Annotated in this window: 109 protein-coding genes, 5 pseudogenes and 1 riboswitch (2 of these 115 running past the window's edge); of the genes and pseudogenes, 55 read left to right on the top strand and 59 right to left on the bottom strand. The window is 69.9% G+C overall.

Features of this window, described 5'->3' with window-relative positions; all coding sequences use genetic code 11:
* Both QFZ67_RS34410 and QFZ67_RS34405 read right to left on the bottom strand, forming a co-directional pair.
* Positions 1–377: the 5' portion of a flavin reductase family protein gene (locus tag QFZ67_RS34410; protein WP_307664942.1), read on the bottom strand. It extends 130 nt beyond the left edge of the window; 377 of the gene's 507 nt are visible here — the first part of the coding sequence; the start codon lies at positions 375–377; its stop codon lies beyond the left edge, outside the window.
* A 199-nt stretch (positions 378–576) separates the two neighbouring features.
* Positions 577–990 carry a thioredoxin family protein gene (locus QFZ67_RS34405; RefSeq protein ID WP_307664941.1) on the bottom strand — a complete coding sequence of 138 codons (414 nt, stop codon included), beginning with the start codon at positions 988–990 and terminating at the stop codon, positions 577–579.
* A gap of 74 nt (positions 991–1,064) precedes the next feature.
* On the opposite strand from QFZ67_RS34405, the gene QFZ67_RS34400 reads away from it, so the two are divergent.
* Together QFZ67_RS34400 and QFZ67_RS34395 are read left to right on the top strand one after the other, a co-directional pair.
* A complete protein-coding gene (locus QFZ67_RS34400; protein ID WP_307664940.1) occupies positions 1,065–1,481 on the top strand; it encodes a DUF4395 domain-containing protein in 417 nt (138 codons plus the stop codon).
* A gap of 160 nt (positions 1,482–1,641) precedes the next feature.
* A complete protein-coding gene (locus QFZ67_RS34395; protein WP_307664939.1) occupies positions 1,642–2,364 on the top strand; it encodes a 1-acyl-sn-glycerol-3-phosphate acyltransferase in 723 nt (240 codons plus the stop codon).
* A gap of 4 nt (positions 2,365–2,368) precedes the next feature.
* On the opposite strand, the gene QFZ67_RS34390 is transcribed toward QFZ67_RS34395, so the two are convergent.
* The 5 genes and pseudogenes from QFZ67_RS34390 to QFZ67_RS34370 form a co-directional block, all read right to left on the bottom strand.
* Positions 2,369–3,070, bottom strand: coding sequence for a B3/4 domain-containing protein (locus QFZ67_RS34390; RefSeq protein WP_307664938.1), 702 nt, complete (start codon positions 3,068–3,070; stop codon positions 2,369–2,371).
* Between the two features lie 13 nt (positions 3,071–3,083).
* A pseudogene (locus QFZ67_RS34385) lies at positions 3,084–3,662 on the bottom strand (transglutaminase family protein).
* 77 nt (positions 3,663–3,739) lie between these two features.
* Positions 3,740–4,819 carry a low specificity L-threonine aldolase gene (locus QFZ67_RS34380; protein ID WP_307664937.1) on the bottom strand — a complete coding sequence of 360 codons (1,080 nt, stop codon included), beginning with the start codon at positions 4,817–4,819 and terminating at the stop codon, positions 3,740–3,742.
* A complete protein-coding gene (locus QFZ67_RS34375; RefSeq protein WP_307664936.1) occupies positions 4,798–5,553 on the bottom strand; it encodes an SDR family NAD(P)-dependent oxidoreductase in 756 nt (251 codons plus the stop codon). Before QFZ67_RS34375 ends, QFZ67_RS34380 begins: the two co-directional genes overlap by 22 nt.
* Positions 5,554–5,579: 26 nt before the next feature.
* Entirely contained in the window at positions 5,580–6,977 is a 1,398-nt protein-coding gene (locus QFZ67_RS34370; RefSeq protein ID WP_307664935.1) for a DUF6421 family protein, read from the bottom strand.
* Between the two features lie 290 nt (positions 6,978–7,267).
* On the opposite strand from QFZ67_RS34370, the gene QFZ67_RS34365 reads away from it, so the two are divergent.
* Positions 7,268–7,393, top strand: coding sequence for a hypothetical protein (locus QFZ67_RS34365; RefSeq protein ID WP_307664934.1), 126 nt, complete (start codon positions 7,268–7,270; stop codon positions 7,391–7,393).
* A gap of 103 nt (positions 7,394–7,496) precedes the next feature.
* Positions 7,497–8,147 carry a glycerophosphodiester phosphodiesterase family protein gene (locus QFZ67_RS34360; RefSeq protein ID WP_307666076.1) on the top strand — a complete coding sequence of 217 codons (651 nt, stop codon included), beginning with the start codon at positions 7,497–7,499 and terminating at the stop codon, positions 8,145–8,147.
* 109 nt (positions 8,148–8,256) lie between these two features.
* On the opposite strand, the gene QFZ67_RS34355 is transcribed toward QFZ67_RS34360, so the two are convergent.
* Positions 8,257–8,808, bottom strand: a complete 552-nt coding sequence (locus tag QFZ67_RS34355; protein ID WP_307664933.1) for a GNAT family N-acetyltransferase — start codon at positions 8,806–8,808, stop codon at positions 8,257–8,259.
* A gap of 75 nt (positions 8,809–8,883) precedes the next feature.
* Between QFZ67_RS34355 and QFZ67_RS34350 the strand changes: the two genes are divergently transcribed.
* The 6 genes from QFZ67_RS34350 to QFZ67_RS34325 all read left to right on the top strand — a co-directional run bounded on the left by QFZ67_RS34350 (position 8,884) and on the right by QFZ67_RS34325 (position 13,240).
* Complete coding sequence (locus tag QFZ67_RS34350; RefSeq protein ID WP_307664932.1) at positions 8,884–9,270, top strand: VOC family protein; 387 nt, start codon at positions 8,884–8,886, stop codon at positions 9,268–9,270.
* 137 nt (positions 9,271–9,407) lie between these two features.
* The gene (locus tag QFZ67_RS34345) at positions 9,408–9,953 is read left to right on the top strand and encodes a DUF5134 domain-containing protein (RefSeq protein ID WP_307664931.1); all 546 of its coding nucleotides are present in this window, start codon (positions 9,408–9,410) and stop codon (positions 9,951–9,953) included.
* Between the two features lie 95 nt (positions 9,954–10,048).
* A complete protein-coding gene (locus QFZ67_RS34340) occupies positions 10,049–10,984 on the top strand; it encodes a M56 family metallopeptidase (RefSeq protein ID WP_307664930.1) in 936 nt (311 codons plus the stop codon).
* Between the two features lie 34 nt (positions 10,985–11,018).
* Positions 11,019–11,705: a phosphatase PAP2 family protein gene (locus QFZ67_RS34335; RefSeq protein ID WP_307664929.1), complete on the top strand. Its 687-nt coding sequence runs from the start codon at positions 11,019–11,021 to the stop codon at positions 11,703–11,705.
* Between the two features lie 19 nt (positions 11,706–11,724).
* Entirely contained in the window at positions 11,725–12,420 is a 696-nt protein-coding gene (locus QFZ67_RS34330) for an HAD family hydrolase (RefSeq protein ID WP_307664928.1), read from the top strand.
* Between the two features lie 172 nt (positions 12,421–12,592).
* On the top strand, positions 12,593–13,240 hold the full coding sequence (locus tag QFZ67_RS34325; protein ID WP_307664927.1) for a TetR/AcrR family transcriptional regulator: 648 nt from the start codon (positions 12,593–12,595) through the stop codon (positions 13,238–13,240).
* On the opposite strand, the gene QFZ67_RS34320 is transcribed toward QFZ67_RS34325, so the two are convergent.
* A complete protein-coding gene (locus QFZ67_RS34320; RefSeq protein ID WP_307664926.1) occupies positions 13,222–14,727 on the bottom strand; it encodes an LVIVD repeat-containing protein in 1,506 nt (501 codons plus the stop codon). The genes QFZ67_RS34325 and QFZ67_RS34320 overlap by 19 nt on opposite strands.
* Before the next feature lie 176 nt (positions 14,728–14,903).
* Between QFZ67_RS34320 and QFZ67_RS34315 the strand changes: the two genes are divergently transcribed.
* Positions 14,904–15,569 carry a DUF305 domain-containing protein gene (locus QFZ67_RS34315; protein WP_307664925.1) on the top strand — a complete coding sequence of 222 codons (666 nt, stop codon included), beginning with the start codon at positions 14,904–14,906 and terminating at the stop codon, positions 15,567–15,569.
* Here the strand turns inward: QFZ67_RS34315 and QFZ67_RS34310 are convergent.
* Positions 15,547–16,236 (bottom strand): DUF6214 family protein, encoded by a 690-nt coding sequence (locus QFZ67_RS34310; protein ID WP_307664924.1) that lies wholly within the window; start codon positions 16,234–16,236, stop codon positions 15,547–15,549. The two genes, QFZ67_RS34315 and QFZ67_RS34310, sit on opposite strands and share 23 nt — an antisense overlap.
* A gap of 140 nt (positions 16,237–16,376) precedes the next feature.
* Between QFZ67_RS34310 and QFZ67_RS34305 the strand changes: the two genes are divergently transcribed.
* Positions 16,377–17,732, top strand: a complete 1,356-nt coding sequence (locus QFZ67_RS34305; protein ID WP_307664923.1) for an FAD-dependent oxidoreductase — start codon at positions 16,377–16,379, stop codon at positions 17,730–17,732.
* 62 nt (positions 17,733–17,794) lie between these two features.
* On the opposite strand, the gene QFZ67_RS34300 is transcribed toward QFZ67_RS34305, so the two are convergent.
* Complete coding sequence (locus QFZ67_RS34300; RefSeq protein WP_307664922.1) at positions 17,795–18,145, bottom strand: helix-turn-helix transcriptional regulator; 351 nt, start codon at positions 18,143–18,145, stop codon at positions 17,795–17,797.
* A gap of 196 nt (positions 18,146–18,341) precedes the next feature.
* Here QFZ67_RS34300 and QFZ67_RS34295 point away from each other — a divergent pair, with 196 nt between their 5' ends.
* The 8 genes from QFZ67_RS34295 to QFZ67_RS34260 all read left to right on the top strand — a co-directional run bounded on the left by QFZ67_RS34295 (position 18,342) and on the right by QFZ67_RS34260 (position 25,809).
* Entirely contained in the window at positions 18,342–18,833 is a 492-nt protein-coding gene (locus QFZ67_RS34295) for an Lrp/AsnC family transcriptional regulator (RefSeq protein WP_307664921.1), read from the top strand.
* A 127-nt stretch (positions 18,834–18,960) separates the two neighbouring features.
* Complete coding sequence (gene ddaH / locus QFZ67_RS34290) at positions 18,961–19,773, top strand: dimethylargininase (RefSeq protein ID WP_307664920.1); 813 nt, start codon at positions 18,961–18,963, stop codon at positions 19,771–19,773.
* A gap of 128 nt (positions 19,774–19,901) precedes the next feature.
* Entirely contained in the window at positions 19,902–20,981 is a 1,080-nt protein-coding gene (locus QFZ67_RS34285; protein WP_307664919.1) for an NADH:flavin oxidoreductase/NADH oxidase, read from the top strand.
* 103 nt (positions 20,982–21,084) lie between these two features.
* Positions 21,085–21,840, top strand: coding sequence for an SDR family NAD(P)-dependent oxidoreductase (locus tag QFZ67_RS34280; protein ID WP_307664918.1), 756 nt, complete (start codon positions 21,085–21,087; stop codon positions 21,838–21,840).
* A gap of 162 nt (positions 21,841–22,002) precedes the next feature.
* A complete protein-coding gene (locus tag QFZ67_RS34275; protein WP_307664917.1) occupies positions 22,003–23,088 on the top strand; it encodes a sialidase family protein in 1,086 nt (361 codons plus the stop codon).
* A 53-nt stretch (positions 23,089–23,141) separates the two neighbouring features.
* On the top strand, positions 23,142–23,804 hold the full coding sequence (locus tag QFZ67_RS34270) for a uracil-DNA glycosylase (RefSeq protein WP_307666075.1): 663 nt from the start codon (positions 23,142–23,144) through the stop codon (positions 23,802–23,804).
* A complete protein-coding gene (locus QFZ67_RS34265; RefSeq protein ID WP_307664916.1) occupies positions 23,801–24,793 on the top strand; it encodes an N-acetylglucosamine kinase in 993 nt (330 codons plus the stop codon). Before QFZ67_RS34270 ends, QFZ67_RS34265 begins: the two co-directional genes overlap by 4 nt.
* A 95-nt stretch (positions 24,794–24,888) precedes the next feature.
* Positions 24,889–25,809, top strand: a complete 921-nt coding sequence (locus tag QFZ67_RS34260) for a sirohydrochlorin chelatase (protein ID WP_307664915.1) — start codon at positions 24,889–24,891, stop codon at positions 25,807–25,809.
* Positions 25,810–25,908: 99 nt separating this feature from the next.
* On the opposite strand, the gene QFZ67_RS34255 is transcribed toward QFZ67_RS34260, so the two are convergent.
* The 5 genes from QFZ67_RS34255 to QFZ67_RS34235 form a co-directional block, all read right to left on the bottom strand.
* Positions 25,909–26,958 carry a lactonase family protein gene (locus QFZ67_RS34255; RefSeq protein WP_307664914.1) on the bottom strand — a complete coding sequence of 350 codons (1,050 nt, stop codon included), beginning with the start codon at positions 26,956–26,958 and terminating at the stop codon, positions 25,909–25,911.
* A gap of 75 nt (positions 26,959–27,033) precedes the next feature.
* Positions 27,034–28,101, bottom strand: a complete 1,068-nt coding sequence (locus QFZ67_RS34250; protein WP_307664913.1) for a nitric oxide synthase oxygenase — start codon at positions 28,099–28,101, stop codon at positions 27,034–27,036.
* 131 nt (positions 28,102–28,232) lie between these two features.
* On the bottom strand, positions 28,233–29,735 hold the full coding sequence (locus QFZ67_RS34245; protein ID WP_307666074.1) for an FUSC family protein: 1,503 nt from the start codon (positions 29,733–29,735) through the stop codon (positions 28,233–28,235).
* A 483-nt stretch (positions 29,736–30,218) separates the two neighbouring features.
* The gene (locus QFZ67_RS34240; RefSeq protein WP_307664912.1) at positions 30,219–31,604 is read right to left on the bottom strand and encodes an FAD-binding oxidoreductase; all 1,386 of its coding nucleotides are present in this window, start codon (positions 31,602–31,604) and stop codon (positions 30,219–30,221) included.
* 143 nt (positions 31,605–31,747) lie between these two features.
* A complete protein-coding gene (locus QFZ67_RS34235; RefSeq protein ID WP_307664911.1) occupies positions 31,748–33,436 on the bottom strand; it encodes a LuxR family transcriptional regulator in 1,689 nt (562 codons plus the stop codon).
* A 186-nt stretch (positions 33,437–33,622) separates the two neighbouring features.
* On the opposite strand from QFZ67_RS34235, the gene QFZ67_RS34230 reads away from it, so the two are divergent.
* A complete protein-coding gene (locus tag QFZ67_RS34230) occupies positions 33,623–34,105 on the top strand; it encodes an Lrp/AsnC family transcriptional regulator (RefSeq protein WP_307664910.1) in 483 nt (160 codons plus the stop codon).
* Between the two features lie 25 nt (positions 34,106–34,130).
* Positions 34,131–34,811: an HAD family phosphatase gene (locus QFZ67_RS34225; RefSeq protein ID WP_307664909.1), complete on the top strand. Its 681-nt coding sequence runs from the start codon at positions 34,131–34,133 to the stop codon at positions 34,809–34,811.
* Positions 34,812–34,856: 45 nt separating this feature from the next.
* On the opposite strand, the gene QFZ67_RS34220 is transcribed toward QFZ67_RS34225, so the two are convergent.
* Positions 34,857–36,308: an APC family permease gene (locus QFZ67_RS34220; RefSeq protein WP_307664908.1), complete on the bottom strand. Its 1,452-nt coding sequence runs from the start codon at positions 36,306–36,308 to the stop codon at positions 34,857–34,859.
* 332 nt (positions 36,309–36,640) lie between these two features.
* On the opposite strand from QFZ67_RS34220, the gene QFZ67_RS34215 reads away from it, so the two are divergent.
* The gene (locus QFZ67_RS34215) at positions 36,641–39,142 is read left to right on the top strand and encodes a SpoIIE family protein phosphatase (protein WP_307664907.1); all 2,502 of its coding nucleotides are present in this window, start codon (positions 36,641–36,643) and stop codon (positions 39,140–39,142) included.
* Here QFZ67_RS34215 and QFZ67_RS34210 read toward each other — a convergent pair.
* A pseudogene (locus QFZ67_RS34210) lies at positions 39,131–39,607 on the bottom strand (acetoacetate decarboxylase family protein); the annotation flags it as partial. The gene QFZ67_RS34215 and the pseudogene QFZ67_RS34210 sit on opposite strands and share 12 nt — an antisense overlap.
* Positions 39,608–39,636: 29 nt before the next feature.
* Positions 39,637–40,209: a MarR family winged helix-turn-helix transcriptional regulator gene (locus QFZ67_RS34205; RefSeq protein WP_307666073.1), complete on the bottom strand. Its 573-nt coding sequence runs from the start codon at positions 40,207–40,209 to the stop codon at positions 39,637–39,639.
* A 299-nt stretch (positions 40,210–40,508) separates the two neighbouring features.
* Between QFZ67_RS34205 and QFZ67_RS34200 the strand changes: the two genes are divergently transcribed.
* Complete coding sequence (locus tag QFZ67_RS34200; protein ID WP_307664906.1) at positions 40,509–41,864, top strand: glutamine synthetase family protein; 1,356 nt, start codon at positions 40,509–40,511, stop codon at positions 41,862–41,864.
* A gap of 22 nt (positions 41,865–41,886) precedes the next feature.
* On the opposite strand, the gene QFZ67_RS34195 is transcribed toward QFZ67_RS34200, so the two are convergent.
* The 4 genes from QFZ67_RS34195 to QFZ67_RS34180 form a co-directional block, all read right to left on the bottom strand.
* On the bottom strand, positions 41,887–42,558 hold the full coding sequence (locus QFZ67_RS34195) for a class F sortase (protein WP_307664905.1): 672 nt from the start codon (positions 42,556–42,558) through the stop codon (positions 41,887–41,889).
* 147 nt (positions 42,559–42,705) lie between these two features.
* On the bottom strand, positions 42,706–43,773 hold the full coding sequence (locus QFZ67_RS34190) for a hypothetical protein (protein ID WP_307664904.1): 1,068 nt from the start codon (positions 43,771–43,773) through the stop codon (positions 42,706–42,708).
* A gap of 274 nt (positions 43,774–44,047) precedes the next feature.
* Entirely contained in the window at positions 44,048–45,598 is a 1,551-nt protein-coding gene (locus tag QFZ67_RS34185; protein WP_307664903.1) for a DEAD/DEAH box helicase, read from the bottom strand.
* 272 nt (positions 45,599–45,870) lie between these two features.
* Positions 45,871–46,074, bottom strand: coding sequence for a cold-shock protein (locus QFZ67_RS34180; RefSeq protein WP_307664902.1), 204 nt, complete (start codon positions 46,072–46,074; stop codon positions 45,871–45,873).
* Positions 46,075–46,487: 413 nt separating this feature from the next.
* Here QFZ67_RS34180 and QFZ67_RS34175 point away from each other — a divergent pair, with 413 nt between their 5' ends.
* Positions 46,488–48,170, top strand: a complete 1,683-nt coding sequence (locus QFZ67_RS34175; RefSeq protein WP_307664901.1) for a CocE/NonD family hydrolase — start codon at positions 46,488–46,490, stop codon at positions 48,168–48,170.
* Between the two features lie 103 nt (positions 48,171–48,273).
* Here the strand turns inward: QFZ67_RS34175 and QFZ67_RS34170 are convergent, their stop codons facing one another.
* The 10 genes from QFZ67_RS34170 to QFZ67_RS34125 form a co-directional block, all read right to left on the bottom strand.
* A complete protein-coding gene (locus tag QFZ67_RS34170) occupies positions 48,274–49,065 on the bottom strand; it encodes a DUF429 domain-containing protein (RefSeq protein ID WP_307664900.1) in 792 nt (263 codons plus the stop codon).
* 195 nt (positions 49,066–49,260) lie between these two features.
* Entirely contained in the window at positions 49,261–50,298 is a 1,038-nt protein-coding gene (locus QFZ67_RS34165) for a phosphotransferase family protein (protein ID WP_307664899.1), read from the bottom strand.
* Positions 50,291–51,073, bottom strand: coding sequence for an SDR family oxidoreductase (locus tag QFZ67_RS34160; protein WP_307664898.1), 783 nt, complete (start codon positions 51,071–51,073; stop codon positions 50,291–50,293). Before QFZ67_RS34160 ends, QFZ67_RS34165 begins: the two co-directional genes overlap by 8 nt.
* A 1-nt stretch (position 51,074) precedes the next feature.
* A complete protein-coding gene (locus QFZ67_RS34155) occupies positions 51,075–52,304 on the bottom strand; it encodes an acyl-CoA dehydrogenase family protein (RefSeq protein WP_307664897.1) in 1,230 nt (409 codons plus the stop codon).
* 1 nt (position 52,305) lies between these two features.
* Entirely contained in the window at positions 52,306–53,103 is a 798-nt protein-coding gene (locus QFZ67_RS34150; protein ID WP_307664896.1) for an enoyl-CoA hydratase-related protein, read from the bottom strand.
* The gene (locus QFZ67_RS34145; RefSeq protein ID WP_307664895.1) at positions 53,100–53,387 is read right to left on the bottom strand and encodes an SDR family NAD(P)-dependent oxidoreductase; all 288 of its coding nucleotides are present in this window, start codon (positions 53,385–53,387) and stop codon (positions 53,100–53,102) included. The genes QFZ67_RS34150 and QFZ67_RS34145 overlap by 4 nt, the downstream gene beginning before the upstream one ends.
* A gap of 534 nt (positions 53,388–53,921) precedes the next feature.
* Entirely contained in the window at positions 53,922–54,803 is an 882-nt protein-coding gene (locus tag QFZ67_RS34140) for a TetR/AcrR family transcriptional regulator (protein ID WP_307664894.1), read from the bottom strand.
* Between the two features lie 103 nt (positions 54,804–54,906).
* Positions 54,907–56,433: an AMP-binding protein gene (locus tag QFZ67_RS34135; RefSeq protein ID WP_307664893.1), complete on the bottom strand. Its 1,527-nt coding sequence runs from the start codon at positions 56,431–56,433 to the stop codon at positions 54,907–54,909.
* Positions 56,434–56,843: 410 nt separating this feature from the next.
* Complete coding sequence (locus QFZ67_RS34130) at positions 56,844–57,473, bottom strand: HAD family phosphatase (RefSeq protein WP_307664892.1); 630 nt, start codon at positions 57,471–57,473, stop codon at positions 56,844–56,846.
* Positions 57,474–57,590: 117 nt separating this feature from the next.
* A complete protein-coding gene (locus QFZ67_RS34125) occupies positions 57,591–58,790 on the bottom strand; it encodes an acetyl-CoA C-acyltransferase (protein ID WP_307664891.1) in 1,200 nt (399 codons plus the stop codon).
* 221 nt (positions 58,791–59,011) lie between these two features.
* On the opposite strand from QFZ67_RS34125, the gene QFZ67_RS34120 reads away from it, so the two are divergent.
* A complete protein-coding gene (locus QFZ67_RS34120) occupies positions 59,012–59,893 on the top strand; it encodes an alpha/beta fold hydrolase (protein WP_307664890.1) in 882 nt (293 codons plus the stop codon).
* Positions 59,894–59,897: 4 nt separating this feature from the next.
* On the top strand, positions 59,898–60,716 hold the full coding sequence (locus QFZ67_RS34115) for a hypothetical protein (RefSeq protein WP_307664889.1): 819 nt from the start codon (positions 59,898–59,900) through the stop codon (positions 60,714–60,716).
* A gap of 273 nt (positions 60,717–60,989) precedes the next feature.
* On the opposite strand, the gene QFZ67_RS34110 is transcribed toward QFZ67_RS34115, so the two are convergent.
* On the bottom strand, positions 60,990–61,412 hold the full coding sequence (locus tag QFZ67_RS34110; protein ID WP_307664888.1) for a secondary thiamine-phosphate synthase enzyme YjbQ: 423 nt from the start codon (positions 61,410–61,412) through the stop codon (positions 60,990–60,992).
* Positions 61,413–61,507: 95 nt separating this feature from the next.
* On the opposite strand from QFZ67_RS34110, the gene QFZ67_RS39200 reads away from it, so the two are divergent.
* Positions 61,508–61,588 carry a putative leader peptide gene (locus QFZ67_RS39200; RefSeq protein WP_373430255.1) on the top strand — a complete coding sequence of 27 codons (81 nt, stop codon included), beginning with the start codon at positions 61,508–61,510 and terminating at the stop codon, positions 61,586–61,588.
* 415 nt (positions 61,589–62,003) lie between these two features.
* Positions 62,004–62,441 (top strand): annotated as a pseudogene (locus tag QFZ67_RS34100) (ATP-binding cassette domain-containing protein); the annotation flags it as partial.
* A 179-nt stretch (positions 62,442–62,620) separates the two neighbouring features.
* Here QFZ67_RS34100 and QFZ67_RS34095 read toward each other — a convergent pair.
* Both QFZ67_RS34095 and QFZ67_RS34090 read right to left on the bottom strand, forming a co-directional pair.
* Positions 62,621–63,829 (bottom strand): IS110 family transposase, encoded by a 1,209-nt coding sequence (locus tag QFZ67_RS34095; protein ID WP_307659275.1) that lies wholly within the window; start codon positions 63,827–63,829, stop codon positions 62,621–62,623.
* Between the two features lie 314 nt (positions 63,830–64,143).
* Entirely contained in the window at positions 64,144–65,049 is a 906-nt protein-coding gene (locus QFZ67_RS34090; RefSeq protein WP_307664887.1) for a LysR family transcriptional regulator, read from the bottom strand.
* A 152-nt stretch (positions 65,050–65,201) separates the two neighbouring features.
* Here QFZ67_RS34090 and QFZ67_RS34085 point away from each other — a divergent pair, with 152 nt between their 5' ends.
* From QFZ67_RS34085 to QFZ67_RS34060, 6 genes and pseudogenes are all read left to right on the top strand, one after another.
* Positions 65,202–65,711, top strand: a complete 510-nt coding sequence (locus tag QFZ67_RS34085) for an FAD-binding oxidoreductase (RefSeq protein ID WP_307664886.1) — start codon at positions 65,202–65,204, stop codon at positions 65,709–65,711.
* A pseudogene (locus QFZ67_RS34080) lies at positions 65,708–66,043 on the top strand (NAD(P)/FAD-dependent oxidoreductase); the annotation flags it as partial. The gene QFZ67_RS34085 and the pseudogene QFZ67_RS34080, both read left to right, overlap by 4 nt.
* Positions 66,044–66,116: 73 nt before the next feature.
* A complete protein-coding gene (locus tag QFZ67_RS34075) occupies positions 66,117–66,404 on the top strand; it encodes an FAD-binding oxidoreductase (protein ID WP_307666072.1) in 288 nt (95 codons plus the stop codon).
* Positions 66,405–66,437: 33 nt separating this feature from the next.
* Positions 66,438–67,778, top strand: a complete 1,341-nt coding sequence (locus tag QFZ67_RS34070) for a VOC family protein (RefSeq protein ID WP_307664885.1) — start codon at positions 66,438–66,440, stop codon at positions 67,776–67,778.
* Positions 67,775–69,310, top strand: coding sequence for an aldehyde dehydrogenase family protein (locus tag QFZ67_RS34065; RefSeq protein ID WP_307664884.1), 1,536 nt, complete (start codon positions 67,775–67,777; stop codon positions 69,308–69,310). Before QFZ67_RS34070 ends, QFZ67_RS34065 begins: the two co-directional genes overlap by 4 nt.
* A gap of 42 nt (positions 69,311–69,352) precedes the next feature.
* The gene (locus tag QFZ67_RS34060) at positions 69,353–70,435 is read left to right on the top strand and encodes an NAD(P)-binding domain-containing protein (protein ID WP_307666071.1); all 1,083 of its coding nucleotides are present in this window, start codon (positions 69,353–69,355) and stop codon (positions 70,433–70,435) included.
* Positions 70,436–70,441: 6 nt separating this feature from the next.
* On the opposite strand, the gene mltG is transcribed toward QFZ67_RS34060, so the two are convergent.
* From mltG to QFZ67_RS34045, 3 genes are all read right to left on the bottom strand, one after another.
* Positions 70,442–71,293 (bottom strand): endolytic transglycosylase MltG, encoded by an 852-nt coding sequence (gene mltG, locus QFZ67_RS34055; RefSeq protein ID WP_307664883.1) that lies wholly within the window; start codon positions 71,291–71,293, stop codon positions 70,442–70,444.
* Positions 71,294–71,354: 61 nt separating this feature from the next.
* Complete coding sequence (locus tag QFZ67_RS34050; RefSeq protein ID WP_307664882.1) at positions 71,355–71,960, bottom strand: hypothetical protein; 606 nt, start codon at positions 71,958–71,960, stop codon at positions 71,355–71,357.
* Positions 71,961–72,000: 40 nt separating this feature from the next.
* Positions 72,001–73,812, bottom strand: coding sequence for an ABC transporter ATP-binding protein (locus tag QFZ67_RS34045; protein ID WP_307664881.1), 1,812 nt, complete (start codon positions 73,810–73,812; stop codon positions 72,001–72,003).
* Between the two features lie 118 nt (positions 73,813–73,930).
* On the opposite strand from QFZ67_RS34045, the gene QFZ67_RS34040 reads away from it, so the two are divergent.
* Positions 73,931–74,392 carry a MarR family winged helix-turn-helix transcriptional regulator gene (locus tag QFZ67_RS34040; RefSeq protein ID WP_307664880.1) on the top strand — a complete coding sequence of 154 codons (462 nt, stop codon included), beginning with the start codon at positions 73,931–73,933 and terminating at the stop codon, positions 74,390–74,392.
* A 254-nt stretch (positions 74,393–74,646) separates the two neighbouring features.
* The gene (locus QFZ67_RS34035; RefSeq protein ID WP_307664879.1) at positions 74,647–76,119 is read left to right on the top strand and encodes a Gfo/Idh/MocA family protein; all 1,473 of its coding nucleotides are present in this window, start codon (positions 74,647–74,649) and stop codon (positions 76,117–76,119) included.
* 92 nt (positions 76,120–76,211) lie between these two features.
* On the opposite strand, the gene QFZ67_RS34030 is transcribed toward QFZ67_RS34035, so the two are convergent.
* A complete protein-coding gene (locus QFZ67_RS34030; protein WP_307664878.1) occupies positions 76,212–77,804 on the bottom strand; it encodes a peptide-N4-asparagine amidase in 1,593 nt (530 codons plus the stop codon).
* A 157-nt stretch (positions 77,805–77,961) separates the two neighbouring features.
* On the opposite strand from QFZ67_RS34030, the gene QFZ67_RS34025 reads away from it, so the two are divergent.
* Positions 77,962–79,779, top strand: coding sequence for an ABC transporter ATP-binding protein (locus QFZ67_RS34025; protein ID WP_307664876.1), 1,818 nt, complete (start codon positions 77,962–77,964; stop codon positions 79,777–79,779).
* Positions 79,776–81,557: an ABC transporter ATP-binding protein gene (locus QFZ67_RS34020; RefSeq protein ID WP_307664875.1), complete on the top strand. Its 1,782-nt coding sequence runs from the start codon at positions 79,776–79,778 to the stop codon at positions 81,555–81,557. The genes QFZ67_RS34025 and QFZ67_RS34020 overlap by 4 nt, the downstream gene beginning before the upstream one ends.
* A gap of 55 nt (positions 81,558–81,612) precedes the next feature.
* On the opposite strand, the gene QFZ67_RS34015 is transcribed toward QFZ67_RS34020, so the two are convergent.
* Positions 81,613–82,404: a metal-dependent hydrolase gene (locus QFZ67_RS34015; RefSeq protein ID WP_307664874.1), complete on the bottom strand. Its 792-nt coding sequence runs from the start codon at positions 82,402–82,404 to the stop codon at positions 81,613–81,615.
* Between the two features lie 122 nt (positions 82,405–82,526).
* Here QFZ67_RS34015 and QFZ67_RS34010 point away from each other — a divergent pair, with 122 nt between their 5' ends.
* From QFZ67_RS34010 to QFZ67_RS34000, 3 genes are read left to right on the top strand one after another with little or no spacing between them, the layout of a single operon-like run.
* On the top strand, positions 82,527–85,040 hold the full coding sequence (locus QFZ67_RS34010) for an RNA helicase (protein ID WP_307664873.1): 2,514 nt from the start codon (positions 82,527–82,529) through the stop codon (positions 85,038–85,040).
* Positions 85,041–85,065: 25 nt separating this feature from the next.
* The gene (locus QFZ67_RS34005; RefSeq protein WP_307664872.1) at positions 85,066–85,941 is read left to right on the top strand and encodes an acyl-CoA thioesterase II; all 876 of its coding nucleotides are present in this window, start codon (positions 85,066–85,068) and stop codon (positions 85,939–85,941) included.
* 31 nt (positions 85,942–85,972) lie between these two features.
* Positions 85,973–86,461, top strand: a complete 489-nt coding sequence (locus QFZ67_RS34000; protein WP_307664871.1) for a glutathione peroxidase — start codon at positions 85,973–85,975, stop codon at positions 86,459–86,461.
* Between the two features lie 113 nt (positions 86,462–86,574).
* On the opposite strand, the gene QFZ67_RS33995 is transcribed toward QFZ67_RS34000, so the two are convergent.
* Positions 86,575–87,801, bottom strand: coding sequence for an acyl-CoA dehydrogenase family protein (locus QFZ67_RS33995; RefSeq protein WP_307664870.1), 1,227 nt, complete (start codon positions 87,799–87,801; stop codon positions 86,575–86,577).
* A gap of 167 nt (positions 87,802–87,968) precedes the next feature.
* Between QFZ67_RS33995 and QFZ67_RS33990 the strand changes: the two genes are divergently transcribed.
* Positions 87,969–88,616, top strand: coding sequence for a TetR family transcriptional regulator (locus QFZ67_RS33990; protein ID WP_307664869.1), 648 nt, complete (start codon positions 87,969–87,971; stop codon positions 88,614–88,616).
* Positions 88,617–88,806: 190 nt separating this feature from the next.
* On the opposite strand, the gene def is transcribed toward QFZ67_RS33990, so the two are convergent.
* A complete protein-coding gene (def, locus tag QFZ67_RS33985; protein ID WP_307664868.1) occupies positions 88,807–89,340 on the bottom strand; it encodes a peptide deformylase in 534 nt (177 codons plus the stop codon).
* A gap of 115 nt (positions 89,341–89,455) precedes the next feature.
* Here def and QFZ67_RS33980 point away from each other — a divergent pair, with 115 nt between their 5' ends.
* The 5 genes from QFZ67_RS33980 to QFZ67_RS33960 all read left to right on the top strand — a co-directional run bounded on the left by QFZ67_RS33980 (position 89,456) and on the right by QFZ67_RS33960 (position 93,924).
* Positions 89,456–90,694, top strand: a complete 1,239-nt coding sequence (locus QFZ67_RS33980) for a MurT ligase domain-containing protein (protein ID WP_307664867.1) — start codon at positions 89,456–89,458, stop codon at positions 90,692–90,694.
* A 25-nt stretch (positions 90,695–90,719) separates the two neighbouring features.
* Positions 90,720–91,448, top strand: a complete 729-nt coding sequence (locus tag QFZ67_RS33975) for a type 1 glutamine amidotransferase (protein ID WP_307664866.1) — start codon at positions 90,720–90,722, stop codon at positions 91,446–91,448.
* A 126-nt stretch (positions 91,449–91,574) separates the two neighbouring features.
* Complete coding sequence (locus QFZ67_RS33970; protein WP_307664865.1) at positions 91,575–92,600, top strand: 6-phosphofructokinase; 1,026 nt, start codon at positions 91,575–91,577, stop codon at positions 92,598–92,600.
* Between the two features lie 136 nt (positions 92,601–92,736).
* Positions 92,737–93,690: a cytochrome c oxidase assembly protein gene (locus QFZ67_RS33965; RefSeq protein ID WP_307664864.1), complete on the top strand. Its 954-nt coding sequence runs from the start codon at positions 92,737–92,739 to the stop codon at positions 93,688–93,690.
* Between the two features lie 75 nt (positions 93,691–93,765).
* Positions 93,766–93,924, top strand: a complete 159-nt coding sequence (locus QFZ67_RS33960) for a hypothetical protein (RefSeq protein ID WP_307664863.1) — start codon at positions 93,766–93,768, stop codon at positions 93,922–93,924.
* 42 nt (positions 93,925–93,966) lie between these two features.
* Here the strand turns inward: QFZ67_RS33960 and QFZ67_RS33955 are convergent, their stop codons facing one another.
* From QFZ67_RS33955 to QFZ67_RS33945, 3 genes are all read right to left on the bottom strand, one after another.
* Positions 93,967–94,359: an SSI family serine proteinase inhibitor gene (locus QFZ67_RS33955; protein WP_307664862.1), complete on the bottom strand. Its 393-nt coding sequence runs from the start codon at positions 94,357–94,359 to the stop codon at positions 93,967–93,969.
* A 143-nt stretch (positions 94,360–94,502) separates the two neighbouring features.
* Positions 94,503–95,042 carry an ATP-binding protein gene (locus QFZ67_RS33950; RefSeq protein ID WP_307664861.1) on the bottom strand — a complete coding sequence of 180 codons (540 nt, stop codon included), beginning with the start codon at positions 95,040–95,042 and terminating at the stop codon, positions 94,503–94,505.
* Positions 95,043–95,209: 167 nt separating this feature from the next.
* Positions 95,210–95,440, bottom strand: coding sequence for a DUF6296 family protein (locus QFZ67_RS33945; protein ID WP_307664860.1), 231 nt, complete (start codon positions 95,438–95,440; stop codon positions 95,210–95,212).
* A 117-nt stretch (positions 95,441–95,557) separates the two neighbouring features.
* Here QFZ67_RS33945 and QFZ67_RS33940 point away from each other — a divergent pair, with 117 nt between their 5' ends.
* Entirely contained in the window at positions 95,558–95,758 is a 201-nt protein-coding gene (locus tag QFZ67_RS33940) for a DUF5988 family protein (protein ID WP_307664859.1), read from the top strand.
* 2 nt (positions 95,759–95,760) lie between these two features.
* On the opposite strand, the gene ligD is transcribed toward QFZ67_RS33940, so the two are convergent.
* The 3 genes and pseudogenes from ligD to QFZ67_RS33925 all read right to left on the bottom strand — a co-directional run bounded on the left by ligD (position 95,761) and on the right by QFZ67_RS33925 (position 97,699).
* Positions 95,761–96,672: a non-homologous end-joining DNA ligase gene (gene ligD, locus QFZ67_RS33935; RefSeq protein WP_307664858.1), complete on the bottom strand. Its 912-nt coding sequence runs from the start codon at positions 96,670–96,672 to the stop codon at positions 95,761–95,763.
* Positions 96,669–96,893, bottom strand: a pseudogene (locus tag QFZ67_RS33930) (ATP-dependent DNA ligase); the annotation flags it as partial. The gene ligD and the pseudogene QFZ67_RS33930, both read right to left, overlap by 4 nt.
* A 188-nt stretch (positions 96,894–97,081) precedes the next feature.
* A complete protein-coding gene (locus tag QFZ67_RS33925) occupies positions 97,082–97,699 on the bottom strand; it encodes a DNA polymerase ligase N-terminal domain-containing protein (protein WP_307664857.1) in 618 nt (205 codons plus the stop codon).
* 442 nt (positions 97,700–98,141) lie between these two features.
* Between QFZ67_RS33925 and QFZ67_RS33920 the strand changes: the two genes are divergently transcribed.
* Positions 98,142–98,849 carry a 1-acyl-sn-glycerol-3-phosphate acyltransferase gene (locus QFZ67_RS33920; RefSeq protein WP_307664856.1) on the top strand — a complete coding sequence of 236 codons (708 nt, stop codon included), beginning with the start codon at positions 98,142–98,144 and terminating at the stop codon, positions 98,847–98,849.
* 65 nt (positions 98,850–98,914) lie between these two features.
* The gene (locus QFZ67_RS33915; protein ID WP_307664855.1) at positions 98,915–99,952 is read left to right on the top strand and encodes an NAD(P)-dependent oxidoreductase; all 1,038 of its coding nucleotides are present in this window, start codon (positions 98,915–98,917) and stop codon (positions 99,950–99,952) included.
* Positions 99,953–100,015: 63 nt separating this feature from the next.
* Here QFZ67_RS33915 and QFZ67_RS33910 read toward each other — a convergent pair whose 3' ends face one another.
* From QFZ67_RS33910 to QFZ67_RS33875, 8 genes are all read right to left on the bottom strand, one after another.
* A complete protein-coding gene (locus QFZ67_RS33910) occupies positions 100,016–101,593 on the bottom strand; it encodes an alpha/beta hydrolase (RefSeq protein WP_307664854.1) in 1,578 nt (525 codons plus the stop codon).
* A 129-nt stretch (positions 101,594–101,722) separates the two neighbouring features.
* Positions 101,723–102,463, bottom strand: coding sequence for an urease accessory protein UreD (locus tag QFZ67_RS33905; RefSeq protein ID WP_307664853.1), 741 nt, complete (start codon positions 102,461–102,463; stop codon positions 101,723–101,725).
* Positions 102,460–103,137 (bottom strand): urease accessory protein UreG, encoded by a 678-nt coding sequence (gene ureG / locus QFZ67_RS33900; RefSeq protein WP_307664852.1) that lies wholly within the window; start codon positions 103,135–103,137, stop codon positions 102,460–102,462. The genes QFZ67_RS33905 and ureG overlap by 4 nt, the downstream gene beginning before the upstream one ends.
* Before the next feature lie 19 nt (positions 103,138–103,156).
* Positions 103,157–103,819: an urease accessory protein UreF gene (locus tag QFZ67_RS33895; protein WP_307664851.1), complete on the bottom strand. Its 663-nt coding sequence runs from the start codon at positions 103,817–103,819 to the stop codon at positions 103,157–103,159.
* A gap of 9 nt (positions 103,820–103,828) precedes the next feature.
* Complete coding sequence (locus tag QFZ67_RS33890; RefSeq protein WP_307664850.1) at positions 103,829–105,550, bottom strand: urease subunit alpha; 1,722 nt, start codon at positions 105,548–105,550, stop codon at positions 103,829–103,831.
* Entirely contained in the window at positions 105,543–105,854 is a 312-nt protein-coding gene (locus QFZ67_RS33885) for an urease subunit beta (protein ID WP_307664849.1), read from the bottom strand. Before QFZ67_RS33885 ends, QFZ67_RS33890 begins: the two co-directional genes overlap by 8 nt.
* A gap of 15 nt (positions 105,855–105,869) precedes the next feature.
* Complete coding sequence (locus QFZ67_RS33880) at positions 105,870–106,172, bottom strand: urease subunit gamma (protein WP_307664848.1); 303 nt, start codon at positions 106,170–106,172, stop codon at positions 105,870–105,872.
* A 136-nt stretch (positions 106,173–106,308) separates the two neighbouring features.
* A complete protein-coding gene (locus QFZ67_RS33875; protein ID WP_307664847.1) occupies positions 106,309–106,929 on the bottom strand; it encodes a TetR/AcrR family transcriptional regulator in 621 nt (206 codons plus the stop codon).
* Positions 106,930–107,036: 107 nt separating this feature from the next.
* Between QFZ67_RS33875 and QFZ67_RS33870 the strand changes: the two genes are divergently transcribed.
* Positions 107,037–108,026, top strand: a complete 990-nt coding sequence (locus tag QFZ67_RS33870) for an ABC transporter permease (protein WP_307664845.1) — start codon at positions 107,037–107,039, stop codon at positions 108,024–108,026.
* 114 nt (positions 108,027–108,140) lie between these two features.
* Here QFZ67_RS33870 and QFZ67_RS33865 read toward each other — a convergent pair whose 3' ends face one another.
* A complete protein-coding gene (locus QFZ67_RS33865) occupies positions 108,141–108,422 on the bottom strand; it encodes a type II toxin-antitoxin system Phd/YefM family antitoxin (RefSeq protein WP_307664844.1) in 282 nt (93 codons plus the stop codon).
* Positions 108,423–108,502: 80 nt separating this feature from the next.
* Here QFZ67_RS33865 and QFZ67_RS33860 point away from each other — a divergent pair, with 80 nt between their 5' ends.
* From QFZ67_RS33860 to QFZ67_RS33850, 3 genes are all read left to right on the top strand, one after another.
* A complete protein-coding gene (locus QFZ67_RS33860) occupies positions 108,503–109,147 on the top strand; it encodes an ATP-dependent Clp protease proteolytic subunit (RefSeq protein ID WP_307664843.1) in 645 nt (214 codons plus the stop codon).
* Between the two features lie 7 nt (positions 109,148–109,154).
* Positions 109,155–109,463: a hypothetical protein gene (locus tag QFZ67_RS33855; RefSeq protein ID WP_307664842.1), complete on the top strand. Its 309-nt coding sequence runs from the start codon at positions 109,155–109,157 to the stop codon at positions 109,461–109,463.
* Positions 109,464–109,781: 318 nt separating this feature from the next.
* Positions 109,782–109,968: riboswitch (cyclic di-AMP (ydaO/yuaA leader) on the top strand.
* A 2-nt stretch (positions 109,969–109,970) separates the two neighbouring features.
* Complete coding sequence (locus QFZ67_RS33850) at positions 109,971–110,447, top strand: C40 family peptidase (protein ID WP_307664841.1); 477 nt, start codon at positions 109,971–109,973, stop codon at positions 110,445–110,447.
* A gap of 45 nt (positions 110,448–110,492) precedes the next feature.
* Here QFZ67_RS33850 and QFZ67_RS33845 read toward each other — a convergent pair whose 3' ends face one another.
* A protein-coding gene (locus QFZ67_RS33845) for a LysE family translocator (RefSeq protein WP_307664840.1) crosses the window boundary here: on the bottom strand, positions 110,493–110,613 show its 3' portion. The gene runs 509 nt beyond the window's last position; the window shows 121 of its 630 coding nt (coding positions 510–630); its start codon lies off the right edge, out of view; it ends in the stop codon at positions 110,493–110,495.

The raw sequence follows: 110,613 nt of genomic DNA, 5'->3' as shown, positions 1-110,613 counted from the left end.
CACACCAGCCACGCCAGTACGCCGTCGAGCACCGGAACGCCCTCGGGGCCGCTGCGCCAGCCGGTGGGCGGCGCGAAGCGGTCGGCGCCGCTGCGGGCGAAGGTGGCGGCCAGATCCTGCTGGTGGTCGCCGAGTATGTGTACGCCGATGTGCTCGGACCGGGCGATCACCGGCCAGCTGGAGGACGACGTACCCACGCCGAAGGAGATCAACGGCGGCTCGGCGGCTACCGAGTTGAGTGAGGTGGCGGTGAATCCCACGGGGTTGTCACCCTGGGCGGTGATCACCGCGACACCCGCGGCGTGCTGCCGGAAGACGGAGCGGAGCAGGTCGGGAGAGGCCAGCTGAGGTGTGCCGAGTTCGGGCGAAGCCGTCATGGAGTTGTCCTTCTGCAAGGGATGCGAACGGGGCGGCCGTGGCTGCTCAGACAGCCGGACAGCGCGCACTCGCGTTCCGCGCGAGGTCGATGTGAGCCCGCCCGTAGAGAAGGAGTTCTGGAAGCACAGCGTCAGCGTGACGATGCATGGCGCGTGCAGTCAAGTGCGTTCCAGCATGTGCGACATGGGTCACGAGGTGTCACACCGCCTGTCCGAGCGCGGCGAACACATCCGCCTTGCGCGGCTGACCGGAGGCCCGGGTGACGATGTTGCCGCCCGCGTCGAGCACCAGCACGGTGGGCGTCTTGAGGATGCCGAGCTCCCGCACCAGGGCGAGCCGCTCCTCCGCGTCGATCTCGACATGGGTGACTCCGTCGACCATGTCCGCGATTTCGGCGAGGGTGCGCCTCGTCGCCCGGCACGGCTGGCAGAACGCGCTGGAGAACTGGACGAGCGTCGCCCGCTGCCCAAGGTCCGCGCCGAGCTCGGCCACGCCGAGCCGTCTGTGAGCGTCCGCACCCCGCACCTTCAGCCTCCCGCCGTTTCGCCGCTGCCACAGCCCGAAGGCGCTCGCCGCCACGAGCACCACCGCACACACCACAAGTCCAGTCATCCCCTGTGCAGCGTTCACAGGACCGTAAAGATTCCCGCGCCCGCACCGCGGATCCGCTGCGCGATGCTGAGGGCATGGACATCGACGTCAGGGGGCCGCGTTTCGGGGCCGCCGTCACCACGGTCGTACTCGCCAGCGTTCTCGTCACGGGCAGCGGCGCCCTGCTCGCCTGGCAGGCGCTCTGCTTCGCCGCGGGTGCTGCATTCGGCGTGCAGCGTTCTCCGTACGGATGGCTCTTCCGCACCGCGGTACGGCCGAGGCTCGGGCCGCCGGCGGAGCTGGAGTCGCCCGTGCCGCCGCGGTTCGCGCAGGGTGTGGGGCTGGCCTTCGCCCTGATCGGGCTGGTCGGGTATTTCTGGGGACCGTCGTGGCTCGCTCTCGTCGCGACCGGATGCGCCCTGGCCGCCGCGTTCCTCAACGCCGTATTCGGGTACTGCCTGGGGTGCGAGATGCATCTGGTGCTGCGCCGGGCGACTGCTGTCCGCTCATGATGTGACAAGAACGGCGTGAGAAGAATCTCGCCCGCCCAAGGCGCCAGGACTGGTCAGCACGCCGCGTATACGGCACGATCTGCCCAATGCCGAAAACCTACGGCTGCGTAACTTCCGCCGGGAGAACCCTCCCCGGGCACAACAGAAGGGCCCTCTCCAGATGGCAGAGCTCGTCTATCGGCCGGTCGTCGGCGCCGCTCTCACGCTGTTCAAGGCGCTGGACCTGAAGATCGACACTCAGGGATCGGAGAACATCCCGCGCTCTGGCGGTGCTGTGCTGGTCAGCAATCACATCAGCTATCTGGACTTCATCTTCACCGGCCTCGCGGCGCTGCCCCAGAGGCGCCTGGTGCGCTTCATGGCGAAGGACTCCGTCTTCCGGCACAGGATCTCCGGCCCGCTGATGCGCGGCATGAAGCACATTCCGGTGGACCGCAAGCAGGGTGAGGCGGCCTACTCGCACGCGCTGGACTCGCTGCGCTCGGGCGAGATCATCGGTGTCTTCCCCGAGGCGACGATCTCCCAGTCGTTCACCCTCAAGTCCTTCAAGTCGGGTGCGGCGCGGCTGGCCCAGGAGGCCGGCGTTCCGCTGATTCCGATGGCGCTGTGGGGCACCCAGCGGATCTGGACGAAGGGCCGCCCGCGCAACTTCAGACGCAGCCACATCCCGGTGACGATCCGGGTGGGCGAGCCCGTGGAGGCTCCGGCCGACCAGTACGCGGGCGCGATCACGCGGCGGCTGCGCGAGCGGGTGCAGGAGCTTCTCGAAGCCGCGCAGCGCGCCTATCCCGTACGCCCCAAGGACGCGAGCGACACCTGGTGGGTGCCCGCGCACCTCGGGGGTACGGCGCCGACTCCGGCCGAAGTCCGCGAGGCCGGCTGAAACGTCACACCCCTGCCTGTGGCGGGCGGACGGTGATCCGCGCTCCGGGGCTCAACTTCTCCAGCGACTCGGCGAGTTCGGCGGCTGCGGCCTCGAGCTCGCCGGTCGTCATGGGGGCCATGCCCTCCAGCAGGAAGAGCGCGTTCACCGACTCCTCGGTGAGCCGGGTGCGTACTCCCTGACGCCAGTTCCAGCGCCGGCAGGTGACGCCTTCGTCGTCGGCCCAGACGACCTCGCCGGCGTCCGGGTGCTCCACGGTCTCCTCGCCGCCCGCGACGGTGACGAACGGCTCCTGGCCGGTGGCGCGTACGAGCCGCATCCCGCCCTTGATGTGGTCGGTGTCCTCGCCGCCGACCGGGACCAGATGGGCCACGCTGATCGCGTTGTAGAGGTCGACCAGCACATTGATGCGCGGCAGCCCGCCGTCGGCGAGCGCCCGCTTGGCCAGCGCCTCGGCGGAGTTGCGGGTACGGGAGGGCTTGGCGCCGAAGGCGGAGTACGCGGCGCGCCAGGCGGCCATGTGGGGGTCCTCGTGCGGGGCACGTCCGTCCAGGCGCTCGGCGAGCCGGCGGGCGGCGTCGTCGAGCAGGGCCGAACTGTCGGCGTTGCTGGGCCCGTTGACCAGGCCGCGCGCCTCGACCGCGAGATGGACGAAGCCGGGCGCGAGGTCCCTGACCTCGTCGGAGACGGTGAGTGTGAGCGTCATGGTCGGGGATGCCTCACAGTTCGGTGGGGAGTTGGAGCCAGAGCGACTCGCGGTCCGACGCGGTCTGGAGCGCTTGGAGCACGGCCGGGTGTGGTGCAGCATAGAGTACCGGATAGTCTAAATCATTGGACCCCGATTGCACCGGAAAGGCCAGCCGCTCCACATCGAGGGAGAACTGCGCGTCGACTCCGGGCTTGTTCCCGCGCGGATCCTGCCGCGATCACCGCCCCCGCCCCGGCAGTTGCACGGCCACGAGCCCGTGGATGACACCCAGTCGCTGGTAGCACAGGGCGGAAGGGATGCCTTCCGCGCGCAGCAGCGCGGTCAGCGCGTGGGCTTTGGCGTAGCAGATGCCGGTCCGCTGCTCCAGCACGTCCGAGGCGCGCCAGGTGACGCGCATGTCCCCCGCATCGTGCGAGTGCGGGATGGTGTCGCGCACGAACTCGAAGGCCGCCTTGGCGTATGCGTATACACCGGCGACTTCGGTACGCAGGCGGCGGGCCGTCTCCCGTACCAGCGGGTTTTCATGGTCGATCGCCTCGTCGGCGGCGAGATACGCGGCCAGTTCAGGGTTCTGCTGGATCAGCTCCATGCCCGCCGACCCTAAGGAAGCGGCCGACCGGAGTCAATCATTTTCCGGTCGGCCACATACCTATGCAATATCCGAGGCTACTTGGCCATCTCTTCCTTCAGCGCCTGCACGAAGGCGTCCACATCGTCCTCGGTGGTGTCGAAGGAGCACATCCAGCGGACGTCTCCGGCCGCCTCGTTCCAGAAGTAGAAGCGGAAGCGCTTCTGCAGCCGCTCGCTCACATCGTGCGGGAGGCGCGCGAAGACGGCGTTGGCCTGGACGGGGTAGAGGATCTCCACACCGTCGACGCCGCGGACGCCCGCGGCCAGCCGCTGGGCCATGGTGTTGGCGTGCCGGGCGTTGCGCAGCCACAGATCGCGCGCCAGCAGGGCCTCCAACTGCACCGATACGAAGCGCATCTTGGAGGCGAGCTGCATCGACATCTTCCGCAGATGCTTCATATGGCTCACGGCGTCCGGGTTGAGGACGACGACGGCCTCGCCGAACAGCATGCCGTTCTTGGTACCGCCGAAGGAGAGCACATCGACTCCGACGGCATTGGTGAAGGTCCGCATGGGGACGTCCAGCGACGCCGCGGCGTTCGCTATCCGGGCCCCGTCCAGATGGACCTTCATGCCCCGCTCGTGGGCGTGCGCGCAGATCGCGCGGATCTCGTCGGGCGTGTAAACCGTGCCCAGCTCGGTGTTCTGGGTGATCGACACGACCTGCGGCATCGCCCGGTGCTCGTCGTCCCAGCCGTACGCCTGCCGGTCGATGAGCTCTGGCGTGAGCTTCCCGTCCGGGGTCGGTACGGTCAGCAGCTTCAGCCCGCCCATCCGCTCCGGCGCGCCGCCCTCGTCGACGTTGATGTGCGCGGTCTCGGCGCAGATCACCGCGCCCCAGCGGTCGGTGAGCGCCTGGAGCGCCGTGACGTTGGAGCCCGTGCCGTTGAAGACCGGGAAGGCCTCGGCCGTCGGCCCGAAGTGGCTGTGCATGACCCGCTGGAGGTGCTCGGTGTACACGTCCTCGCCATAGGCGACCTGGTGACCGCCGTTGGCGACGGCGAGCGCCGCGAGGATCTCGGGGTGCGCGCCCGCGTAGTTGTCGCTGGCGAAGCCGCGTACCTCGGGGTCGTGATGGCGTCGGGCGTCGGTCTTCACGGTTTGGGGGTCAGCCACAGGCGCTGTCCATTCGCTTCCCGGGCGGGCCGGTCCCAGACTCCGGCGATGGCCTCGGCCAGTTCCGTCACGTCGGTGAAGCCCGCGAACTTCGCATTCGGGCGCTCGGCGCGCATGGCGTCGTGCACCAGTGCCTTGACGACCAGGATCGCAGCCGCGGCCTTCGGCCCCTCCTCGCCCCCCGCCTTGCGGAAGGAGTCGGCAAGCGCGAGCGTCCACGCCTCGGCCGCCGCCTTGGACGCGGAGTACGCGGCGTTGCCCGCAGTCGGCTTGCTGGCGCCGGCCGCGCTGATCAGCACAAAACGGCCACGGTCGCTGCGTAGCAGCCCGTCGTGGAAGGCGAGCGAGGTGTGCTGGACCGTGCGGATCAGCAGCTTCTCGAGGAGCTGCCAGTCGGCGAGGTCGGTCTCGGCGAAGGTGGCGCCGCCGCGCCAGCCGCCGACGAGATGGACCAGACCGTCGATCCTGCCGAACTCCTTCTCGGTCTTGTCCGCCCACTCCCGGGTGGCGTTCAGATCGAGCAGGTCGACGGTGTCCCCGGTGACGGTCGCGCCGCCGTGCGCGTACCGAGCGGCGTCGACGGCCTCGGCCAGCCGCCCGGGATCCGCGTCGGAGGCCACGACTGTCGCACCGGCCTCGGCCAGCCGCAGCAGGGCGGCCCGGCCCGCCGGGCCCGCCGCTCCGGCGACCGCGACCACGGCGCCCTCCAGCCGACTGCTGCTGTTTCCGTTCATGGTCCCAGTCTCCTCCGTACGAGAGCTCACGCAGCCACCCGCTCAGCAGTCTCCGCGGTGATCCCCTTGGTGGAGGCGATCACGGACTTCAGCTTCTTGGAGAGCGCCTCATAGAACATGCTGAGCGGAAACTCGTCAGGAAGCACGTCGTCGACGAGCTTGCGCGGAGGCTGTGACAGATCGAGGGCGTCCGGGCCCTTGGCCCAGCGCGAGCCGGGGTGCGGTGCGAGGTAGCTCGAGACCAGGTCGTACGCGGCGAACCAGTGGACCAGCTTGGGGCGGTCGATGCCGTCGCGGTAGAGCTTCTCGATCTCGGCGCAGAGCTGGTTGGTGACCTGCGGCGCGCGCTCCCAGTCGATCTTCAGGGTGTTGTCGGTCCAGCGCACCACATCGTGCTTGTGGAGGTACGCAAAGAGCAGCTGGCCGCCGAGCCCGTCGTAGTTGCGCACCCGGTCACCCGTGACCGGGAAGCGGAACATCCGGTCGAACAGCACCGCGTACTGCACATCACGGCCGTGCTGGTTGCCTTCGGCCTCCAGCTTCACGGCCTCCTTGAAGGCGGTGAGGTCGCAGCGCAGCTCCTCCAGGCCGTACATCCAGAACGGCTGGCGCTGCTTGATCATGAACGGGTCGAAGGGCAGGTCGCCGTGGCTGTGGGTGCGGTCGTGGACCATGTCCCAGAGTACGAAGGCCTGCTCGCAGCGCGACTGGTCGCCGATCATCTCCCGGATGTCGTCAGGGAGTTCGAGGCCGAGGATGCGTACGGCCTCCGTGGTGACGGCGCGAAAACGGGCGGCCTCGCGGTCGCAGAAGATGCCGCCCCAGGTGAATCGCTCGGGGGCTTCGCGCACGGCGATGGTCTCCGGGAAGAGGACCGCGGAGTTGGTGTCGTAGCCCGCGGTGAAGCCCTCGAAGGTGATGCCGCAGAAGAGGGGGTTGTCGTAGCGGGTGCGCTCCAGCTCGGCGAGCCACTCGGGCCAGACCATGCGCAGCACGACCGCTTCGAGGTTGCGGTCCGGGTTGCCGTTCTGCGTGTACATGGGGAAGAGGACCAGGTGCTGCAGACCGTCGGCGCGTGTGGCGGCGGGCTGGAAGGCGAGCAGCGAGTCCAGGAAGTCGGGGACGTCGAAGCCGCTGTCGGCCCACTTGTGCAGATCCGCGACGAGCGCGCGGTGGTATGCGGCGTCGTGCGGGAGCAGCGGGGCGAGCTCCTCCACGGCGTCGATCACGCGGTCGAGCGCGGCTTCGGCAGAGACGCGGGCGGGGGCGCCCTCGGCGTCGAAGTCGATGGAGCCGTCCTTGGACTGCCAGGGGCGGATCTCCTCGACGGCATTCTTGAGCGTCGGCCATGCCGGGTGGTCGATCACCCGGGCGGTTTGGGATATGCCCTCTGGGGCAGCGGTCTGCACAAGAATTTCCGTCATGTCACTTCCTTCACAGGAGAACCTCGCGTCAAGACACCGTATCTGTGTGTGGTTCTCCCGTACAAGTGGGACCTTGGGAGATTATCCTGACTCACCCCATGATCACCGAAAGTTTTGCGGCCGCGGGTCGTTCGGGCGATTGCTTCGACCACCCCGTCGGCTGAGCGCGACCTCGCGTCAAGCCGCACAGGACGCGCCCACGGGCGGGTGACGCGGCCGGCTGCGGGCGGCCCGCCATGGGTAGGACGAGGGGTCCGCCCTCTCGCCCACCTCTCCCGGAGCCTTACCGCGTGAGTACCCGTGCCGTCCTTGTCGCAGCCCTCATCACCGGTTTCGTCCTGGGGATCGCGGGGGCCAGAGCGGACCACTCCACTCCCCCTCGCGAGACCGGTCCCATCGCGGAGGCGGGCCGTTAGGCTGCGTGATTGCCGCGCGGCTGCCGGGATGCGCCTCGCGGGAGCCGCCGTCGACGGAAGCGAGAAAATCTTGACTTTCCTCACCATCGGTCATCGCGGGGTCATGGGCGTCGAGCCGGAGAACACCCTGCGCTCCTTCGTCCGCGCCGAACAGGCCGGAATGGACGCCATCGAACTGGATCTGCATCTCACCAAGGACGGCGCGCTCGCCGTCATGCACGACGCCGACGTGGACCGTACGACCGACGGAAAGGGTCCGATCGCCGACAAGACCCTCGCCGAGCTGCGGGAGCTCGACGCGGGCAGCGGCGAGCGGGTGCCGGTCTTCGAGGAGGTACTCGACGCCGTGCGGGCACCGCTCCAGGCGGAGATCAAGGACGTGGCCGCGGCCCGGGCACTGGCCGAGGTGATGCTCAGCCGCGATCTCGTGCACCGCGTCGAGGTGTCGTCTTTCCACGACGACGCGGTCGCCGAGATCGCGGGTCTGGTGCCCGGTGTACGGACGGTGCTCATCGCCGGCCGCTGGGGCGCCGACGTCGTGGACCGTGCCAAGGCGGTGGGCGCCGCCTCCCTCGCGCTGAACATCCGCAGGCTGACCCTGGAGACCGTCGAGCACGCGCACGGCGAAGGCCTTCAGGTGATCGGCTGGGTGGTGAACACCCAGGAGCATCTGCGGCTGGTGCGCGCCCTCGAACTCGACGGCGCGACCACCGACTTCCCCGAGATCCGGCGCACCGGCCGGTTCACGGCCTGAGGACCCTGTTCTCGGGACCGTGTTCGCGGGTCCCTGTTCGCGGGTCCCTGTTCGCGGGTCCCTGTTCGCGGGTCCCTGTTCGCGGGTCCCTGTTCGCGGGTCCGTCCTCCTAGGACAGTTCCTTCACCAGCAGCTCGAAGGCGAGATCGTCGCGCTGCGGGATGCCGAAGCGCTCGTCGCCGTACGGGAAGGGGCTCAGCTTTCCCGTACGGCGATAGCCGCGGCGCTCGTACCAGGCGATCAGCTCGTCCCGTACCGAGATAACGGTCATGTGCATCTCGCGCGCACCCCAGCGCTCGCGCGCGGTGCGCTCCGCCTCCGTGATGATCCGGCGGCCGAGGCCTCCGCCCTGCAGCTCGGGGCGGACGGCGAACATGCCGAAGTACACGGACTCACCGCGGTGCTCCAGCTGGCAGCAGGCGATCGGCTCGCCGTCACGCTCCACTATGAGGAGGGTGCTGCCGGCGGCATTGATGACCTCCAGGACGCCTTCCGGGTCGGTGCGCTGTCCGTCGAGAATGTCCGCCTCGGTGGTCCAGCCGGTGCGGCTCGCATCGCCTCGGTACGCGGACTCGATCAGCGGGACGAGCGCGGGCACATCGGCCTCGATCGCGTCACGGTAGGTGAGCTCGCCGGAGTCCCGGGCCGGTGCGGTGTCCATTGAGGGGCACTCCCATCTCGACGGTGTACAGGTGTCCCGAGACTAACCCGTGCCTCCGCGCCCTAGGGTTTGCCCATGGTGCATGTGCTGAGCAGCCGGATCCTGCTGCGCCCGACCGACCCCGAGCGGTCGCGGCGGTTCTACGGGCAGACACTCGGCCTCCCCGTCTACCGCGAATTCGGCACTGGTCCCGAGCGGGGCACGGTCTACTTCCTGGGCGGCGGGTTTCTGGAAGTGTCAGGGCGCTCAAAGGCCCCGGCCGCGACCGGTCCCGAGCTGTGGCTCCAGGTCGAGGACGCGGCCGCGGTCCACGCCGAGCTGTCGGCGCGGGACGTCGAGATGCTGCGGCCGCCCAGGCGCGAGCCGTGGGGGCTGATCGAGATGTGGATCGCCGACCCGGACGGCCACCGGATCGCGATCGTCGAAGTGCCGGCCGATCATCCGCTGCGGTACCGCCCCTGAGCCGCCACAGGGCGTCCGGGGCGGGCCGGACTGCCGCGCTGTGCTCCCCATGCACCTCCGTGCACCTCCGTGCGCTCGCGTAGGCCCCCGAGCCGCCGGGCATCGACTCTTTGAACCGTCGAAGGGGGAGGTGCGCCGTGCACGGACCGGCCATGTCCGGCTGGCTGCTCGTCGCGCTGTGCGGGGGGACCGGCGCGTACTGCCTGGTACGGATGCGCAGTTGTTCCGGCGAGGCACGCGAGGCGGCCGGCGGCGAAGCCCTGATGGGGTGGGGAATGGCGGCGATGGCGGTGCCCGCCGCCGTGTTCGCGCCGCCCAGTTGGGGCTGGGTGGTGTACGCGGTGGTCTTCGGGGCGGCGGCGCTGCGCGCCCTGTGGCCGGCCCGCCGCGGCGCTCACCATCTGCATCACGTCGTGGGTTCCCTCGCGATGGTCTACATGGCGGTGGCGATGACGTCCGGCGCCGGCCACCCCGGGCATGCGGCCGCCGGAATCCCCCTGCTCACCGGCGGGCTGCTGGTGTACTATGCCGTGTACGTGCTGCGCTCCGGCGTCCGCTTAATGCCTGTGCCGTCCCCCCCGGGCGGTGCGGCGACGGTCTCCTGGAGCGCACGGCCCGAGCTGGCGCCGGCCTGCCGGCTCGCCATGGGCCTCGCCATGCTGGCGATGCTGCTCGCTCTCTGAGCCGTCTACGGGCGGGTGGCACCGAAACCGTGTCGTACGTCACTTGGAGCGCGAGGCCATACCCGCAAGTAGCCCCGCGCTCATAGGCTGACAGCATGTTGGTCTCCCTCGTGCTGCTGCTCCTCGGAGCACTGGCCGCCGTCGTGGCCCCGCGACTTGTGTCGCGTGCCGACTGGCCGGAGCGCGAGCCCGTGGTGGCACTGTGGGTCTGGCAGTGCGTGGTCGCGGCCGTACTGCTGTGCTTCGCGCTCTCCATGACGTTCAGCGCGGCGGCGGCCTGGCAGCTTGTGCGGGGTCATGTCTTCGCGCCCGCGCCGCACGGGGTGGTGGAGGCGTACGCCCTCGGCGCGAACGACCCGTGGTCCGCCGTCCTCGCCGTTGTCCTGGCCTGCGGGGGCCTGTGGACCGGCGCGATGCTCACCCGCGAGATCCATTGGGCCCGTGTCCGGGGGAAGCGGCGGCGCACAGAGCTTCTGGTGCGTGCCCCTCTGATGCCGGGCGAGGAGCCGGGCAGCGAACCTCTGGTCGTCCTGGAGGGCGTGCGGCCCGACGTCTGGTGGCTGCCGGGCGCGGCACCCCAACTGGTCGTCACCACGGCCGCGTTGCGCCGCCTGAAGGGCCGTCAACTCGATGCCGTACTGGCGCACGAGCAGGGGCACGCGCAGGCACGGCACGACTGGCTGCTGCACTGTTCCGCCGCGCTCGCCAACGGCTTTCCGCAGATCCCGGTGTTCGCGGCGTTCCGCGGCGAGATGCACCGGCTCGTCGAGCTGGCGGCCGACGACGTCGCGTCCAGGCGCTTCGGCCGGCTGACGATCGCCCTGGCCCTGGTCGAACTCAACGAGGACCGTGGCGTGTTCGGGCCCTGCCCCACGCCGGACGCCCAACTGCCGCAGCGGGTGAACCGGCTGCTGACACCCGTGCCGCGGCTGACCGCGGGCCGCCGGCTGCGGCTGACCGCGGCCGCCGCCCTGGTGCCTGTGATCCCCCTGCTGGTGGCATTCGTGCCCGCGCTGCGCGCGCTGGGATAGCCGTATGAGCCGGTGAGCGGCGAAGATCTCCCCCATGCACTTCCCGCGCTCAGCGCCTCCCACTCCGCCGGAGCAGACCCGGGTCGGCGTCGCCGCCCGTACGGGCGCGCTGCTCGCCGCCCTCTCGGCGGTGCTGCTGACCCTGGTCGCGGTCTCCTGGTCCCCCCTCGTCTCCTTCGACCGCACGGTCGCGGACGGCCTGCACGGCTGGGCGGTGACCGAGCCGGGGCTCACCCGCGTGAACCTGGTGCTCACCGACTGGGTGTGGGACCCGTGGACGATGCGCGCGCTGACGGCCGCGGCCGTTCTTTGGCTGTGGTGGCTGCGGGAGTGGCTGCTGGCGGTGTGGGTCGCGGTGACGAGCGCGGTGGGCACCTTCGTACAGCAGGGGCTGAAGTCCGCCGTGGGCCGGGAGAGGCCGCAATGGCCGGATCCCGTCGACTCCGCGCACTACGCGGCCTTCCCCTCCGGCCACGCGATGACGGCCATGGTCAGCTGCACTCTGCTGCTGTGGCTGCTCAGGCGGCACGGAGGAGAGGGGCGGCTGTGGCACTGGAGCATCGCGGCCGCCGTAGTCTCCGTCGTCGGGGTCGGCCTCACCCGGCTCTACCTTGGCGTGCACTGGCCCTCGGACGTGGTGGGCGGCTGGCTGCTCGGCGCCTGTTGGGCGGCGCTTTCGATCGCCGCGTACGAGCGTGTGGTCTTGTCCCGGCAGCGCTGACCCCGGAAGGATCGCGGTCATGGCGATCAAGGGTGTGCTCTTCGACTTCTCAGGAACGCTGTTTCGCATCGAGCCCGCGCGGGACTGGCTTCGCGCGGTACTCGACGCACGGGGCAGCAGTCTCCCCGAGGCCGAACTGGCCCGGTACGCCGGGCAGTTGGCGGCGGCCGGGGCACTCCCCGGCGGCTCGTCGCCACAGCGGATGCCACCAGGTCTCGCCGATCTGTGGGAGACCCGCGACGAGAGCGCGGAACGGCACCGTGCCGCGTACACCGGTCTCGCCCGCCAGGTGGAGCTTCCGGACCCGGGTCTGTACGACGCGCTCTACGAACGCCATATGACGCCCGACGCCTGGCGCCCGTACCCCGACGCCGGCGACGTGCTGCGCACGCTGCGGGAGCGGGGGGTTGGCATCGCCGTGGTCAGCAACATCGGCTGGGACCTGCGGCCGGTCTTCCGCGCCCACGGCCTGGATGGCTGGGTGGACGCGTATGCCCTGTCGTTCGAGCACGGCGTGCAGAAGCCCGACGTACGCCTCTTCCGCTCGGCCTGTGAGGCGCTGGGCAAGGACCCGGGCGAGGTCCTGATGGTCGGCGACGACAAATATGCGGACGGCGGGGCCGCGAATCTGGGATGTGCGGTCCATTTCGTGGACCATCTGCCGGTGGAGGATCGTCCGGCGGGACTGCGCCCGGTGCTCGGGCTCATCGACTGAAACTGACCGGAGGCTCACAGAGGCACACTTAAGACATGCCAAAGCTACCCAAACCGGACGATCCCCCGCGTCGCCCGGTTCAGGCAGCACCCCCGCTGACCAGGCCCTGAAAGCCTCGCGCCGGGGCACCCTGAGTATATTGGCTCGGAGCCAGTCAACGCAGGAGTCAAGCATGTCCCCGCGGAGCGCATCGGTCAATGAAGAGCTTCGTCGGCGTTCCCGGGAGCGGCTTTTGCAGGCCACCGTGGAGCTGGTCGGAGAGCGCGGGTACGAGGCGACGACACTGGCCGACATCGCAGACAGAGCGGGCTCGGCACGCGGGCTTGTCTCGTACTACTTCCCGGGCAAACGGCAGCTGCTGCAGTCGGCCGTGCACCGCTTGATGCATCGCACACTGGAAGCGGCGCTGGAGCGCGAGCCCAGAACCGATGACGGGCGCGAGCGGCTCGCGCGGGCGATCGACGCCATCCTCGGGCTCGCGGTCGACCGGCCCATGCTGATGCGGACGCACATGTCGGGGGTCCTGCAGGCCGAGGGGTTCTGGCAGTGCTCGGAACAGCAGCGTCTCGCGGCCCTGCTGCGCGACACGGTGGAGCGCTACGGATCACCGGATGCCGATGCCGACTATCCACTGCTGCGCGCCCAGCTGATGGGCGCGGTTTTCGCGATCCTGCTGCCGGGGGTGCCTATGCCGCCGGCTCGGCTGCGCGCGGAGCTGTTCCAGCGGTACGGGCTCGACTGGGAGCTCGGCGTCCCGCCGGGCGAGAGACCGCCCGGCGGAACGCGTGTTGAGGCAGCGGATCAGTCGCGGTCGAAGTAGTCCGGCTGGGTCTGCACATTGAGCTCGCGCAGCCGCACCCGCTTCGCCGGGTCCGTGCGCCTGTCGTTGATCTTCAGGACGTCGAGGCCCTTGGCGATGTCGTTCGAGTAGACGTATCCGTTGTAGTAGTACGCCGACCAGGGGCCCGCGGTGGTGACCTGGTCGAGGGTGACCGGACCGCGCTCGAAGTAGCCGATCTCCTTCGGCTTCGAGGAGTTGGTGAAGTCCCACACCGAGATGCCGCCCTGGTACCAGGCCTGGACCATGATGTCGCGGCCCTTCACCGGGATGATCGAACCGTTGTGGGCCACGCAGACCTCGGCCTCGGCCTGGGGCCGGTCGATCTTGAAGTAGCTGCGGAAGACCAGCTTGCTCCTCTCGCCCCTGCCAACGATGTCGTAGATGCCGTCGGCGCCACGGTTCGGGCCGATCTCGGCGTTGCAGGTGGCCGCGCCGCCGCCGCCCAACTCGTCTGTGAAGACAACCTTGTTGGCCTTCTGGTTGAAGGTCGCCGAGTGCCAGAACGCGAAGTTGACGTTGTCCTGGATCCGGTCGATGACCTTCGGGTGCTCCGGGTCCTCGATCGAGAACAGGATGCCGTCACCCATGCAGGCGCCGGCGGCCAGGTCCTTCGAGGGGAGCACCGTGATGTCGTGGCAGCCGGTGGTCTTGGAGACGCCCGGGTTGGTGGGCGAGCCGGGGTTGCCGCCGCCGTCCGGGCCGTCGCCGGGGAAGAGCACCGGGAAGTTCACGATCGCGGACTTCTCGGGGGCCTTGCGCGGCACCTTGATGACGGAGATTCCGTCGTGCGGCGGCTGGCAGTCCGGGAAGGTCGTACTCGGCGAGTACGAGGAGACGTAGATGTAGACGTTGCGGCGCTCGGGCACGAGCGTGTGCGTGTGCGAGCCGCAGGCGGTCTCGACAGCGGCGACGTACTTCGGGTTGCGAATGTCGCTGATGTCGAAGATCTTCATGCCTTCCCAGGACGACTTCTCGGTCGCGGGCTGCGACGTGCTGTTGCACGAATTGTCGCTGCGCGAGGAGTCGGTGGAGAGGAAGAGCAGGTCACCGGAGACCGAGATGTCGTTCTGCCCACCGGGGCAAAGGACCTGGGCGACGGTCGTGGGCGACTTCGGATTGCTGATGTCGAAGATCCGGAAGCCGTCGTAGTTGCCCGCGAAGGCGTACTTCCCCTGGAAGGCAAGGTCCGAGTTGGTGCCCTTGAGCGCGTCCTTGGGGATGTTGGCGAGATGTTCGATGTTGTCGCTGTGGACGATCTCGTCCACTCCGGGTATCTCACCGCTCTTGATGGCAGACCTGTCTTCGGCCGCCTGCCCCGAGGACACTCCCTGCTGTGCGGGGGTGTCGCCGGGGTCTGGTGTGGCGGCCGCGGGTCCGGCCGTCAGCAGTGTGCCGAGGAGCCCGGCCGCGGCTGCCGCCACGCCCAGACGTCTGCGCCGCACTCGGGTGGGGTGCAACAGGGTCACTGCGTCCTCCCTTGTATCCGTTCGCAGTTGAACGGTTCACGGACCTCGGCAGTATCTTCCCTTCCATGTACATCTCAACAGATGGCAACACAGACGTAATGAAAGTTTTTGATCATCGGCGTGCGGAAGCGTGCTAGGAACGTCCCCAAACACCCCAAGTGCCACAGGAGGTCACCGTGTTGAACCGCAGTAGGGCCGCGTGTGTCCGCAGGCCGGTCGCCCTGGCCGCGGTCACTGCCGCCGTACTCGCCCTGGGCGCCTGCGAGTCGGACTCCGGCACTCCCGCCAAGGCCAAGGGGGATACAGGACCCTCCGTGGTGGCACCCGGCAAGCCGGGTGAGCCGGCCAGGACTCTCTCCGCCGAGGAAGCCGCGAAGGCCGCCCCCGACGACTCCCCCAACGCGGCGGACTTCTCCTACGCGCAGATGATGATCGCGCACCACAGTCAGGCGCTGCTGATGACCACCCTGGCACCGGAACGCGCGGGATCCACGCAGGTCAAGCGGCTCGCGGAGCGGATAGCCGCCTCACAGAAGCCGGAGATCGGCGCGATGCAGGGGTGGCTGAAAACGAACGGCGGGGCGAAGGGGAAGGGCGGTCACGACCACGGGCAGGCCGCGATGCCCGGAATGGCCACCACGGCCCAACTCGCCCAGCTGCGCGGGGCGAAGGGCAAGGCGTTCGACGAACTCTTCCTGAAGCTGATGACCACTCACCACCAGGGGGCCATCACCATGGCCACCGACGCCCTCTCGAAGGGCAACAACATCCTGATCGAGGAGATGGCGAGCGATGTGATCGCTCAGCAGACGAGTGAGATCAACCGGATGCGCGCGTTGTGACCTTCCGCTGGACGGCGCCGGGCTCGGGCCGGCGGCGGTTGTGGCGTGGCGCGAGATAGCCCTCGTCGCGGGCGCCCGCAATGAGCCGGAGCGACTTGCGGCGACTCCGCCCGGTCGCGGCCATCACGGCTAGCACCGGGTCGAGCCCGTCCCGCTGCGCGGCCCGGTAGGCGTCGGCCGCCATCTGCCGCCCGGCGCTGCCGCGCGGCACCGCGGGGCGGGCCCGGCGGCGGTCGGGACCCGGCGCGTCCGCGTGCCCGCCGACGCAGGGTGGGGCGGGCTCCGGTTCATCGGGGACAGGCGGCGGCGTGGCCACCCGGCAGGCGTCCTCGAGCGGGTCCCCGATCCGCTCGGCGAGCACCGCGAAGCCCCCGAGGGGCAGCGGCGGGTCGGCGTGCAGATCCTCAATGGCGATCTGCCCGTCGTCGACGACGGCGAGGACGTCGATGCGGGCACCGTCGGCGAAGGTCAGCCGGACGTTGAACCAGGGCGGGGGGATCTCGGGTCGTGGAATCCCAGGTCCGGGGATCTCGGTTCCGGGGATCTCAGGTCCGCCGGGCTCCGAGGTGACCGTGCCCGCACCTTGTAGCTCCCAGACGGGCGGGTAGGGCAGCGCCCCACCCAGGTCATACTGATCATTAGCGTTAAGAAACGTAGTTTCTTGCACAATTAGCACGTAACCAGCCAAATCCGGACCTTCCGCGGCGGCACGCACATCGCGGCGACACAAGACACCCCGTTAGAGCATCTCCCCGATCTGCGCATACCGGTGCGATGCTGGAATCCCCTGCGGGAAGGAGCGCAGCTGTGCTTCGCGTCGCTGTCGTCGGATCGGGACCCAGCGGGGTCTACGCCGCGCAGGACCTCGTCCAGCAGAGCCGGGTGCCGGATGTGCGTGTGCACGTACTGGACCGGCTCCCCTGCCCCTACGGACTCGTGCGCTACGGAGTCGCGCCCGACCACGAGAAGATCAAGTCCCTGCAGAACAATCTGCGCACGGTGCTGGAGCACGAGCGGATCGACTTCATCGGCAATGTGGAGGTGGGCAGGCACGGGCTCGGCCCCGAGCGGCTCCTGGAGCTCTACCACGCCGTCGTCTACTGCGTCGGGGCCGCCAAGGACCGCAGGCTCGGCATTCCCGGCGAGGATCTGCCCGGCAGCCACTCGGCCACCGATTTCGTCTCCTGGTACAGCGCGCACCCCGACTCGGCGGGCAACGACTTCGCTCTCGGGGCCCGTTCGGCCGTGGTCATCGGCGTCGGCAATGTGGCCGTCGACGTCGCACGCATCCTCGCGCGGGGCGCGGACGAGCTGCGGCCCACCGATGTGCCGCAGACGGCACTCGGGGCGCTCTCGGTCAGCCAGGTGCGCGAGGTGCACATGGTGGGCAGGCGGGGCCCCTCGCAGGCGAAGTTCACCACCAAGGAGCTGCGGGAGCTCGGCTCGCTGCCTGCGGCCCAGGTGCTGGTCGATCCCGCGGACCTCTCGCTCGACCCCGCGTACGCGGATCCTTCTGCTTCCGCCGTGTCCGCGCTGCCCGCGGTCAACCGGCGCAACCTCGATGTCGTACGCGGCTGGGCGGCGCAACCCGAACAGAGCCGGGACCGCCGGATCCATCTGCGGTTCTTCCTGCGCCCGGTGGAGCTGCTGGAGCAGGGTGGGCGGGTGGCCGGCGTACGGTTCGAGCGCACCGTTCCGGACGGTGACGGAGGCGTTCGGGGCACCGGAACGTACGAGGAGATCGAGGCTCAGCTGGTGCTGCGGGCTGTGGGCTACCGCGGTGTCCCGCTGCCCGGGCTGCCGTTCGACGAGGGTCGCGGCACGGTGCCGCACGCGGCCGGGCGGATACTGCGGGACGGCGTACCGTCGCCCGGGGAGTACGTGGCGGGGTGGATCAAGCGCGGCCCGACCGGGGTGATCGGCACCAACCGGCCGTGCGCCAAGGAGACGGTGGCCTCGCTTCTCGACGATGCCGCGACGCTCGCGCTTCGGCCCGTCGCCGAGGATCCGCTGGCCGAACTGCGGAAGTCGGGACAGCGTCCGGTGCAGTGGCCGGGCTGGCTGTCGATCGAGACGGCGGAGTCGGCGCTGGGCCGCACGCTCGGCCGGCGTACCGTCAAAATCCCTGACTGGCCAGGTCTGTTGAGCGCGGCGGGCGATTGAGCGACGGGCATGGGCCCGGGCGCGCCTGCGCTTCGGGCGCCTGCGCCTCGCGCGCCTGCGCCTCAGCCCTCGCCGAGGCGTTCCGCCTGGCCCTCGGCGGCGGCGAGGATGCTGTCGAGCAGCCCGGGGAAAAGCGCGTCCAGGTCGCCACGCCGCAGTCCGTTCATCTTGGCGGTGCCCTGGTAGATCTGCTGGATCACGCCGTTCTCACGCAGGACGCGGAAGTGGTGGGTGGTCGTCGACTTGGTGACGGGCAGGTCGAAGTGCGAACAGGACAGGTTGTCCTCGGCCGTCGCGAGCTCACGCACCACACGCAGCCGCATCGGGTCGGAGAGCGCGTGGAGCACGTTCTCCAGACGGATCTCTTCGCGCGTGGGGTGGGCAAGCACGCGGGGGCTTGTCGCGGTGGTCACGGCGGCTCCACTTCATCGGGGTCTCCATTGTACGAGGACTCTCGTAGTTTGACACTCGCCGTAATACGGTGACTGCCGTACGAGTCGAAGAGCTGAGCCGCACAGGCGATGCGGGACGACGGATGGCATGATCGCCGCGAACCTGCTCCTCGTACAGCCATGAGGCGCGGTGCACTGCGCGAAAGGAGCTGACTCCATGTCCCGGCGCGGAGCTGACCTTGACGAACTCGACCGCAAGATCATCTCGGCCCTGATGGCCGACGCGCGGGCGAGTCTGCGGGAGATCGGCGTTTCGATCGGCCTGTCGGCGCCCGCCGTCAAGCGCCGGGTGGACCGGCTCAGGGAGCAGGAAGTGATCACAGGTTTCACCACGGTGGTGAAGCCCGCGGCGCTCGGCTGGCACACCGAAGCGTATGTGGAGGTGTTCTGCGACGGAGCCGCTCCGCCGAGGAGGCTGGCGGAGGTGGTCCGAAATCACCCCGAGGTCCAGTCGGCCGTGACGGTCACCGGACGGGCCGACGCGATCCTGCACATCAGGGCGCTCGACGTCGCGCACTTCGAGGACGTCCTCGAACGGATCCGGTCCGAGTCTTTCGTGAAAGCCACCAACAGCTTCATCGTGCTCTCGCACCTCCTGCCGAGCAGCCCCGAGGCCGGATCGGGAAGCATCACGCCGGACCTGACCTAACAAGTAGTGGCTCCACATCCCGCACACGCAACATTGTTGCGAGTAGACGCAATTCATTCGTCTTGTCGCTGTCCGTCACCATCTCTAGCGTGGTGGGTACCCCCGGTCCGATGAGAGGAATACGCGGATGCCGTTCATCCGAACCGCGAGGAAGCGCCGGTATCTCGTCTGCCCGCCGGAGCACTTCGACGTCCGGTACGCCATCAACCCCTGGATGACCTCGGGGGAGCCGGTCGACATCAGCCTTGCCCGGAAACAGTGGGACGGGCTCGTATCCCTGTATCGCGAGCTGGGTCACACCGTGGAGGTTGTGGATCCGGTCGAGGATCTCCCCGACATGGTGTTCGCGGCCAATTCGGCACTGGTACTCGACGGCAAGGCGTTCGGCGCGCAATTCCATGCAGCGGAGCGGCAACCGGAAGCCGCCCATTACCGGGCCTGGTTCCAGAGCGCCGGATTCGAGACTCGTATCCCGTCCCATACCTGCGAAGGAGAAGGGGACTTCACACCGGTCGGTGGATACATACTCGCCGGCACCGGGTTCCGCACGCTTCCGGCAGCCCATCACGAAGTCCAGGAATTCTTCGGCACGCCGACATTGAGCCTTCACTTGATCGACCCGCATTTCTACCACCTGGACACAGCGCTCTTCGCTCTCGACGACAGCAATATCGCCTACTACCCGGGCGCTTTCTCCAAAGGCAGTCAGCAGGTCCTGCGGACTCTTTTCCCGCACGCCGTCGTTGCCACCAGGGAGGATGCGCTGACCTTCGGGCTCAACTCCGTATCCGACGGACGCAATGTGGTGATGGCGCAGGACGCGACGGGCCTCATGGAGGACGTGGCAGCGCGCGGCTACGTCCCCGTCCCCGTGGACCTCTCGGAGTTCCGCAAGGCGGGCGGCGGAGCGAAGTGCTGCACGCAGGAGATCCGCGAGTAGGGCGTCGGAGTTCCGCGAGTAGAGCGTCGCCGGTGCAATGTACGAGGGCTCTCGTAGTTTGACACTCCCCGTACTACGATGGGTATCGTACGAGCCGTACACCGGCCCCGCCCCGATTGGAGTCCGCCGTGAGCGCGCTGTTCCAGCCCTACACCCTGCGGTCGCTTACCGTCCCCAACCGCGTCTGGATGGCACCCATGTGCCAGTACAGCGCGGAGGTGTTCGGCCCGAACGCCGGCGTCGCGAACGACTGGCACTTCGCCCACTACGCCGCCCGCGCCACCGGCGGCACGGGCCTGATCCTCACCGAGGCGACCGCGGTCAGCCCGGAGGGCCGGATCAGCCCCGCTGACCTCGGGATCTGGAACGACACCCAGGTCGAGGCGTTCCGCCGGATCACCCGCTTCCTGGGGAGCCAGGGCACCGTCCCCGGCATCCAGCTGGCGCACGCCGGGCGCAAGGCGTCCACCGACCGCCCCTGGAAGGGCGGCGCACCGGTGGGCGCCGACGATTACGGCTGGCAGCCGCTCGGGCCCAGCCCGCTCCCCTTCGACGAGGGGCATCCCGTCCCCACCGAAATGACGGTCGCTCAGATACAGGAGATCACCGGCCAGTTCGCGGCCGCCGCCCGCCGCGCGCTGGACGCCGGATTCGAGGTCGCCGAGATCCACGGTGCACACGGCTATCTGATCGGCGAGTTCCTGTCGCCGCACAGCAACCAGCGGGACGACGAGTACGGCGGGTCCTTCGAGAACCGCACCCGCTTCGCCCTCGAGGTCGTCGACGCTGTGCGCGCGGTGTGGCCCGACGAGCTGCCCCTCTTCTTCCGTATCTCCGCCACCGACTGGCTGGACGAGGCCGGCTGGACGGCCGACGACACCGTCCGCTTCGCCGCCCTGCTCAAGGAGCACGGCATCGACCTCCTCGACGTCTCCACCGGCGGCAACGCACCGCGGGTGCGCATCCCGACCGGCCCCGGCTACCAGGTGCCGTTCGCCGCGCGGGTGAAGGCGGAGACCGGGCTCCCGGTCGCCGCGGTAGGCATGATCACCGAGGCCGGGCAGGCGGAGAAGATCCTGGACAACGGCGAGGCCGACGCGGTGCTGCTCGGCCGCGAGCTGCTGCGTAACCCGTCGTGGGCCCGGCACGCGGCCCGTGAGCTGGGCGGCGAGATCCACATTCCGGAGCAGTACCACCGCTCCGTCTGAGATTCCGGTGAGGTCCCCGTGAGATCCCCCTACTCCGGCGACCGATGAGTTCCGGGGCCCCGGCCGGTCTGCACTGAGTACGTACGTACTCAGGAGGCACATCGTGCTGCTCGAAAACAAGAACGCCGTCATCTACGGAGGTGGAGGCTCGATCGGCGGGGCGGTCGCCCGCGCGTTCGCCCGCGAAGGTGCGCGGGTCCATCTCGCCGGACGCACCCGCAAGAGCCTGGAAGAGGTCGCCGATGCCATCCGCGCCGCGGGTGGCACGGCCGAGACCGATCAGGTCGACGCGCTCGACGAGGAGGCTGTCGACCGGCACGCCGACGCCGTGGCCGAGCGGGCCGGGAGCCTCGACATCTCGTTCAATCTCATCTCGTACGCCGAAGTCCAGGGGACGCCGCTCGCCGAGATGGCGCTGGCGGACTTCGAGCGGCCGGTCCACAACGCCGTACGCACGATGTTCCTGACCTCCAGGGCCGCCGCGAGGCACATGATGAGGCAGAAGTCCGGCGTGATCCTCGCCTTCGGCGGCTACGGCGACCCGCCGCGCAACCACTACATGGGCGGGTTCCAGGTGGCGTTCGGCGCCGTGGAGTCCCTCCGCCGGAATCTGGCCTGCGAGCTGGGCCCGCACGGTATCCGCGTCCTCACACTCCAGACCGGCGGCGTGCCCGAGACGATCCCCGAGGGATTCGAGTGGGGCAAGGCCATCACCGAGGAGATCGCGGGACACACCATGCTGGGTCGGGCGGCCTCGCTCGCCGACGTCGGCAATGTGGCGGTCTTCGCCGCCTCGGACCTGGCTCGTTCAATGACCGCGACCGCCCTCAACATCACCGGCGGGTCGGTCATCGACTGAACCGTCCGCTGAACCGTCCGCACAGATCGCCCCTGAAGACCGTCCCCGAAGACCGTTCACACCCGGGCTGAGCTGCGAGAAGACCCGTCCCACGGGCCGCTGTCAGTGGGCGGGTGCAGACTGGCCCGTATCCGAGACAGCGGCGTCCTGGAGGTAAAGGCCATGACCGATGTTCTTCTGACCGTAGGCACTCGAAAAGGGCTCTTCATCGGCCGCAGGCGTGGCGGCACATGGGAGTTCGACGGCCCGCATTTCAATGCGCAGGCCGTGTACTCGATCGGGATCGACACGCGCCGGTCCGTGCCCCGCCTGCTGGTGGGCGGCGACAGCGCGCACTGGGGCCCTTCGGTGTTCCACTCCGACGACCTCGGCAAGACCTGGATCGAGCCGGAGCAACCGGCCGTGAAGTTCCCCAAGGACACCGGGGCGTCGCTGGAGCGCGTCTGGCAGCTGCATCCGGCCGGTCCCGCCGCGCCGGACGTGGTGTACGCGGGGACGGAGCCTGCCGCGCTGTTCCGCTCGGACGACCGCGGCGAGACCTTCGAGCTCGTACGGCCCCTGTGGGAGCATCCCACCCGCTCGAAATGGGAGCCGGGCGGCGGCGGCGAGGCGGTGCACACCGTGGTGACCGACCGCCGGGACCCCCAGGCCGTGACGGTCGCCGTGTCGGCGGCCGGGGTGTTCCGCTCCAAGGACGGCGGCGCTAGCTGGGCACCCTCCAACCAGGGAGTGTCGGCGGTCTTCCTGCCCGACCCCAACCCGGAGTTCGGGCAGTGCGTCCACAAGATCGCGCAGGACGCGGGCGATCTGGACCGGTTGTATCTGCAGAACCACTGGGGTGTGTACCGCAGCGACGACGCGGGCGCCAAGTGGACCGACATCGGCGAGGGGCTGCCGTCCGACTTCGGTTTCGCGGTCGCCGCACATCCGCACCGCCCCGACACGGCCTATGTCTTCCCGATCACGGCGGACGCGGACCGGGTGCCTGCCGGACGTCGCTGTCGCGTCTACCGAACGAGCGACGCGGGCGGCAGCTGGGAGGCGCTGTCGGCCGGGCTGCCCGAGGGCGACCACTTCGGCACCGTGCTGCGGGACGCGCTGCGCACGGACGACGCGGACCCGGCCGGTGTGTACTTCGGCAATCGCAACGGCGAGGTGTATGCGAGCGCTGACGACGGAGACACCTGGCAGCTGCTCGCCTCCCATCTGCCGGATGTGCTCTGCGTGCGGGCAGCGGCCATGGGTTGAGAGGCATGGCCGCCGCACCAGTAGAGTGACGCCCCGTGGCAGCACGACAACCCTTGAAAGAAATCATCGAGCCCGGGTGGGCGGACGCCCTCGCTCCAGTGGCCGAACGCATCGCGGCGATGGGGGACTTCCTGCGCGCGGAGATCGCCGCGGGACGTACCTATCTGCCGGCCGGGTCGAATGTGCTGCGCGCCTTTCAGCAGCCGTTCGAGGACGTGCGCGTCCTGATCGTCGGTCAGGATCCGTACCCCACGCCCGGGCACGCCGTCGGGCTGAGCTTCTCGGTGGCGCCCGAAGTGCGGCCGGTGCCCGGCAGCCTGGACAACATCTTCCGGGAGATGCACGCCGACCTGGGGCACCCCCGTCCGGCCAACGGCGACCTCACGCCATGGACCCGGCAGGGCGTGCTGCTGCTCAACAGGGCGCTGACCACCGCGCCCCGCAAGCCCGCCGCGCACCGCGGCAAGGGCTGGGAGGAGGTGACCGAGCAGGCCATCCGGGCCCTCGCCGCGCGCGGCAAGCCCCTGGTGTCCGTGCTGTGGGGGCGTGATGCCCGCAATCTGCGTCCGCTGCTCGGCGACCTCCCGGCGATCGAGTCCTCGCACCCCTCCCCCATGTCCGCGGACCGCGGCTTCTTCGGCTCCCGCCCGTTCAGCCGGACCAACGAACTCCTCGAACGCCAGGGGGCGCAGCCGGTCGACTGGCGGCTTCCGTGACCGTGAGCTGGGTCCTCGCAGTGGACTCCGGCGGCTCCGGTCTGCGTACGGCACTTGCCGACGCCTCCGACCCGGCACACGTCGACAGTGTCGAGTCGCGCGAGCCGGTGCGCACCGGCGACGGGGGCATCGACGCGGAGCATCTGCTGGACCAGCTGCTGCCGATGGCGCGCACACTGCTGGACCGGGCCGGTGGCGGCACCGTGTCCGCGGTCGCGATCGGCGCTGCCGGAATGGCGACGCTCGGCGCCCGGCTGCGCGCCGAACTCCCCGCCGCACTGGCCGAGTCACTGGGTGTACGCCGGCTCGCGCTCGCCGCGGACGCGGTCACCGCATACGCAGGGGCGCTCGGCCAGCGTCCCGGGGCCGTGGTCGCGGCAGGCACCGGCATGATCGCGATGGGCACGGATCTGTCCGCCTGGCACCGGGCCGACGGCTGGGGCCATCTGCTGGGCGACTGCGGCGGCGGCGCCTGGATCGGCCGGGCCGGTCTGGAGGCTGCGCTGCGCGCCCACGACGGGCGGCGCGGCGGTTCCGCCGCGCTGCTGACCAGGATGGAGTCGGTGTTCGGTCCGGCTCAGGAGCTGCCGGGAATGCTGTATCCGCGCCCGGACCGGCCCGCGGTGCTCGCCTCCTTCGCGCCAGAGGTCGGGGAGTGCGCGGCGGAGGGCGACGCGGTGTCCGCGACCATCCTCGCCGGGGCCGCCCGGCATATCGCGGAAGCGGCCGCGGCCGTGTGTCCACCGGCCGCCAGTGCATCCGGTGGTTGTGAAGTCGCCTTGACCGGCGGGCTGTTCAAGATGGGCGACCCACTGCTCGTACCACTGAGGAGTGAGCTGGCCGGACAACTGCCGCACGCCCGGCAGGTGTCCGCGGCCGGCGATCCGCTCACCGGCGCGGTGCTTCTCGCGGCCGCGCTCGCCACCGATTCGCTGCGGCTGCCACGCCATCCGACGCTCCTGCACGTACCGACAGAGCAGGGCAGTTGAGGCGTACGACATTCACCGGATAAATGCGGACAGATGACGCTTGAGTGCCCCCTCCCCGAACAGCCGCACCCCCAAAACCAGTAGCATGCGGCGCCATGAGCTCCCCCACTGGGCCCGCATCCGGCCTGCCTGTACGAATGCCGCGACCCCGCCAGTCCGGGCGGCACCGCCGCCCGGAACCCGTGGCGGCTCCTGAGGGCGCGCCCGCGCTCGTGCTCGCCGTCCCCGGCGCTCCCGCGCACGCCACGCGCGGCCTGGCCGAAGAGGTCATAAGCATCGCCCGTTCCGAGCTGCCCGGCCTCGACGTGGCCATCGGGTATCTCGACGGCGACGACGCCGAGTACCCCACGCTCGAGAGCGTCCTCGCGTACACCGCCGCCCGGCGCACCGAGCGGTACGAGATCGCGAAGGCCGCCGGCCGTGAAGTGGCCGCTCCCGAGGGGCCCGCCGCCGTCGTGGTGCCGCTCCTCGCGGGCCCGGACAACGCCCTGATGCGGCGGATCCGCCAGGCCGTCATGGACAGCCGCGCGAGGGCCGAGCTGACGGACGTCCTCGGCCCGCACCCGCTGCTCGCCGAAGCCCTGCACGTCCGGCTCTCGGAGGCCGGCCTGGCGCGCGCCGACCGCGCCCGGCTGTTCACCGTGGCCACGGCGGCCGACGGCATCATCCTGGCCACGGTCGGCGGCGAGGAGGCCGTCCAGGCGGCCGGGATCACCGGCATGCTGCTGGCCGCGCGCCTCGCGGTGCCGGTGATGGCCGCGGCGCTCGACCAGGAAGGCGCGGTGGCCGCGATCGCCGGGCAGCTGCGCGGCTCCGGCTCGGCACAGCTCGCCCTGGCCCCGTATCTGGTGGGCCCGGAGCTGCCCGAGGGCCTGCTGGACGCCGCCGTCAAGGAGGCGGGCTGTGCCGCCGCCGAGGCGCTCGGCGCCTACCCGGCGATCGGCAAGCTGGTGCTGTCGCAGTACACGACCGCGCTGGGCATCGCCCCGCAGCCGCAGGGCTCACCCTCGCACTGACGGCACGGTCGTAGGTACGCAGAGCAGATACGCAGCACAGATACGCAGAAGGGCCCGCACCACTCGAACGGTGCGGGCCCTCGCGCTACGGACCGGTGATCAGGCGAAGATCACGCATGAGGCCGCGGGGGCGGCAAGGGAGCCCGCCCTGCGCGGCACGCCGGTCTCCGGGTCGATGTTGAACCAGGTGACGTCGCCAGAGCGCTCGTTGGCGGCGTACAGCCTGCGTCCTGTCGGGTCCAGGGCGAGGTCGCGCGGCCAGTGCCCGCCGCACGGCACCGTGGTGACCAGCTCCGCCTTCTCGCGCGTCTCGTCGAGTGCGAGTACGGCGATGCTGTCGTGGCCGCGGTTGGCGGTCCACAGATGCCTGCCGTCGTGCGAGACGACCACCTCGGACGGGTAAACGGGCCCAGCGACGCCGTCCGGCAGCACCGGCCTCTCGCCAACCGGTTCGAGCACACCCGCGTCCGCGTCCCAGCGGCAGACTGTGAGGGTCGGCTCGAGCTCGTTCAGCACATAGGCATGACTGCCCGCGGGGTGGAAGGCGAGATGACGCGGGCCTGTTCCGGGGCGCAGCGCGGTCTCGCCGCGCAGGGTCAGCTCACCCGCATCGGGGTCCAGTTGGCAGATCCGTATGGAGTCGGTGCCGAGATCGACGCCGAGCACCCAGCGCCCGGTCGGATCGGGCAGCACCTGGTGCGCGTGCGGACCGCGCTGCCGTTCCGGGTCCGGTCCCGCGCCCTCGTGCTGCAGCACGCCACTGGCGGCGCCCGGCTCTCCGCCGGCCCCGACGGGGAGCACGGTGACGCTGCCCGAGCCGTAGTTGGCGGTCACCAGATGGCCCGCCGCGAGCGCGAGATGGGTGGGGCCTTCGCCGCACACCGGGATCCGCGTGCCGATCGGCTTCGGCGATGGCCCGTTGACGTCGAAGGCCGCCACCGCGCCCTCGGCGGTCTCCGAGACGGCGTAGAGGACCGGGCCGCCGGATCCGATCGCGATGGCGAGATACGACGGGTCGGCGATTGCGTCACTCGCTCCCGTCTCGGCGAGCGCACCGGTCTCCCCGTCCACGGCGGCGGCAATGATCCCGCGGCCTCCGGCCGAGGTGAACGACCCGATGAATGCTCGCCCGGCGCCCTTGTCACCCACAGCGTTTCCCCTCTCCGCCGACTGATCGCTTGTTGCCGGGCCGACGGTAGCAGGCGCGGTCTAGACCAAGTCCGTCTACTGCCCGCCCCGTTCACCGAGAGCGCGCGCCTGCGCCTCGGGGTGGTGGACATAGGCGGGCCGCCGCTGGGTGGGGTCGTACGTACGGTGGAAGACGGGCGTCGCGGAGCCCGAGATCGGCGGCACGATCCACGACCAGTCCGCGCCGACGCAGCGGCCCCGGCTCGCCTCCCGGTCCAGATGGGTGAGGAAGCGGCGCGATTCGGTGTGGTGGTCGGTGACAGTGACGCCCGCGCGGTCGAAGGAGTGCAGCACGGCGCGGTTCAGCTCGACCAGCGCGCGGTCCTTCCACAGCGAGCGGTCGTTCGTCGTGTCGAGGCCCAGCCGTTCGGCGATGCGCGGCAGCAGGTCGTAGCGGTCGGTGTCGGCGAGGTTGCGGGCGCCGATCTCGGTGCCCATGTACCAGCCGTTGAAGGGGGCTGCGGGGTAGCAGATACCGCCGATCTCCAGGCACATGTTCGCGACGGCGGGTACGGCGTGCCAGCGCAGGCCAAGCTCCGCGTACCAGCCCTCCTCCGGGTGGTGCAGCTCCACTTCGAGCACGGCGTCGCGCGGCAGCTCGAACCAGCGGGGCTTGCCGTCGCCGTCCTCGATGACGAGGGGCAGCAGGTCGAAGGGCGTGCCGGGGCCGCCCTGCCAGCCGAGCCCCAAAGCGACGTCGGTGAGCGCGGCGTTGCGGGGGTCGCCCACGGTGGGCCCGTGGGCGGAGCCGTAGCCCGCGTACCGTACGAGCTGCTCGTTCCAGATGCGCGGGCCTGGGCGGCCGGGCGCGTCCGGGGCGAAGACGGTGATCATCGGGCGGATGCGGCCGCCGTTGGTGGCCTGGCGCAGGTGTTCCGCCGACTCGTGTGCCACGGAGTCGGCATCGTCGATGTGTCTTCGGTCCGCGCGGGTGTGGCGGTATGTGCCGGTCTCGTCGATCTCCGCGAGGACGGCGGCGATCCGGGCGGCCGAGTCGCCCGCCGCTCGCTCCTCCAGGTGGTGGAGGCGGATGAAGTCCTCGGCCTCCTGCCGGTCGACCTGCGCGCCGGTCAGGCACAACGGTCTGAACAGGGACTCGGGCATGGTGCGCACCCCCCGGGCTCGTGGAGGGACGTACATGGATGCCGCTGTGGTTACCCCTTGAACAGCCTGATCCACCCTGTGTGTGCCGGGGGAATTTGCCTCATTCAAGGGCTTTGCGGTTATTCCCCAGGTCAGGCAGGCACGAGGGGAGCACGCGGAGAGGTACGCAGGGGCGCGTCCAGCTCCGCGAGCGCCCGCTCCAGTGCCTGGAGATGCGTGAGGGCCGCCTCGGCACCGGGGTGGTGGTGAGGCACCGGTACGGACTCGCTGTGGGCCTTCGCCTGCCGGGTGGCGGGCGGCACCAGGGCGTGCACCGCGGCTTCGACACGGTGGCAGGCGGCGGCCAGCCGCGCGTCGTGCGAAGCGTCCGGGTCGGCGGCGACGGCGGCGAGGCCACGGACCTCGCGAGCGCATTCGTCCAGCAGCACGATCACCTGGCGGGCGCGCGCCTTGCGGGCCCGCAGCGGGCTGAGCGGGTGGACGAGCGGGGCGAGGGAGAGCCGTACCCGGCCGAGCAGCAGCTCCAGTTCGGCGGCGAGCGGCGCCGGGTCGGCCTGCTCGTCCCCGGCCAGCCTGCGCGCCGCAGCGGTGGTGCAGCCGTGAACGCAGTGCAGGGCGCGCCGGATCCAGGCGTCGGTCGCCGCATGCGTGGTGACGGGCAGGATCAGGGCGACGCCGAGCGCCGCACCGAGCGCGCCGACCGCCGTCTCCTCGAACCGGAGCAGCAACAGCCCGGGGTGCAGCACGCCGAGCAGCCCGTACAGCAGGCCGGCCATGACGGTGACGAAGAACATCATCCAGCTGTACGAGGGGGCGGCCGTGTAGAAGATGCCGAAGACGCAGACGGCGACCAGGGCTGCGGTGGGCACGGGCGCGCCCGCGATCGGGATGGCGATCAGCAGACCGGCGGCGATGCCGGTTACGGTGCCGACGACGCGGCGGAAGCCGCGCACAAGGGCCTCGCCGCGCGATGCGGTATTGACGAAGATCCACCAGGCGGTGCCGACGGCCCAGTACCAGCGGTCCGGTGAGATCAGCTGCCCGGCCGCGAGCGCGAGGCCGCAGGCGAAGGTCGCCTGGAAGGCCTGCCGGGTGGTGGGGCGGGCGAGTCCGCGTCCGGGGAGCGGCGCGGGAGCCGCGGGGGGCGGCGTGCGCCGTTCGATGCACCACAGACCGAAGCGGACCGCCGAACAGGCGGCGAGGGCCAGCGCCACCGACACGTACAGCTCCGGCAGCTGGGCCGGGACGGCGTGCAGGAACTGGGTGACGAAGAACATCATGAAGGCGAAGATGCCCAGCGCGTGTCCGCGCGGGCCCCAGCGCCGGGCGTAGACGCCGCAGAAGACCACGACGAGCCAGGCGGCGGCGCGCGGCAGCGGTTCGCTGTGCAGGGTGGTCGCCAGGGCCAGGACCGGGAATCCGGCGGCCGGGAGCAGGGCGGTGGTCAGCGCCTGGGCACGCACGGACACGTCAGTGACGGTGAAGAGAGCCAGCAGAGCCGCCAGGCCCCCGGTGATGGAGGCGGTCAGAGAGAGCCCGGCCAGTTCGGCCGCTGCGACGGCGAGGCCCACGCCGATGACGGCGCGCAGCGAGTTCCTCAGACGTAGACGCCCCGGATCCGGAGCCACGAACATCCTCTTCACGGCGGTCGGCCGCCCCCTTTGTCTTGTCTCACCGCCGGCCGCGGGCCGCCGGGGGTGGTGGGGCGTCCGCAGGCACGGCGAAGGCGCCGCGGTCCGGATCCGGCCTCGTTGCCGTCCGGCGCTGCGCGGCGCCGATTGTGCATGGATGCGACACAGATAACCATCCGCAGAGGCAGCGGCTCAACACATGCTCGATTGGCTGTGCCATTGGCGCACTACAAAGCGAGAGCATCAGCCACGAGGAGGCCAACGGACCAGGAGGGCGAGGTCCAGCGCCGGAGGCCCCGCGGGGAGCCTGAACGCAACGACAGGCCGTGGTGGCACCGGCACCGGCACGTGTCCCGGCAGCTCGTCCGGCCCCGGTCATCCGGAGTCCTTGTCCAGCCCCGGAGCCGGCTTCAAGCGGGTCTCGCCGGCCGAGTGGTGCCGGTCAGCCGGACGGCCTGTACGGCCGGACCGGGCTCGGGATGTTTCTCAGGGCGCGATGTTGTGGTTCAGGCGGAACAGGTTGCCGGGGTCGTAGCGTCGCTTGATTGCCGTCAGCCGGTCGTAATTCTGACGGTAGTTGGCCCGGACCCGGTCCTGGTCGTCGTGGTCCATGAAGTTCACGTAGCCGCCCTCCAAGGAGGAGGGCTCGAGTGCCGCGGCGAAGGCGCGCGCCCAGCCGACGTTGGCCTCGCAGTCGGCGCGGGTAGGGAGGGTCGGGCTGAGTGCGGTCGCGAAGTCGGCGTCCCGGTAGGTGAATGCGGTCTCCTCGGGTCCCAACCTGTGGCAGGCGCCGTCGATGGGGAACACCACCGTCGCGCTCTGGATGGTGGGCGTCGTGGCGCCGTACTCGACGTACGCGTCGATGGCCCCGTCCGGCAGGCCCTGGCTGAAGGTGCCCTTCCAGTAGTGGAAGAGGCCCGCGGGCAGCAGTTCGTCGAAGAGGGTGTTGATCACCGGATACGGCATGCGCCCCACGTGCTGCCCCACGACCGGGCCGAGCTCATCGAGACGGGCACGGACCTGGTCGTCCTGGTCCTCGGGACCCGTCCAGCAGGTGACCACTCCGCAGAGCGGCCGACCGTGCCACCGCTCGGGCAGGAACGGGAGAGGCGGGCCGAGCGCGACGACGAGCAGGGCGCTGAACTTCTCGTCCGAGTCGGCGATCAGCTCCCGGTATCTCCGCATCACGTCCCCGTCGAGCGGGTAGAACGTCGGCCCGCCGAGAATGTCGGCCACGGGGTGCAGCCGGTACTCGAAGGACGCGACGACCCCGAAGTTCCCGCCCCCGCCGCGCACTGCCCACAGCAGGTCGGCGTTGTGCTCCTGCGTACAGGTCAGGAAGGACCCGTCGGCCGTGACCAGGTCGGCCGAGATCAGGTTGTCGCAGGCCAGCCCGCAACGCCGGGCCAGATAGCCCATGCCGCCTCCCGTGGTCAGCCCGCCGATACCGGTACTGGACACGACGCCGCCCGTGGTGGCCAGGCCGAAGGCGTGCGTGGCGTGGTTGACATCGGCCCAGGTGCAGCCCCCCTCGGCCCTGGCCGTACGCGCCTCGGGGTCGACCCGAATCCCGCGCATGCGCCCGAGGTCGAGCACGACGCCGCCGTCGCAGGTGCCGTGGCCGGGGACGCTGTGGCTGCCGCCGCGCACCGCCAGCAGCAGATTCTGCTCCCGGGCGAAGTCCACGGTGGCGACGATGTCGCCCACGTCGACGGCCCGGACGATGATCGCCGGCCGCTTGTCGTGCATCGCGTTGTAGACCTTGCGGGCCTCGTCGTAGTCGGGGTCGCCGGGCTGGATGGTGTCGCCGCGTACGGCCCCCTGCAGCCGCTCCAACAGCGTGTCGTCGAGGGCTGGTGTGTAGGTGGTCATGGCCGCCACCGGCTTTCCGCGTCTTCGGAGATGGGCACAGCACTGTTGTAGGCACGGGGCCGGCCGACGCTCATCGCCGGAACCGCCCATATCGCCGAAGCGCGCATGGGCAGAACAGCCCATGCGCCGCATCGCGTACGGGATCACGCAAGGCCGTGCGTGTACGCGTACGCCGTGGCAGCAGCCCTCGACGACACATCGAGCTTCGCGAAGATGTTGCTGAGGTGCCGGGCGACGGTGTGCTCGCTGATCACCAGCTCGGAGGCGATGGACCGGTTGGTCCTGCCTGCGGCGACGAGGCGCAGCACTTGGACCTCACGCTCGGTGAGCTCGCCGGGGAGCCGATGTTGCACAGCGCTGAGCAGGGCCGCCGCCCGCCGCGCATCGGGCACTGCGCCCAGCCGCCCGAAGACCGTCTGCGCGGCTTGGAGTTCCAGCCGTGCGCCTTCGTCGTCCCCCGCGGCGCGGTCGGCAGCGGCGAGGGTCATACGGACCTGCGCCGCCTCGTACGGGACTCCCAGTTCCAGCCACAGCGACAGCGCCCGGTGCAGCAGGGGCAGCGCACGCTCGAGGTCACGGTCGGCGAATGCCACCGCGCCGCCCGCCGCCGCGGCGGTCGCATGCAGCACCGTGCTCTCGGACTCGCGCCGCTGCTGCCACTCGCGAGCGGCCGACTCCAGTTCGTCCGCTGCCGTACGTGCCTGGTCGAGCTGTCGGAGGGCGAGCGAGACCTCGACCTGGGCCGCCAGCAGCCGGCAGCGCCCGAGGCGGCCAGGGCCTCCGCCACCATCGTCCCCACCGTCCTCGGCGGCCAGTGCGAGCCGCAGGGCGGCAGCGGAGGAGTCGGCCTTGCCCTGAGCCAGGCGCAGCAGCGCGAGGCCCGGCTGCGGGGCGCGGCCGAGCTCGTGCGCGCGGTCGTACGATGCCTCGGCCTCGGCCAGCTCGCCGCGCCGCCGCTGGATACCTCCGGTCAGGTAGAAAGCCTCCGCGGCGATCCTCGCCTCATAGGGCAGCAGCTCCCTGCAGGTGAGGGCGGCCTCGGTCTCCGCCTGGGGCCAGTCACCGCACAGCTCCAGCACCTCCACCCGGTGCACCCGGCACAGACCCCGGAAGTTGTTCTCATCAGGCATCGACGCGCACCAGGTCATGGCGGCGTCGGTCCACTCGACGGCTCGTTCCAGGTCGGCCGAGGCCATGCACTGCTGGAGTCCCAGGCAGTAGATCCACCCGGTGAAGAACGAGCTGAGCTCGCCCGCCATGGCCGAGCACATGGCGTCGTCGAGCAGTGCGAGCCCGCCGGCGACCCGCCCCTGGGCGAGCAGCACGCTCGCCCGCGCCTGGGTGCTCATGGCGAGGAGATCCACGCTGCCGCAGCGCCGCGCGATGCCGGCCATGCGATGGGCGCAGCTCATGGCCTCGTCGAACGCGCCACGCTGCTGTGCCTCTTCTGCTTCGACCCAGGCGAGATAGCACTGCTCGACACACTCGGGCTCGCTGCTGAGGTGCTGCCGGGACCGGCGCAGCCAGCCGGCGGCCGCGGCCGTACGTCCCGCCAGCTGGTACTCGTAGAAGAGCATCCAGGCGCTGAATCCGGCCTGCCGGGCGGCGCCCGTCGCCACGTAGCCGGAGTAGGCCTTTGTCCGCGCTGTGATCGATTCCTCGACGCGGCTGGTCCACCAGGCGGCATCGGCGAGTGCGGCGAGGTCGTCGGAGGTCATCCGGTCGAGGTCGAGGTCGCGCAGGGCGGCATAGGCATCGGCCCATGCCTCGCGGGCGACAGCGTCCCTCGCCTGCTCGATCGCCCGTTCGGTGCCGGTGATCTGCTCAGCCACCGCGGCTCCCTTCCCGCTCTCCGCGAGCCGGACCACCCCTCACCAGGATAGGAGCGGGCAGCTCCGACGGGCGATGAACATCCCCTTCGCGCGTCCCTCCGCACAGTGGCTCAACTCGATCGACGCAGACTGGCCATTGGTACAGTCATGCAGCGGAGTACCGGACCAGAAGGAGGCCAGCGGACCATGGCGGTGGACGCCCTCGACACCCGCATCCTGCGGCTGATGATCGAGCAGCCGCGCACCAGCGTTCGCGAGTACGCCCGGATCCTGGGCATCGCCCGCGGCACCGTGCAGGCCAGGATCGACCGGCTCGAGCGGGACGGCGTGATCACGGGCATGGGGCCGCACCTCTCCCCCGCGGCCCTCGGACACCCCGTCCTCGCCTTCGTCCATATCGAGGTCACCCAGGGTCATCTGGACGAGGTCGGCGACGCGCTCGCGGCCGTACCGGAAATCATCGAGGCGTTCTCGATCACCGGCGGCGGGGATCTGCTGACCCGGGTCGCCGCGCGCGACAACGGACATCTCGAAGACGTCATCCAGCGGCTGATCCAACTGCCGGGCGTGGTGCGCACGCGCACCGAGATGGCGCTCCGCGAGCGCGTGCCGCACCGGCTGCTGCCGCTGGTCGAGTCGGTGGGCAGGACGGCCGGCACCTCACGCTGAGCCGCGCCTTGGCATGCTGGACCGCATGAGCAATTCGCGCACCCCTTCGGTCATCTTCGATCTCGACGGCACACTCGTGGACAGCGAGCCGAACTACTACGAGGCGGGGCGCCGGCTCCTGGCCCAGCACGGCGTGCCGGACTTCACCTGGGAGCACCACACGCGCTTCATCGGCATCAGCACGCGGGAGACGCTGGAGATTCTGCGCGCGGAGTACGGGATCGAGGCGCCGATCGACGAGTTGCTGGCCGGGAAGAACCGGAACTATCTGGAGCTGGCGCGCGCCTCGACGGAGGTCTTCCCCGAGATGCGGAAGTTCGTGGAACTGCTGCACACGGAGGGAGTGCCGATGGCGGTGGCATCCGGCTCGTCCCTCGCCGCCATCGAGGCGGTGCTGGCGGGCACCGGCCTTGACGCGTTCATTCCGACGGTCGTCTCCGCCGAGCAGGTCGCGCAGGGCAAGCCGGAGCCCGGCATCTTCCTGGAGGCCGCGCGCCGCCTGGGGGCCCGTCCGGGCGACTGCGTGGTACTGGAGGACGCGCCTCCGGGCGCGGCGGCCGCGCAGGCGGCCGGCATGCGCTGCATCGCCATTCCCTACGTGCCCGCGACGGCCGACGACCCGGCGTTCCGGGCGGCGGGGCTGCTCTTCGCGGGCGGGCAGGGCGAGTTCACGGCGCGGGCCGCGTACGACTGGCTCGTCGCGTAGCGGGGCGGCCGGTGCCCGCACCTGCGGAACCTCGGCGGAGGCGGGCTACGGCTCGAGGCTCGCCGACGCCCGCGGTGCCCTCAGGAAGCCTGCCGACAACGCCACCGCGATGGCGCAGATCGCGGTCCACGCGGCCAAGATGGTGGGCGCCGGCACCTCGTAGACGGCGCCGAACAGCGCACCGCCGGTGACCGCCATACCGACGAGGGAACTCACCCACACCAGAGGCCTGTTCACATGGTCGCGCAGCCCGCGCGGTGCGCCGAGGCACATGGCGAAGTAGATGGCGGCCAGGCTGAAGACGCCGAAGGCGGACAGCCAGGCGAACCAGCTGACATGGTCCGGGAGTCCCCGTACGGCGACAGCACCCCCGAAGACCTGGCTGACCAGGATGGTGGCGAGATAGACGACGCCGACCACGCTCGTGCCGCCGACCGGGGTGCCCCGGCGTGCACTCACCTTGCCGAGCCGCTGCGGCAGCCAGCCATCGCGGGACATCGTCAGCACACCGCGGGTGACCGAGACCGAGACGCCGATGTACACGGCGAGCATGTCCAGCACGATGACGAGTTCGACGAGCCGTGCGACCCACGGGGCGCCGAACGCTCCGGGCGAGGCCAGGGCGACGAGCGGGGCTCCGGCGCTGTCGGCCACGGCGTCGACGCTGAAGTGGAAGCCGGCGATCTGCGCGTAGCAGCCGAGCAGAAAGAAGACCGCGGCGGCGAGCAGGGAGATCAGCACGGCTTGGGGGATGAACCGCTCGGGCTCGGCGGTCTCCTCGGCGAGGTTGGCCGCGGCCTCGAAGCCGGTGAAGAGCAGCACACCGTAGATGACGGAGAAGGCGATGCCGCCCCAGCCCTGCGCCGAGCTGGAGGGATTGAAGGCGGACAGGCTGTTGTCGCCACCGACCTTGACGATCACGTAGATGAAGAAGATGGCGAGCACGCCGATGGAGACGAGCGCGAGCACCAGCTGGACCCTGACCGAGACCTGGACGCCGATGTGCACGATGGTGAGGAGAACGGCGAGCAGGAGCAGCTGCCAGGCCCAGACGGGCAGGGCGGCGACGCCGAACTCGGCCTTGAGGACATCGTGCAGCGTGCCGCCGATGAGGACGGCGATGGCCGCCCCCAGGACGAGAACGCCCAGGTAGTAGACATAGCCCGCGGCGGCGCCGATGCGGGTGCCGAGGCCTGAGGTGACGTAGTCGTACAGCGAGCCGGCTGTCCGGGTGCGGCGCGCGTAGGCGGAGACGATCCAGCCGACGCCGAGCATCCCGACGGTGCCCAGGAGTACGGCGAGCGGCGCGGCACCGCCGGCGCCCTTGCCGGTGGCGGTGGTGATGCCGACGAGCATCGGCAGCAGAAAGGACACCGCGAAAGCGGGGCCCATGAAGCCGACGGACTGAGCGACCACGTCGACGAGCGACAGCGAGCCGGGCGGTCTGCCGGGCTGGGCTTCGGTACCGGGTGATGACCGTGCGATGCGGCGCGACATCAATCGCTCCAGGGGGAGTGGCCCCGCGGCCAGGCGGCGACGGAACGGCGATGACAGAGGGAGTGGCCTGTTCACACCCTTACCAGGAGGCCAACCGGAATATGGCGGGTCAAGCCTCCCGCGTGGCGGGTTCGTCGGCGTCGCGCGGCGGCCGGTTGGCGTCGTGCCGGCGAGCCGAGCCTCTTCGAGGCGCTCATCGGGGAAACACGCCGCCGGTAGCCCCCAGGCCCGCCCCCTCCGAGCAGGCTGCACCAGAAGTTGACCAAAGAGATAATTACGCCAGGACCCGGAGAAGTGAGCGCCTGCCACAGATCAAGAAGTGGGGCGGAGCAATGCACGACCCCGTATTCCACGACGCTTCCGGCGTGCTGTCGGAACCAGACGACGATGCCTATGCCGTCCTGGATGTGCATGGTGTGCTGCTGAGCTGGAGCCCGGGGGCGGAGCGCCTGCTCGGCTACACGGCCCAGGAGGTCCAGGGGTGGCGTGGGACTGATCTGCTGCACAACCGCTCGGACGCCGCCGGACTCGTAGCACGGTGTGGGCTGGATGAAGTCATCCAGCTGGGGCAGGCGGTCCTGCGGCACCGGCGCGGGCACGGAGTCGTGGTCGCGTTGCAGGCACGTCCCCTGGAGTCCACACCCGGTGACCGGCAGTGGCTGATCCGGGTGACGGATGCCGAGGCAACGAGACGGCAGGAACTCGGCGACGCGCTCCTGAGGGGACTGTTCACCGAATCGCCCTTCCTCATCGATGTCTTCGACAGGCAGTTGCGCTTCGTGGCGCAGAACGATGCGCAGCGTCGCACCACGGGATTCGTGGCCACAGAGTTCACCGGGCGCACGATGTCCGAGGTGGCGCCTCCCGGGCTGCTGGACATGGCGGCACTCGAGGCCCGGCAGCGGCAGGTTCTGGAGAGCGGTGAGGCTCAGATCCAGACGGAGGTGCGTGGCCGCACACCCGACGACCCCGACCGTGAGCACGTCTGGTCCGAGTCCATCCTTCCGCTCCGGAGCCGGTCCGGGGAGGTGATCGCGCTGGCGCACGCGGTGGCCGATACGACGGAACGGGCCAGGGCACGGGAGCGGTTGGCGCTGGTGAACGATGCGAGTACGCGCATCGGCAGCACCCTGGACGTGCTGCGGACCGCGCAGGAACTCGTTGATGTGGCCGTCCCGCAGTTCGCCGACCACGCCTACGTCAACCTGCTGGACCCGGTCTTCGGCGGCGAAGACCCGGTGGCCGAACCCGTCGGCGAGGCCGTGCCGCTGCGCCGTGCGGCGAGCTCCCCACCCGCCGGGGCGTCGGCGGACCCGGTGGTCGCGACCGGCGATGTCGACCCTTTCGCTTCGGGAGTGGGATCCCTGTTCGCCGGAGCCATGACGAGCGGCGAGCCCCTCCTGCTGACAGGGGAGCAACTGGCCACCGAGCTCGCTCCGGTCGATCCCCGGCGTGCCGCGCTGATCCATGAACACGGAGTCCACTCGTGGCTGCTGGTGCCGATGTCCGCACGCGGTGCCGTACTCGGCGCGGTGGTCTTCATCCGCTGCAGGCGCGCCCACGGGTTCGAGACGGACGATGTTCTGCTGTCCGAGGAAATCGTGGCGCGTGCTGCCGTCTGCATCGACAACGCACGCCGGTACACCCGGGAGCGGGCGACGGCTTTGGCGCTCCAACGCAGCCTGCTGCCCCAGCGTATGCCGGTGGTCGGCGCCGTGGAGGCGGTGTCCCGCTACCTGCCGGCGAGTGGCCATACGGTGCCGGGGGGTGCCTGGTTCGACGTGATCCCGCTGTCGGGCGCGCGGGTAGCGCTGGTGGTAGGGGATGTGAAGGGGCACGGCCTGCACTCGGCGGTAACCATGGGGCGGTTGCGTACCGCGGTACGGACGCTCGCGGACCTCGATCTGTCGCCCGCGGAGGTGCTTACGCATCTCGACGACCAGGTCAGCCGGTTCCAGGACGAGCACGTCGAGGGGCTTACGGGCAAGGCCGCCGGCACGACGTGTGTGTTCGCGGTCTTCGATCCGATCTCACGGCTGTGCGTGGTGGCACGGGCGGGTCATCCGCCGCCCGCTCTGGCGACGGCTGACGGCAAGGTCGAGGTTCTCGATCTGCCCGGCGGACCTCCTCTCGGGCTCGGCGGAGCTCCGTTCGAGAGCGGCGAGATAACTCTGACCGACAGGGATCTGCTCGTGCTGTACTCCGACGGTCTGGTGAAGTCGCGGGACCAGAGCATCGATGTGGGTATCGGACGACTGCGCGAGGCATTGTCCGACGCCCAACTCGCCCCGCTTGCCGGTCTGTCCCGTCCCGGACACGGGCTCGATGATGTCTGCGACACGGTGATCGGCCGACTGATGCCGTACCGCCCGAACGACGACGTGGCACTCCTGGCGGTACGTGTACGCGAACTGGATCCGGACCATCACGTCACCTGGGAACTGCCGCCCGAACCCGAGGTCGTGGGCCGGGCCCGCACGCTCGCGGCCCGCAAGCTGGCCGACTGGGGCCTGGAGGAGCTGGAGTTCACCACAGAACTGGTGGTCAGCGAACTGGTCACCAACGCCATCCACTACGGAACTCCGCCGATCCGGTTGCGGCTGATCCGCGACCGCAACCTGGTCTGCGAGGTCTCCGACGGCAGCAGCACCTCCCCCCACGTCCGGCGCGCGCTGGACACCGACGAAGGAGGACGCGGGCTGTTCATGGTCGCGCAGGTCGCCCAGCTCTGGGGCACCCGCCACCACGACCGTGGCAAGACCATCTGGGCCGAGCAGCCCTTCCCCGACGGCGACCGTGCCTTCACCACGGACCTGCGGGACTCACCCGTGTGAGCAGCCACCCGTGCCGCCGTCCCAGAGCACACTCCCCCCTGTCGGCAGTAAGCGCCGATCAGCTCCCGCACCTCCAACCGGGCCGGCTCTTCGGTCGGAGCTTCAAAGAGTGTCAGGTCCGCGTCGGCAGCCCATGCCTGGTCCGCCTCGAAGGACGCCGCACGGGTCTCGATCAGCTCGTCCAGCGCCAGGCCCTTGCCCTTCTCGATCGACGGCAGCCAGCGGTGATGGGCCATCGGATGGCCGTTCACGAAGCCGTTGCCCACGGCCGGCTCCCGAAGTGTCACAACCGCCTCGGCCGGCCGCCGGCGGCGGCGGCGAGAGTGGCCCCGAAGGACGAGCCGGCCTCGATCCGCGGCGCGGGCCCGTACGGATGGGGACGCGTCCTGTGGATCGAGCCGAGCTTCTTCGGGTAGCCCTGGTGGAAGCCGCGTGCGATGGCGAAGCCTTGTCCACCCAGATGTACCCAAAGGCGCCGAGAAGCCGATGGAGGTTCAGGCCCGAGGCCGCCGGCCAGAGCGCCTCGGCGCGGGCTCCGCCCCGCCCAGCAACTCCTGGCGCCGCTCCTCCCCGCGCTCCTCGAGCTGGGCGACGATGGCCCGCAGCCCGTCCGCGAGTCGCAGGCACTCCTCGGCACTGAGCCGCGAGGCCACGAAGGCCTCCTCCTCATTGAACGCCGGGAAGAGCCTCTCCATGAGTGCCTCCCCTTCCTGGGTCAGCGCGAGCAGCACCCGTCGGCCGTCCTCGGGATAGGGCGCTCGAGAAACCAGGCCCCTCGACTCCAGGGTCCGGGCGACGCCGGTGAGGGTGCCTTTGGTGATTCCCGCCTCCTCGGCCACATGGCGGGTCTCCGTCTCGCCCCAGATCCACAGCACCCACAGCACCACGAAGCCCGTCCAGGTCAGCTCGGCGGGGCGCAGCACCGAGTTCTCCAGGTGCTGCCGGACGGCGGCTGCCGCACGGTGGATGTTGGCGACGGCCGCCATCTGTTCCCGCTGCAGCCGGAAGTCGCCGAGCTTCGCCTGGACGGCCTTCTCGGTCTCGATGATGGATCGGCGGCCGGACACGGTCTCCCCCTCGGTCGGGGTGGGGGTGGCTCGCACGCCGTCCCACCTCGTTCGTTTGCCCCCAAACCTTACGCCCCCACCCCTTTTTTGCGCGGGCTCCGCAGGCGCCGATCCCCCTCGACGCACAGGCGATTTGCAGGCGGACTCTTGCGGCGAAGCCGCCCTGTCGCATCGTTTGGATTCAAACGAATATCGGCGGCCTTCCGCAGTCCGCCCAAGGCACAGATCGCATGTGCACCATGGTGATACGGGTTCCACACGTACCGCCACGCCTTGCCCGTACCCCCAGGAGACCGACGGTGAGCACTGATCAGTCCGGACAGATCCAGCAGAAGATCGAGGCGCTCGCCGCCCAGGGCATTGACGTCGTGCGCATCGTCTACCCCGACCTCATGGGTTCCGACCGCGGCCGGGACATCCTGCTCCACCACCTGCCCAATGCGACCGGCCACGGCCTGGCCTTCTGCCGCGCGATCTACCACACCGGCGCTCTGGGCGACCACTCCGACATCCCTGGCGGGCTGGACGCCGGAATGCCCGACATCGCCGTACGACCCGACCTGAGCACCCTTGTCCCACTCCCCTGGGAACCCGGGGTGGCCTGGTGCATCGGCGACGCCCGCGACCCCGAGACCGGCCTGCCCGCCCCGGAATCACCCCGCGACCTGTTGCGCCGGGTCACCGGACAGCTGGCCGAGAGCGGGCTCACGGCTGTCATCGGCCCCGAGCTGGAATACGTCTTGCTCGACCCCGCCCCGGACTCCCCCACCGGCTGGCGCCGCTACGCCGCCACCCCCGGCAATGTCTACACCGTCGGGCGCAAGGGCGACCCGGACGGACACCTGTTGCGGACGCTGCGCCACCTGCACGACCTCGGCATCGGCGTCAGCGGCGGCAACCGGGAGTACGACAGCGGGCAGTTCGAGATCAACCTCGACCACTCCGAGGCCCTGGACGCCGCCGACCGGGCCTTCCGCTTCAAGGCCGCTGTCAAGGAACTCGCCCGCGCCGAGGGCCGGTTGGCGACCTTCATGGCGAAACCCCTCAATGACGGGGGCGGTTCCGGCTTCCATCTGCACATCTCCGTGGTCGACCCGGAAGGACGCAACGTCTTCGACGCGCCCGGACAGCCCTTCGGACTGTCCGACACAGCCCGCCACGCCATCGCCGGTCTGCTCGCCCACGCCCCCGCACTCGCAGCACTGTTCAACCCCACGATCAACTCCTACAAGCGCTTCGGCCCCGACACCACTGCGCCCTGGCTGATCGACTGGGGACTGGACCACCGCGGTGCCATGGTGCGGATCCCGCCCGAGCGCGGCAGCGCCGCCCGCCTGGAAATGCGCCTCGGCGACGCCACCGCCAACCCCTACCTCGCCATCGCCGGCCTGGTCGCCGCCGTCCAGCTGGGCATCCGGTCCGGGGCCGAGCCACCCGCCCCGACCGGCGGCTACGGCTACGATCCGACCGGCGCCCCCAAGCTGCCGACAAGTCTCGGCGAAGCCCTCGACGCTCTCGAAGGCGACCACGAACTCACCGAAGTGCTTGGCAAACCCTTTGTCGACGCCTTCCTGATCTTCAAGCGCGACGAGCTGGCCCGCTTTGGGCGGCATGTCACCGACTGGGAGTTCCGCGAGTACGCCCAGCTGCTCTGAAGCGATGCTCCGGGGCAGCGGTTCAGGCGCGTTTGGTGGAGTCGAGGTGGGCGAACACCACCACGTTGTCCGTGTAGTCCTTCGCCTTCTTGTCGTAGTCGCCTCCGCAGGTGATCAGACGCAGCTGCGGGGAGGGGGTGTCGGCGTAGACCCGCTCATTGGGGAAGCGCGCCTTGCTGAAGGTTTCGACGGAGTCGACCTTGAACGTGGCGACGGTGCCGTCTTCGCGGGTGATGTCGACCTTGCTTCCGGGCTTGAGCAGGCTGAGCTGCAGGAATACGGCAGGGCCGGTCTTGGTGTCGACGTGGCCCGCGACAATTGAGGTGCCGCGCTCGCCGGGTGTGACACCCTCCTGGAACCAGCCGACCAGATTGTTGTCGTCTGCTGGTGGTGCGTCCAGCTGTCCGGATGGGCCGATGGACAACGCTGTGAAGGGCGCGTCGACGGCGATCTCCATGATCGAGAGCCGCGTCGGGACGGACCGGGGCAGCACCAGTTCGTCGGCAGGGGCGACAGCCCCGGGCGCGGCGGGGGCGGAAGCCACAGCGCGAGCCGGCGGCTTGAGTCCCAGCGAGGTGCCGAAGGAGTTGTAAATAAGGAGGAAACCCAGCACAACCGCCAGAGCCGGCCACAGCAGGGCACGGCCGATGGGACGGGAGGCGAGGGCGATACCGGGAGGCTGCTGGGCGGTCATGCGAGCATGCCTTTCGCGTACGAGGCGTCAGTAGGGCGCGGACAGGCGATGGAACAGGCTGCGGTGCGGGAAGGGCAATCGCCGCGGCCACCGCCCGGGAGGGGCGGCGGCCGCGACGGCAAGCGAACTGCTACAGGTTCGACCCCATCAGGCCACCGGAGTACCCGACGAGTTGCGGCGGCGCAGCTGGTACGCCCCTGCGCCGAGACCACCGAGCATCAGCACCGCGCCGGCACCCAGGCTCCCGCCGGACATGGCCAGGGCGCCGCCACCGGTGTGCACGCCACCGTTCGGCTTGTCGTGGTCACCCTTGTCGTAGTCGCCCTTCTCGGACTTGTCCCAGTCGCCCTTGCCGGACTTGTCCCAGTCGCCCTTCTCAGACTTCTCGTCCTTGTCAGACTTCTCGTCCTTGTCAGACTTCTCGTCCTTGTCAGACTTCTCGTCCTTGTCAGACTTCTCGTCCTTCTCGGACTTGTCGCCCTTCTCAGACTTGTCGCCGTAGCTGTCCTCGTCGCCCTCGGCAGGAGCCATGGCCAGGGCGCCGCCACCGGTGTGCACGCCACCGTTCGGCTTGTCGTGGCCACCCTTGTCGTAGTCGCCCTTGCCGTGGTCGCCCTTGTCGTAGTCGCCCTTGTCGTGGTCGCCCTTCTCGGACTTCTCGTCCTTGTCAGACTTCTCGTCCTTCTCGGACTTGTCGCCCTTCTCAGACTTGTCGTAGTCGCCCTTCTCGGACTTCTCGTCCTTCTCGGACTTGTCGCCCTTCTCGGACTTGTCGCCGTAGCTGTCCTCGTCGCCCTCGGCAGGAGCCATGGCCAGGGCGCCGCCACCGGTGTGCACGCCACCGTTCGGCTTGTCGTGGTCGCCCTTGTCGTAGTCGCCCTTGTCGTGGTCGCCCTTGTCGTGGTCGCCCTTCTCGGACTTGTCGTGGTCGCCCTTGTCGGACTTGTCGTAGTCGCCCTTGTCAGACTTCTCGTCCTTCTCGGACTTGTCGCCCTTCTCAGACTTGTCGTAGTCGCCCTTCTCGGACTTCTCGTCCTTCTCGGACTTCTCATCCTTCTCGGACTTGTCGCCCTTCTCGGACTCTTGGCCGTACTCGCTGGAGGAGGAGCCACTGTCGTGGTCCTCGCCCAGGGCCAGCGCATATGCGGCGGGAGAGGTGATCGCCAGGACCGCGGAGACGGCCGCCGACGCGAACAGGGTGCGGGCAGAGCGCATGAGGCACATTCCTTTCGCCGCGACTGCGACGGCCGACACTTCATCGGCTCATGGAATCGCAGGGGCGACGTGATTCACCGTTAGCCGGATTTCGCCTCCGCACCACTGGAGAGCTCCGCATTCGAGCTACACCATGGGGCCCTTCGTGTGACAACCAGCCAATAGTCACCCATTGGACGGCACGCCACGCCGAGTAGAGGTTTCATCCGTCGCAGCAACGCTCATCCGCTGACGGCGCCTCACTCTCGGCTCCTCGGAAGTGAAGTCGCGAGGACTATGCGGACCGACGGACCCGTGCGGCCCGGCGGGCCTCCGCGGTCTGGCGGGCCTCGGCGGACCGGCGGGACTCGCCACCAGAACGGCCGGGCTGACCCGGGCGGGTGCCCCGGCCGCGGAACGGGGCGCCGCCGCGCTTGGGGCGCTCCGTGACCGGCGCGCTGACGCTGATTGGGACGCCGGAGGGGGCCTGGGCGCCTGTGATGCGGCTCAGTTCGGCATCGCCGGAGCGCACCTGGGCGATCTGCGGGGTGATGCCGGCGGCGGCCATCAGGCGCGCCATCTCGCGGCGCTGGTTGGGCAGGACCAGCGTGACGACGCTTCCGGACTCACCGGCGCGGGCGGTGCGTCCGCCTCGGTGCAGGTAGTCCTTGTGGTCGCTGGGCGGGTCGACATTGACGACGAGGTCAAGGTTGTCGACATGGATACCGCGGGCCGCGACGTTGGTGGCGACCAGCACCGTGACATGACCGGTCTTGAACTGGGCCAGCGTGCGGGTGCGTTGGGGCTGGGACTTACCCCCGTGCAGTGCCGCGGCCCGTACGCCGCTGTTCAGCAGATGCTTGGTCAGCCCGTCGACCGCGTGCTTGGTGTCCAGGAACATGATCACCCGCCCGTCGCGGGCGGCGATCTCGGTGGTGGTGGCGTACTTGTCGGCACCCTGGACGTGCAGTACGTGATGCTCCATCGTGGTGACCGCGCCCGCGGCGGGGTCCACGGAGTGGACCACCGGATCGTGCAGGTAGCGGCGGACCAGGAGGTCGACATTGCGGTCCAACGTGGCCGAGAACAGCATCCGCTGACCGCCGGGGCGGACCTGGTCCAGCAGCTCGGTGACCTGCGGCATGAAGCCCATGTCCGCCATCTGGTCCGCCTCGTCCAACACGGTGATGTCCACCCGGTCCAGACGGCAGTCCTTGCGCTCGATGAGGTCCTTCAACCGGCCCGGAGTCGCAACGACGACCTCGGCCCCGGAGCGCAGCGCACCGGCCTGCCGGCCGATCGACATCCCACCGACCACCGTCGCCAGCCGCAGCTTCAACGACCGGGCGTACGGGGTCAGCGCGTCGGTCACCTGCTGCGCCAGCTCCCGGGTCGGGACGAGCACCAGAGCCAGCGGCTGACGCGGCTCCGCACGCCGGCCCGCGGTGCGCACCAGCAGTGCCAGACCGAAGGCAAGCGTCTTGCCCGACCCCGTACGCCCACGGCCCAGAACGTCCCGGCCCGCCAACGAGTTCGGCAGCGTCGCCGCCTGGATCGGAAACGGCTCGTTCATGCCGAGGCTGGTGAGCATCTCCAGCAGTTCGGCCGGCATGTCCAGTTCGCCGAAGGTCGCAGCGGCGGGGAGGGCCGGGGTGATGGTGACGGGCAGGGCGAACTCGCCCTGCGGCGCGGAGGGACGGCGCCCGTATCCGCCGGAACGGTTGCCGGGGCGGCCCTGGCCCTGGCCCTGCCCCTGCGGGCGGAACCGGGCGCCGCGGTCGGAACCGGCGGAGCCGCCCTTGCGGGGGCTGGAGTAGCGGTCGTTCGTGCGAACTGAGCGGTTCATGCAGAACCTTCCTCGATATGGCACGTATCGAGGAATTCTCGGCGGAATGGCCGAATGAATTGCAAGAACGAGCCGGATAAAAGACTGGGACGAAGCCGGCCGCACCGGCGCGGAAATAGCGGCGCCTGGCGTCAGAATTCCAGAAATCCACCGGAATGGGTGGCTGGGGCAGGCCGGAGTCGGGGTGCGGGCGGCGGGCGGACCCTGCACACAGCAACGAGCTGGGGCCCGCACCCACGGTGCGGGCCCCAGCTGCGTCGTACGCGTCAGCGTCAGGCGGGAACGATGTTCTCGGCCTGCGGGCCCTTCTGGCCCTGCGTGACGTCGAAGGAAACCTTCTGGCCCTCCTGGAGCTCACGGAAGCCCGAGGTGGCGATGTTCGAGTAGTGGGCGAAGACGTCGGGGCCGCCGCCGTCCTGCTCGATGAAGCCGAAGCCCTTTTCCGCGTTGAACCACTTCACAGTGCCAGTAGCCATATCAAATCTCCTTCGGGGCAGTGCACGGGGGTCCGCACTGCGCGAACCCGGCGTCGCCGCGATGATTACCCCGTCCGGAAAATAGCACCGGAAATACAAAAGTGCCCGACGGCATAAGGCCATCAAAGGCACTTGAAGTCTATGGGAACCACAACTGCAACTTGGATCAAGAGTAGCACGGCGCGCAAATTCTGAACATGCGGCAACGGACAGTCGCTGCCCAAGGGCGTCGGAGGCATGGGATCGCGCGATCGGCGACGTGGATGCGAGCAGGCGCCGACCCCTCCCCCTACCCGTGGGTAATTTGGCTGATCATCGTCTCACCGCGGCTGGTTCTGCACCTCTACGCTCCGATCACCGCGCCGGTGGGCGGTGCCTCCGTGGCACGACGGTCCGAGCCAGATGGAGCCCCAGTGAGACGAACGCAACGCCACGGCGGACACCGCGCCAGGGTCCGGACAACCAGTGCCGCCGTCGCCGCGGCGCTCGCTCTCGTCGGAACAATCGCCGCGGCGCCCACGTCAGCGGCCCGGGGGCCGGAGCACGCGGCAGCCCACGCCACGGCAGGACCCCTCTTCCGCCTCGCCGACATCCCGATGAAGGACGGTGTCGTCCTCAAGGCGAACGTGTTCACCCCCGCCCCCGGCACACCCGGCGCCGACGCGCACGGCCGCTACCCGGCGATCGTGCAGCCGGCCAGCTGGGGGCAGAACGACCTCGAGTACGTCCTCCAGGGCAGGAAACTCGCCGCACGCGGGTATGCCGTGGTCACCTACACCGTCCGCGGCTTCTGGCTCTCCGGAGGCGAGGTCGACGTTGCGGGACCCAAGGACGTGGCGGACATCTCGTCGGTCATCGACTGGACCATCGCCCGGACTCCGGCCGATCCGCGGCGGATTGGGATGACCGGTCTCTCCCTGGGCGGCGGCCTGACCCTGATGGGAGCTGCCGCCGACCCGCGGGTCAAAGCGGTGGCTGCGATGAGCGGTTGGGGGGACCTGGTCGACTCGCTGTACAGCGGCGAGACCCGGCATCTGCAGGCCGCCGCGGCACTCACCGCCGTAGGGGCGCCTGTCGGTCGCGAGAGCGCCGAGTTCCGGCGGATGCTGGCCAACCTCTTCGCCGACCGTGACACCCCCGACGTCATCAGATGGGCGCAGACCAGGTCCCCGGGCGCGTACGTGGACCGCATCAATGCCAACGGCACGGCCGTCTTCCTCGCCAGTGCATGGGGGGACAGCATCTTCAACCCCAGCCAGATCACCGCCTTCTATCAGAAGCTGACCGGACCCAAACGGATCGAGCTGCGTCCCGGCGACCATGCCACGCAGGAGGTCACCGGCCTGCTCGGGCTGGACAACGCCACCTGGGCGAGCGCGCTCAGCTGGTTCGACGAGCACCTCAAGGGCAGCGGCGGCACACCTCGGCCGCCGGTGGAGCTGGAAGTGCGGCCGGGCGGCGCACTCGAGACCTATCCGTCCTGGCAGGCCGTCAGTTCCCGGACCGAGCGGCTGCAGCTCGGCAGAACGAACGCCTTCGGCACCGGTGCGCTCGACAGCGGCGCGCCCTGGAGCAGCGGCAGGGCTGGGACGGGATGGCAGACGCCAGTCGTCGGCGGTACGAACTCGGGCGCCGACGGCGGCATCACCGAACTGTCCGGGCTGCTCGACCAGGTCGTCAAGCTGCCTCCCGTCGTCGTGGTCCCGTTGCTGCCCCGCTGGGCCGGAGCCGTATGGCAGTCGGCGCCGTACGCGGCCACGAAGCACATCCGCGGAACCGTCCGGCTGCACACGACCGTCACCGCATCCGCGCCGCAGGGCACGGCGATCGGCTACCTCTACGACGTGAACGCCCTCGGCGTGGGGAAACTGATCTCCCACGCTCCGCAGAGCTGGTCCGGCAGGACGCCGGGGCGGGCCTTCCCCCTCGACATCCCGTTCTTCGCCACCGCCTATGACCTGCCCGCAGGACACCGGCTGGCTCTGGTCCTGGATACCAAGGACCCGCTGTACGGCAGTCGCACACCGCTGGGCAGCAACGTGTCGTTCGGCTCGCCGGAGGACGACCCGTCCGAACTGGTGCTGCCCCTGCGCTGATCGCCGACCCGCATGGTCACGCGTCAGCCGAGGAAGCTCAGCCGCACCTGACGGTCGGCGTTGGTGTCCGCCAAACTCCGTTGGGGCAACCCCAATTCAGCCGTCAGTGGCGGAGGGCCGCCAGATCCGTACCGGGCAGGTGGATCCAGCCCTCCTGCCCAGCGGCCGCGCGCTCGTCCGGAGAACGCGGCCACAGCGTGTCCCCGACCAGGACGGCGCGAGCAACCAGGGCACAGACCAACGCGTCGAGATGGTCGTGGCTGTCGACACACTGCCCGCGCACCGGCTCGGGGAGGGCCAACCCCAAGCCCGCCTCGACCGAGCCGACGATGTGCTCTCGGACGGCACGCGCTTCGGGCGTGGCGCTCTTGTAGCTACCAGGAAGGCGGATCCCCCACCGCCGCAGTGCGGCAGCGGGGTAGACCTCGGCAATTGGTCCCGACCCGTCCCGGGGCACAGGGGCACCGATCGCCGCGAGGGCATCCAGCAGATAAGCCGCTCGCAGCGCCACGACACCCAGAAGATCGGTGGACACCGACAGCGGAGGCCGCATCGAGGTCGCCTTCCATGTGAGGTCGTCGGTGAACCTGAATCGCAGCGCATCCAGACCGGGCCTCCCGTCCGCACGCTCCTCGAACCTGACGGGAGGCGGCAGCCGCAGGCCCCGGTGGTGGGCCACGACCGTTGCCACGAAGCTCGACGGCCAGCCAAGAGGGCAGTCGAGGCCGGTCTTGTCGGCCGCCCGGACAACCGCCAGCAGATCCTCATCCCCCTCGGGCACGACGAACTCCGCCGCCAAGCCGTCCACGCCGCCCCAGAGCACCCGGCACACAGCCGTACGCCGTGCACTCGCAGCAAGGTCGACCCCGACCGTCACCGCCTGTCGTTGCCTCATGCCGCGATCCTTCCGCAGCACGCCCGTGGGCCACCGCCCCCGCGCCACAAACAGGTGCCATGCCCAGAACCCTCGGGGTCACCGATCCTGAGAATGACCGGCGCCGGCCCACGCCGGACCGGCGCGCGATTGACGGCGACAACCTTGAAGCCGTACTCCTTCGCGGCACCGGTGATCGGCGGTTACCACTCCTCCTCAGATCCCGGCTTCGTCAGCGATTCGACATGCGTTGTCCACGAGCGCATCGATGCGTTCCACGGTGGGCGTGCCTGTCGCGCTCTTGTTCTTCGGTTCATCGATCGCTCGCCTCATCACGCCCTCACCAATCACAGCCACCTTCCACAGGCCCAGCACATGCCAGAATTTCAGTGCCGCCGGGTCGCGGCCTGTTTCGGTCAGATACACCTGAGCGAGCTCGGCACGGTCCGGGAAGCCGTCGAGGACGGAGGCGGCGAAATCGCCCCCGGTCTCCTCCTCTCCCGGTTCCGGCCAGTACGCCAGCAGGCTGCCCATGTCCGCCAACGGATCCCCCAGCGTCGACAACTCCCAGTCGAGCGCCGCGGTCACCTCCCCGCTGTCGTAAGAGGTGATGACGTTGCGCAGATGGAAATCGCCGTGTACGAGCGTCAGTTCGCATTGCTCCGGGACGGCGGCGACAAGGCGCCGGGTGAGGTCCTCGAGGGCGGGCAGCTCGCGGGTCCTGGACTTCTCCCACTGGCCCGTCCACCGCTTGAGCTGACGCTGCGCATACGGCTTGTGGCTGGCCAGTCCGGTCAGCCCGGTCGCCTCGAGATCGACCGCGTGGATCTTCGCCAGCGTCCGCGGCAAGGACATCCCGATCGCCCGGCGGCGCTCAGGCGTCAACGACTGCGCGATCGGCATCGTGTCGACGACCTGGCCGTCCACGAACTCCATGAGCAGCAGTGGGACGTCGGTCACGGCGGGATCAGCGGTCAGCCCGAGCACCCGTGGGGTCGGGACGGCGGTGCCCTCCAGCGCGGTCAGAATCCGCGCCTCGCGAGCCACGTCGTGCGCCGACGCCAACAGGCGACCCAGCGGTGGGCGCCGCAGCACCCACCTGCGGCCGTCCTGGTCCCGTACCAAGTAGGTCAGATTCGACTGACCGAGCCCGATCCGGTCGAAGGTCAGTGGCCCGGCGAAGTCGACGCCGAGGGTCTCGAGCCAGCGGCTCACCGCCCCGGCGTCGACTCCGACGATGTCCGCGCTAGACACCGATGCCGGCTCCTTGCCTGAACGGGAGCGCGTCACCGAGGAGTTGCCCGCCGTCGATCACGATGGTCTCGCCGGTGATCCAACTCGCGGCGTCCGAGACGAGAAAGGCGACCGCGGAGGCGATGTCGGCAAGCTCCCCTATGCGCCCGAGCGCCGTCGAGGCAGACAGGGCCTGCTCGTGCTCCTTCCACAGCGCCTCGGCCAGCTTCGTGCGCACCAAACCCGGTGCCACCGCGTTGACGCGAACCTTCGGCGAGAGTTCCAGGGCCAGTTGCTTGGTGAGATGGATCAGTGCGGCCTTCGAGGCGTTGTACAACCCGATGTTCGCCTCGAAGGCCATGCCGCCGACCGACGCGGTGTTGACGACCGCCCCGCCGTGCTCGCCCATCCAGGCCCGCGTGGCCAGCCCCGTCCACAGGACGGGAGCCCACAGGTTCACGTCGAAGGTCTTGGCGAACCGACCGTGGTCCTGGTCGATGACCGGCCCGAAGGCCGGGTTGGTCCCCGCGTTGTTGACGAGGATGTCCAGGCTTCCGAAGCGCTCAAGCGTCAGATCCACACAGCGCTGAGCCGCCTCTTCGTCGACGGCGTGCGCACCGACGCCGACCGCTGTGCCCTTGACCTGGGCCGCGGCGGCGTCCGCCGCCTCCTGGGACCGGGAGGTGAGGACGACGTTTGCGCCGGCCGCGGCGATGGCCTGGGCGATCGCCAGCCCGATACCGCGCGAGGCGCCGGTGACGACGACGGTGCGACCGGTGAGATCGAGTCCTGCCATCTCAGCTCACCGCTGCCGTGGCCACGTCGCGGTACTGCCGCAGTTCCTGTTTGGCGATGGCCCTCTTGTGGACCTCGTCGGGACCGTCCGCCAGCCGCAACGTCCGCAGACCCGCATACATCATCGCCAACGGGAAGTCGTCCGTCACTCCTGCTCCCCCGTGCACCTGGATCGCGCGGTCGACGATCTTCAACGCGATGTTCGGGGCGGCCACCTTGATGGCCGCGATCTCGGTGCGCGCTTCCTTGTTCCCGACCGTGTCCATCAGATACGCGGCCTTGAGCGTGAGGAGGCGGATCATCTCGATGTCGATACGTGCTTCCGCTATCCAGTCCTGGACATTGGACCGTTCGGCAACCGGACTACCGAATGTCACCCGTGACTGCGCGCGCCGGCACATCAGCTCAAGCGCCCGCTCGGCCGCGCCGATCGCCCGCATGCAGTGGTGGATACGACCGGGCCCGAGCCGGGCCTGGCTGATCGCGAAGCCCTCCCCTTCGCCCTTGAGGACATCCTTGGCCGGCACCCGTACGTCGCTGAAATCGATTTCGGCGTGCCCCTCGCGGTCCTGGTAGCCGAACACCGGCAGCCCGCGCATCACCGTGACCCCGGGGGCGTCGATCGGGACGACCATCATCGACTGCTGCCGGTGCGGGGCAGCGGTGGGATCCGTCTTCCCCATGACGATGAGCACCTTGCAGTTGCGGTGCAGGGCATTGGACGCGAACCACTTACGGCCGTTGAGCACGTACTCGTCGCCGTCGCGCTCCATCCGCAACTCGATATTGGTGGCGTCGGAGCTGGCGACACGCGGCTCGGTCATCGCGAAGGCCGAGGCCATCGTCCCGTCGAGCAGGGGCTTGAGGTACTTCTCCTTGTGCTCGTCGCTGCCGAAGAGTGTGAGCACCTCCATGTTGCCGGTGTCGGGAGCGTTGCAGTTGCACGCCTCGGAGGCGATGTGGCTGCGCCCCATGATCTCCGCAAGCGGCGCGTACTCGAGATTCGTCAGCCCCGGGCCCCACTCCGCGTGCGGGTGGAAGAGGTTCCACAGTCCGCGCTTGCGCGCCTCCACCTTGAGGTCCTCGATGATCGGCGGATGGAAGTGCGGGTCACCCGACGCGCGCATCTGCTCGTCGTAGACCGCTTCAGCGGGGTAGATGTGCGAATCCATGAACTCGAGCAGATCCGCCTGGTACTTCTTGGCGCGGTCCGACGTGTCGAACAGGGACATCTCAACTCCTGACGGGTAGGGATGGAAAACTCGGTGTGCGCTTGTCGAGGTGACTGGCCACGCCTTCGACGAAGTCGGCCCCGCGGAAGGCCTGGAGCATGACGCCTTCCGCCCGGGTCACGGAATCGGCGTAGGTGCCGTCCGCGTCGTTGCGCAGCTGGCTCTTGATGGTGGCCATGGATGCCGGGGAGCAGCGCCTCGCCAGATCGGCGGCGTACGCGACAGCTGCGTCGACCACACTGCCGGTGGGGACCAGGTGGTCGAGGAGTCCGATACGAAGTGCCTCCTCGGCGTCCACCATGCGACTCGACAGCAACAGGTCCGTTGCCCGGCTGTGCCCCACCAGCCGGGGCAACAGCCAGGAGATCCCGTACTCGGCGATCAGCCCGCGCTGCGCGAAGGCCGTGGTGAACCGGGCGGAGGGCGAGCCGAAGCGGATGTCGCAGTAGAGCGCCTCCACCATGCCCAGGCCGGCGGCCACCCCGTTGACCGCACCGATCAGCGGTTTGCGCAAGGAAAGCGGCACGTCGCGCGGCCGGCGCCGCGCCCTGTCCGCCTCGGAGACCTCGCCGGCCGCCTGCAGCCGCTGGAGGTCGGCGCCGGCGCAGAATCCGCGTCCCGCGCCGGTGACCACGATGGCGCGTACGTCCGGGTCGTCCTCGGCGGCGTCGAGCAGTGTGAAGTAGCGGTTTTCGAGCTCGTCGGTCCAGGCGTTCAGCTTGGCGGGCCGGTTGAACGTGAGCACCAGCACGGGCCCGCGGTGTTCGGCGAGGACGAGTTCGTCGGGCGCGCCGGTCATGACTGCGCCAGCAGGGAGTTCTGGTAGCGGCGCATCCCGCGCAGCCACCGGTCGTAGTCCGAGCCCTTGTCCGACACGTCCGCGCCCGCGCTCACGGTGCTTCCCGGATGGTCGGCGTTGACTGACGCCGATACCGCCCGCGCGGTGTCCGCGTCGAGGTCGGCGACGACGACCCGGGCACCCTCGCGAGCGAGCCGTGCGACCAGCGCGCGGCCGATGCCGCCACCGCCACCGCCACCGCCACCGCCACCGGTGACGATGGCAACTCTTTGTGCAACGTTCACAGCGAACCTCTCCGTGGCGGGGCGTGCGGTGCCGGGCCACGACCCCCGAGATGAGGTGACCGTGGTCTCCGCCTCCTGTATAATTGAATCTGACGTCAAGTTCAACTGTCTGAGCGCATCACCACGCGGAGCAGGCCGCCTCGCCCCACTGGACTGCGGACAAAGAATTCAAGGCGGGCATCGCTGCCCTTTCGACTGTCCCAGGGGTACGAGCAGCTCACCGAACACGGCCCTGCCCGGCGGCCGTGTCGTCGCAACTGCTGACGTTCGACGGCTGCGCAACCTCGACGACGGCTACGGCCAGGTGCCGTTCCCCGCCCCTGACATGTCGGCTTACCCATCCGCCTGCGCGCGACGTCACATCCGTGGAGGAGAGGGGAATAAGAGTGGAACCCGGCGGCACCAGGGTGTGGTGAGTGAGGTGGCCGAGCGTGAAGGCTCACGCAACCTGATCCGTCGCCGGTGCGGGCGCCGGAGTCCAGGATCGTCGAACGGCAGACGGCGGGCTCCGCCCCGGCCGGCGCTACTGCCGGATCAGCGGTGGCCGGGGAACCGCAGGGCGTTCGCCCAGAGCCGGGTGACCGTGGAGACGAGCTCCTCGAAGTCCACCGGCGTACCTTCCTCTTGCCCTTCGCCGCGCACGAAGGCGCTGTAGGCCATGACGCTGACCATGCCCGACAGCGCACGGGAGGCCATCATCGGATCGACCTCACGGTCTGCGACACCCCGCGCCTGCAGGTCGGCGATGCCGCGGGCGTTGCGGTGGATGAAGGCATCCGCGCGCCGGCTTCGGAACCTACGGAACTCCGGCTCCACTTGTGCGACCTGCTCAAGCAGTGCCATCAGCTTCGCGTTCCGTCTATATGCCTCGAGATACGCGCGATTGCTCGCCTCGAGTACCGCATACGGTTCGTCGGTACCCTGCACCCGGCCCATGCCGGGGTGCATCATGTCCTCCTGCGCCTCCAGCAAGACGGCGGCAAGCACCTCTTCCTTGTTGGCGAAGTAGGTGTAGAAGGATCCCGCCGCGCATTGGGCCTCTTTGGCGATGTCGGCCAGGCGGGTGTCGAGGTAGCCGTCCCGCTCGAACACCTTCCGCGCGGCCTTCACCAAAGCGGCGCGTGTCCGCGCTCCGCGCTTTGTCGTCGGCAGCTCGCGAAGTGACGAGAGGGGCGCCATCGGCGGTGCCTTCTCGCTGTAATTCTCCTCGGGCGCGGTGGTATCCATCGCCGAAAGGGTACTTGAATCCGACGCCAGAGTCATGAATCGGCCAGGTGCGCGCGGCGCTCGCGGCACCTTGAACTCCACGACGGTCGCGAGGTCCTCCTCCAGGCGTGAGTTGGTCTTGTGCACGATGAGATTGACCGCGAACGGCGCGGACGGTGCCTCGGGATGGTCGGCGTCGTGCTTGGCCAACTCCTCCGTTATCTGCTGCGGTCATTCGCGCAGCGCCGACTGGGGCCGTGCGTTCAACGCGGGGAAGGAACCCACGATGCCGGAGGCCGACTGCAACGGATGTTCAGTACCGGCGGGCGGGTACGTCGCCGAGCGCGGGGTCGCGGATCAGCTCCGTACGGTCGATGGAACGCTTGAGGATCTTCCCGCTCGGGCCCTTGGGCAGCGCGTCGACGAACCGGATGATGCGGGGGACCTTGTAGGCGGACAGTCGCTCTCGTGTCCAGCTCGACACCTCGGCGGCACCGAGCTCCGAACCGGGCCGGGCGGCGACGAGCGCGGCGACCTCCTCGCCGTAGTGGTCGTCGGGAACGCCGATCACCGCTGCCTCGACGATGTCCGGGTGCTCGTAGAGAACTTCCTCGACCTCACTCGGGTAGACGTTGTATCCGCCGCGGATGATCAAGTCCTTGATCCGGTCGACGATGCGCAGGTCGCCGTCCGTGTCGGTGTCGCCCAGGTCGCCGGTCCGGAACCAGCCGTCGGGCGAGATTACCGCGGCGGTGTCCGCGGGGCGGTTGAAGTAGCCGCGCATCACCGTGGGTCCCTTGATGTGGATCTCGCCGACCGTACCCGGCGGGCACTCGTTGCCGTCGATGTCACGCACCTGGACCTGCAGCCGCGGTACCGCCCGGCCGGTGTACCCGGTCTTGCCGCCGCGGTCGATGTCGTTGAAGGTGCCGAACGCGGTGGTCTCGGTGAGCCCATAGCCTTCGAGGATGGTGCAGCCGAACCGGGCCTCGAAGGCCCGCGCGATCTCCCCGGGGAGCGACGCGCCGCCGGAGACGGCGATATGGAGTTGGGCGAAGTCCGCCGGGTTCGCATCGCCCGCCGAGTGCAGCATCGCGTTCCACATGGTCGGTACGCCGGCCATGATGGTGAGCCGGTCGCGGCGCAGCATCTCCAGCATCGACGCCGGGTCGAATCGGGCCAGCAACGACATCGAGCCGCCCGCGGTCAAGGTCGCCATCATGACCGACGCCTGGCCGAACACATGGAACAGCGGGAGTCCGGTGCCGGTACGGTCGGCGCTCGATCCGCGGCTGCACTCGGCGCCGATCTCCCCGGCGGACAACAGGTTCCCGACCGTGAGCTGGGCACCCTTCGGCCGCCCTGTCGTACCCGAGGTGTACAGGATGGCCGCGGTCTCGTCGCGGTCCCGGTCGACGACGGGGGCGGGGGCGGCATCGGTGGCCGTCGCGCCGGGGGACAGCGTCCAGGAGGGCACCTTGAGCGTCGCGGCCGCCTCGGCGACGGCGGGGCCGAGGGCGTGCCATGCGATCGCCAACGCGCACCCGGCGTCGCCGAGGACGTATTCGGCTTCGGCCCGGGTGGACATCGTGTTGACCGGCACCACGACACAGCCCGCGGCCTGGATCCCGAGGTAAGCCACCACGAACTCAGGCACCGACGGCGCCGCCAGCAGCACCCGGTCCCCCGGGGACAGGCCTGCGGCGGCCAGGGCGCTCGCGTACCGAACGCTCGTGTCGCGCAGTTGCCGGTAGGTCCAATGTTCCGCGACGCCGCGCAGCGCGATGTTGTCGGGGGTTGCAGCCGCGTGGCGGCAGACCGGGTCGAGAACACTGGCCATGGACGGTGCCTTCCGGGGATGTGAGCAGGTGATGCAGTGCGGGTCTCCCCCTCGCCCCTCAGTAGAATTGAATCCGACCTCGACTTCAAGCCATTCGACGTCGGAAATGCCGGGAGGTGCGTATCACCCAGGCATCTCGCCGTGGACGACGGCGACGCCACCGTCACGAACCGCATACGGCAGCTCATCCGGGAAGGATCCGGCCGGCGGCGGGACTTGAAGGAGGGTGCAGGCGCCGGCCGCCTGGTCGGGCAGAGGTGGTACCGAAGTACGTGAGCACCGCACCGGGCGGGCGCGAGCACCGCCGCTCGGCCCGCGGGCGGTGTCGATCCCGGGTATGACCGGTCTCCCGGACCGGTCTCCCGCGACCGGTCTCCCGTCGATCGACCTCCCGTCGATCGGTCGATCGGTCAGGCGGTGATCCTGAAGCGTTCGGCGAGTTGGCGGCAGGTGTCGGCGGCACCGGTGTGAAGCACACCCTCGATTCCGATCCGCGCCGCTCCGTCGAGGTTCTGCCGCAGATCGTCGATCATGACTGCCTCCTCGGGGGAGACGCCGAGTCGTCCACATGCGATCGCGTAAATCCGCCGGGAGGGCTTGCGGATCCCGACCTCGGCGGAGATGACGACCGCGTCGGCCACAGCGGCGAGGTCGACGCCATCGTAGGTTCCGGTCCCGAAAGAATTGGATACCAGCGCAACGGGATACCCGGCGACGCGAAGATCACCGAGCAGGGCGAGCATGTCCTGGTCGATCGACATTCCGGCTTGCATCCGGGCCGTGAGCCCCTCGGCGGCTACGTCGGCGCCGTGGGCACGGAGACGTTCGGCGAATCCTCGCTCGAAGGCTCCGGCGTCGATACGGCCGCACTCATGGTCGGCCAGGAGGGTGCGCGATGGCTGGTCCCGGCTGAGGAGGTCCAGCGGCAGGCGCGGGTCGCCGCCGAGTGAGGCGCCGAAGTCGGTGAACGCCCGCAACACACTGGAGGTGATGACCCCGCCGAAGTCCACGAGGACCGCGGTTCGGGCCTTTTCCACCACGCTCGACACAGTATCCACACCCTCTCTCGCGGCCGGCTTCCCACCGGCCGATGCGACCGCGGCCGGCTTCCCACCGGCCGTTGCGAGGCAGCCATGGTCCGCCGATTCTCATGAGGACTAAGCGACCTCGAACAGCCCGGCTGCGCCCATTCCGCCGCCGACACACATCGAGATCACTACATATCGGACGCCACGGCGCTTGCCCTCGATCAGGGCGTGCCCCACCAGGCGGGCACCGGTCATTCCGTACGGATGGCCGACCGAGATTCCGCCGCCATTGACGTTGAACCGCTTCGGGTCGATGTTCAGTTCGTCACGGCAGTACAGCGCCTGGGAAGCGAACGCCTCGTTGAGTTCCCACAGACCGATGTCGTCGATGGTGAGGTCGTGCTGCTTCAGCAGTTTCGGAATTGCGAACACCGGACCGATCCCCATCTCGTCCGGCCCGCAACCGGCAACGGCCATACCCCGGTATACGCCCAGCGGCTCCAGTCCGCGGCGCTCGGCTTCCTTCGACTCCATCAACACCGACGCCGAAGCCCCGTCCGACAATTGCGAGGAGTTGCCCGCCGTCACGCTGGAATGCGCGGTCACCTGACCGTCCGGCAGCACCGGCGCCAACCCTGCCAGGCCATCGAGTGTGGTCGACGCGCGGTTGCCCTCGTCCCGGGTCAGGGTCACGGCCTCGTCCCGCACCTCCCCGGACTGCTTGTCCAGGACCTTCTTGACGCTGTCGAGCGCGACGATCTCCTGGTCGAACCGCCCGGCCGCTTGCGCCGCCGCAGTGCGCTGCTGTGACACCAGCGCGAACTCGTCCTGGCGTTCCCGGCTCACGGCGTAGCGTTCGGCGACGATCTCCGCCGTCTGCAACATCGGCATGTAGATACTCGGCTTGTGCTCGACCAGCCAGGGATCCGTCATGCGGTGGGTGTTCATGTGCTCGTTCTGCACCAGGGAGACCGACTCGACACCGCCGCCGACAGCGACCTGCATGCCGTCGCCGACGATCTGCTTGGCGGCCGTCGCAATCGCCATCAGGCCCGACGAGCATTGCCGGTCGATCGTCATCCCCGACACGGAGTCCGGAAGTCCGGCACGGAGAGCGGCCTGGCGGGCGACGTTGCCACCGGATGACCCCTGCTGCATGGCGCAGCCGAAGATCACATCTTCGACCTCGCCTCCCTCGAGCCCGGCGCGCTGCACCGCGTGCGAGAGGGCATGGGCGGCAAGTTCCTGCGCCTGGGTGTCATTGAACGCGCCGCGGTAGGCCTTCCCGATCGGCGTCCGTGCCGTCGAAACGATGACTGCTTCCCTCATGTCGCCTCACTGCTTCCTGTCGGTCCGGTTCGTCTGGGCGGCCGCAGGGTGGCGGGAGCCGGCCTCGCGATGTTTATAGTTGAATTCGACGTCAAGTTCAATAGATCTCTGAGGGAGGGCGGCACGCGGCTGCCGCTGCGGGAACTGCGCGTGTTCTCCACCTTGACAATCCCCCTCCGCAGCTTAAGGCTGACCGACCAGTCGGTATGAAGGGGCGGATCGTGACCGAGCTGAGCATCTCCACCGCTGCGGGCGTGTTCGACGCGACCGTGGCGGGTCCGCCCGAGGGCCGCCCGGTGCTGCTGCTCCACGGCTTCCCGCAGACGCGGCTGGTGTGGCAACGGCAGATCGCGGATTCGGCCGCGCACGGCTACCGGGTGGTGGCACCCGACCAGCGTGGGTACTCTCCCGGGGCCCGCCCCGAGCGGCCCGCGGACTACCGCATGAACTTCCTGGTCGACGATGTGGTCGCGATCACGGAGGAACTGGGCTGGGGGTCGTTCGACCTGGTCGGCCATGACTGGGGAGGCGCGGTGGCGTGGTGGACCGCCGATACCCACCCCGACCGCGTACGTACCCTGACGGTGGTCTCGACCCCGCACCCCGGCGCTCTGGCCACCACCCTGCGTACCGACAAGGACCAGCACGAACGATCGCAGTACATGATCGCCTGGCGTGAAACGCCCGCGACCGAAGAGCGCATGCTGGCAGGCGATGCCGAGGCGCTTCGCGCCACTTACGCCGGAAAGGTCCCACAGGCCAGTGCTGAGGCCTACGTGCGTCACCTCTCCCAGCCGGGTGCTCTCACCGCGGCGCTGAACTGGTACCGGGCCGGCCGCCCCGACGGCGCGATCGGCGTCATCGAGGTGCCCACGCTGTACGTCTGGAGCACCCAGGACAGCGCGTTCGGCCCGGCGGCCGCGCGGGAGTCCGGGCAGTGGGTCAACGGGCCGTACCGGTTCGAGACCCTCCAGGACGTCAGCCACTGGGTCCCCGAGGAGGCGCCCGAAACGCTGAGCCGCCTGCTGCTCGAACATCTGCGGGCGCACGGCGAGTCCGGAACCACAGCGAATACGCACTCTGTCGACTCTCAGAAGAGGTGACCCCGTGAAGACAGCGCGAACAGCCTGGCGCCGACTCGAGCCCGTACACGGCATGATCTACTTCGCCCCCGAGGGAAGGCGACGGTACGCGGACCTCGGACTGAGCGGACGCGCCGGGTACTTCGCCTCCCGGAGCGCCGCCTTCGGCCGAGCATCCGCTGAGCTGGTCATCTCGACCTTCTACAACTTCAACCCCGGTCTCGTACGGAAAGCGGTCGACGGGGTCTGGGACGCGGTGACGCCGCAGCAGGTGCTGGACGCGCGGCACGCCGCCGCGAGCGAGGCCCTGCGACGGGCCGGCATCCACGAACTCCCCGCTTTCGACGAGGTCCTGGCGCTGACCCGCAGGGCCGCCGACGCGGCCTGCGAACACGCGCAGGGCCGCCCGCTGTTCGCCGCGCATGCCGCGCTGCCCTGGCCGGAGGAACCGGTACTGCAGCTGTGGCACGCACAGACGCTGCTCCGGGAGTTCCGTGGAGACGGCCATGTCGCGTGCTTGCTGAGCGAGGGCGTGGGGGGCTTGGAGGCCCTGGTTCTGCACGCTGCCACCGGTGAGGTTCCCGTCGACTTCCTCAAGGGAAGCCGCGCATGGCCCGAGGAGGAGTGGGCCGACACCGAGGAGCGCCTGGGCACGCGAGGTCTCCTCGACGGCGACTCCCTGAGCCCGGAGGGCGTACGCCTGCGCCGGCACATCGAGGACCGCACCGACCGCCTGGCCCTTCCCGCCTACGCTGCCCTGGGTGACGCCGACTGCGAACGTCTCGCCGAACTCGCGAGCCCCTTCGGCCGCGCCGTCGTCGAAGCCGGCCTCCTCAACGGCTGACCTCCGCCCTTCACGCCCCCTCCGCATCGAGCTTGATCTCCTCGAACCGGGCGGCCATGGCCTCGGAGAGGGCCTTGGCCGCTCCCGCGGTTCGTCTTCTTCAGCTGACCAACCGCTCGGTTGCGGATCTCCCGGCGGGTGGGGCGATACAGCTTCTTTGGCCAGCGTGCTTTCAGGGTCCGGCACGGAAATCATCGGCGCCGCAAGCTATTGGAAGACGCGTATCGGCATCGGCTAACACAGCACTCGGGCGCTCCATGGCCCGCCGGCGCGCTACCCGAGGAAGCTCAGCCGCACCTGACGGTCAGGGTTGTCGTGGTTGGTGTCGACGAGGCAGACGGACTGCCAGGTGCCGAGTTCCAGCCGGCCGCCGATCACCGGCAGAGTAGCGTGCGGCGGGACGAGGGCCGGCAGGACATGGTCCCTGCCGTGGCCGGGGCTGCCGTGCCGGTGCTGCCAGCGGTCGTCGGCGGGCAGCAGCGTGTGCAGCGTGGCGAGCAGGTCGTCGTCGCTGCCCGCGCCGGTCTCGATGACGGCAATGCCGGCCGTCGCATGCGGGACGAAGACATTGAGCAGGCCGTCCCTGCCGCCCGCGGTCTCCTGGAGAAACTGCTCGCAGGCGCGGGTCAGATCGGTCACCGTCTCGTCGGAGCCGGTGGAGATGTTCAGGATTCTGGTGGTGAAGGGTCCGGGCATGGGTCCATCATCTCGTTCGTTCCGCAAGACCGCGCGTCCGAGGACCGAGACGCCATTGACCGGATCCGGAACCGGTCGCTACGTTCTGCGACACGTTGCGTACAGCTCTGCTCACCACGCGCGGTCACATCGACCTGCTGCGGGTGGCTTCCGCCGCGTGTTGTCGCGGCTGCTGACGCCTTTTCAGCTTCCTCCTCGTTTGCAGCGCCCTCCCCGCGCGCTCATTCGTTTCTGCTGCCTCACCTCGCCGAGCCCGTGCCCGCGTAGTCGCGCCGTGTACGGGGGCTGAGGCACATCTCCCCCTGCCTGTGGAGCCTCCATGACCGTCGGTCACGCCCCGCCGGATATATCGCTCTTTTCCCAGAACTCGACATCCCCCGAATCCCCCGAACTGGAACTGGAGCCGGTTAGTCCCGCCTCGGGCCCCGGATCGCGCCGTCGCTCCGTACCGCGCTGGCTGCGGCGCACCGTTGGCCCGCTGCTGCTCCTCACCCTGTGGCAGGTGTTCAGCGCGACCGGAGTCCTGCACCGGGACACGCTCGCCTCGCCCGGCACCATCGCCCGCGCGGCGGGCGAGCTCATCGCGGACGGCTCGGGCTTCCCGGCAAGCCGGAAAGGGCCGTGGCCCAGAGCGCGTTGGAGGAGGTCGGGCTCGGCCATCGCTCCGGGGCCTGACCCAAGACGCTCTCGGGCGGCGAGGCCCAGCGCGCGTCGCTGGCGCGGGCGCTGGTGCGCGAGCCGGATCTGCTGCTGCTGGACGAGCCGTTCGGGGCGCTCGACGCGCTGACCAGGCTGAAGGCGCAGCAGCTGGTCGCCGAATTGTGGCAGCGCCGCGGCTGCGCGGTGCTGCTGGTCACCCATGACGTGGGCGAGGCGCTGCTGCTCGCGGACCGGGCGCTGGTGATGCGGGACGGCGTCATCGCGTACGAGACGCCGGTCGCGCTGGACCGTCCGCGTGCCGTCGGCGATCCGGCCTTTGCCGCGTTGCGCTCGCGGCTGCTCACCGAACTCGGCGTCGACGAGCCCGCCGCTCAGCCGTCGGCCTCCTGCACCTCCTCTCACCAGAAAGTCACGAACCCTGATGAAACGCATCCTTCCCGCCGCTCTGCTGCTCTCCCTCTCCCCGCTGCTCGGCGTCCCGGCGACGAACGGCCGCCCGGCATCGGCCCCGGGGGGTGCCTCTATGTCCTTCGTCAAGCCTGCGTGGGTCATGCGGGGGTCGCTTCCGGGGTGCGTGACTCGTAGAAGGTTCCGTCTCGGAGCATGGCGAACAGGACGCTGATGCGGTGGCGGGCGAGCCGGAGGAGGGCTTGGGTGTGGGTTTTGCCGCGGGCTCGCTGCCGGTCGTAGTAGCTGCGGGAGGCGGGGTCGTGCAGGGCCGCGAAGGCGGAGAGGAACATGGCGCGTTTGAGGAGTCGGTTGCCTGTTCTGGGGGCGTGTTCGCCGTGGATGGACGATCCGGAGGACTTCGTGGCCGGGGCAAGGCCGGCGTAGGAGGCCAAGTGGGCGGCGGTCGGGAAGGACGATCCGTCGCCGATGGTGACCAGCAAGGTGGCGGCGGTCCTGACACCGACTCCGGGCATCGAGGTCAGGACCTGGGAAAGAGGGTGCGACTCCAGCAGCTCGCTGATCTGGGCTTCCAGAGCGCGTCGTTGTTCGTGGACGGCGGCGAGCGAGCGGGCCAGCGAGGGCACCACCACGTCCAGGGTGGTGGTGCCCGGGACGACGACGGTCTGTTCGTCGAGCGCGTCGAAGATGTCGTTGACCAGGCGTTCGGCCATGCGCGGGGCCTTGGGCCGTATCAGGTTCACGAGCCTGCGGCGTCCGGCCTTGCGCAGGGCGGCGGGCGAGCCGAAGCGTTCCAGCAGGTGCGTCACAGCCTGGTGGTCCAGGCGGGGCCCCAGTACTCGCTCCAGGCTCGGGTGGAACTGGGTGAGCAGGCCGCGGAGCCGGTTGCTGGTGCGGGTGGCCTCGGCGGCGAGGTCCTGGTCGAAGCCGGTCAGGACGGTCAGCTGGGCCGCGGTCTCGTCGGCCAGTTCCAGGGCCCGCAGGGTGTGAGGCATGGTGCGGGCGGCGTCCGCGATCACGTGCGCGTCGCGGGCATCGGTCTTTGCCTCACCGGGATACAAATCGGCGATCCGCCGCATCGCCAGCCCTGGCAGGTAGGCCACGTGGCAGCCGGCGTCCCGGGCCACCGCGAGCGGCAGGGCGCCGATCGATGCGGGCTGGTCCACGATGACCAGCACGCGGCCGAACCTGGCCGTGAGCTTGTCGAACACGGCCCGCAGTTTCGGCTCGCTGTTGGGCAGCCGCTTGTCGTAGACGGTCTTGCCGCCCGCTGTCAGGCCGTGGCCGTGGTGGTCGCCCTTGCCGACGTCCAGGCCGAGGAAGACCGCGATTTCACCGGTGTCGAGCACCGCACCCCCCGAGGGTGGTCGTTCCGTCCCGGCCTCACCCACCGGCACCGAGCGCGCGCATCCACGTTACGCAGACCTGCCACCCTTCAACGGCCGGGCGTTGCGCTCGGCCGGGTGACGGTCGGGCCTCTCATCAGCGGTCAGACGGTGCCCCGGACCCGGTGACACCACCCCCCAGGTCATCGCTTCGACAGGGGGCAACAGTCATGCCGGGCCCGGAGGCCAGGAGCCCCGTTTCAGGGCCACGAAGAAAGTAACGGGGCGCCCCGCTGCTGATCGCGGGCGGGCGGTAGGGGGCGCCCCCCCGTCGCCCTTCAGTGACCCGTCGTCGCCGCGCGGCGCAGCGCCTCGATCAGGACCTCCACCGACGGCCGCCCGCGGGACGCGGCCCGTACGGCCACCACCACATGGCGTTCGACGACGTCGTGGAGCGGGACCGGGGCGATGCCCTCCGAGCGCAGTCGCAGCATGAGCCCGGTCAGCGGGGCCAGACCGAGCCCCGCACCGGCCATCGCCAGTGAGGTCGCGGTGTCGGTGACCTCGTGGACGACGCGCGGTTCGAACCCGGCCCGGCGGCAGGCCGTGCGCACAGCACGTCCGTAGTACGACTCGGGAGCAGGCAGGATCCACTCCCGCTCGGCCAGCTCGGTCAGCCGCCAGGCCGTCCCGGCCGGCGGCGCGTCCGGCGTCGGCACAGCCACGGAGAACCGCTCGGAGTGGAGCCGTACCAGTTCAGAGTCCTCGTCCCGGGCGAGCGGGGCGTCCGGGTAGTCCAGTCCGAGGGCCAGGTCGACCCGCCCGGCGGAGACCTCCGCATGCGCCTGGTCGACGTCCACCTCCTGGCTGACCACCCGTACGCCCGGGTGATGCTCGCCGAGCCAGCGCAAGGCGGGCGGCAGGAACGCGGCCGCCGCCGTGCCGAACACTCCCAGCCGCAGCCGCGCCGCGATCTCCGTGCGAGTGCGCTCTATCGCGGCCGCCGCCTCGGCCTGGACCCGCAGGATGTGCCCGGCGTGGACGACCAGGGTGTGCCCGGCGTCCGTGAGCTCGACCCGGCGCCCGACCCGCCGTATCAGTTGCGCGCCCGCGGTCCGCTCCAGCTGGGCGATCTGCTGGGAGATCGCGCCGGGGGTGTAGCCGAGGGCTGCCGCGGCAGCGGTCATCGTGCCGCAGCGGGCGAGTTCGACCAGCGCGCGCAGATGTACTCCGCCCAGTTCCATAGAGAGGATCTAAAAGATCGACTGCTGAAACTGTCAATGGACGCGAAGAGTCGGCGGCGTCCACCATGGCTCTCACCGCACGGACTCCGCCTCATACCGCCCCCTACCGGGATGCATACCGGGATGTATCGAGCAGACGGGACGGCTCTTTCATGGTTCACAGTGCTCTCCGTTCGGATTCCGCTCCCTCCGCTCCCCTTCCCGCGACCGCGGACGTCGTCATCGTCGGCGGTGGCGTCGTCGGGGCGAGCGTCGCCTTCCACCTGGCCGAGGCCGGGGTCAGGGATGTCCTGGTGGTGGAGCGCGACGAGCCGGCGTCCGGCTCGTCGGGCAAGCCCATCGGCGGGATTCGCGCGCAGTTCTCGGATCCGCTCAACATCCGGCTGGGGCAGCGCAGCCTGGAGGCCTGGCGCGCGTTCACCACCCGCCCGGGGGCCGACATCGGGATAGACAGCGTCGGCTATCTCTTCCTCCTCGGCAGCGAGGCGGAGGTGGCGACCTTCCAGCAGGGCGTAGGCGTACAGAACGAACTCCGCGTCCCCAGCAGGATCATCACGCCCCGCGCGGCGCACGAACTCTGCCCCTTCCTCGAACCGCGCTCGATCGTCGCGGCCGCCTACTCCCCCGCCGAAACGGCTACGCACTGCCGAAGGCGGCGGTGAACGGCTATCTGCGCGCGGCCCAGCGGCTCGGCGTGACGGTCCGTACGCACACCACCGTCACCGGAATCGACGTCGACGGCGGACAGGTGCGGGCGGTGCGGACGACATCGGGGAAGGTGCGCACCCGGGCGGTGGTCTGCGCCGCGGGCCCCTGGTCGGCGGCCGTCGGCGCGATGGCGGGGGTGGACCTCCCCGTCACCCCGCTGCGCCGGCAGATCGCCCTGACCGGTCCGCTGACGCCCGCCCCGCCGCGGATCCCCTTCACGCTCGACTTCGCCTCGACGCTCTACTTCCATAACGACGGTGCGGGCGGCCTGATCCTCGGCCTCTCCGACCCGCGCCAGGAGCCGGGCTTCGGGCGGGAGTTCAGCCGGGAGTGGCTGGAGCCGTTCCGCGAGGCGCGCGCTGCGGCGGGCGCCGACGCTGGCGGGGCTGGAGGCGAAGAACGGCTGGGCGGGGCTGTACGAGATGACGCCCGACCGCAATGCGCTGATCGGCCGGGCGGGGGAAGTGAGCGGCTTCCTGTATGCCACCGGCTTCTCCGGGCACGGGTTTCTACAGGCGCCCGCGGTCGGCGAGATCGTCCGCGACCTCTATCTGGACAGGACGCCGTTCATCGATGTCGGACCACTCTCCGCGGCCCGCTTCGAGGGGCATGCCGCGGCCGTCCGCCCCGAGGCCCACATCATCTGACCCCCGTCCCCACTGGACCGGAAGGAGGAATCGGTGATCCCCACCTGGCGGCTACGGGCCGCGTTCGCCCGTCGGCTCTCCGACATGTACGGCACGGAGGTCCCCGCGTACACCACTCTTCTGGAGGTGTCGGCGCAGGTCAACGACGAGGTGATCGGCAAGGACGGGGACGCGGGACGGCTCGGCGGCATCGAGCGCGTCACGGCGGAGCGGCACGGCGCCATCCGCGTCGGCACGGCGCGCGAGATGCGCCAGGCCGCCCAGATCTTCGCCGCGCTGGGCATGGAGCCGGTGGGCTTCTACGACCTCCGTGAAGCCGCGGCCAGCGCGGTCCCGGTCGTCTCCACCGCGTTCCGGCCCATCGACGCCGAGGAGCTGGAACGCAACCCCTTCCGGGTCTTCACCTCCATGCTCACCACCGCCGACCGCCGGTTCTTCGACGCCGGGCTGGAGGCCCGCCTCGAGTCGTTCCTGGGCCGGCGTGAACTCTTCCCGCCCGAGCTCATCGACCTGGCAGCGCGCGCCGAGCGGGAACAGGGCCTCGACGAGCCGCAGGCGGAGCGCTTCCTCACCCTGGCGGTGGCCGCCTTCGAACTGTCCCCGGAGCCGGTGGACCGTGCCTGGTACGCCGAGCTGGAACGGGTCTCCGCCGTCGCCGCCGACATCGGCGGCGTCAGCAGCACCCATATCAACCACCTCACACCGCGGGTGCTCGACATCGACGAGCTCTACCGGCGCATGGGCGAGCGCGGCATCACGATGATCGACCGGATCCAGGGGCCGCCGCACTGGGACGGTCCAGATGTGCTGCTGCGCCAGACGTCGTTCCGCGCGCTGGCCGAGCCGCGCCGCTTCCGCGAGCCGGACGGCAGCGTCGGCGAAGGTTCCCTGCGGGTGCGCTTCGGCGAGGTCGAGGCGCGCGGCATCGCGCTCACCCGGGCGGGCCGAGCCCTCTACGACGAGCTGATCGGCGAGCCCGCCGAGGTCTGGGCCACCCGCTTCCCGCGCACCGAACGCCAACTGGCCGTCCAGGAAAAGGCGTTCTTCCGCTACGAGCCGACAGGCGACCGGCCCCGGGACGGCCGCACCCCGCCGCAGGATCTCGCGGGCCTCGTCGACGGCGACTGGGTGAGCGCCAACCCCATCGTCTACGAGGACTTCCTGCCCCGGTCGGCCGCCGGGATCTTCCAGTCGAACCTCACCGACAAGGGCACCAGGAACTCCACCGCCTTGGGCGCTCACTACGACCAGCAGTGGCTCTCCGGCGTACTGGAGCGCCCCGTCCACGACCCCTTCGACCTCTACGCCGCTGAGCAGGACAGTTTACTTCGGCAGGCCCGCCAGGCCCTCGGACTCCCCAAGGACACGCCTTGACCAGCAACAGCACCACGCTTCCCGACAACGACTCGCTGCGCGCCCGGGCCCGGGAGAGCCTGCTGCGCTGCGGCGCCGGGCTGCCCGCGGGCGGCGACGTCATCGCCCGTACGCCGCTTACCGGCGCCACTTTGTTCACGCTGCCCGCCACCACGCCCGAGCAGGCCGACGCGGCGATCGGCGCGGCCGGTGAGGCTTTCCGGCAGTGGCGCACGGTACCCGCGCCGCAGCGCGGGGCGCTGGTGAAGCGGCTGGGCGAACTGCTTACCGAGCACAAGGAGCACCTCGCCGATCTGGTCACCATCGAGGCCGGCAAGATCCGTTCCGAGGCGCTCGGCGAAGTACAGGAAATGATCGACATCTGTGACTTCGCGGTCGGTCTCTCCCGGCAGCTCTACGGGCGGACCATGGCGTCCGAGCGGCCGGGCCACCGGCTCTCGGAGAGCTGGCACCCCCTCGGCGTGGTCGGAGTGATCTCGGCCTTCAACTTCCCGGTCGCCGTCTGGTCGTGGAACACCGCGATCGCCCTGGTCTGCGGTGACACCGTCGTCTGGAAGCCCTCGGAGCTGACTCCGCTGACCGCTCTGGCCTGCGACGCCCTGCTCGCCCGCGCCGCCGCCGACACCGGTGCGCCCGCGGGCGTGCACCGGCTCCTCCTGGGCGGCCGTCAGACGGGCGAGCGGCTGGTCGACGACGCGCGCGTCGCGCTGGTGAGCGCGACCGGATCGGTCCGGATGGGGCGCGAGGTCGCCCCTCGGGTGGCCGCCCGCTTCGGCCGCTGTCTGCTCGAACTGGGCGGCAACAACGCGGCGATCGTCACCCCGTCCGCCGACCTCGACCTCGCGGTGCGCGGGATCGTCTTCTCCGCGGCGGGCACCGCGGGCCAGCGCTGCACCACCCTGCGCCGGCTGATCGTCCACGAGGACGTCGCCGAGCAGCTGCTGGAGAAGGTCGTCCACGCGTACGGGCAGCTGCCGGTCGGCGACCCGTTCGAGGAAACCACCCTGGTGGGCCCGCTGATCTCCGGTACGGCGCACCACGCGATGGCCGAGGCGCTGACGGCGGCCGAGGCCGACGGCGGGAAGATCCTCACCGGCGGCGACCGGCAGCTGGCGGAGCAGGCGCCCGACGCGGCGTATGTGCGGCCCGCGGTCGTACGGATGCCCGCGCAGACGGCCGTCGTACGCCGGGAGACCTTCGCCCCGATCCTCTATGTGCTCACCTACCGGACCCTGGAGGAGGCGGTCGCGCTTCACAACGGCGTCCCGCAGGGCCTGTCGTCCAGCATCTTCACGCAGGACCAGCGGGAGGCGGAGCGCTTCCTGGCCTCCGACGGCTCGGACTGTGGCATCGCCAATGTGAACATCGGCACCTCGGGCGCAGAGATCGGCGGGGCCTTCGGCGGCGAGAAGGAGACCGGCGGCGGGCGCGAGTCGGGCTCGGACGCCTGGCGGGCGTACATGCGCCGGGCGACGAACACGGTGAACTACTCGGACAGCCTGCCCCTGGCGCAGGGAGTCAACTTCCTGTAGGTGCGTGGGAAGATCCACGGCCCCGGCGCGGTTGGTAGAAGCGTGAACAACTTCGGGGCGCGGGACGTGGACGTGGTCGTCATCGGCGCCGGACAGGCCGGCCTGTCCGGCGCCTATCATCTGCGGCGCGCCGGTCTGGTTCCGGACCGCGACTTCGTGGTGCTCGACCACGCCCCGCGAGCGGGCGGTGCCTGGCAGTTCCGCTGGCCATCGCTGACGTACGGCAAAGTGCACGGCATGCACGCGCTGCCTGGCATGGAGCTGACCGGCGCGGACGAGGCGCGGCCCTCCTCCGAGGTGATCGGTGCGTACTTCTCGGCGTACGAGGAGCGCTTCGAGCTGCGCGTCCACCGGCCCGTCGACGTCACCGCGGTACACGAGGGCGAGGGCGGGCGGCTGCTCGTGGAGACCTCGGAGGAGACCTGGTCGACGCGGGCGCTGATCAATGCGACCGGCACCTGGGACCGCCCGTTCTGGCCGCGCTACCCCGGCCAGGAGACGTTCCGGGGACGGCAGTTGCACACAGTGAACTACCCCGGGCCGGAGGAGTTCGCCGGGCAGCGCGTGGTGGTGGTCGGCGGCGGGTCCTCGGGGACCCAGCATCTGATGGAGATCGCGGAGGAGGCGGCGGACACCACCTGGGTGACACGGCGGCCGCCCGTCTTCCGCGAGGGCCCGTTCAACGAGGACTACGGGCGGGCGGCGGTGGCCATGGTGGAGGAGCGCGTACGCCGCGGGCTGCCGCCGCAGAGCGTGGTCTCGGTGACCGGGCTGCCGCTCAACGACGCCGTGCGGCGCGCCCGCGAGTCGGGGGTCCTGGACCGGCAGCCGATGTTCGACCGGATCACGCCGACTGGAGTGGCCTGGGACGACGGGCGGACGGTGGAGGCGGATGTGATCCTGTGGGCGACCGGTTTCCGCGCGGCGATCGACCATCTCGCGCCACTGAAGCTGCGCGAGCCGGGCGGCGGCATCCAGGTCGATGGCACTCGTGCCGTACGGGACGCACGCATCCATCTTGTCGGATACGGGCCTTCGGCATCGACGATCGGCGCCAACCGCGCCGGGCGGGCCGCGGTCCGCGAGATCATGCGGCTGCTGGAGGGCGAAGCGGCACTGGTGTGACGGCAGTCAGCGGCCGCTGCTCGCGCTTGAGCGGTTGGCGTTGAACTGCTCGACGTTGCGCAGGTGCTCCCGATAACTGGCGGTGAAGCGGGTGTCCCCCGGCGCGACGGTGACGAAGTAGAGCCAGTCCCCGGGCGTCGGATTGATCGCCGCGTGCATCGCCTGCTCCCCCGGGTTGCCGATGGGGGTGGGCGGAAGGCCCGTGCGTTCATAGCTGTTGTAGGGGCTGTCGATCTTCGTGTCTGCGGCCGTGGTGTCCAAAGTGCTGCGATTCAGCGCGTAGTTCAGGGTCGAGTCCATCTGGAGCGGCATCCCGTCGGTGAGCCGGTTGTAGATGACCCGGGCGACCTTTCCCATGTCCCGGGGTGTGTCTGCCTCGGCCTGCACGATGCTGGCGATGTTCACCGTCTGATAGATCGTCACGCCGCTGCGCTGTGCGCCGCTGCTGATGTGGTCGGCCCCGAACCGCTGATTGGCCGTGTTGACCATGTAGCTGAGCAGGCTCGCCGGCGTGGTCTTGTCGTCGATGGGATACGTGGCGGGGAAGAGGTAGCCCTCGGGGTTGCCCTTGGCATCGGCGGGCAGCTTCAGCGTCGCCGTGCCGACGGCCTTCCGGGTGGTGCCGGGCTGCTTGCCGAGGGCCTTGTCGACGGCCGCGTAGACCTGCGAGGCACGCCAGCCCTCGGGGATCAGCAGCGAGGCCTTCTTCTCCTCCTCCTTGGCCGGCCGCAGCAGCAGCGGCACCAGCACCGCAGCCGCCGCGATGACGACGACCGCGCTCACGATCAGGACCAGCCGGCCACGGCGGGTCAGGCGGAACCTGCGCCCGGGCTGGGCCGGCGGGGGTTCGTTCATCATGCGGGCACGCTAACCCGGCGCATGCGCCGATCCCCGGACCCGGCCCGCAGCGACACGGCCCCTACGACTTGAAGGGCGGCAGGGCAGCGAATTCCGGTACCACCTGCACCGCTTCGGTGAGCGCGTCGAGGGCGCGCCGCACCCTGGTCAGCGGGTGATCGGGGAACTGCGCGTCCCATTGGGCGTGGTCGGCGGCGTGGAAGGGCAGACCGCCCTGCACCTCGGGGGCGTACGGGTGTGGCCGGAAGTAGTTGTCGTGGCCCACCTGGGCCATCACCATGGCCTCGCGCATCCCCGTCATGCCGCGCTCGGCCGCCTGGATCTTCACCACGGTGCTGCAGTTGAGGCGCGGCACGGTGAAGCTGCCGATGAAGGCCTGGCCGCTGGGTTGTCCCGGCAGCGGCAGTTTCAGTATCTGCTTCAGTGCGGGCAGCTGTGCGGGCAACTGCCCCAGCGACTTGACCGAGGCCTCGATCAGGCCGCCGCCCGCCTCGGCGGTCAGACGGGTGAGCGCGGCGCGCACCGCGGGACCGTCGTCGAGCGACGCGGGCAGGTCCGGCGGCAGCCCGAAGAAGTGCAGCGACAGCACGTCGCCGGCGTCATTGGCCCATACGTCATGGTCGACGGGCCGGTATCCGGGCAGGTCCACCCCAAGAAGAGCTCTCATGGGCGGCGATCATGCCGTACCCGACCGGATGCGAGGTCGGTCAGGGTGCGACCGGGGTCAACTGCGCATCCCTGCGCACCAGAGCGGCATAGCGGCCGTCCCGGTCGAGCAGTTCCTCGTGGCTGCCGCGCTCGGCTATTCGCCCCGCGTCGAGGACCACGATCTGGTCGGCGTCCCTGACGGTGGAGAGCCGGTGGGCGATGGTGATGGTGGTCCGGCCCGCGGAGAGCGCGTCGATCGCCCGCTGCACCGCGTGCTCGGTACGGGTGTCGAGGGCGCTGGTCGCCTCGTCGAGGATGAGGACGGGCGGGTCGCGCAGAATCGTCCTGGCAATAGCGAGGCGCTGCTTCTCGCCGCCGGAGAAGCGGTAGCCGCGCTCGCCGACCAGGGTGTCGTAGCCGTCGGGCAGCGACGCGATGTGGTCGTGGATCTGCGCGGCGCGCGCGGCCGCCTCTATCTCCGCCTCGGTGGCGTCCGGCTTGGCGAAGCGCAGATTCTCGGCGACGGAGGCATGGAAGAGATACGTCTCCTGGGAGACGACTCCCACGGCCCGGGCGAGGGTGTCGAAGTCGAGGTCCTGTACGTCGACTCCGTCGATGGTGACTCTGCCCCCGGTGACGTCGTACAGCCGGGGCACCAGATAGCTGAGCGTGGACTTGCCGGAGCCGGTGGGCCCGACGACTGCGAGGCTGCCGCCCGCGGGCACGGTCACATCGATGCCGTCGAGGGTCGGCCGCGTCTGCTTTTTGTCGTACGCGAAGTCGACGTCCTGGAACCGCACTTCGCCGCTGATCTTCTCCAGCCGGACCGGCTTTTCGGGCTCGGTGATGTCGACCGGCAGGTCGAGGTACTCGAAGATCCGTTGGAAGAGGGCGAGCGAGGTCTGCATCTGCACTCCGGTGGAGAGCAGGCTCACGGCCGGGCGGAACAGGCCCTGCTGGAGCGAGACGAACGCGACGAGCGTGCCGATCGATATCTGGGGCCCGCCGGACTGGAGCGCGAGGCCCGCGGCCCAGTAGATCAGGGCGGGCATGGCGGCCATGACGATGCCGATGGTGGACATCCGCCACCGCCCGGCCATGCTGGAGCGCACTTCAAGGTCGACGAGGCGCTCGGACTCCTCGGCGAAGGACTTGGTCAGCGAGTCGGCGCGGCCCATCGTGCGGCCGAGCAGGATGCCGCTGACCGAGAGCGACTCGGTGACGGTGGCAGCCATGGCGGCCATCTGCTTCTGGCGCTGCGTGGTGATCTTCTTGCGCTCGCGGCCGACGCGGCGGCTGATCCAGACGAACAGCGGCAGCAGGAGCAGCGAGACGGCGGTGAGCCGCCACTCCAGCGCCAGCATCGCGACGACGGTGGCGACAACCGCAGTGAGGTTGGAGACCAGGGAGGTCGCGGTGGAGGTCACGGTCGCCTGCATCCCGCCGATGTCATTTGCGATGCGCGACTGGACCTCTCCGGTGCGGGTTCTGGTGAAGAAGGCGAGCGGCATCCGCTGCAGCTGGGCATAGACGGCGGTGCGCAGATCGTGCATGACGCGCTGGCCGACGGTGGTGGAGATCAGCGTCTGGAGCACGCCGAAGACGCTGGTCATCACCGCGGTGAGGATCATGCCGAGGGCGAGCAGGCTGAGCAGGCCGGTGCGGCCCTGCGGGATCGCGGTGTCGAGGATCTCGCGCAGCATGAAGGGGGAAGCGACCGAGACGAGCGACGCGGCGCCGACAAGCAGGCCGACCACCGCGAGGCGGCCTCGGTAGGGACGGAAGAGCTGAAGGATCCGTCGCACCTGGGCGGGCGGCTGCTCCGGATCACGTGGGGGTGGTGTCCAGGTGGACTCGGCGTGGATGCGCATGGGCTCCTTCGACAAGGGCTCGGCGGGTTGGACAGGGTTCGACGGGATGGAACAGCTTAGGAGCATAGCTCATTGTTACCTATCTTCACAATGAGTCTGGTCCTGATATTGTTCCCACATGCTGTCCTCATCTTCAGGGCTCCCCGATCCCGACGGCCTGTTGGCCGAGCAGTTGCTGCGGCTGACCCGGCGGCTCCACCGCAGCCAGAAGCTGCAGCTGGAGGCGGCCGACATCGCGATCACCCCCGCCCAGTCCCGGCTGCTGCGCACCCTCGCGCATTACGACGAGCCGCCGCGCATGGCCGATCTCGCCGCCCGCCTCGAGGTGGTCCCCCGCGCCGTGACGAGCCTGGTGGACGGTCTGGAAGCCAGTGGCCGCGTCCGCCGCGCCCCCGACCCGACCAACCGCCGGGTGATCCGGATCGAGCTCACCGACACCGGCCGCGCCACGCTCAGGGCGCTGCGCGACGCGCGCCGCGCGGCCGCTGAGGACATCCTGGCTCCCCTGACCGCCGACCAGCGCGAGGTGCTCGGCGGGCTGCTGTCCACCCTGGTCGACGGGCCGGGGCCGCGCTGCTGAGTCGGCGCAACTCACCTTCAGCTCGCCCCAGTCGGCGCTTTCGCCTCATGGCGCTGCGCTGAAGGCATTCCGCTTGCGCCGGCCCAGGTCCCCGGCGACGTCGCGCAGAAGAGTCCATGAGCTCGGACCAAGAGTCCAAACAAGTTCTCTTGCGCATCAGCAGCACCAACTACCAAGGTCCTTACCGAGGTTCACTGAACCAGCCGCAGCACGCCGCGCAACGTCAGCTCAACGACACGTCTCCTGGAGGCTCGATGAACGACGCAGCACAGCAGAACCCCGGTATGGCGGAGGGCGACGACGGCTCGCTGAGCCGTCGCTCCGTACTGCGGACCACGGCCGGTGTGGCGGGCGCCGGGCTCGGCCTGGGCGCGCTCGGCACCGGCCCCGCGGCGGCGGCGGAGAGCGGCACGGCCGGTGCGGCAGCGCAGGCGGCGGCCTCGCAGGCCGGAGCGGAGACCGCCGAAGCGCCCGCCCGCAAGGGCAGCACGATGGCCGGGGTGCCCTTCGAGCGGCGCGGCACCGTACGCGTCGGGATCGTCGGCCTCGGCAACCGCGGCGGCAGCATGATCGACCTCTTTCTCGCCCTCCCCGGAGTCCAGGTCGTCGGCCTCTGTGACCCGGTCAAGGCCAAGACCGAGAGCGCGGCCGCCAAGGTGGTCAAGGCCGGCCAGCCCGCCCCGGCCGTCTACACCAACGGCGAGGACGACTACGAGAACCTGTGCAAGCGGGGGGACATCGACTTCGTCTATGTGGCCACGCCCTGGGACTTCCACTTCGAGATGGCCAAGACCGCCATGCTGAACGGCAAGCACGTCGGCGTGGAGTGTCCGATCGCCATGCGCCTGGACGAACTGTGGGAGCTGGTCGACCTCTCCGAGCGCACCAGACGGCACTGCTTGCAGCTGGAGAACTGTTGTTACGGCAAGAACGAGATGCGGGTGCTGCGCATGGCGCACGCCGGCAAGTTCGGCGATCTGCTGCACGGCGCGGGAGCGTACAACCACGATCTGCGCGGCCTGATGTTCGACCCGGGCTACTACGAAGGTCCCTGGCGGCGGCTGTGGCACACCCGGCTGCGTGGCGACCTCTACCCGAACCACGGCTTCGGCCCGGTCTCCAACTACATGGACATCAACCGCGGTGACCGTGTGACACACATATCCAGTTTCGGTACGCCCGCGCTGGGTCTTGCCGAGTACCGGAAGGCCACCATGCCGCCGGGCGACCCGAGCTGGAAGGAGACGTACATCGAGAGCGACCGTACGATCAGCCTGGTCCAGACGGCGAAGGGACGGGTCATCCGTCTGGAGCACGATGTGTCGACGCCACATCCCTACAGCCGGATCAACAGCCTCGGCGGGACGAAGGGTGTCTTCGAGGACTACCCGTCGCGGATCTATATCGAGCCCGACCACACCGACGACCAGTGGGGCGATTTCGCGAAGTACGCCGACTGGGACCACTGGCTGTGGAAGGAGCACTCCAACCCGCCCGGCGGCCATGGCGGCATGGACTACATCATGATATTCCGGCTGATGCAGTGCATGCAGCTGGGTCTCGTGCCCGATTTCGATGTGTACGACGCGGCTACCTGGACGGCTCCGGTACCGCTGAGCCATGCGTCGATCAAGGCGAAGGGCGCGCCGCAGCAGATCCCGGACTTCACCCGGGGCGAGTGGAAGAAGTCCCGCCCCGGCGTGGACTCGGTCAAGCCCACGGTCTGACGGGGCAGGCGCGGCCCGGCCCGCACAGGCCGGGCCCCGCCCACCTCAACTCGCCTGGGCCGACTTGTCCTTTGCTACAGAGCTGGACGTCCTCAGCAGCGCCGCCTGTCCTCGGTCACCACCCCCTGGACCGTCCGCAGAGCGCGGTCGTAGCAGCCCTCGGAGCCGTACAGTCGGTAGCGCTCCGCCGTCGTGCCGACCGCGTGCCGCTGGTCGCGCGGCACATTGGCGGTGTAGGTCGCATCGCCCGCGTACGCGTCGTCCAGCCGCGACCAGGTCAGCTTCTTCCCACCCCGGGTGACGACGGTGTCGGCCTTGTCCCCCAGGGTGAGGACGGTACGCAGCCGGTCCCCGGCGCCCAGCGTGGTGACGCCGTCCATCGTGTACGTCCGGTGCGTGGCCGTGATCTGCCTCCCCGTTGTCACGGTCTCGTCGTCCCTCCAACTCCCTTTGAGCGCGTCCTGGTTCTCGCCCTCGGTCCAGCGGTGGACGGAGGTGCCCGCGAGCGCGCGATTCACGGTTGTGGCGACCCGCCCGTGCGAGGTGTCGAGGTGACCGGCGACGGTGAGCCGGTGTTCGCCCCTGGTGTCGAGCCGGTGTTCCGAACCCGGTGTGTACGTCGTGGAGTTGACGGGTGCGCTCTCCTCGTGGCGGGTCAGCGCGCCGGTGACGACCTCGCTTCCCTCGTCCTGCCACACCAGCACGTTGGTGGGCGTGGACCAGCCGGTCTGGCCGGCCGGGACTCCGACGACGGACACCTCGACGCGGTGCGGCCTGCCGTCGTTGAGCCGGGCGGCGAAAGGCGTGAGGTCGTACTGGATGGGCTTGATGTCGAAGGCCCGCGGCCCCGGGATCACGTACCAGAGGAAGGGGTTGGACCAGCCGCCGGTCCACACCGTGGGGAAGGGGGCGGCGATTCCGGCGAGCTGCCCGTCGACCTTGATCTGCACCTCGCGATAGGGGCCGTCGGCGGCCTTGCAGGAGTACGGCGCAGTGTCAGGGACGGTCAGATACCAGTACTCCTCGCAGCCGCCGCCCGATCCGGTGGCGTACACCTCGGCGACGATCCGCTCGGAGTTGCGCGGTGTGGTGAGCGAAGTACCGTCCAGCGCAAGCACCTTGTCGGCGATCGCCGCACTCGTCGCGCCGCGCCCGGCGGCGTAGAAGGTCAGCGTGACCGTGACATCGAAGATGCCTGTGTACGTCTCGTTGACGACATTGCCGATGAGCATCTCGACCGGCTGGGCCCCGCGCAGGGTGTCGCTGTAGCGCGTGACGTCCTTCTCCACCGACCAGGCGATGCCGTCCGGCGAAGGCTGCGGGGTGGAGGTCCGCAGAATCTCCACGCCGCCGACCGTGAGATAGCCCAGGCGGTCGTACTGCCGTCCCTTGACGCTTCCTTCGAGCCGCAGCACCACCTTGCTCCAGCGGTCGCCACACCCCTTCGGCGGTGTGTAACTCCCCTTGTACGGCGTGAAATCGCGGAACTGCGCCTCGGCGAGCGTCACTTGGCAGGACTTCGTACCGGGCCGGCCGATGGGCGGTACGGCGGTGACCGGGTCGTGCCAGTCGCTGCCGAACTCCGCCGGAGGATCGTCGGCCGCGGTGGCGGGCCCGGCGCCGAGCAGCGACCCGGCCGCCAGCGCCAGCCCGGCGAGCATGGACATGATCTGTCGTCGTCTCATGCGTCAGGAGTGAAGCGTGCGGCGGGTCCAAAGCACCAGGGCGAGTTGTTCGATCTTGGCGTGTTGTGTGTCCTGCCGCACAAAAACCGATTGCGGGACGGGGCACCAAAAGGCGAACCTTGCACGGTTTCCGCCACACTTCGAGCCCTGGGACGTCATGCAGATTCGCGATCTTCCGTATCCCGACCCCGGTGTGGCCGATGCCAGGTCAGGGCCGCGATTCCTGCTGTGGCTGGGGCGGAATCAGCTGGGCGGCCAGCTGAAGTCGCTGGCCTGGGGACTGCTGCACTTCTGCGGTGTCGCCGGGCTGCCGCTGGGCGTCGGCCAGGCCGTGCAGGCGGTCGTGGACCGCTCCGGCGGCCGCCTCGCGCTCGCCGGCGCGCTCATCGCGCTGTGCGGCGTGGCGATCACCTTGGGCGACACGATGCTGCACCGTACCGCCGTCACCAACTGGATCACCGCCGCGGCACGTGTCCAGCAGCTCCTGGCACGCAAGACGGCGGAACTGGGCTCGGCGCTGACCCGCCGGGTCGCCGCCGGCGAGGTGGTAGCGGTCTCCACCGGCGACGTCGAGAAGATCGGCTGGTTCGTGGAGGCGGTGTCGCGCTTCGCCGCGGCCGCCATCACGGTGGTCCTGATCTGCGTCGGCCTGGTCCTGTACGAACCGGCACTGGGCGTCGTGGTCGCCGCCGGCGTACCGGTGCTGGCCCTGGCCGTACTGCCGCTGCTCCCGCGGGCCACCCGGCGCGCCGACATCCAGCGCGAGAAGGCCGGCAAGGCCACCGAACTGGCCTCGGACACCGTCGCGGGCCTTCGGGTCCTGCGCGGCATCGGCGGCGAGGAACTGTTCCTCGGCCGCTACCGCCAGGCCTCCCAGGAGGTGCGCAGGGCAGCCGTCCGCAGCGCCCGCATGTGGTCGCTCATCTCGGCGATCCAGGTGCTGCTGCCGGGTCTGCTGCTGATCACGGTGGTCTGGTACGGCGCGGGGCTCGCCCGCGACGGCCGGGTCGAGGTCGGCGAGCTGGTCACCGCCTTCAGCGCGGTCACACTCCTGATGTACCCGCTGCGGCACTTCGAGGAGATCGCCATGGCGTACTCCTTCGCGCGGCCCTCCGCAATGCGGGCGGCCCGGGTGCTGTCGCTGGAGCGGACCTCGTACGAGGGCGAGCGCGGCGGCCTCGACGATGCCGCCCTTCCGGCCGGGGACCTCTACGACCCCGCCACCGGTCTGCTGGCCCCGGCGGGCCGGTTCACCGCCGTCGTGTGCGGCGACCCGGACGCGGCCGGGCTGCTCGCCGAGCGGCTCGGCGGTCATGCCGCCGAGGAGGAGAAGAGCCCCTCCGTCCTGCTGGGCGGGGTGGCGCTGGACGACCTGCCGCTCGATGGAGCGCGGACCTGCGTCCTCGTACAGGACAAGGACCCGGTGCTGCTCTCCGGGACGCTGTGGGAGCTGCTGGACGTGCCGGCCTCGGGCGAGGTGAGTGCCGAGGCGGCGCTGCGGGCCGCGCAGTGCGGTGACGTACTGGACGCGCTCGCGCAGGCGTCGGAGGAGGACTCGGGCGACCCGATGCGGACGCGGATCACCGAGCGTGGCCGCTCGCTGTCCGGCGGGCAGCGCCAACGGCTCGCGCTGGCCCGTTCGTTGGTGACCGACCCCGAGGTGCTGGTGCTGGACGAGCCGACATCGGCCGTGGACTCGCACACGGAGGCGCGGATCGCGCAGGGCGTCAGGGAGCTGAGGGCCGGCCGCACCACGGTCGTGTTCGCCTCCTCACCGCTGCTGCTCGACCGTGCGGACCGGGTGGTGTTCGTGCACGACGGCGAGGTGGCGGCGGTCGGCGTGCACCGCGAACTGCTGTACGGCAACGCCGAATACCGCGCGGTCGTCACCCGCGAGACCGAGGAAGAGCAGCTCGGTGGCATCGATGCCACCGACTCGCTGAAAGCACTGGAAGAGATCGAGGAGTCGGCATGATCGGCGTGGCGCCACCGGCGTACGACCCGGCGGCCCCGGAGACGGCGGCGACCCTGCCCGTCGGGACCCCGGCGACCGTGCGGGCGTACGTCAGCGAACTGCTGCGGCGGCACCGCAGGGCCTTCGTGCTGCTCGTCTCCGTCAACGCCGTCGCGGTGATCGCCTCGATGGTCGGCCCGTATCTGCTCGGCGGACTCGTCGAGGACCTGGCGGACGGGGCGCGCGAACTCCATCTGGAGTGCACCGCCGCGCTGTTCGCGCTCGCGCTGGTCGTGCAGACCGTGTTCGTACGGCTGATGCGGCTGCGCGGGGCGATGCTCGGCGAGGAGATGCTGGCCGACCTGCGCGAGGACTTCCTCGTGCGGTCGGTCGGGCTGCCGCCCGGTGTACTTGAGCGGGCCGGTACGGGTGATCTGCTCTCCCGTATCACCACCGACATCGACCGGCTGGCCAATGCGATGCGCGAGGCCGTGCCGCAGCTGGCGATCGGCGTGGTCTGGGCGGGCCTGCTCATCGGCGCGCTCACGGTGACCGCGCCGCCGCTGTCGCTCGCGGTGCTCGTCGCCGTCCCGGCGCTGGTGATCGGCTGCCGCTGGTACTTCAGGCGGGCGCCCTCCGCGTACCGCTCGGAGGCCGCCGGATACGCGGCGGTCGCCGCCATGCTGGCCGAGACCGTGGACGCCGGGCGGACGGTGGAGGCCCACCGCCTCGGCGGACGCCGGGTGGCGCTGTCCGAGCAGCGGGTCAAGGAGTGGACCGCGTGGGAGCGTTACACGCTCTATCTGCGGTCGGTGCTCTTTCCCGTCATCAACGTGACGCATGTGACGATCCTCTGCTCGGTGCTGCTGATCGGCGGCGTCTTCGTGCTGCGGGGCTGGATCAGCGTCGGGCAGCTGACGACGGGCGCCCTGCTCGCACAGATGCTGGTCGACCCGGTCAACCTGATCCTGCGCTGGTACGACGAGCTCCAGGTCGCCCAGGTGTCGATCGCCCGGCTGGTCGGCGTACGCGACATCGAGCCGGACGCCGGCGATCCGGGCGTGGTGCCCGATGGCCGCAAGGTTCGCGCCGACACGGTGCACTTCGGCTACCGCGAGGGCGTCGACGTGCTGCACCGGGTGACGCTGAACGTCGAACCGGGCACCCGGCTGGCCCTGGTCGGTCCTTCGGGCGCCGGCAAGTCCACGCTCGGGCGGCTGCTCGCGGGCATCTACGCACCGCGCGCGGGACAGATCACGCTCGGGGGCGCGGAACTGGCCGAGATGCCCGCCGAGCGGGTCCGTGAGCATGTGGCGCTGGTCAACCAGGAGCACCACGTGTTCGTGGGCTCCCTGCGCGACAACCTGCTGCTGGCCCGTACGGGCGCGTCGGACGCGGAGTTGTGGGCCGCGCTCGGAGCGGTCGACGCGGACGGCTGGTCGCAGGCGCTGGACGACGGCCTGGACACCGAGGTCGGCTCGGGCGGCCTCGCCCTCACCCCGGCCCAGGCCCAGCAGATCGCCCTGGCCCGGCTGGTCCTCGCGGACCCGCACACGCTGGTCCTGGACGAGGCGACCTCGCTGCTCGACCCGCGCGCGGCCCGCCATCTGGAGCGCTCGCTCTCCCGGGTCCTGGACGGCCGCACGGTGGTGGCCATCGCCCACCGCCTGCACACGGCCCACGACGCGGATGTGATCGCGGTGGTGGAGGAGGGCCGGATCAGCGAACTGGGCAGCCACGACGAACTGGTGGCGGCCGAGGGCGCGTACGCGGCTCTGTGGCGGTCCTGGCACGGGTGAGGCGCGCGACGGTTCCGGCACGGTGAGGCGCGCGGCGCCCCTCAGAGGTATCCGATCAGAGGTATCCGAGGGCCGCCGCGCCGCCCACTCCCCCGAGCAGCATGAACACCGGCATCAGCACCTTCAGCTCTACCCAGCTGCCCGCCCTGAACCGCATCGCCTTGGGCGGCCCCACCGGGTACCAGCGCTTGCGCCCCACCGGGATCGGCCACAGTATCGGGCAGCCCGAGACCGTCAGCGCGTCGCCGATGTCGTGCACCAGCGCGCCCAGCACGATCGGCAGGCCCAGCCACAGATACTCCTGGCCGGGGGCGGTGAACAGCCAGTCCGCGCCGTTGCCCGGCTTGTCGAGGACGCCCGCCAGGATCCACGCGCTCGTCGCGCCGAGCAGCCACACCAGTACGTCGCTGGAGACCCGCGCCGCCCGCCACAGCAGGCCCTCGACCGCGAGCACCAGGTGGATGAAGAGGATCACGAGGACCGCCCAGCGGCCGCCGGTGATCGCCAGCGCGGAGGTGCCCGCGCCGATCAGGACCGCCCACAGCCAGGTGTGGGTGAGCGTGCGGTGGCCGCCGGTCCTGCGCTTGTCGCCCTGTTTCTTCGTCGCTTTGTAGACCGCGTACGACAGCTTGTCGACGACCTCGCACAGTCCGCGCGAGATGGGCCCGAAGGCCCGCGAGATCGTCGCCGCCTTGTGGTCGAGATCCGGCGCGAGCGCCGCGCCCGCGCAGATAAGCGCTCCGACAACGAGGACCGGCCACGGCATCGAGTGGCCGGCGGCAGCGGTCGCCGCGCCCACCCCCAGCCAGGCAGCCGCCCCGGACAGAGAGTGCGCCGGTCCCATCATGTGCGTTCCCGCCCCATTTGCTCTTGTGGTGAAGCCAGTTGACAGGGCAGCGTATCGCCCCGTGATCTTGTCGTCTCCGTCCGGTTCCCTGATCGGGGGTGAAGGCAGGCAAGATGGGGGGCGTGACCCTTATCGATCAGCTGCCGCCGGATGCCGACCCCGATGCCCTCTTCGAAGCCTTCTCGTCATGGGCCGAAGGCCAGGGCATCACGCTCTACCCGGCTCAGGAGGAGGCGCTGATCGAGGTGGTTTCCGGGGCAAATGTGATCCTTTCGACCCCCACCGGCTCAGGTAAGAGCCTCGTCGCCGCGGGCGCGCACTTCACGGCTCTGGCCCAGGACAAGGTCACCTTCTACACCGCGCCGATCAAGGCGCTGGTCTCCGAGAAGTTCTTCGACCTCTGCAAGCTCTTCGGCACCGAGAACGTGGGCATGCTGACGGGCGACGCCTCCGTCAACGCCGACGCCCCGGTCATCTGCTGCACCGCCGAGGTGCTGGCCTCCATCGCCCTGCGCGACGGCAAGCACGCCGACGTCGGCCAGGTCGTGATGGACGAGTTCCACTTCTACGCGGAGCCGGACCGAGGCTGGGCCTGGCAGATCCCGCTGCTGGAGCTGCCGCAGGCACAGTTCATTCTGATGTCGGCGACGCTCGGCGACGTCTCCATGTTCGAGAAGGACCTGACCCGCCGCACCGGCCGCGAGACCTCGGTCGTGCGGTCCGCGACCCGGCCCGTCCCGCTCTCGTACGAGTACGTCACGACGCCCATCACGGAGACGCTGACCGAGCTGCTCGGAACCAGGCAGGCGCCGGTCTACATCGTGCACTTCACGCAGGCCCAGGCGGTCGAGCGCGCGCAGTCGCTGATGAGCATCAACATGTGCACGCGCGAGGAGAAGGACAAGATCGCCGAACTGATCGGCAACTTCCGCTTCACCACCAAGTTCGGGCAGAACCTGTCCCGTTACGTACGCCATGGCATCGGCGTACACCACGCCGGCATGCTGCCCAAGTACCGCCGTCTGGTCGAAAAGCTCGCGCAGGCAGGCCTGTTGAAGGTCATCTGCGGTACCGACACGCTCGGCGTCGGCGTCAACGTCCCCATCCGCACGGTGCTGTTCACCGCTCTCACCAAGTACGACGGCAATCGCGTACGTACTCTCCGCGCCCGCGAGTTCCATCAGATCGCCGGTCGCGCCGGGCGGGCCGGATTCGACACCGCCGGTTTTGTGGTCGCTCAGGCCCCCGAGCACGTCATCGAGAACGAGAAGGCGCTCGCGAAGGCCGGCGACGACCCGAAGAAGCGCCGCAAGGTGGTCAGGAAGAAGGCTCCCGAGGGCTTCGTCGCCTGGTCGGACACCACGTTCGAGAAGCTGATCGGCTCCGAGCCGGAGCCGCTGACCTCGCGCTTCAGGGTCACCAACATCATGCTGCTCTCGGTGATCGCCCGGCCCGGGAACGCCTTCGAGGCGATGCGCAGCCTCCTCGAGGACAACCACGAGCCGCGCAAGGCGCAGCTGCGCCATATCCGCCGGGCCATCGCCATCTACCGCTCGCTTCTCGACGGCGGCGTGGTTGAGCAGCTGAACAAGCCCGACGCCGAGGGCCGCACCATCCGGCTCACCGTCGACCTCCAGCAGGACTTCGCGCTGAACCAGCCGCTGTCGACGTTCGCGCTCGCCGCCTTCGACCTGCTCGACCCGGAGTCCCCGTCCTACGCCCTGGACATGGTCTCCGTGGTCGAGTCGACGCTCGACGACCCCCGCCAGATCCTCGCCGCCATGCAGAACAAGGCGCGCGGTGAGGCGGTCGGCCAGATGAAGGCGGACGGCATCGAGTACGAGGAGCGCATGGAGCGGCTCCAGGACATCTCGTACCCCAAGCCGCTGGAAGAGCTGCTCTGGCACGCGTACAACGTCTACAAGAAGTCGCACCCGTGGGTCGGTGACCACCCTGTCTCTCCGAAGTCCGTCATCCGTGACATGTACGAACGGGCCCTCACCTTCACAGAGTTCACCTCCTGGTACGAACTCGCGCGCACCGAGGGCATCGTGCTGCGCTATCTCGCGAGCGCGTACAAGGCGCTGGAGCACACCATCCCGGACGACCTGAAGTCCGAGGATCTCGAGGACCTGATCGCCTGGCTCGGCGAAATGGTGCGGCAGGTCGACTCCAGCCTGCTGGACGAGTGGGAGCAGCTCGCCAACCCGGAGATCGAGACCGCCGAGCAGGCCCAGGAGAAGGCCGACCAGGTCAAGCCGGTCACCGCGAACGCCCGCGCCTTCCGGGTGCTCGTGCGAAACGCCATGTTCCGCCGGGTCGAACTGGCCGCACTGGACCACGTCCGCGAGCTCGGCGAGCTGGACGCCGAGTCCGGCTGGGACGCGGAGGCCTGGGGCGAGGCGATGGACAAGTACTGGGACGAGTACGAGGACCTGGGCACCGGGCCCGACGCGCGGGGCCCGAAGCTGCTGCTGATCGAGGAGGACGCGCAGCACGGACTGTGGCGCGTCCGGCAGATCTTCGCCGACCCGAACGGCGACCATGACTGGGGTATCAGCGCGGAGGTCGATCTGGCGGCCTCCGACGAGGAAGGCCGGGCAGTTGTGCGCGTCACCGACGTCGGCCAGCTCTGACACTGGGAACACAGGAGAACACCCGATGACGAACCCGGCCGAGCGCCTGGTCGATCTGCTCGACCTGGAGCAGATCGAGGTCAATATCTTCCGCGGGCGCAGCCCGGAGGAGTCCCTGCAACGGGTCTTCGGCGGGCAGGTGGCGGGCCAGGCGCTGGTCGCGGCCGGCCGCACCACCGACGGCGAACGCCCGGTCCACTCGCTGCACGCGTACTTCCTGCGCCCGGGCATCCCCGGGGTGCCGATCGTCTACCAGGTCGAGCGCGTGCGGGACGGCCGGTCATTCACCACCCGCCGGGTCACGGCGGTGCAGCAGGGCAAGACCATCTTCAATCTGACCGCCTCCTTCCACCGGCCGGAGGAGGGCAGCATCGAGCACCAGCTGCCGCCGCGTCTCGACTTCCCGGACCCCGAGACCCTCCCCACGGTCACCACGGAGATCCGTGAGCATCTGGGCTCGCTGCCCGAGGCGCTGGAGCGGATGGCCCGCCGCCAGCCCTTCGACATCCGCTATGCCGAGCGACTGCGCTGGACCCCGGAGGAGATCAAGGATGCGGACCCGCGCAGCGCGGTGTGGATGCGCGCGGTCGGGCCCCTCGGCGACGACCCGCTGGTGCACACCTGCGCGCTGACATACGCGAGCGACATGACGCTCCTCGACGCCGTCCGCCTCCCGGTTGAGCCGCTGTGGGGCAGGCGCGGCTTCGACATGGCCTCGCTGGACCACGCGATGTGGTTCCACCGGCCCTTCCGAGCGGACGAGTGGTTCCTGTACGACCAGGAGTCGCCGATCGCGACGGGCGGGCGGGGACTGGCGCGCGGCCGTATCTACGACCGGGAGGGCAATCTTCTCGTATCGGTCGTGCAGGAAGGTCTCTTCCGTCCCTGGCGTTCACAATGAACGTCGATTGCCTGTCACTGAGGAGATTTCCATGACCCTGTACGACATCCCGCTGCGCACGCTCGCCGGTGAACCCACCTCGCTCGCCGACTACCAGGGCAAGGCCGTCCTGCTGGTGAACGTCGCCTCCAAGTGCGGGCTGACCCCGCAGTACGGCGGTCTGGAGCGGCTGCAGAAGCAGTACGGCGACCAGGGGTTCAGCGTCCTCGGCGTGCCGTGCAACCAGTTCGCGGGCCAGGAGCCGGGCAGCGCGGAGGAGATCCAGTCCTTCTGCTCGGCGACGTACGGCGTGACCTTCCCGATGCTGGAGAAGGCGGATGTGAACGGCGCCGACCGGCACCCGCTGTACGCGGAGCTGACGAAGGTCGCGGACGCCGACGGCGAGGCGGGCGACATCCAGTGGAACTTCGAGAAGTTCCTCATCGGCAAGGACGGCCAGGTCGTGGCCCGGATCCGGCCGACCACGGAGCCTGAGGCCGCGGAGGTCGTCGCCGCGATCGAGGCGCTGCTCGCCGCCTGACCTCGCTGCGGGTTCGTCATCACCGGACTGCGCGCAGTCGCCGGACGGGCTTGATATCAAGCCCGTCCGGCCACTCCGGCAATTCCGGCCACTCCGGCAATTAGGGACAGAAACTAGCGAATCGGCATGCCCGAAAGGGTTCTGGCGATCACCAGGCGCTGGATCTCGCTGGTGCCCTCGAAGATCGTGTAGATCGCGGCGTCGCGATGCATGCGCTCCACTGGGTACTCGCGGGTGAAGCCGTTGCCGCCCAGGATCTGGATGGCCTGCGCCGTCACCTTCTTCGCGGTCTCGGAGGCGTACAGCTTGGACATGGAGCCCTCGGCGGAGGTGAAGGGCTTGCCCGTCGCCGCCATCCAGGAGGCACGCCACACCAGCAGCCGCGCGGCGTCGATCTGGGTGCGCATGTCGGCCAGCTGGAAGGCGATGCCCTGGTTGTCGATGATCGGGCGGCCGAACTGGCTGCGCGTCGTGGCGTAGTCGAGGGCGACTTCGTACGCGGCGCGGGCGGTGCCCACCGCCATCGCGCCGACGGCCGGGCGGGACGCCTCGAAGGTGGCCATGGCCGCGTTCTTCAAGCGCTCGCCGCCCGCCTTGGCCCTCTCGCGCGCCCGGGCGAGACGCTCGTCGAGCTTCTCCTTGCCGCCGAGCAGGCAGTGCCCGGGGACGCGGACATCCTCCAGGACCACCTCGGCGGTGTGGGACGCGCGGATGCCGTGCTTCTTGAACTTCTGGCCCTGCGAGAGGCCGGGGGTCTGCGGCGGGACGATGAAGGAGGCGTGCCCCTTGGAGCCGATCTCCGGGTCGACGACGGCGACCACGACATGGACGCCCGCGATGCCACCGTTGGTCGCCCAGGTCTTGGTGCCGTTCAGCACCCATTCGTCCTTGGCCTCGTCGTAGACCGCGCGGGTGCGCATCGCCCCGACGTCGGAGCCCGCGTCCGGCTCGGAGGAGCAGAAGGCCGCGACCTTGACGTCGTCCACGTCGCCGTACATCTGGGGGATCCAGGTGCCGATCTGCTCCTCGGTGCCGTTCGCGAGGACGCCGACGGCCGCGAGCCCGGTGCCGACGATGGAGAGGGCGATCCCGGCGTCGCCCCAGAAGAGCTCCTCCATCGCCATCGGGATGCCGAGTCCGGTCGGGTCGAAGAACTGCTGGGCGTAGAAGTCGAGGGAGTAGATTCCCACCTTGGCCGCTTCCTGTATGACCGGCCAGGGGGTTTCCTCACGCTCGTCCCACTCGGCGGCGGCCGGGCGGATCACGTCCTTGGCGAAGCCGTTCAGCCAATCGCGGACCTGCTTCTGGTCGTCGTTGAGTTCGAGCGTGAACTCGGCCATGTTCCCTCCAGCACTGCGGTGACTTCCTGCATGTTACTTGCGGTAACAGAAGTCTGTTACCGGCAAGTAGCGCGTGTCAACCAGCCATGGCCGGTTGACCTGGAACAGCGGTCAGGGTGTTACGTTGCGCAGGCGTCACGCAATCGCTCGGGTGGGGAGATAGAACTATGGAGACCACACAGCAGGCGGCGGGCCAGCAGAGGCCGGCCGACCAGCGGCGCCGGGAGCTGCTCGAAGCGGCGGACCGGGTGGTGCTCCGGGACGGGCCACAGGCCTCCATGAACGCCATCGCCGCGGAGGCGGGCATCACCAAGCCCATCCTGTACCGGCACTTCGGCGACAAGGGCGGCCTGTACCGGGCCCTCGCCAAGCGCCACACGGACGCGCTGCTGGACGCGTTGCGTGCGGCGGTCGATGCGCCCGCGGATCGCCGCGAGCGGGTCGAGGCCACGCTCGACACGTATCTCGCGGCGATCGAAGCACGCCCGCAGGTCTACCGCTTCCTGATGCATCCGGCCGAGGACGCCCAGCCGTCGGAGGCGGGCTTCGACGTCGGCCGCCACTCGGCGCCGCTGCTGCGCCGGCTCGGCGAGGAGCTGGCGAAGGTGATCCACGACCGGGTCGATCTGGGCCCCGGCAGCGAGCAGCTGGCGCGGGTGTGGGGCCACGGCATCGTCGGCATGATGCACGCGGCGGGCGACTGGTGGCTCGGCGAACGTCCTTGCTCCCGCGCGGAGTTGGTGCGGAGTCTGGCCGATCTGCTCTGGGGCCGCTTGGCGGCGGCGGGCGACCGCGCGGGCGGCCCTGGCTTCTAGGGGGCCTTTGTCGACCGGGGCTCCGCCACCCCCGCACGCCCTTCGGGCGTTGTCCTCAATCGCCGGACGGGCTTGAATTTCCGCCCGTCCGGCGGAAATTCAAGCCTCGTGGGGTCCCCCGGACGAAGTCTGGGGGAGTTTGAGGCGCGGGGCCCGGGGCGGAGCCCCAGTCCGGGAAGGGGTCCGCCGGTTACCAGGCTGCCCTGCGCGCCGCGCGCAGTGTCTTCGCGCGGCGCCAGCCCCTGAGGCGGTCGGGGTAGACCAGCCCGTCCAAGTGGTCGCACTCGTGCTGAAGGCACCGCGCGAAGAAGCCGGTGCCCTCCACCCGCACCGGCGCACCGTCCGACGTCACGCCCTCCACCACCGCGCGGTCATAGCGCTCCGTCCCGGCCTCCAGGCCCGGCAGCGAGAGGCAGCCCTCCGGGCCGCGCACCGCGACCCCGTCCGCCTCCACCAGACGGGGGTTGACGATGTGTCCGAGGTGGCGGACGTCCTCGTCGTCCGGGCAGTCGTAGACGAACACCCGCAGAGGCGTCCCCACCTGGTTCGCCGCGAGGCCCACCCCCTGGGCGGCGTACATCGTCGCGAACATGTCCTCGATGAGCTTGTTCAGCCCGGCGGAGAAGTCGCTGACGCTCTCGCAGGGGGCGTGCAGCACCGGATCTCCGAACAGGCTCATGGCCCTCACGAGTCCGGAACTGCCGGGGATCGGCCGGTTTCGCATGGCCGTAAGCGTACGGTCCCGCGTGACCTCCACGTTTTCCGACGGTGCCGACGTACGGGCGCCCGGCCGGACCTCGATAGGCTGGGCCGGACCGATGCAAGGAGGATCAAGGACGATGTCAGGCAACTCGGAGCCCCTGACGCCGCGCGCCAAGCTGGCCGTGACGGCAGGCAAGGCCGCGGCAGCGGTGTCGCGCGCCGCCGGACGCGGCAGCGGATCAGTGATCGGCGGCCGGGTCGCGCTCAAGCTCGACCCCGATCTGCTGGGGCGGCTGGCGCAGCACCTGGACGTCGTCCTCGTGTCGGCGACCAACGGCAAGACCACGACGACCCGGCTGATCGCCGAGGCTCTGCGGGCCAGCGGCCCTGTCGTCTCCAACGCGCTCGGCGCCAATATGCCCGCCGGCATCACTTCGGCACTGGCCGGCGGCTCCGACGCCAAGTTCGGTGTGATCGAGGTCGACGAGAAGTACCTGGCCGGCGTCGCCCGCGATGTGACCCCGAAGGCGATTGCGCTGCTCAACCTCTCGCGCGACCAGCTGGACCGCGCGGCCGAGACCCGGATGCTCGCCGAGAAGTGGCGTGAGGGCCTTGCCGGTACGAAGGCCATGGTCATCGCCAACGCCGACGACCCGCTGATCGTGTGGGCCGCGTCATCGTCGCCCAATGTGGTGTGGGTGGCCGCCGGCCAGGAGTGGAAGGACGACGCCTGGTCCTGCCCGTCCTGCGGCGGTGTGATGCAGCGCCCCGGCGACGACTGGTTCTGCGGCGAGTGCGGCTTCCGCCGGCCCGCCCCGAGCTGGGTGCTCAGCGGCGACCACGTCCTGGACCCGCACGGATCGGCGTGGCCGATCCACCTCCAGCTGCCGGGCCGTGCCAACAAGGCGAACGCCGCGACATCCGCCGCGGTCGCCGCCTGCTTCGGCGTGCCGCCGCAGGTCGCCCTGGAGCGCATGTACTCGGTGCAGGCCGTCGCCGGCCGCTACGACGTCGTCTCCTTCCTGAACCGCGATCTGCGCCTGCTGCTGGCGAAGAACCCGGCCGGCTGGCTCGAAACGTTCTCCCTGATCGACCCGCCGCCGACCCCGGTCATCCTGTCGGTCAACGCCCGTGGCGCCGACGGCACGGACACCTCGTGGCTCTGGGACGTCGACTACACCCGGCTCGCCGGCCACCCGATCTTCGTCATCGGCGACCGCAAGCTGGACCTCGCGGTCCGGCTCGAGGTCGCGGGCCTGGACTTCCGGGTGTGCGAGTCCGTCGACGAGGCGGTGCAGCTGGCCCCGCCCGGGCGGATCGAGGCGATCGCCAACTACACCGCCTTCCAGGACCTGCGCCGCCGCGTCGGCAACTGACCGCGGACCCGAAAAGGACATGAGCATGAGCGACAACAGCCTGCGTCTGGTCTGGGTCTACCCGGACCTGCTCAGCACCTACGGCGACCAGGGCAACGCCCTCGTCATCGAGCGCCGGGCCCGGCAGCGCGGCCTGGACGTGATGCGTATCGACGTACGCAGCGACCAGCCGGTCCCCACCTCCGGCGACATCTATCTGATCGGCGGCGGCGAGGACCGGCCGCAGCGGCTGGCGGCCGAGCGGCTGCGCCGCGACGGCGGGCTCAGCCGGGCCGCGTCCAACGGCGCGATCATCTTCTCGGTCTGCGCCGGGTACCAGATCCTCGGCCATGAGTTCATCAACGACCTGGGCGAGCGTGAGCCGGGTCTCGGTCTGATCGACGTGGTCTCCACGCGCGGCGAGGGCGAGCGGTGCGTCGGCGACGTACTGGCCGACATCGACCCGCGCTTGGGGCTGCCGCAGCTGACCGGCTTCGAGAACCACCAGGGCATCACGCATCTCGGCCCGACGGCCCGCCCGTTCGCGCGCACGATCCTCGGCCGGGGCAACGGCACGGGCGACGGAACCGAAGGCGCGTACAACGAGACGGTGTTCGGCACCTACATGCACGGTCCCGTGATGGCCCGCAACCCGCAGATCGCGGACCTGCTGCTGAAGCTGGCCCTCGATGTGAACGCACTGCCGCCGACGGACGACCGGTGGTACGAGTCGCTGCGCGCCGAGCGCATCGCAGCCGCGACCCAGCCGGCCTGACAGTCGGTCGCGTCCATCCCTCGGACGCCCGGTTCGGCCCCGTCACCCCGCGCCGGTAGGGTGGCGGGGATCGAACCGGACGACGTGGTCCGGAAGTCGGCCCACGTTGCAAAGGTATTTCGGGCTATGCGCATTGGTGTGCTCACCTCCGGCGGCGACTGCCCCGGTCTGAACGCCGTCATCCGTTCCGTCGTGCACCGCGCCGTCGTCGACCACGGCGACGAGGTCATCGGCTTCCACGACGGCTGGAAGGGCCTTCTCGAGTGCGACTACCGCAAGCTCGACCTTGACGCGGTGGGCGGCATTCTGGCCCGCGGCGGCACGATTCTCGGCTCCTCCCGGGTCCAGCCGGCTCATCTGCGCGACGGTGTGGAGCGGGCCAAGGGGCATGTCGCCGAGCTGGGTCTCGACGCGATCATCCCGATCGGCGGCGAAGGCACCCTCAAGGCCGCCAACCTCCTCTCCGAGAGCGGGCTGCCGATCGTCGGCGTACCGAAGACCATCGACAACGACATCGCGTCGACCGACGTCACCTTCGGTTTCGACACCGCCGTCGGGGTCGCCACCGAGGCTCTCGACCGGTTGAAGACCACCGCCGAATCGCACCAGCGTGTGCTGATCGTCGAGGTCATGGGGCGGCACACCGGCTGGATCGCGCTGCACTCCGGCATGGCGGCGGGCGCGCACGCCATCGTCGTCCCGGAGCGGCCGTTCGACATCGCCGAGCTGACCGAGCGGGTCGGTGAGCGTTTCTCGGCGGGCAAGAAGTTCGCGATCGTCGTGGTCGCGGAGGGAGCCAAGCCGCGCGAGGGCTCGATGGAGTTCAACGAGGGCGGCAAGGACGTCTACGGGCACGAGCGCTTCGCGGGCGTGGCCCAGCAGCTCTCTGTCGAGCTGGAGGAGCGGCTCGGCAAGGAGGCCCGTGCGGTGATCCTCGGCCACGTCCAGCGCGGCGGTACCCCGACCGCGTACGACCGTGTCCTCGCCACCCGCTTCGGCTGGCATGCCGTGGAGGCCGCGCACCGCGGCGAGTTCGGCATGATGACGGCGCTGCGCGGCACGGACATCACGATGGTGCCGCTGGCCCAGGCCGTGGAGACGCTGAAGACCGTCCCGGCCGAGCGGTACGCCGAGGCCGAGTGCGTGCTCTGACACCGCGAATGCCGAATGACGCATAACCGAAATCATGCATAACTGAACGAACTGCCCCCGGTCGCAGGCGCGGCCGGGGACAGTTCTACTCTGGTCCGGACAAGCGGACAACCCAGTACGAAGCAGGAGCCGGCGGATGGATCACAGCGGGCACGGCATGACGATGGATCTGCCGCCGTTCACGCTGGGGCGGGGGCTCGAACTCTCACCGGACCCCTTCTTCCTCATCGGCTGTCTGCTCGGGCTCGGTCTGTACGGGTGGGGCGTGCTGCGGCTGCGCAGGCGCGGCGACAGCTGGCCGGTCAGCCGTACCGTCCTGTTCACCGTCGGCGTGCTGAGCGTGGCGCTGGTGATGTGCACCAAGCTCAATGACTACGGCATGGTCATGTTCAGCGTGCACATGGTGCAGCACATGGTGATCAGCATGCTCTCCCCCATCGTGCTGCTGCTCGGCGCGCCGGTGACGCTGGCGCTGCGCGCGCTGCCGGTCGCCGCGCGCCGCGGCAGCAAGGGGCCGCGTGAGCTGCTGCTCGTCCTGCTGCACAGCCGCTACATGCGGATCGTCACGCACCCCGTCTTCACGATCCCGCTCTTCATCGCGAGCCTGTACGCGCTCTACTTCACGCCCCTGTTCGACTTCCTGATGGAGTCCAAGACCGGGCATGTGGCGATGATGGTGCACTTCCTTGCGGTCGGCCTGGTGTTCTTCTGGCCGATCATGGGCGTGGACCCGGGGCCGCACCGGCCCGGCTATGTGATGCGGATGCTGGAGCTCTTCGCGGGCATGCCGTTCCACGCCTTCTTCGGCATCGCGCTGATGATGGCGACCGAGCCGATGATCAAGGCGTACGAGAATCCGCCGGCCTCGCTCGGCATCGACGCGCTCGCCGATCAGAACGCGGCCGGCGGCATCGCCTGGGCGTTCAGCGAGATCCCTTCCGTGCTGGTGCTGGTCGCGCTGGTCTTCCAGTGGTACCGCTCCGAGCAGCGGGAGGCGAGGCGTATGGACCGTGCCGCGGACCGGGACGGCGACAAGGATCTCGCGGCGTACAACGCGTATCTCGCCTCGCTCCAAGCGCGCGGACAGTAGCCGGGCAGTAGCGCAAGGCCCTTCTCACGGGTGACGATGAGCTCTGACGGCCGTGGCCGTCGGAGGAGGGCGCGCATGTCCGGATCCACGAAGGCGATGGGAGTGCTCACCGTCGGGACCCTGGTGGTCGTGACGGCCTACACGGCGGCACTCGGAAGCAATGGCTGGCTCTGGTTCGGCTGGGTGGTTCTCGGCCTGGTGACGATCGGGGTGATCACTTCGCGCGGAAACTGAGGCGGCGTGCCGGGCAGGCTGCTCCGAGCGGAAGCAGCGGATTCAGAAGTGGAAGACTTCTCCGGTCGCCGCGTCGAGTTCGCACGCGTTGGCATACGTCTTGTGCCACTCCGTGGGTCTGCCTCGCCAGGTGCCGGTGGCCCCGACCGTGACCGGGTCGAACTTGTCGATGCACGGATGCGGATTGCCGGGCAGCCGGTCCAGATCCCCGCGCGCGGCGGCGAGCTCCTCGCAGGCGGCGTCGGGATTGGGGTGCGCCCCGCCGGGCACCGGCGAACAGTGCAGCAGCACCCCGCGGATCCAGGTGTTCTCGCTGCCGGACACGGTCAGGAACAGGCCCCGCGGCGCAGTGGGCTTGTCGCCGACCCCGTGGGCGGGAACAGCTGCGGCGAGGGTGATCAGGGCGGCTGCGGCGAACGTGGCGCTGCGGTGCATCCGGTGCTCCTGGCTCTCGAGGGCCCGACGCAGAGGTCGGGCCGGGGAGATGGCCAGGGCACCTGTCGATGCCGCCGCGGACAAGGCGCCGCGCGGCCGGGTAGCGCGTACGGGCGAGGTGTTTCGCCCGTACGGCTCCTTCGTCAGCCGACTGCCGCGACGCGGACGCGGTCCCGCTCCCGGATGTTCTCCGGCGCGGCCGGGCCCGGCTCCCGCCCCAGCGCAGTGTTCGGCGGCAGCGGCTTGAACTCACGCGTGGGCAGCATCGGGACAGGCGCGGCCCGCAGGATGTGCTGCACCTCCTTGACGCGCCTGCTGAACCAGATCACCTTGCCGGTGGCGGTGCCGCATGTGCCCCAGCTGTCACTGAGGAACGCGACGGTGGCGAGCCCGCCCTTGTTCGGGCAGGAACTGGTCACCCGCGGCATCCGGCGGTCCTTGTCCGCCACGGACGCGATCAGGTGCCTTCCCGTCCAGCGCACCTCCACCACGCATGTCTTGTCGCCCTCGACGTGCTGGACGACGTTGCCGACGAGCTCGTCGACAGCGCGGCAGACCGGTGTTATGTGGTGCTCGAGGCTCCAGTACCGAAGGTGCGCTGCCAGAATGCGCCGGATCTGGGGAATCCGCTCTGTGGATGCCTGCACTTCCAAGGTGTAGCGGCAGGCGGTCGTGACGTGCATGACCGTTGCTCCTCACCGCGACCTGGTCACCTCTTCGGCTGCGGACCCCCGAGTGCGAAGAGTGAGCGCATGTCGCTTCTGGGTCACACACCAGAGTGACCGGGGGTGCCCAAGACCGCAACACGTCGCCCGTCCGGCCCAAGCCGGCCGCCCCGGCACGGGCCGGTTCAGGAGCTGAGTGAGCGTGCCGTCATCGGCATCCTGGGCACCTGATGGCCGCCGCTGGCGAGCATCCGTACCTCCCCCCGGTCGCTGATCTCCGCGCGTACGATCCCCGTTTCGTCCTCGTAGATCGGATACCCGCCCGCTCCCGCCTTGTCGGTGCGCCGGACGATCACGACGTCGTCCTCCACGGCGGGCGCCTGAAATATCAACTCGTAGCTTTCTGGGTATTCCATGGGAGCCTCCCGACTTCTTCCATCGTCGGCCACGTCAGCCGAGTCGGCGCGCCCGGCGGCCCGAATCGACCGCGTATTCCGATGTGCGGGTCGTCCCGCTGGTAGGACACTGGGGATATGGGTACAAAGGCAGTCCTTGAGGGTGGCCCGGACGATCTGCACGAGCGGATCGTTCCGATCACCCCTCCCGGACAAGAGCTGAAGATTCCGCACCGCGGCGGGTACGAGCACTTCAAGATCACTTCGCGGCATCAGGACAGCCCGGAGGGACGCCTGCCTGTCTACGAGTGGTGGGAACGGACCGAGATCGCCGAGTGACCTCAGCCGCCTCCGAGCGCAGCCAGTCGGCGGCGGGCAGGGCCCAGTGAGCGGCCGCGGCGCAGGGCGTCCTGCCAGGGGTCGCTGTCCAGGCGGTCCGTGACGGTCTTCACCGTCCAGCGGCCGGCGTCGAGGTCCGGATCGTCGGCCTCCGGCCAGGCCAGCGGCGTGGCGACCGGAGCGCCGGGGCGGGCCCGTACGGCGTAGGGCGCGACGGTCGTCTGGCCGTAGGCGTTGCGCTGGACGTCGAGGTAGAGGCGACCACGCCGGGCCTGTTTCCGTGGTGCGGTGGTGAGGGCGTCGGGGTGGCGTGCGGCGAGCAGCTCTGCAACGTCGCGGGCGAAGTCGCGTACATCGTCGAAGGGGGCGCGGCGGTCCAGGGGCACCACGACGTGCAGTCCGCGGGAGCCGGTGGTCATCACGGCCGACGGCAGCTTCAGTTCGTCCAGGAGCTGGTGCAGCGCCCTGGCGGCCTCGCGTACGGGAGTGAAGTCGTCCCCGGGCGGGTCGAGGTCGAACACCAGCCGGTCGGGGTGGTCCGGGCGGTCGGCCCTGGACAGCCAGCGGTGGGGTGTGATGCACGCCTGGTCGGCGAGGTAGAGCAGGGTGGCCGTGTCGTCGCAGAGCACGTATGTGACGGTGCCGTCCTCCTTGGGCAGTTCGACCCGGTGGATCCAGTCGGGGAAGTGGCCGGGCACGTCCTTGTGCATGAACGACTGGCCGTCGATTCCGTCCGGGTGGCGCTCCATCATCAGCGGCCGCCCGCGCAGCTGGGGCAGCATGCGCCGGGCGACGGTGCGGTAGTACTCCGCGAGGTCGGCCTTGGTGATTCCCTCGCCGGGGAAGAGCACCTTGTCCGGCCGGTTGATACGTACGGTGCGGCGCCCGGCGGGAATCTCCAGTGCGGGGCTCATCGGGGTCCTCCCACGGGTTGCTCGCGGACCACGTCGGCGGCGCGTTTGTCGTCGCGCAGTCCCAGGAATCGGGGGTGGCGCAGCATGCCGGTGCGTGTCCACTCGGTGAATCCGATCTGCGCGACCAGTTCCGGTCGCACCCAGTGGACTGCTCGTTCCCGGATCTCGTCGTCGAACGGGGAGCGGCCCTGCTGGCGGCCGTCGAGACGGTGGCGCAGGTCGCCGTCACGCAGCCCGATGGCTCGTACGCCGTCCAGCTTGGGCTCGAAGACCCAGCCGTCGTCGAAGGAGCGGCGGACGCTGAGTACGGCGAGCATGGGCTGTTCGGCCACCCGCCCGGCTGCCCCGTGCGCCACGGGCCGTACCCGGCCGCGCTGCTCGGCGGGCAGGCGATCCAGCAGCGTGCTCATCACGAGCCTTTCGCCGTGGCCTCGGCCGCCACCCGCTTGAGGGTGCGGCCGGTGAGCGCAGAGCGGGCCCGTGTCGGCGCGGGAGCGCCGTGGGAGGAGGCGTGCCGGTCGGCCTGCTTGACCAGCAGCCATGCCTCGCGGCCCTCGTCCTTGACGGTGCGGATGCGGGTGAGTGCGTAGCCGCCGTGCAGTTTGGTGCCATCCAGCCAGAACGAGGCGTGGCCGCGGTCCAGCGCTTCGGCGAACGGGGTCTCATGGCCGTGCTTGTCGCTGGTGAGGTTGCGGTAGGTGCCCTCGTCCCAGACGATGACGGTTCCTCCGCCGTACTCGCCCTCCGCGATGACGCCCTCGAACTCCGCGTACTCGAGTGGATGGTCCTCCGTCGGCATGGCGAGGCGCTTGTCATGGGGGTCGCTGGAGGGTCCCTTGGGGATCGCCCACGACTTCAGGACCCCGTCGACCTCCAGCCGGAAGTCGAAGTGCGTGGTGCTCGCGTCATGAATCTGTACGACGAAGGCGGGCTGCTCGGTCCGGCCGGTGCGGCCGCCCCTGGGCTCCGCGGTCTTCGAGAAATCGCGTTTGCCGCGGTAGTGCGCGAGTGCGTCGGTCGCGGTCATGGCCTCCTCCGGGGGAGCAGCTGCCGTCCGGCCGGATTCAGGTGGTGGGCTCAGGTGCCGGGTCGGGCCCTGGCAGCGGGCCCGGGTGGGGGTGCCTGTCCCATCGACTCCGCCGATCATTCCTGCCGGGCGAGTGCCCAGGCCCGCTGTCGGCAAACGGCGGCAGCACCGGTACCCCGCCGCCGGGTCACCGGCGGCGGTCCTTCGCGAGGCTCACGGACGGCGGCCGGGCCTGTGACGGCCGGGGCGGCCCTGCTGGGCGCGTGGATGCCGCTCAAAGCGCCTGACATGACGTCAGGGGGGTCGGATCGAGTCAGGATGTGTCTGATCGCAGACGCTTACACGTGGCGATCCTGCACTTACACTGATCCCTCCCGGCATGCCTGATGACCTGGCACAACGTGGCCCTGGAGCCGGTCCCGCGGAGTGAGGAGCGCCCCCCGTGTTCTACTACGTGCTCAAATACGTCATTCTGGGGCCGCTGTTGCGGTTGCTGTTCCGGCCCAGGATCGAGGGACTCGAGCACATCCCGGCCGAGGGCGCTGCGATCGTCGCGGGCAATCATCTGTCGTTCTCGGACCACTTCCTGATGCCGGCAATCATCAAACGGCGCATCACCTTCCTCGCGAAGGCCGAGTACTTCACCGGGCCGGGACTGAAAGGCAGGCTGACCGCGGCGTTCTTCCGCAGCGCCGGGCAGATCCCGGTGGACCGCTCCGGCAAGGAGGCCGGGAAGGCGGCGATCCGCGAGGGGCTCGGCGTGCTGAGCAAGGGCGAGCTGCTGGGGATCTATCCCGAGGGCACGCGCTCGCACGACGGCAGGCTCTACAAGGGCAAGGTCGGCGTCGCCGTGATGGCACTCAAGGCGCAGGTGCCGGTGGTGCCGTGCGCGATGGTCGGAACGTTCGAGATCCAGCCGCCGGGGCAGGTCCTGCCGAAGATCAAGCGGGTCACCGTGCGGTTCGGGGAGCCGCTGGACTTCTCGCGTTATGAGGGAATGGAGAACGAGAAGGCGGCGATCCGCGCCGTCACCGACGAGATCATGTACGCGATTCTCGGCCTGTCCGGCCAGGAGTACGTGGACCGTTACGCAGCCGACGTCAAAGCGGAGCTGGAGCAGCCCAGGAAGTTCCCGCGGCGCAGAAGCTGAGAGCGGATCCGCGCTCGGCGAACCTCTCTGGGCCCGGCGTCCGGCGCCCGCCTAGCGTGCCTCCCATGACCACGAGAAGCGCAGTTGTGCTGGGAGCGACCGGGCAGGTGGGGCGGGCCGCGGTGCGCGCACTCGCCGCGGACGGCTGGGAGGTGCGGGCGGTGTCGCGCGGCGGCGGCCGCGACGCGGACTGGCCCGGCGAGGTGCGGACAGTGCGGGCCGACCGGGAGGACGATGCCGCGCTGGCCGCCGTGCTCGGCGACGGCTGTGACGTGTTGGTGGACATGGTGGCGTACGGACCGGCCCACGCACGGCAGTTGAAGAGCCTCGCGGACCGGATCGGCTCGGCGGTGGTGATCTCCAGCGGCGCGGTGTACAAGGACGACAAGGGCCGCAGCTTCGACACCCAGGACGAACCCGACGGCTTCCCGGCCTACCCGGTGCCGATCCCGGAGACGCAGCGCACCGTGGCGCCCGGGAAGGCGAGCTACGGCACCCGGAAGGTGGCTCTGGAGCGGGATCTGCTGGCGGCGGGCGCCGGGCTGCCGACGACGCTGCTGCGCGCGGGCGCGATCCACGGACCGTACTGCCGTGGTCCGCGCGAACTGTTCTTCGTGAAGCGGGCGCTGGACCGGCGGCCGGTGCGCATCCTCGCGTACAACGGGCAGTCGCGCTTCCACCCCGTCCATGTCGGCAATCTCGCCGAGTTGATCCGGCTGGCGGCGGCGAAGCCGGGCTCGCGGGTGCTCAACGCCGCTGATCCGGACGTGCCGACGGTCCGGGAGATCAGCGCGGGAGTGGATGCGGCGCTCGGTGTGACGAGCGAGACCGTCCTCGTCGACGGACCGGCGCCGGTGGGGACGGTGGGGCTCACCCCGTGGGGGGTGGACCGTCCGATCGTGTACGACATGACGGCGGCCGAGCGGGAGTTGGGCTACCGGGCCGTCACGAGCTACGCCGCAGCTCTGCCGGCGACCGTCGAGTGGCTGGCCCGGCAGCTCGACGGCCGGCACTGGCGCGAGGTCTTCAGCGGCCTCGTCAAGTACGAGGACGACTGGTTCGACTACGCGGCGGAGGACTCCTGGCTGAAGGCAACGCGGTGAGCCGGTCCGGACGCGAAGGAGGGGCGGCCGTGACCGGCCGCCCCTCCCCCGTATCGCTGTGCCTTACGGCTTCGGCGTGGCGTGCGGAGCGCACGTCACATCGCTGCTGTCCAGCTTGCCGCTGAGCAGGTAGGCATCCACCCGCTGGTTGATGCACGGGTTGACCAGGCCGGTCACACCGTGCGAACCGGCGTCCTTCTCGGTGATCAGCCGCGAACCCCTGAGCCGCTTGTGCAGCTCGACGGCGCCCTCGAAGGGAGTGGCGGCGTCACGGGTCGACTGCACGATGAGCACCGGCGGCAGACCCTTGCCCGACTTCACGTACAGCGGGGTCTGCTGCTTGGACGACCAGGTGGCGCACGGGAGGTTCATCCAGGCGTTGGCCCACGTCATGAAGGGATAGTCCTGGTGGAGCCGGGTGTTGTCCCGGTCCCACTTCCGCCAGCTGGTCGGCCACTTGGCGTCCGCGCACTCGACGGCCGTGTAGACGGCGTTGCCGTTCTCCGAGGCGATGTTGCCGGCGGTGTCGGACAGGTCGGGTGCCGCGGCGTCGACCAGTGCCTGGGTGTCACCGGCGAGGTACTTGCTCCAGGTCTGGGCGACGGGCACCCAGGAGGAGTCGTAGTACGGAGCGCTCTGGAAGAAGCCGATGAGCTCCGCCGGTCCGACGACCCCGCCGAGCGGGCTCTTCTTGGCGGTGGCCCGCAGCTTCAGCCACTGCTGCTCGACCTTCTCGGGGGTGTCCCCGATGTGGAAGGCCGCGTCGTTCTTGGCGACCCAGGCCTTCCAGTCGTCCCAGCGCATCTGGAAGGCGACGTCCTGGTCGAGGTTGGCCTCGTACCAGATCTTCTCCCGCGACGGGTTGACGACGCTGTCGACGATCATCCGGCGGACATGGCCGGGGAAGAGCGTCGCGTAGACCGCGCCGATGTAGGTGCCGTAGGAGACGCCCAGGAAGTTGAGCTTTTTCTCACCGAGGGCGGCCCGGACGACATCCAGGTCGCGCGCGGTGTTCGGCGTGGTCATGTGCGGCAGCATCCAGCCGCTGCGCTCGGCGCACCCGTCCGCGTACTCCGCGGCGAGCTTGCGCTGGGCGCGCTTGTCGGCCTCGCTGTCGGGTACCGGGTCGGCCTTCGGCGCCTTGACGAACTCCTGCGGGTCGACACAGGAGATCGGCGTCGAGTGACCGACGCCCCGCGGGTCGAAGCCCACGAAGTCGTACGCCTTGGCGGTGCCCGCCCAGAGCGGGTTCTTGTTCGTGACCCGGGTCGGGAAGCGCATGCCCGAGCCGCCGGGGCCGCCCGGGTTGTAGATGAGGGCGCCTTGGCGATCGGCCTGGGAACCGGTGTTGCCGATCCGGTCGACGGCAATCTTGATCTGCTTGCCGTTCGGCCGCGCGTAGTCGAGCGGAACGCTCACCCAGCCGCACTGGATGGGCTTGGCGATCCCCCAGTCCGCCGGACAGTCCGTCCAGTCGATGCCCTTCTTGGCGGCCCGCTCGGCGGCGACCTGAACACCGCGTGCCTCGGACCAGCCACTGTTGCTGCCTTCGGCACTTGCCGCCGGAGCCGCGATCGCGCCCGCTATGAGGGTGCCCGCGACCAGAGTGCCGGCCGAGCCGAGCACTGCTGTGCGTCTCACGTAAAAATCCCCCTTCAGTTTTCGAGTCTCCGGGGGATCCTTTCGTCTGCGGGGCTTCCGGGAACAGGCCGTACTGGTGTTCTTTACCGAACCAATAACCGGTGTGAGGTGTCCCGCTGAGCGGTGCTGTCAGCCGGGCAGTTGGGCCTGTAGCACCTGATCGAGTACGCGCCGCAGTTGGCGGGCGTCCGGTGCGACGGCGGTGACCAGAAAGGCCGGACCGGCGAGCGGCGTGAGGGCCGCGGTCTCACCGAGCAACTGGGGCTCGGCGGGCTTGTCCTCGAACTGCGGGTCAACGACGAGGAGTTGCCCCACCGCCCGGTGACCGGCGAGGACCGCGGCGCCGTCCCAGCCGCCGGGTGCGCCGGGGCCGTAGCCGAGCTCCTGGTCGAGCAGGGGGCGTCCGGCGCGGTGGACGGTGAGGCGGGTGGCGAGGGTGCCGGACTGTTCGCCGTACCGGCCCAGGATCTGCTCCTCGCGCAGCACCAGCCGTGCGGTGGCGGCCAGTTCGACCCGCGTACGCATGCGCAGATCGCTGCCGTACGCGGAGATGAGCTGTTCCGGCAGCCAGCGCAGCTCGGCGTCCTCACCGACCGTCAGCCGCACGTCGTAGCGGGCCTGTTCGGGGGTCGGCCCGGGCAGCGCGATGGTCGCGGCGGCGGAGTCGACGAGGAGCCGCGCCCCCTCCCCCACGTCAGCCTCGATGGCGAGCCGGTCGCCGCCGAGCGGCGCGCTCATCGCGCCGACGACGGTGACGCGGGTGTACGGGCCCGTGCCGCGGGTGCGGCGCACGGCGAGCGGCCCGTCGCTCACCAGCACCGGCAGGCCGTCGCGGGTGGCGACGATACGGGCGGTGGCCTGGATGCTCATGCGGTCCAGGCGGCGAACTGTGCGCGCACCCAGTCGGCGACCGGGCCGACGCCTTCCTCGCCCTTCAACGAGGTGAAGGCGACGGGGAGTTCACCGCGCTGCTCCTTGGCGTCGCGAGCCATGCGCTGCAGATCGGATCCGACGTGGGGCGCGAGGTCGGTCTTGTTGATGACGAGAAGGTCGGCAGTGGTGACGCCGGGACCGCCCTTGCGGGGGATGTCGTCGCCGCCCGCGACGTCGATGACAAAGATCTGGGCATCGACGAGGCCCTTGGAGAAGGTCGCGGTGAGATTGTCACCGCCGGACTCGACGAGGATCAGATCGAGCGGGCCGACGCTCTCCTCGAGATCCTCGACGGCTTCGAGGTTGGCGGAGATGTCGTCGCGGATTGCGGTGTGCGGGCAGGCGCCGGTCTCGACGGCCTGGATGCGCTCGGGCGGCAGTACGGCGTGACGGAGCAGGAATTCGGCGTCCTCGCGGGTGTAGATGTCGTTGGTGACGACGGCGATGGACAGCTGGTCGCGCAGTTCGCCGCAGAGCGCGGCGACGGTGGCGGTCTTGCCGGAACCGACGGGTCCGCCGAGGCCGATGCGCAGGGCGCGCCGGCTGCCGTCGGGGCGCACGGCGTCGGCGCTGACGGCGGCAGGACCGTCGTGGGAGTGGTCGAGGTGCATGGTGCGGCTCCTTGATGTCCTACGAGGCGAAGAGGCGTACGGGCCAGGCGGCATGGGCCTGAGCCGTGATGTCGAGCAGCGGCGCTGATGCGGCGGGCAGCGCGTCGATGCCGTCGTGCGCGGCCCGTGCCGCCCGTTCGGCGACCTGGTCGAGTTCGGGTGCGAGGCGAGCGAGGACTGCGGTGGCCTCGAAGGGGTCCAGGCTGAGGAGGCGTACGGCAGCGGTGGCCGGACCGCTGACCGTCTCGTACGCCGCACAGTGCGCGGCGTCCTCGGGGCCGAGTCCGGCGCAGCGGGCTGCGAGCCCGAGGACGATCGGCTGGTGGGCGCCGCGCGGGCGGGCGGCGGCCAGCGCGTCGAGTTCGGTGCTGGGCCAGGTGGAGCGAGCTGCGCGCATCATCTGCCGGCCGAGCTTGCGGGCGGTGGCCCGCAACGCGGGCGAGGGGGTACGGGCGTCGGCCGCGTCGTCCAGCTCCAAGGGGTCGAGGCCCAGGGCCGCCGCGGCGGCCAGCGCCGCCGAGGTGAGGCCGGTGGTGTGCAGCCGCCCCCGGCAGAACTCCGCCAGGTCCCGGGCATCGCGGATCCGCCCCGCCTTGACGGCCGGTTCGACTCCACCGGAGTGGGCGTGCCCACCGGCGGGAAACCGGCCGTCGGCGAGGACCAGCAGGGCTGCTCTACTCATCGCGGCTCATCAGAAGAGGAAGTAGCGCTGGGCCATGGGGAGTTCGGCGGCGGGGGCCGGCTCGACCGGCTCGCCGTCGATTCTCACCGTGAAGGTGTCGGCGTCGACCTCGACTCGCGGCCGGGCGTCGTTCTCCCGCATATCGGCCTTGGTGACGTGCCGGGTGCTGGTGATCGGCGTGAACTTCTTGGCCAGGCCCAGGCGTTCGGGCAGTCCGTCCTCGATCGCCGCCTCGGCGACGAAGTTGACCGAACTCACCGACGCTGCCCGCCCCAGCGCACCGAACATCGGCCTCGGCATGACGGGCTGCGGGGTCGGGATGGAGGCGTTGGCGTCGCCCATCTGCGCGTACGCGATCTGCCCGCCCTTGATGACGAGGAGCGGCTTGACGCCGAAGAACGCCGGGTCCCACAGCACCAGGTCGGCGAGCTTGCCGGTCTCCACCGAGCCGATCTCGTGGTCGAGGCCCTGTGCGACCGCGGGGTTGATGGTGTATTTGGCGACATAGCGACGTGCGCGGTGGTTGTCGGCACGGCCGTCCCCGGGCAGTGCGCCCCGGCGCTTCTTCATCACATGCGCGGTCTGCCAGGTACGCATGATCACTTCGCCGACACGGCCCATGGCCTGGGAGTCGGAGGAGATGATCGAGATGGCGCCCAGGTCGTGCAGTATGTCCTCGGCCGCGATGGTGGAGGGCCGGATCCGTGACTCGGCGAAGGCGAGGTCCTCGGGCACGGACGGGTTGAGGTGGTGGCAGACCATCAGCATGTCGAGGTGTTCCTCGATGGTGTTGACGGTGTGCGGCCGGGTCGGGTTGGTGGAGCTGGGCAGGACATACGGCTCGGAGACCACGGTGATGATGTCCGGTGCGTGCCCGCCGCCCGCGCCCTCGGTGTGGTACGCGTGAATCGTGCGGCCCGCGATGGCGGCGAGGGTGTCGCCGACGAAGCCCGCCTCGTTCAGCGTGTCCGTGTGGATGGCGAGCTGCGCGCCGGTCTCCTCGCAGACGCTCAGGCAGGCGTCGATGACGGCGGGGGTCGAGCCCCAGTCCTCGTGGATCTTGAACCCGAGCGCCCCGCCGCGCAGTTGGGAGTGCATCGCCTCGCGGGACATGGTGTTGCCCTTGCCGAGCAGTCCGATGTTGACGGGCAGGGAGTCCATCGCCTCGAACATCCGGGCAAGGTGCCACGGCCCGGGCGTGATGGTGGTGGCCTTGGTGCCTTCGGCCGGTCCGGTGCCGCCGCCGACGAGGGTGGTGACGCCGGTCGCGAGGGCCTGGTCGATGATCGTCGGCGAAATGAAGTGGACATGCGCGTCGATCGCACCCGCGGTGACGAACTTCCCGTTGCCGGCGATGATCTCGGTCTCGGGACCGATGACGAGGTCCGGGTGGACGCCGTCCATCGTGTCGGGGTTGCCGGCCTTGCCGATGCCCGCGATCCGGCCGTCGCGGATACCGATGTCGGCTTTGACGATGCCCCAGTGGTCGATGATGACGACACCGGTGACCACCGTGTCGGGTGCGCCTTCGGCACGAGTCGTACGGGACTGGCCCATTGACTCGCGGATCACCTTGCCGCCGCCGAACACGGCCTCGTCGCCCGCGAGTCCGGGGCCGCCGGAGCGGTCCTCCTCGATCTCGACGAAGAGGCCGGTGTCGGCGAGGCGGATCCGGTCGCCGGTGGTCGGACCGAAGAGGTCGGCGTAGACAGCACGGTTGAGTTCAGGCATCGAGCGCACCTCCGGTCTCTCCCCGAAGCCCGGCGATGACACGCAGTCCGGTGAAGGGGACGAGTTCGACGTCGACGGGGATACCGGGCTCGAAGCGCACGGCGGTGCCCGCCGCGATGTTCAGCCGCAGGCCGCGGGCGGCCGCGCGGTCGAAGTCCAGACCGGGGTTGGCCTCGGCGAAGTGGTAGTGGGAGCCGACCTGCACGGGGCGGTCGGCGGCGTTGACGACGGTGAGGCGGGTGACCTCGCGGCCCTCGTTGAGGGGAACGCGCCCTTCGGCGTAGAGGATCTCTCCGGGGATCATCGGCGGTCCTCCCCCTCAGTCGATCGGGTCGTGGACGGTGACGAGCTTGGTGCCGTCCGGGAAGGTCGCCTCGACCTGGACGTCGTGGATCATCTCGGGGACGCCTTCCATGACGTCCGCGCGGGTGAGCACCTTGCGGCCGGATGCCATGAGCTCGGCGACGGTGCGTCCGTCCCTGGCGCCTTCGAGGATGTGCGAGGTGATGAGGGCGACGGACTCGGGGTGGTTCAGCTTCACCCCTCGCGCACGGCGCTTCTCCGCCACGTCGGCTGCCACATGAATGAGCAGTCTTTCCTGCTCGTGCGGGGAGAGTTGCACGCGTCCACCTCACAGTCGTCCGGCCCGGGCCCGCCTGGGCGCAGCGGGCTCCAGGTCACGTCAACGCTCCGTTGACCTGTAGACGAGCACCTCGCGGGCAGGGGTTGAACGGTAAGGCGGAATCTTTTCCGTCGCGTTAACTGATCTTTGTATCCCCCATCGACATCAGCGCCCGCAGACCGTCCTCCAGCACATCGACCTGGACATCGCCGAAGAGCGCCTGCTGGGCGATGAAGCCCTGGGCTGTGGCGATGAGCGTGCGGGCCACATGGTCGGCGGGTACGTCGGCGCCCATCAGGCCGTTGTCTCGGTACGCGTCGACGAGCTTCGCCCACACCTGGCGCATTCCGTCGTAGCCCTCCTCGAGGGTCGCGGCGAGCTGTTCGTTGCGCAGCGTCTCGGTCCACACCTGCACGACAAGCCGGGCGAAGGCCTGCTTGTCCCCGCCGGGCACCTGCTCCTCAGTCATCCGGCGCAGCACCCGGCCGAGGAGTACGTCGGGGGTCGGCGGCGGGGTGGTCCGGGCGGCCTCTTCGAAGGCTCCGCGGATCCCCGCGAATGCTTCGTCGGCGATGGCCGCGATCAGCTCCTCCTTGCTGCGGAAGTAGCGGTAGACGGCGCCGGCCGACAGGTCTGCCTCGCGCAGGATGTCCTGCATCGATGTGGCGTGGAAGCCGTTGCGTGCGAAGCATCGGGCGGCGCCGTCGAGGATCTGGCGGCGGCGGGCGTCGAGGTGTTCCTGGGATACGCGGGCCATGCCCCAAACCTAAAACGAACATTCCTTCTTGACAAGGACGGATCCCGGCAGGACAGTGAGGCCGACCACAAAAACGAACGATCCTTCTCTTTGAATCGAGGGTCATCATGTCCGCTACGCCCACCCGCCGCATGGTCGCGGTGATGGTGCTGATCCCCGCCGTGGTGGCGCTCGCCCTCTGGGCCTTCGCCTGGCCGGCGGCCCGTACCGCACCCCGCGACCTGCCCGTCGGCATCGCAGGTCCTGCCGCCGCGACCGCCCAGCTTGAGGGGCGCTTCGAGCAGCGGGAGGGAGCCTTCGACGTACACCGCTACGACGACGAGGCTGCCGCCCGCACCGCGATCGAGGACCGGGTCGTATACGGAGCGGTGGTCGTCACCGACCGGAGCCCGCAGCTGCTGACCGCGTCGGCGGCGAGCCCTGTCGTCGCCCAGCTCCTCAAGGAGGCCGTCACCGCGCAGGCTCCGGCCGGCGCCCCGGTGCAGGTGACGGATGTCGTGCCGACGGCCGCCGGCGACCCGCGCGGCAGCGCGCTCGGCGCGAGCATCCTGCCGCTGGCGCTGGCAGGCGTCGCGACCGGCGCGGTCGTCACCCTGCTGCGGCTGCGCGGGGCGCGCGCGGCGGCCGCGCTGATCGGCGCCTCGGTCCTGGCCGGTGTCACCGCGGTCGCGCTGGCCGACAGCTGGCTCGGCGTGCTCAGCGGCTCCTGGTGGGCCGAGGCGGGAGTGCTCGCCCTGACGGTTCTCGCCACGAGTGCGGGCGTGGCCGGGCTCGGCGCTCTGATCGGCACACCGGGAGTCGCCCTCGGCGGCCTGCTGATGGTGCTGATCGGCAACCCGTTCTCCGGAGCCGCGAGCGCGCCCGAACTACTGCCGGAACCGGCCGGAGCGCTCGGCCAGACGCTGCCGCCGGGCGCGGGCGCTACGCTGCTCCGCTCGGTGGCGTACTTCGACGGCAGCGCCGCGGGGGCGGCCGTCCTCACGCTCTCGCTCTGGGCTGCGCTCGGACTGGCCGCGGTGCTGGCGGGAGCGCGTCGGGGCGGGCGGCCCGCCGTGGCCGCGGAACGCCGGGAAGCCGCCCCCGTACCGGTCGGCTGATCCCTTCGACCGATCCCTTCGACCGGCCGCGTGTCCCCGCTGTAGCGGACGGGGGCGCGCGGCCCTTTCTGTGTCCTTTGCGCAGTGGGGCGCTGTGCGCGCGGTGGGGCGCGGTCAGTCGCGCCGGTCGGGGCGGCGGTGCTCGGCCGCCAGACCGAACCGTCCCTGTTCGCCGGAAGCGGACGCGACCGAGCCGAGCGAGGACACCGAGCTGATCACCTGCTCCTCGGCAGCCTCCCGCTCCTTCTCAAGTCGTTCCAGGTCAGCGGCCGACACCAGCGCCACGAGCGGCTTCCCGTGCCGGGTCACGACGACGCGCTCCCCACCGTAGACAACGCGGTTGATCAGTTCGGCGAGCTCTGCGCGGGCTTGCGTCACCGGAATCTCGTAGGCCATGCTCCCCATCATAACGGCCTGTACGTCCTGTACATTTTCTACAGAGGCCTCAGCTATACCTGCGCGAGGAGAGGTACGTCATGAACCGCCCTGCCCGCCCTGCCGCCCGCTACGTCCTGCCCCAGTTCACCGAGCGCACCATCGGCGGATCCCGCACCCTTGATCCGTACTCCAAGCTGCTCGACGAGCGGATCATCTTCCTCGGCACCGTCGTCGACGACACCGCCGCCAACGATGTGATCGCGCAGTTCCTGCACCTCGAGTACGCCGCCCCGGACCGGGACATCTCCCTCTACATCAACTCCCCCGGCGGCTCACTGAGCGCCATGTCCGCCATCTACGACACGATGCAGGTGGTCACCTGCGACGTGGAGACGACCTGTCTGGGGCAGGCCGCATCGACCGCCGCCCTGCTGCTCGCCGCCGGCGCCCCCGGCAAGCGGATGGCACTGCCCGGTGCCCGGATCGTCGTCCAGCAGCCCGCGTTCGACGAGCCGTTGCAGGGCCAGCCGTCCGATCTGGAGATCCAGGCACAGGAGTTGCTGCGGCTGCGCGCCCAACTCGCCGGGATGCTCGTACGCCACACCGGCCAGAGTCCGGAGCGGATCGCCGCCGACCTGGAGCGCGACAAGATCTTCGAAGCGCAGGACGCCAAGGCCTACGGATTGGTGGACCACGTGATCAAGAACCGCAAGGCGTCGCTCTCCGCCCCCGGTTCCAGGTGAGCGCCCGATGCCGCTACCCGAACTGCCGCCGCTGCCGGCGCTGACCCGCGCCGAGTGCGAGTTCATCGACAGCTATCTCGAAGTCCTCGATCTGCTGGGACGGATCAATCCGGCCCGCTCAACGCACACCTATGGAGCGCTGCGTGCGGCACAGGCGTTGGTCGGCCGGGCCACCGCACTCAAGGACGCCCTGACGCTGATGCATATGCGCGGCGAGAGCGAGGTCCATACGTCGGCCCTCGCCGAGGCGCTCAGGGTTCTCGACGGCGAACGCAGGGCTCGCCGGGTGACGATGCCGCCCGCGTCCATGAGTTGACGAATCCTCCGCTTCCGTCAACGGCCATTGGGGTACCTGCAGTCGTCCCCCATTCGGTGTAGTTGCGGTCTCCTGAACTACTACGGAGAACTTGCGCACCACGACTACCGATCTGGCGGAATGGGCTGTTCCGCTGCTGGTGCGGGAGTCCTCAGGTGTCCGTAGCCGGGCCCCAAATCAACTCTGTCCACCCGAACAGATCAGTGGTGTCGAAGTTCACATACCGCCGTTTCGACTCGGAAATCCGGCGTGGTGTGGGTCAAGATCCCTGGGACGACAAGCCCCCGCCATCCCTGGCGGGGCGGTCCGGGCGGACGCCGAGTCCTGCCGCCGCTCCGGATGTCTGGTCGACAGAAGTGCACCGGCAGGAGTGGAGGACCCAAGCAGTACGGGACATCCGGACAGTCCGGTCGTCCCTTGGGGTGAAGCCGCATTCCGCGGCCGGGCATCTTCGTCCGTCCGAACCCGACAGGTCATCCTTCACAGGCGGCTGACGAAGGGTTGCGCATGACTGCGCAGATTCACGTCCCGTTTTTGCTGACCCGGGCAGGCGCCGTATCGGCCCTGACCCTCGCCGCCGTCGGCGGCTCAGTGCTGGTGCCGGGCGCCGCTTCCGAGGCACTCGCGGCTACGGCCCACGCCAACAAGGCACTTCAGGTTGCCTCTTCCAAGAAGGGAGCGCCGTACAAGTACGGCGCGTCGGGTCCATCCCGGTTCGACTGCTCGGGGCTGACGCTCTATTCGTACAAGAAGGCGGGCAAGAAGCTCCCACGGACCGCCCAGCAGCAGTTCAACAAGACCCGCCATGTCTCGGCGTCCTCGCGCCAGCGAGGGGATCTGGTCTTCTTCCACTCCGGCAGCAGCGTCTACCACGTGGGGATCTACGCCGGCAGCGGCAAGATCTGGCACTCGCCCAAGACGGGCTCCTGGGTGAAGCTCGAGAAGATCTGGACCAAGCGCGTCTGGTACGGCCGGGTGCGCTGACGGCCCGGTGGCGCACCGGGCACGCTCCCGGTGCGCCACACCGCCTCAGTGCGCCAGCGGCTCGGCCAGCAGGGTCACGCCCAGCGCGGTGAGTGCCCCGCCGGTGACGCCTTCCACGGCGCGGGTGGTGCGCGGCCGCCGCAGCCACGTCCCGAGCCGGTCCACC

The organism is Streptomyces sp. V1I1 (genome assembly GCF_030817355.1).
Classification (GTDB): Bacteria; Actinomycetota; Actinomycetes; order Streptomycetales; family Streptomycetaceae; genus Streptomyces.
The sequence above is the reverse complement of the archived record's forward strand: the minus strand, read 5'-3'. Positions and strand labels throughout refer to the sequence as shown.

What these genes read in the sequence shown, in the direction of transcription:
- QFZ67_RS33850 (WP_307664841.1), top strand. Translation starts at nt 109,971, where the DNA reads ATGACTGCGCAGATTCACGTCCCGTTTTTGCTGACCCGGGCAGGCGCC.
- QFZ67_RS33950 (WP_307664861.1), bottom strand. Translation starts at nt 95,042, where the DNA reads ATGCACGTCACGACCGCCTGCCGCTACACCTTGGAAGTGCAGGCATCC.
- QFZ67_RS34245 (WP_307666074.1), bottom strand. Translation starts at nt 29,735, where the DNA reads ATGTTCGTGGCTCCGGATCCGGGGCGTCTACGTCTGAGGAACTCGCTG.
- QFZ67_RS34015 (WP_307664874.1), bottom strand. Translation starts at nt 82,404, where the DNA reads ATGATGGGACCGGCGCACTCTCTGTCCGGGGCGGCTGCCTGGCTGGGG.
- QFZ67_RS34090 (WP_307664887.1), bottom strand. Translation starts at nt 65,049, where the DNA reads ATGGAACTGGGCGGAGTACATCTGCGCGCGCTGGTCGAACTCGCCCGC.
- QFZ67_RS34355 (WP_307664933.1), bottom strand. Translation starts at nt 8,808, where the DNA reads ATGGACACCGCACCGGCCCGGGACTCCGGCGAGCTCACCTACCGTGAC.
- QFZ67_RS34225 (WP_307664909.1), top strand. Translation starts at nt 34,131, where the DNA reads ATGAGCAATTCGCGCACCCCTTCGGTCATCTTCGATCTCGACGGCACA.
- QFZ67_RS34350 (WP_307664932.1), top strand. Translation starts at nt 8,884, where the DNA reads ATGGTGCATGTGCTGAGCAGCCGGATCCTGCTGCGCCCGACCGACCCC.
- QFZ67_RS34260 (WP_307664915.1), top strand. Translation starts at nt 24,889, where the DNA reads ATGAGCTCCCCCACTGGGCCCGCATCCGGCCTGCCTGTACGAATGCCG.
- QFZ67_RS34405 (WP_307664941.1), bottom strand. Translation starts at nt 990, where the DNA reads ATGACTGGACTTGTGGTGTGTGCGGTGGTGCTCGTGGCGGCGAGCGCC.
- QFZ67_RS33925 (WP_307664857.1), bottom strand. Translation starts at nt 97,699, where the DNA reads ATGACCGCGACCGACGCACTCGCGCACTACCGCGGCAAACGCGATTTC.
- QFZ67_RS34295 (WP_307664921.1), top strand. Translation starts at nt 18,342, where the DNA reads ATGTCCCGGCGCGGAGCTGACCTTGACGAACTCGACCGCAAGATCATC.
- QFZ67_RS34025 (WP_307664876.1), top strand. Translation starts at nt 77,962, where the DNA reads ATGCAGATTCGCGATCTTCCGTATCCCGACCCCGGTGTGGCCGATGCC.
- QFZ67_RS33980 (WP_307664867.1), top strand. Translation starts at nt 89,456, where the DNA reads ATGTCAGGCAACTCGGAGCCCCTGACGCCGCGCGCCAAGCTGGCCGTG.
- QFZ67_RS33955 (WP_307664862.1), bottom strand. Translation starts at nt 94,359, where the DNA reads ATGCACCGCAGCGCCACGTTCGCCGCAGCCGCCCTGATCACCCTCGCC.
- QFZ67_RS33940 (WP_307664859.1), top strand. Translation starts at nt 95,558, where the DNA reads ATGGGTACAAAGGCAGTCCTTGAGGGTGGCCCGGACGATCTGCACGAG.
- QFZ67_RS33975 (WP_307664866.1), top strand. Translation starts at nt 90,720, where the DNA reads ATGAGCGACAACAGCCTGCGTCTGGTCTGGGTCTACCCGGACCTGCTC.
- QFZ67_RS34275 (WP_307664917.1), top strand. Translation starts at nt 22,003, where the DNA reads ATGACCGATGTTCTTCTGACCGTAGGCACTCGAAAAGGGCTCTTCATC.
- QFZ67_RS34335 (WP_307664929.1), top strand. Translation starts at nt 11,019, where the DNA reads ATGCACTTCCCGCGCTCAGCGCCTCCCACTCCGCCGGAGCAGACCCGG.
- QFZ67_RS34330 (WP_307664928.1), top strand. Translation starts at nt 11,725, where the DNA reads ATGGCGATCAAGGGTGTGCTCTTCGACTTCTCAGGAACGCTGTTTCGC.
- QFZ67_RS33895 (WP_307664851.1), bottom strand. Translation starts at nt 103,819, where the DNA reads ATGAGTAGAGCAGCCCTGCTGGTCCTCGCCGACGGCCGGTTTCCCGCC.
- QFZ67_RS34375 (WP_307664936.1), bottom strand. Translation starts at nt 5,553, where the DNA reads ATGAACGGAAACAGCAGCAGTCGGCTGGAGGGCGCCGTGGTCGCGGTC.
- QFZ67_RS33915 (WP_307664855.1), top strand. Translation starts at nt 98,915, where the DNA reads ATGACCACGAGAAGCGCAGTTGTGCTGGGAGCGACCGGGCAGGTGGGG.
- ligD (WP_307664858.1), bottom strand. Translation starts at nt 96,672, where the DNA reads ATGAGCCCCGCACTGGAGATTCCCGCCGGGCGCCGCACCGTACGTATC.
- QFZ67_RS34135 (WP_307664893.1), bottom strand. Translation starts at nt 56,433, where the DNA reads ATGGCCAGTGTTCTCGACCCGGTCTGCCGCCACGCGGCTGCAACCCCC.
- QFZ67_RS34190 (WP_307664904.1), bottom strand. Translation starts at nt 43,773, where the DNA reads ATGCGCTCTGCCCGCACCCTGTTCGCGTCGGCGGCCGTCTCCGCGGTC.
- ddaH (WP_307664920.1), top strand. Translation starts at nt 18,961, where the DNA reads ATGCCGTTCATCCGAACCGCGAGGAAGCGCCGGTATCTCGTCTGCCCG.
- QFZ67_RS34400 (WP_307664940.1), top strand. Translation starts at nt 1,065, where the DNA reads ATGGACATCGACGTCAGGGGGCCGCGTTTCGGGGCCGCCGTCACCACG.
- QFZ67_RS33970 (WP_307664865.1), top strand. Translation starts at nt 91,575, where the DNA reads ATGCGCATTGGTGTGCTCACCTCCGGCGGCGACTGCCCCGGTCTGAAC.
- QFZ67_RS34195 (WP_307664905.1), bottom strand. Translation starts at nt 42,558, where the DNA reads ATGACCGCCCAGCAGCCTCCCGGTATCGCCCTCGCCTCCCGTCCCATC.
- QFZ67_RS33875 (WP_307664847.1), bottom strand. Translation starts at nt 106,929, where the DNA reads ATGGCCCGCGTATCCCAGGAACACCTCGACGCCCGCCGCCGCCAGATC.
- QFZ67_RS33995 (WP_307664870.1), bottom strand. Translation starts at nt 87,801, where the DNA reads ATGGCCGAGTTCACGCTCGAACTCAACGACGACCAGAAGCAGGTCCGC.
- QFZ67_RS33855 (WP_307664842.1), top strand. Translation starts at nt 109,155, where the DNA reads ATGCCGCTACCCGAACTGCCGCCGCTGCCGGCGCTGACCCGCGCCGAG.
- QFZ67_RS34360 (WP_307666076.1), top strand. Translation starts at nt 7,497, where the DNA reads ATGGGCGTCGAGCCGGAGAACACCCTGCGCTCCTTCGTCCGCGCCGAA.
- QFZ67_RS34150 (WP_307664896.1), bottom strand. Translation starts at nt 53,103, where the DNA reads ATGACCGGCGCGCCCGACGAACTCGTCCTCGCCGAACACCGCGGGCCC.
- QFZ67_RS34030 (WP_307664878.1), bottom strand. Translation starts at nt 77,804, where the DNA reads ATGAGACGACGACAGATCATGTCCATGCTCGCCGGGCTGGCGCTGGCG.
- QFZ67_RS34050 (WP_307664882.1), bottom strand. Translation starts at nt 71,960, where the DNA reads ATGAGAGCTCTTCTTGGGGTGGACCTGCCCGGATACCGGCCCGTCGAC.
- def (WP_307664868.1), bottom strand. Translation starts at nt 89,340, where the DNA reads ATGCGAAACCGGCCGATCCCCGGCAGTTCCGGACTCGTGAGGGCCATG.
- QFZ67_RS34110 (WP_307664888.1), bottom strand. Translation starts at nt 61,412, where the DNA reads ATGCCCGGACCCTTCACCACCAGAATCCTGAACATCTCCACCGGCTCC.
- QFZ67_RS34395 (WP_307664939.1), top strand. Translation starts at nt 1,642, where the DNA reads ATGGCAGAGCTCGTCTATCGGCCGGTCGTCGGCGCCGCTCTCACGCTG.
- QFZ67_RS34040 (WP_307664880.1), top strand. Translation starts at nt 73,931, where the DNA reads ATGCTGTCCTCATCTTCAGGGCTCCCCGATCCCGACGGCCTGTTGGCC.
- QFZ67_RS33905 (WP_307664853.1), bottom strand. Translation starts at nt 102,463, where the DNA reads ATGAGCATCCAGGCCACCGCCCGTATCGTCGCCACCCGCGACGGCCTG.
- mltG (WP_307664883.1), bottom strand. Translation starts at nt 71,293, where the DNA reads ATGATGAACGAACCCCCGCCGGCCCAGCCCGGGCGCAGGTTCCGCCTG.
- QFZ67_RS34180 (WP_307664902.1), bottom strand. Translation starts at nt 46,074, where the DNA reads ATGGCTACTGGCACTGTGAAGTGGTTCAACGCGGAAAAGGGCTTCGGC.
- QFZ67_RS33990 (WP_307664869.1), top strand. Translation starts at nt 87,969, where the DNA reads ATGGAGACCACACAGCAGGCGGCGGGCCAGCAGAGGCCGGCCGACCAG.
- QFZ67_RS34000 (WP_307664871.1), top strand. Translation starts at nt 85,973, where the DNA reads ATGACCCTGTACGACATCCCGCTGCGCACGCTCGCCGGTGAACCCACC.
- QFZ67_RS34020 (WP_307664875.1), top strand. Translation starts at nt 79,776, where the DNA reads ATGATCGGCGTGGCGCCACCGGCGTACGACCCGGCGGCCCCGGAGACG.
- QFZ67_RS34160 (WP_307664898.1), bottom strand. Translation starts at nt 51,073, where the DNA reads ATGGCAGGACTCGATCTCACCGGTCGCACCGTCGTCGTCACCGGCGCC.
- QFZ67_RS34045 (WP_307664881.1), bottom strand. Translation starts at nt 73,812, where the DNA reads ATGCGCATCCACGCCGAGTCCACCTGGACACCACCCCCACGTGATCCG.
- QFZ67_RS34340 (WP_307664930.1), top strand. Translation starts at nt 10,049, where the DNA reads ATGTTGGTCTCCCTCGTGCTGCTGCTCCTCGGAGCACTGGCCGCCGTC.
- QFZ67_RS34230 (WP_307664910.1), top strand. Translation starts at nt 33,623, where the DNA reads ATGGCGGTGGACGCCCTCGACACCCGCATCCTGCGGCTGATGATCGAG.
- QFZ67_RS33885 (WP_307664849.1), bottom strand. Translation starts at nt 105,854, where the DNA reads ATGATCCCCGGAGAGATCCTCTACGCCGAAGGGCGCGTTCCCCTCAAC.
- QFZ67_RS33960 (WP_307664863.1), top strand. Translation starts at nt 93,766, where the DNA reads ATGTCCGGATCCACGAAGGCGATGGGAGTGCTCACCGTCGGGACCCTG.
- QFZ67_RS33870 (WP_307664845.1), top strand. Translation starts at nt 107,037, where the DNA reads ATGTCCGCTACGCCCACCCGCCGCATGGTCGCGGTGATGGTGCTGATC.
- ureG (WP_307664852.1), bottom strand. Translation starts at nt 103,137, where the DNA reads ATGCACCTCGACCACTCCCACGACGGTCCTGCCGCCGTCAGCGCCGAC.
- QFZ67_RS33865 (WP_307664844.1), bottom strand. Translation starts at nt 108,422, where the DNA reads ATGGCCTACGAGATTCCGGTGACGCAAGCCCGCGCAGAGCTCGCCGAA.
- QFZ67_RS34325 (WP_307664927.1), top strand. Translation starts at nt 12,593, where the DNA reads ATGTCCCCGCGGAGCGCATCGGTCAATGAAGAGCTTCGTCGGCGTTCC.
- QFZ67_RS34155 (WP_307664897.1), bottom strand. Translation starts at nt 52,304, where the DNA reads ATGTCCCTGTTCGACACGTCGGACCGCGCCAAGAAGTACCAGGCGGAT.
- QFZ67_RS33860 (WP_307664843.1), top strand. Translation starts at nt 108,503, where the DNA reads ATGAACCGCCCTGCCCGCCCTGCCGCCCGCTACGTCCTGCCCCAGTTC.
- QFZ67_RS34240 (WP_307664912.1), bottom strand. Translation starts at nt 31,604, where the DNA reads ATGACCACCTACACACCAGCCCTCGACGACACGCTGTTGGAGCGGCTG.
- QFZ67_RS34215 (WP_307664907.1), top strand. Translation starts at nt 36,641, where the DNA reads ATGCACGACCCCGTATTCCACGACGCTTCCGGCGTGCTGTCGGAACCA.
- QFZ67_RS33965 (WP_307664864.1), top strand. Translation starts at nt 92,737, where the DNA reads ATGGATCACAGCGGGCACGGCATGACGATGGATCTGCCGCCGTTCACG.
- QFZ67_RS34125 (WP_307664891.1), bottom strand. Translation starts at nt 58,790, where the DNA reads ATGAGGGAAGCAGTCATCGTTTCGACGGCACGGACGCCGATCGGGAAG.
- QFZ67_RS34185 (WP_307664903.1), bottom strand. Translation starts at nt 45,598, where the DNA reads ATGAACCGCTCAGTTCGCACGAACGACCGCTACTCCAGCCCCCGCAAG.
- QFZ67_RS34170 (WP_307664900.1), bottom strand. Translation starts at nt 49,065, where the DNA reads ATGAGGCAACGACAGGCGGTGACGGTCGGGGTCGACCTTGCTGCGAGT.
- QFZ67_RS34390 (WP_307664938.1), bottom strand. Translation starts at nt 3,070, where the DNA reads ATGACGCTCACACTCACCGTCTCCGACGAGGTCAGGGACCTCGCGCCC.
- QFZ67_RS34370 (WP_307664935.1), bottom strand. Translation starts at nt 6,977, where the DNA reads ATGACGGAAATTCTTGTGCAGACCGCTGCCCCAGAGGGCATATCCCAA.
- QFZ67_RS34085 (WP_307664886.1), top strand. Translation starts at nt 65,202, where the DNA reads ATGGTTCACAGTGCTCTCCGTTCGGATTCCGCTCCCTCCGCTCCCCTT.
- QFZ67_RS33890 (WP_307664850.1), bottom strand. Translation starts at nt 105,550, where the DNA reads ATGCCTGAACTCAACCGTGCTGTCTACGCCGACCTCTTCGGTCCGACC.
- QFZ67_RS34005 (WP_307664872.1), top strand. Translation starts at nt 85,066, where the DNA reads ATGACGAACCCGGCCGAGCGCCTGGTCGATCTGCTCGACCTGGAGCAG.
- QFZ67_RS34220 (WP_307664908.1), bottom strand. Translation starts at nt 36,308, where the DNA reads ATGTCGCGCCGCATCGCACGGTCATCACCCGGTACCGAAGCCCAGCCC.
- QFZ67_RS34035 (WP_307664879.1), top strand. Translation starts at nt 74,647, where the DNA reads ATGAACGACGCAGCACAGCAGAACCCCGGTATGGCGGAGGGCGACGAC.
- QFZ67_RS34250 (WP_307664913.1), bottom strand. Translation starts at nt 28,101, where the DNA reads ATGCCCGAGTCCCTGTTCAGACCGTTGTGCCTGACCGGCGCGCAGGTC.
- QFZ67_RS33945 (WP_307664860.1), bottom strand. Translation starts at nt 95,440, where the DNA reads ATGGAATACCCAGAAAGCTACGAGTTGATATTTCAGGCGCCCGCCGTG.